Source organism: Psychrobacter glacincola (genome assembly GCF_904846075.1).
GTDB lineage: Bacteria > Pseudomonadota > Gammaproteobacteria > Pseudomonadales > Moraxellaceae > Psychrobacter > Psychrobacter glacincola_C.
Window position 1 is genome coordinate 115,343 of record NZ_CAJGZH010000003.1, and the last position, 115,343, is coordinate 230,685.

Consider the following 115,343-nt stretch of genomic DNA (forward strand, 5'->3'; position numbering starts at 1 on the left):
GTTGATAGTAGTAAATTTATTACTCTAGTAAAAATTTAAATGTGCTAACAGAGCTTCAAAAATGAACATTATTTATATTTTCAATTATATAGTTTTATAAACACAAACCACAATATTTTAATGAACAAGAATTCTATAATTTTATAACTATTGCTTTTCAAATACCATCTGTCAAATTATCATAAAAAAGACCTTGCCACACGACAAGGTCTTTTTCTATTCTAAGAAACTATTAGTTAGCTTACTTAGGATTTACCATATCAGCAGGAATTACCCACTCATCGAACTGCGCTTCAGTTAGTAGCTCTAGCTCAACCGCCACTTGCTTCAAAGTTTTGTTTTCTTTATAAGCTGTCTTAGCGATTTTCGCAGCATTTTCATAACCAACATGACGGTTCAATGCAGTCACTAGCATCAATGAATTGTGCAAAAAGTCATCAATTTTGTCTTTTACTGGCTCGATACCAACGGCACAGTTTTCGTTGAAGCTGTTGCAAGCATCGCTAAGCAACTTGATAGATTGCAACAAGTTAAAGGCAATTACTGGCTTATAAACGTTTAGTTCAAAGTTACCTGATGCGCCAGCCATGCTGATAGTGACATCGTTACCCATCACTTGAGCGACAACCATGGTCATTGCTTCTGATTGGGTCGGGTTTACTTTACCCGGCATGATAGATGAGCCTGGCTCATTTTCAGGGATCGTCAACTCGCCTAGACCACAACGAGGACCTGATGCCAACCAACGTACGTCGTTAGCGATTTTGTTTAAGCTGGCTGCTAGGGTTTTTAGTGCGCCTGACGCGAATACTTCAGCATCACGAGCGGCTAATGCTTCAAATTTGTTTGGTGATGTGACAAATGGCAGTCCAGTCAAGGTTGACAGCTGCTCAGCTGATTTTACTGCATAGTCAGGATGCGCGTTTAGACCAGTACCAACCGCAGTACCGCCTAGTGGCAATTCATATAGACCTTGTAGCGCGTTGTCGATACGAGTCAATGAATGGTCAAGTTGACTTACATAGCCGCTAAATTCTTGACCTAAAGTCAAAGGCGTCGCGTCTTGTAAATGCGTACGACCAATTTTAACAATGCTATCAAATTCTTTCGCTTTAGCAGCCAAGGTATCACGTAGTGCTTTTACGGCTGGAATCAATAAACCGTTGATTTCACGCGCAGCGGCAACACGAATCGCCGTTGGGAAGCTGTCGTTGGTAGACTGTGCATGGTTTACATGATCATTTGGGTGAATTGGCGTGTAGCTGCCGCGCTCAGAACCAGCGATTTCGTTGGCACGGTTGGCTAGTACTTCATTCATGTTCATGTTTGACTGGGTGCCAGAACCTGTCTGCCATACGACTAATGGGAACTGATCCGTTAGACCACCATTGATGATTTCGTCAGCAGCTTGCACGATTAAATCGCGCTTGTCGCCTTCAATGCGCTCTAGGCCAGCATTGGTAATCGCAGCGGCTTTTTTGACCAGTGCCATTGCTTCAATCATTGGACGCGGCAACGTCTCGCCACCGATTTTGAAGTTTTCACGGCTACGCTGAGTTTGCGCACCCCAATAAGCGTCAGCTGGGACTTCCACGTTGCCCATGGTATCTTTTTCGGTACGAGTTGCCTGATTCTGTGTCGACATAACTACCCTCTTTAATGGTTTGTTGTATAGCTGCTATGAAAAAAGTGCAACACACGCTGCACATAAAGGAAAATACGCTGTAAAGTGGCGTTATGATAGCATGACTAGGCCGTGTTGAATATTCACAAATAGCCATTGCTACTCTCTACAAGCAACAGCCATCATCAATTTAATACATTATGGGATAGTCTATCTATGCATCCTGAGTTAAAACATTCTGAGTTTCAGACATCTACCGTTAGCAATCCGCCAAGACGGCAATTTACTCGCCAGCGTCGTCAGTTAACAGATGGGGAGCGCAGCCAATACGCGCGCATGGCAAGTTTGCATTTAGTTAAGTTGCAACAGCGCTTAGCACCGCGTGCGCGTATTGGTTTATATTACGATGGCTTTGGCGAATTACCTACTCAGCCACTATTGGATTGGTATCAACGCTTAGGCTATTTTCCTTACTTACCAGTCGTTGGCTCACTTGGTCGTACTAGCAATAACAGCGATGATAAACATCTACGCTTTGTGCCTGTTTATCAATCAAAGCTGCTCAATATACCGACTCGCATTCATAGCTTAGGCATGAAGCAAAACCATCATCGCCGTCTACTTTGGGCACGAGAATTAGATGTGATTATTTGTCCGCTCGTGGCAGTAGATCTCAACGGCAATCGTATGGGCATGGGTGGCGGCTTTTATGATACGACGCTTGGTTACAGCTATCGATCAGGGGCAAAAAAACCGTTAAAGATAGGCTGGTGTTATGATTTTCAAGTGGTTGAACAATTACAGCGGCAACCGTGGGATGTGCCACTAGATGGCTTAATTACCCCAAGTGGCTTGAGGTGGTTTTGATGAAAGAGGATAAGCAAGCGATGGATACTAACTCTAGCGCTGATCATGTGGATGAGTATTTGCAAATGTTAGGTAACGAGGACGCTAGAGAGGTGCGTTACTATAGTCAAGAGCAACCTTTTAGTTCTGAGGAGATGACACGGCTAGTCAATGAAGAGCGTCTGAATAAACTGCTGGCGCAAAGCGATGCGTTTTTGCGTAGTTTTAATGATGGGATAAAAGATTTTGAAAATGACAATAAAGACCCATAGAGGATTTGCAAAGACAACAATGAGCTACTTTCGCTCAAAACCACTAAGGGTAGTTTTTGCTATCTTGTGGATCATTTTCGTCGGTCTTATTATCACTTTAGGTTTTAGCACAGATCCCTATTTACTTCACGTTCAGAATATTCCTCTTCCGCATCCCTATCCTATAGAATTAGTCGTTATATTAATAATAGGAATGCTGTTTCATTTAAGCTTACTGGTGACTATGGATGTATATATGGATAGTCGCTGGAAGTTTTTCACTATGCTGGGGACTAGCATTTTATTTTTATTTGGTTTCGGTATGATGGCGATGCATGCACCGCCGTCATTAAGTGGGATGATTTTTTGGACGTTTTTGTCCTCTTTACTATTTTTATTGCTTTGCTTTTGGCAGGTCTATTTATTTGTTTTAAGGCGATTTTTTCGTAGAGAATCAGTTTAATAACAAGGTAATTGACATTTTAAAGCTGGGTTAAAAACCCAGCCTACACCAAACTCTACTTAACTTTGATAGCCTACAACACCATCGCTGCAATCCAACCAAATATCAATAATGGAATGTTGTAATGCAAGAATGTCGGCACCACACTGTCCTTGATATGGTCATGCTGACCGTCGATGTTTAGACCAGAAGTAGGTCCAAGAGTCGAATCTGATGCTGGAGAACCTGCATCACCGAGCGCACCAGCCGTACCAATAATCGCCACGGTTGCCAATGGCGAAAACCCTAACGAGATACATAGCGGTACATAAATCGCCGCCAAAATAGGAATGGTTGAGAATGACGAACCAATACCCATGGTCACAATTAAACCAATTAACAGCATAATAAATGCAGCTATCGCTTTATTACCTGCGAATAATGACGCGGCACCATCAACTAATGGCTGAATCTGCTCAGTTGCTTTCATCACTTCTGCAAAGCCTTGCGCGGTAATCATAATAAAGCCGATCATCGCCATCAGCTTGATACCGTCATTAAAGACCGTATCAGCTTCACTCCATTTAACGACGCCCGTCGCCATAAAGACGCCAAAGCCAAACATCGAGCCAAGCAAAAGTGAGTCGGTATACATCTGCACCACAAATGCCGTCACAATCGCGGCAAGCGCCACCAACGTTTTCATCTTACTTTGTGTTTGCGCACTAGCTGCGGTTTTGCTTAACGCGTCACCCTCTAACACTTCATCATGCGCAGCTTTATCGATTGCTAGCTGCTGATACTGGCGCGGTTTACGGTAGCTGATAAATACGGCGACGAGTAAGCCTACAAACATACCCAAAGCCGGAATTGCCATGGCTTTGGTGACTGAGATGTTACTGATATCAATGCCTGCTTCGCCGACGTTTTTCAGCATGATTTGATTGAGATAAATATCGCCAAAACCATACGGAATAAACATGTAAGTAGTCACAAGACCAAAAGTCAGCAGACAAGCAATTAAACGTCTATCAATGTGCATGCGATTGAAGGCGAGCAATAATGGCGGTACTAGCAATGGAATAAAGGCAATATGAATAGGGATTAAGTTTTGGCTGAAGCAGCTCACGGTGATTAAACCTGCAAACAGCATGTATTTAATCATGCCACCTGCTTTTATACTTGGGCCGCCCGCATCAATGCGTTTGATCACCGCCCCTGCCAGTGACTGTGGCAATCCTGAATGCGCAATCGCCACTGCAAAAGCCCCAAGCAGCGCATAGGACAGCGCAATTTGTGCGCCATTACGGATACCTTCTTGAAAGGCATTCAAAGTATCGGTCATACCCAAACCAGCGATAAGTCCGCCTGCCAGCGCACCGATTAATAAGCTGAGTACCACGTGTACACGCGCCAAAGACAGCCCTAGCATGATGATGACTGCCAGCAGTACCGCATTGATGGTCATATATTGCCTCTTATTCTGTCTGCTATAGCCTGATTAAGACCTATTAATATCTCATGGACGATAGATATCACCCTCGCCTCTAAACCGCTTAACGCTAAAACCACCGTTTAAGACGCGCGTCAGTTTACCTTATTTTGCACACAAATCCTACGCACAGAACCCAATAGGTGTTAGCTATGCACTTATTACCCATGCTCTGTATACATTAAATTTCAGCTAATATTTAAAATTATAAATAACAATATGACTCGCAGTCTTTAGATAGATATAACTATTTTGCGCAGATAAGCGTGTGACTTTGCCCACAAGCCTTGCAATTTTATCGGTGAGCACCATTTATCTAAACATGAACCACGAACTTGACTTTACAAGTCTGGTGAACGAGGAAGAATATATGAGTGAACATAAAATTGCCCAAGACAATATCGACATCGATGTCGACGTTTCATCTACTGTTGCTAATGATCAGGAGCGAGACAGCGCGCCTGACGATACGACAGGTGATGTAGCTGTAACAGCTGATCGCGTTGAAGATGGTGATAGCAAAAATAGTGATGATAAAGATAATGATGACGACAACACTATTGAAGACGATGACGCAAAAGACGATAGTATAAAAGGTGACGGTACAGAAAACTATTTACCACTACTGGCATTGCGCGATGTTGTCGTTTATCCGCACATGCAGATTGCTTTGTTCGTCGGTCGTGAGCCATCGGTAAAGGCAGTTGAATTGGCACAGGCTGAGTACGGCAACAAAGTCTTGGTCGTGGCACAAAAAGACTCGCTGACTGAAGACATTGATCAAGATAACTTGTATCAATACGGTACGGTTTGCCGCATCGTCAGTACCATGCCACATGACAGTGATGAGAACTGCATCAAAGTATTGATCGAAGGTCAATATCGTGCGCGCGTTGATACTATAGAAAATCACGACACATTATTGATGGCAAGCTTTGAGCGTGCTGACCTTGATGTCAGTATGGATGAGAGCCAGCAGAAAAATACGATTCAAGCATTAACCACATTGTTTGAAAGCTACGCAGATGCGCGTCTGCGTAATGCTCGTGAGCTGACTCGTGTGGCAAAACGTATCGATGACTTGCTTGAGTTGGTATATTTCATCTCGACCCGTGTGTCGATGGATTTAGATATTAAGCAATCATTCTTAGAAAATGATGACCTTAAAACCCATATCAATACCTTAACCGAATATTTGGTTAAGCAGAGTGCTGAACAAAATATCGAGCAAGATATCCAAGAAGCTGTCCGTCAGCAAATGGAAGACAATCAGCGCGAATACTTCTTAAACGAGAAGATGAAAGCCATTAAAAATGAGCTGTCAGATATGAATGACGGCGCATTTGATGGCGAAGATGATGTGGCTGAGCTAGAGCAGCGTCTAGAAGATGCTGACTTGCCAGAAGATGTGCGTAAAAAAGCGGATCAAGAGCTGAAAAAGCTCAAGATGATGCCACCAGCATCAAGTGAATCGTCAGTGGTGCGTAACTATATTGAATGGATTTTGGACACACCGTGGAATGCCACAACCAAGGTTTCGATTAATTTAGAAAAAGCAAAAACGGTATTGGACGAAGATCACTACGGTTTACAAGATGTGAAAGACCGCATCTTAGAATACTTAGCCGTACAATCACGAGTGAAAAAACTTCGTGGTCCGATTCTTTGTTTAGTCGGTCCTCCGGGTGTTGGTAAAACCTCATTAGGCGAGTCGATTGCGCGCGCTACCGGTCGTAAGTTTGTGCGTATGGCACTAGGTGGCGTCCGTGATGAAGCGGAAATCCGTGGTCACCGCCGTACCTATATCGGTGCTATGCCGGGTAAAATTGTCCAATCACTAGCCAAAGTTGAAGTTAAAAACCCGCTATTTTTATTAGATGAAATCGATAAGATGGCGCAAGACTTCCGCGGTGACCCAGCATCAGCCTTGCTTGAAGTACTGGACCCATCACAGAACGATACCTTTAACGACCATTATTTAGATATGGACTTAGATTTGTCGCAAGTGATGTTCATCTGTACTGCTAATAGCATGGATATCCCGCCTGCTCTGCTTGACCGTATGGAAGTCATTCGTCTACCGGGTTATACCGAAGAAGAAAAGGTCAATATCGCACAGAAGTACTTAGTGCCAAAAGCGATTAAGAATAACGGTCTCAAAGAAGGTGAAATTGAGATTGTTGAAGCGGCACTACATAGCATCGTGCGTAGCTATACCCGTGAAGCAGGTGTGCGTAACCTTGAGCGTGAAGTGAATAAAATCTGCCGTAAAGTTGTTCGCGGTTCGGTTGAGATACATGGCGCCCGCGCTCCGAAAAAAGCAGAACGTCAGCTAGTGACAGTCGATGACAAAAACATCGATGACTATCTCGGTGTGCATCAGTATGACTACGGTCTGGCAGAAGAAGAGCCTGAGATTGGTCGTATTACTGGTTTGGCATGGACGCAAGTCGGTGGCGAGCTATTAACCATCGAAGCAGTGGCGATGAAGGGCAAAGGTGAGCTTAGCTTTACAGGCTCACTCGGCGATGTAATGAAAGAGTCAATTCGTGCAGCAATGAGCGTGGTCCGTGCTCGCGGTGATAGCTTAGGGATTGATTATGAAACCTTTAAGACTACTGACGTCCACGTGCATATGCCTGAAGGTGCCACGCCGAAGGATGGCCCATCGGCTGGTGGTGCGCTCACGACGGCGCTAGTCTCCGCCTTAACTGGCATTGCCATTCGTCCAGATATTGCGATGACAGGTGAGATTACCTTACGCGGTAAAATCCTACGCATCGGTGGTCTAAAAGAGAAGCTGTTAGCTGCGCATCGTGGTGGTATCAAGCATGTGTTGATTCCAGCGACTAATGAGCGTGACTTGGCCGATATCCCTGATAACGTCAAAGCCGGTCTGACCATTCAGCCAGTGGCAACGATTGATGAGATATTGAAGGTTGCATTGGTCAGTATGCCAGTTCCGCTTAAGCCTGCGAAAGTAACGGTCGATAAAACCTCAAGTAAAGCGCTGCATAACTAATCTGATTAGTTACTAATCCAGTCTTATAAATCAGAAAGCCGCTCATCATAACGATGGGCGGCTTTTTTTTGGCAAAAATAAAAAACAATCTGGTTAAAACTCTGTGCTATATTTTAAACAAATGTTTATTTGGTAATAACCATAATGTTAAACCACCTGATTTTAAACCGCTTAACTATATCCTTATTACTTACTGTTTCGTTTTCTTTAGCGTTAACAGGCTGTCAGTCCAATATTGCAAAAGATAACTCTATACCTACTAACTCAATGATGACGGGCTTTAGCACTTCTACCCCAATATCATATCAGCCCATCATAAAAACTGAAAAGCTGGAAGAAAAAATTGTAGTGGTAGCTGATGAAACAGCTAACGAAGTTACGACGCTGCAATGGGCAAGTAATTATCATTGGCAGTTAACACAAGTTAAAGACAAAAAAAGCAACGCTATTAATATTAACACTGACGCGCCGATTACTTTAGAAGTAGCGCCCAGTTCGTTAAGCTTGTTTCAAGGCTGCCAACATTTTGCTATCAAATTCGTATGGATGTCCGCACCGCCTTTTGAGTATGGTAGCGAGCTTAGAGAAAGATCCTCGACCTGCGAAAGTGCTACTGAAAACAAAGCAAATGAAGCAAATGAAGCAAATGAAGCAAATGAAGCAAATGAAGCAAATGAAGCAAATGAAGCAAATGAAGCAAATGAAGCAAATGAAGCAAATGAAGCAAATGAAGCAAATATCAAAAAGTTATTTCCTAACGATAATAATATTATTAAGTTAGATGTTGAGCTATTACCAGTCGCAAAAAGCAAACTCGTTAATACTCAGATTGTATCAAAAAACTTGGTCGTTAAAATCGAAAATGGCAATACGTTAACATTTGATGGTACACCTAGGACATTTAAAGAACCGACTGGACTGCCTATTGATAAAGCATTGTTAGAGCGCTATGACTGGCGACTGGTTAGCGCCGTTCGTAATACTATTAATGACAAAGGGCAGGTAATATCTTGAGAGTCTATTGGTCATTTTTATCATCCAGAGTTTCCAGTGTCGTTAAAATTTAGAGGGTATGACGATAGTCAATACGCATTTTTTAGTTCTAGCTGCAATGGTATCGGTGGTCCTTATATTTTGATGAAAGATTATACATTGCTAGTTGGCTCGGGACCACAAACGCTCATGGGCTGCGGTGTTACTGGTAATAGAATTGAGGGCGAGCTTGCTAAGCTTATTAGTAATAGCCAGAGCACTCTTAGTTTGAGTTTGCAACCTTCACAATCAATATCGCCAACAGCAGACGATCAGACTGATATGCCTCGCTATAATTTATTGCAAACAATGGAGACTGCCGAAACCTTAGTATGGCAAAACGAAGTAAAGAAAATACCGTAAACAATTTTCAAACCCATACGATACTTACATTTATTAACCGATTGTTGCGCATTTGATGAATAACTATATCTAATCCTTAGCTATACTGATGACGACATTAACGAATGTTTATAGAAATCAAAAGGTATTTATCTATAAACCTTCAAGAGTTAGCTTCTTATCAAAAATAACTAAGTATTAAAAATAATTGGAGATAATAATGAATAAGACGATGCTTGCAAGTGCGCTATTATGTGGTTCAGCGTTAGTAATGACGGGTTGTCAAACCGTCGAAGGTCAAATGCAAACTGGCAATCCACTTAGCCAACCTGCCTTAAAATCTACTATCAATGCAGTCGCTGGTAATAAAAATGAAGTGGGTCAAGTATTCTTACGCCCTGTGGATGGCGGCGTACAAGTTTACGGTAAGCTGATGAATTTGCAGCCGGGCAAGACAGTCTCACTACATATCCATGAAACGGGTAGCTGTGCTGATATGGGTAAAGCGGCAGGTGGTCACTTTAATCCTGACAATAAGCCTCACTCTAATCCTGACGATATGAATGGTCATGCTGGCGACTTGCCTAACCTGACTGCCAATGCAGATGGCGTGGCTACTATTAACTATGTGAATAAGAAAATCTCTGTCGCTGATGCTGGTAAATATAGCGTTAATCGTCTAGCCTTTATCGTGCATAGCGGTGCTGATGACTATACTAGCCAACCAGCTGGTAATGCAGGCGACCGCGTTGCTTGCGGTATCATCGAAAAGAACTAATAGCATATGAACTTAGCTGTTATTGATATCACAAATATGAATAGCACAAAAAAACCTCTTAGATTCTAAGAGGTTTTTTTTGTTCAAAATTTTATAGCTTAAAACAATATTGGTGATACAGAAGCTCATATATTAACAATCAATCATCAAGATAAAAAGTAAAGGAGACTTACTCCTCTACCCACTTGCCATTACGCCAATACACACCCCAACGTGTGGCCTTGCCATTTTTCTCAGAGCCGATATATTGCTCCTTCTTCTTACGTGACCAGCGTAAAATGGTTGGATTACCATCTGGATCTTCATCTGGACCTTCAAACAAATACTGAAATTTATCTTCCATTTTATCTTTGATTTCGCGTAGCTCAGCCAGCTTTGGTGCGCGTGTCTCGCGTACTTTCGGGAATTTAGAAGCCGCCAAGAACATCCCAGCTGCTCCTTCACGCAAGATAAAGTAGTCATCGTGCTTGGTTGATTTCAGCTCTGGTAGATGAATAGGATCCATGCGCGGCGGTGCGGCTTCGCCTGTTTTTAACACTTTACGGGTGTTATCACATTGCTGACAAGCGAAGTAAGGACCAAAACGTCCCGTCTTTAGCTCCATTTGTCCATCGCACTTATTACAGTCAATGGTTGGAGAATCAGAGCCAGGCACTTCGAATTTGCCTTCTTCTAAGACATAACCATCACAATCAGGATTGTTACCACACACATGCAGTTTCAGACCGCCATCGACGATATAACCATTCATTGCCGTGCTACATTTCGGGCAACGCTTTTTCTCCATCAAATCGCGAACTTCTGCCGCTTCATCATCACCTTCTGCCTCATCAAGATTGGCAAAAGCTTCGACGGGCATTAAGTTCTTAGTGCCTTTACAGCGCTCTTTTGGCGGTAAATTATAGCCAGTACACCCTAAGAATACACCCGTTGAGCCAGTACGTAATTGCATTGGACGATCGCAAAGATCGCAATGCACGTCTGGTACGTCAGTTGGATCATTTGGACGCATGCCGTCTTTTTCTTTGGCGCGATCAAGCGTTGTTTTGAAGTCGCCATAGAAATTATCAAGGACATCTTTCCAATCTGTATCACCTTCTGCCACATGGTCAAGCTTGTCCTCTAGCGCGGCGGTAAAGGTATAATCCATCAAATCTGGGAAGCTTGCGGTTAGTCTGTCGGTAACGATATCACCCATTTTTTCAGCAAACAGGCGCTTGTTCTCAAGCTTCACATAGCCGCGATCTTGAATGGTCGAGATGATAGACGCATAAGTTGATGGACGACCGATGCCCTTTTTCTCAAGTTCTTTCACCAAACTTGCCTCGGTATAGCGCGGTGGCGGCTTGGTGAAATGCTGACTCGGATCGAGCTTATCTAGTATTAATTTATCGCCTTTTTTCACATCTGGTAATAAGGTATCGTCAGTTTTTGCCGGTGGCATAACTTTGGTATAACCATCAAATACTAACGTACGACCACGTGCTTTTAACTCGACATCATTGGCAGCGACGAATAGATTCACTGACAAGTATTTTGCTGGCAGCATCTGACAAGCGACAAACTGACGCCAAATCAGCTCGTACAGGCGGATGGCATCACGCTCAACCCCTTTAAGCTGCGTTGACTTCATATTGACGTTAGAGGGACGAATCGCCTCATGCGCCTCTTGTGCGCCTTGTTTGTTGCCGTAGAAATTTGGCTTTTCGGGTACGTATTTTGCGCCATAGCTGTCTTCGATATAGCCACGTACCGCAGCAAGTGCATCACCAGATAAGAAAGTCGAGTCGGTACGCATATAAGTAATATGACCCGCTTCGTATAAGCGCTGCGCCAAAATCATGGTCTTTTTAACTGAAAAGCCCAATCGTGTGCTGGCTGCTTGCTGCAATGTCGAGGTGATAAACGGCGCACTCGGACGCGATTGCGTTGGCTTCTCTTCACGCTCTTTGACGATAAAGTCACTTGAGTTAAGAGTTTCTAAGACTTTATCTGTCTGCTCTTTATTGACGAGCTTAAGCGTTTTGCCGCCTTGCTTGGTCGCCTCTAAGCGAATCGCAATTTGCTCAGCGTCCTTTTTGCTATTGGCAACGTGAGTATCGGCATGAATTTGCCAATACTCTTCTGGTATAAAGGCGCGAATTTCATGTTCTCTTTCTACGACCAAACGCATAGCAACTGACTGAACGCGACCTGCAGAGAGACCGCGAGCAACCTTTTGCCACAGCAGCGGCGATACCATGAAGCCAACGACACGGTCTAAAAAGCGCCGCGCCTGTTGGGCATTGACACGATCGATATCAAGTTTGGAGGGCTGCTTAAAGGCATTTTGAATGGCAGATTTGGTAATCTCGTTAAAAACCACACGCTCATACTTACTGTCAGCGCCGCCGATGACTTCTTTAAGATGCCAAGCAATCGCCTCACCCTCTCTATCCATATCCGTTGCCAGATAGATTTTGTCAGCGTCTTTGGCTAAAGCTTTCAGCTCTTTGATAACCTTAGTCTTGTTAGGTAACACTTCATAAACTGCTGCCCAGTCATGTTCTGGATCGACGCCCATGCGCCGTACCAAGGCTTGCTGGGTTTTTTCTTCTTTGCTTAGACTGTCATCTTTTTTGGTCGTTGTTGGTTTTTTTGCACTTTTGCTTGCGCCAACTGGTAGATCACGGACATGACCAATACTGGAGCGCACGATAAAGTCATCGCCAAGGTACTTATTGATTGTTTTTGCCTTGGCAGGTGATTCTACAATCACCAAAGACTTGCCCTTTGGACTGCCTTTGGGATTACCAGCAGCGGGCGCTGGACTTTTTTTGGTTGCGGTTTTTGCCATATGTGACGACACCATTATTATATGAGTAAATTAAAAGTAAGAATAAATACAGCAGCATGGCAATTTATAATTGTGAGTTATAGTAGCGCGGTGAATCATTATAGTAATAGCTGCTTAAAAAAACGTTTATAAAACAAACAATAACCATAAGATAAAGAGTCAGTTATAAAGACGTTACACTGCTAAGCGTTACACTGTCAACTGTAAATGACTGAGAGTTTGCCAAAAGTGCTTGCATATTGCTTATAAATGGAGATTAAAAAATGATTTTCTACCTTGTAGCCGTTTTATAGGCGCTTTTGCATCTCTGACGCCCATTGTTCAAGCTGTTTTTTGAGCACCAACAAATCTGCTTCGATCAATTTTTGCTGATAAGCAGGATTGGATGAAGGACGCACATAAGCGATATCTTCCCAATAAATCACGATACTATTGGCCTTAGTCAGCAAACCTTTAACAAACGGCTCAATACTGACTGGCAAATCTAGCGGTGCTTTATCCAAGCTAAAATTGGTCTTCTTGATAATCGTATTATTAGTGCTGTTATTAGCACGAATCGCACTTGGAATCGTGAGCTTAACATCATCTTTGCTTGTATCGACAAAACTACTATCTGGTCGCCATTGCCCATCAATCACTTGATAGCGTGTGTGCGGCAGCTGCACATCATCTAACACCAAACAGTATTGACCTAACATTCCACGCCCATATTCGTTGTCTTTACCTTTGATCCAATCAGGACAACTCACCAGCTTTGGATTCAATTGTAAACGACGCGCGGTCATGCGCAGCTTATCCAAACGCTGATCGATACCGTTAGGTTTGAGCGCCATCATACTCCCTAATACAAATAGTACAATGATAACGCCAATGAATGTTCCCATGATGGTCCGGCCTTTTGGATAAATGAAAATGTACTAAAAAATAAAACCGCTATTATCTATACAACAGGCTACAACAAAGACAGTGATTGCCCAGCTAACTATAAAAAAGCAATCATTGATTGTTTGAGCAGTAACTTTTAACCAGTCATTTTCTAACCAGTAGCGTTCTAATGAGCGGCTGTTTCACGAATGATTGTCTAAATACTGGCTACTATATAGAAGCTTATAATGAGCACGAACCGTTAAAAATCAAGCATGATGAATTGATAACCACCAATCACTCACGTTTTCGAATCTCGATGGCTTGGCTATATGTGCTAATAGATCAAACACTTAACTCGAATAAAAAACAGCATAATAACGAGATACAAAAATTTGTCATCATCAAAAAGTGCTATGATAAACCATAATTTTAAACGCGCGCAGGTTTATTATGAATTATCTTCTTAAGCGAAACTCATCGACCGCTTCACTAGCGAGCAAATGTGTCCATCAACTCATGAGTAAAACTGGGCTTACCCTCTCGCTAGTAGGCGCTGCCTTATTTACCCTATCAGGCTGTGCAACGACGCAAAATCTTACCCCGCAGCAATGTCAAGAAAGCAACTGGCAAGAAGTCGGCTATGCTGATGGCTTACAAGGGCGTTCAGGTGCTTATTTCGGTCATTACGCTGATAGCTGCGCAAAGGTAGGTGGTCCCATGCCCAACCGCATACAATGGGAGCAAGGGCGACAGCAAGGTCTCAAAAGCTACTGCACCGAGCTTAATGCTTATAAACTTGGTCGCGAAGGCTACGACTGGCAGCCCGTTTGTCCGCTCGAAGGCATCGAAAAGCTAGAAGAAGCTTACGCGCAAGGACGTTACTACTATATCCGTCAACGTGATCTCGATTACCTACGTTCGCCTTATCCGTTTGGCTACGGGCCTGGGCGCTTTGGTTACGGCTATCATCCCTTTGGCTATGGCTGGTAAAAAGAAAACCCCAATGAGTACTTAATTTGAGGTTTAAGTACTCATTGAGGCTGGAGAAAAGTTTATTATTTTTGTTTTATTATTATATTAGCTACCTTTTTGATGGTTGGCTATCTAACAAACATCATATGATAATCATATCGTTTATAGACTCGCCTTATTCATTGACAAAGGCTATCTTGGTAAGTCCTGCTTGACTGGCAGCGGCTAGCACTTGAGCAACCGTGTCATACTTACTGTCTTTGTCAGCACGCAATTGTACAGAAGGGTCTTTACCTCCAGCACTTTGCTGTTGTAACCGTGCCTCTAACTCCTCCATGCTAATCGCATCGCTGTCCCAAAATATCCCTGCGTCTTTATCGATGCTAATTTGAATAGCCTCTGGTGGCGCCTCATTTAACGCAGCACTGGTCTTCGGCAACTCTAGTGGCACTGTCGGATTCAGTACGGTCGCCGTCAATAGAAATATAATCATCAATACCAGCATGATGTCGATAAGCGGAATGAGGTTCATCTCACTCATACTTTGACTGTCATCATCACCCAATTGAAATGCCATAATCACTCTCAATACATTTGGTTATTCGCAATATAGCTCGCTTGACTATCGCCTAACGGACTGTCCCATCAATGGATAATCGTTAAGGCTGCGACGCGGCTGAATTATGATAATGAGTCACTTGCTGAGCATCTGCTGCGTTTGAGTGCATACCCTTTGCTAACGAATCTTGGGTAACAGTCGATTTGCTGTCCGTTAACGGCTGCTGGGTAACGACCATTTCGGCAGAACGTGCCAATAAGTCATGCGCTCTATCGTTGGCGTGATACATCACGCGGCGATTGATACGCACTGCAAGGTTATAAAATACCACGGCTGGAATCGCCACGGCGATCCCCAAACCTGTCATGATAAGTGCCTCACCGACTGGCCCTGCTACTTGTCCCAAGCCTGCTTGCCCACTCATGCCAATGTTATGTAGCGCATGAAAAATTCCCCATACCGTCCCAAATAAACCGATAAATGGCGCAATTGCGGCTGTCGTCCCAAGAATAGGTAAGCCGCGCTCACTGGCAAAACGGTAACGACCAATATGCTTGAGTAAGATCTGCTCAGTAACCAAACGGCGAGTAGTGGCATCTGCTGCTATCATCTCAGCCTGTTTTACTTGAATCTGCTGACTCAAATCATCTGCAACATTGGCGGCCAATTTGCGGCTTTGTAGCACACGAATGATGCCTGTTACCCAAGAAAGAATAGATAAAGCAAGCAACAAAAAGAACAACGTTTTTGTCACCATGTCGCTGATTTGCCAGTATTGCATAAAGTCCATGTCAGACTCCTTTGTATTTTATTACCATTGTTCGATTATTTGCGATTGCGCCGATGCTTGGTACTAATAACCATGTATTTATGGCACATTATAAGTAACAGGTAATGTGACATTACCGACGACTGGCACGCCATTTTTAGTAAAAGGTCTGAATTTTCCAGAGCTTACTTGACGCTGCGCCTCTTTATCTACTATTGAATTGCCTGAAGATTGAGCAACCCGGGCGCTATCAATACCGCCCTGCTTATTCACTCTTAATATCAATACCACTTTGAATGTATCACCCGAAGATGCTCTACGAGCGGCTCGAGTAGGAAAGCTAAAGTTTGGCGCTGATGCCCAGTCTGCAGCACTAGCAGTAAAGCTCACGGGTTCATTACTTGCAGCGGCTGCTGCTTTTTGCTCGGCATCTTTAGCCGCTTTGTCTTCTGCTGCTTTTCTGGCATTCGCTTCGGCTTGAGCCTCTTGGGCAGCCTTGGCATCGGCTATTCTCTTAGCGTCTTGCACTGCTTTATCATGGGCTTCTTGAGCGGCCTTTTGTGATTCTGCTGCTAGAATTTTACGTCGTTCTTCAGCTTCACGTTGACTATCAGCCATTGAGGTATCGACTTTCGATTCTACTATTGGCTTTTTCGACATCTCTTTTTTAATAATGTCAGGCTTCTTTTTTTCTACTTTTACGACAGGTGCTATATCAGCCTTTTTGGCTTTTACCACCGGTTTTTCTGGTGTATTTTGCTTAGCCTTCACTACTGGAGCTACTTTAGGTTTTGACGGTGCCGGTTTTTTAGGTTCAGGTTTTTTAGGTTCAGGTTTTGACTCTGTTTTAGGCGCTGCTTTTTTGGGCGTTACTTCCTGAACTTTTTCTACTTCAGGGACGGCCGTTTTGACAGGTAACGTCACCATCTCTATCTCGATAGGTGGGGTGTCTTTTTTTGGTTCAACTTTTATCTCAGGAGTCTTGATCGCCACCAATGCGACTGCCGTCAGCACGTGCAAGCCCACCACTATAATAATAGCTGCGAGTATCAATTTAAGTGGTGGCGCGTCTAAATCCGTTGAACTCATAACACCCTAATATTCATTAACCGAGGTAGAATGGCGTAGATAATAATGCAAACGATAATTATTATCAATAATAAATTTATAATAATTTTGCTTAGCAGGCAAATGATTAGCTAATAATTTAGCGTTATTAATAAGCAAAACCTACTTAATCATTCGACCATCCTTTCTCAAATATCGCTATACAGAGTTATTTTGCCAAGGCCGCCACAAATCATAAATAAAGTGACGTAATAAAAACCATTATCATTTGTATTGATAATGAGTCTCAATTAATTTATCATAGCCCCTAATCGACTGCGAATCTTTAAGATTACAAAATCTCAAGATATTAAGGCATGTTGAACGTCTCAATAGCTAAGCGTAAAAACAACCCATAAAAAATCATAACGTCAAAAGTAATACCGTCGAGCATTGTATGGTGTGAAGCATTACATCGATGAAGTTCTTTTTACTTTTATATGACCGATTATTTGATACATCCTTTGTCCAACCAGCTGATATACCGAGTTATTTATGTCTATTACTTTATTGCCTAACCGCTCTACTCCTTTTTTCAAACGCCCTTTACTGACTGCCATGGTGACCGCTCTGGTTGCTACGATCAGTGTGACAGGTTGTAGCTCACCTGAATCTAACGACTCCGAGCCCGCTGACGCTAAGACTGAAAATCAAACAGCAGATCATGCCTCGAATGTCGCTAATAACGATGCGGTCTCTGTTGAAAAAATCACGGTCGACACGGTAAAAGGTAATGTCGACTTGGCAATGAATCCATCGCCGTTGGTGGTCTATGATATGACGTTGATGCAGGATTTGGCCGCGCTTGATGTTGCTGTCGATGGTATGCCAAGCGGTCTAAAATTAGACAACTTACAGTCTAAGACACAGCCTGAACCAAAAACTGTCGGCACCGTATTTGAGCCAGATCTTGAGGCGTTGAACGCGATGCAGCCGCAAGCTATCTTGGTCGGCTCACGCATGGCAGAAAAATATGATGCGCTGTCCAGTATTGCGCCAACGCTCGACATGACGATTGATACCGCAAATATCTATGAATCGAGCAAGCAGCGTTTGCATGATTTGGGTGCATTGTTCGGTAAGAGTGCTCAGGCAGCGAAACTGCAAGGCAATATCGACGGGCTCATTGATGAGACCAAAACATTAACCAAAGATAAAGGTAAAGGCTTAGTGGTCATGGTCAACGGCAATAAGCTGTCTGCCTACGGCGACAAATCCCGCTACGGTTTTATCCATACCGTACTTGATATTCCAATGGCAGATGACCAAATCGCCGATGCGCGCCACGGTCAGCCAATCTCGTTTGAATACATACAAAAAACCAATCCAGACTGGTTATTCGTCGTCGATCGCAGTGCCGCCATTGGTGAAGATGGTGCTGGTGCCAAAGCCGTATTGGACAATCCATTGGTCGCGCAAACCAACGCATGGAGTAAAAATCAAGTGGTTTACCTTAGCCCAGACTCATACCTTGCCTTTGGCGGTTATTATCAATGGATGCAGGATTTGACGACCATCAAAGAGGCTTTTGCTAACGCTAAATAAATGATGCGTTAAATAAGCAATATGCTAAACAAGCGTCATTCGTTTTTAGGCAACTGTCATCACTGTCAGTTGCCAACCCTCACTTTAAGCCAGTAGCTGATATGCCGTTATTTTCCTCTCGTGCGCAGACCAGCGTCAAAGCCCGCCCTACTTTACCAGCCGAATCAACGAGTTGGCAAAAAAGCGCAAGCCGTGGTCTAAGCTCTAAAAATCGCCGTGCTTCTATACCGCCGTGGTTAATCAACACGGGCAGCCTCATTATTATGGGGCTTTTGGTGTTATTAAGCTTATCAATTGGTGTGGCTGATTTTTCGTGGTCAGGTATATTTCACAGCCTTATCAACCATAGCGCCAACTCCGACAGCTCACTGCTACTGGTCAGTCGCCTACCGCGTACCATCGCTATTATCTTGACCGGTGTTTCCATGGCAGTTGCTGGGATGATTATTCAAGTGGTGCTCAAAAACCGCTTCGTTGAGCCATCGATGGTCGGTGCAACTCAAAGCGCCGCACTGGGATTATTGGTGGTTAGCCTGCTATTTCCAGCCAGTGCGCTCATTGTCAAAATGGGTGTGGCTACCATCGCCGCGGTATTTGGTATGATGCTGTTTATGCTACTGATCCACCGCATTCCGCCGACGGATTTTTTAATGATCCCGCTAATTGGTATCGTCTTCGGTGGCATTATCGAGGCAGTGACGACCTTTATTGCTTATCAAACAGAATCGTTACAGATGCTCAGCGTTTGGCAGTTTGGTGATTTCTCTGGCGTCTTAGCAGGTCGTTACGAGCTGTTATGGCTGACAGGCGGATTGTGCGTGCTGGCGTATATCATTGCTGACAAGCTGACCATCGTCGGTTTGGGTGACAATATCGCGCTCAATTTAGGCATCAGCAAACGACAAGTGACGTGGGTTGGCGTTGGTATGGTGGCGATGATGAGTGCAGTTGTCGTTGTCACCGTTGGCATGATTCCTTTTATTGGTTTGGTCGTGCCTAATATCGTCAGCCGATTGATGGGGGATAAATTGCGCCGTAGCTTACCAGCAGTGGCATTATTGGGCGCTTCGGCAGTGCTATTGTGCGATATTATTGGACGCTCGATTCGCTATCCATTTGAAGTGCCTGTTGCGACGGTTTTTGGGGTGGTCGGTACAGTACTGTTTTTATGGCTATTATTACGTGCGCCTGCTGAACAATAAAATAGCTCGTCATAAAGTTTTTATTCATAACGACTGATCAAACCTCTTTGCATCTTCTCTTTCTTTTATCGTTGTTTTGTCTGATTAGATAAGCCTAGCACTATAGGATTTACGCATGTTTTCACCGTCTAAGCCTAGCGCCACAGCCAATAACACTATAGATAACAGTGCTTCAGAAAATAACGACAAAACTACTTTTGGACAAAGTTGTCTTGCGCGACTCTGGACATTTATAGTCAATCACCCAAAATCTATTGCCGCTATCATATTGCTGATCTCAACCATCCTATTTCTGACAGTCAATGTCAACGGCCATTGGGACTTTGCGCTACCGCTGCGAGGTAAAAAGTTACTGGCGTTAATGGTGGTCGGGTATGCGATTGGCGTATCGACTTTATTGTTTCAGACTTTGACGCACAACCCTATCTTGACGCCGTCATTGCTGGGCTTTGACTCGCTATATGTTTTATTACAAAGCCTGTTGGTTTTCTTTTTGGGCGCAATAAGTTTTACCAGTATCAATCCTCTTGCCAAATTCACCCTTGAAATTGTTTTAATGTTTGGCGCGTCATTATTGTTATTTAAGCTGCTGTTTTCAAAAAGCAGTCAGGATCTGACGCGACTGATATTGGTCGGCGTTATCTTTGGGGTCTTGTTTCGCAGCTTATCAGCCCTGATTGCCAGATTGATCAATCCTGATGATTTCGTCGTCGTGCAATCTGCCAGTTACGCACAATTCAATACAGTCAATCCTCAGCTGCTTGGTATCAGCATTGTTATCTGTGCCATTAGCGCACTGTTTATCTGGCGCTGGCGTTATCAATGTGACGTATTGATGCTTGGCAAATCACAAGCCATTAACCTCGGTATCAACTATCAACGCTTGGCATTTGGGCTATTAACGGTCATTGCGGTATTGGTCGCCACGGCAACCTCATTGGTCGGTCCAGTGACTTTCTTTGGGCTGTTGGTTTGTGCGCTAACCAATCGTATCGCTCGCCATATGTATCACAGCGAGCGTCTGATATTGGTCAGTTTGGTGGCGATGATTTGCTTGGTACTCGGTCAGATGATATTTGAGCAACTATTGGGCATGGCAGGTGTGCTATCGGTGGTCATTGAATTGGCTGGTGGTTTGGTATTCTTAATATTGATTTTTATGACTCAGCGTCGTTAATATCGTGCTTATTTAATAATCACTGACCTAGTAGCCAATCATCTAAAAACCATTGATATATTAATGAAAAATCAGATCCTTTGTAAAAGTAAGAACCACTATGATTAAACTCAATAACATCTCGCACCATATTGGTAAACAGCAAATTCTTCATGACATTACGTTGTCGTTACCAAGCGCCCAAGTGATCGCCTTGATTGGTCCCAATGGCGCGGGTAAATCTACTTTATTTTCGGTCATGGCACGCTTGCAACCGCTACAGTCGGGACAAGTCAGTTTCGCTGTAGATAATGAGGAACGTGATATTGTTAGCTGTCATGCGCGAACCTTGTCCAAAACTGTGGCGATGCTTGGACAAGACAACCAAGTACAAGGACGACTTCGCGTGCATGAGCTGCTGATGTTTGGTCGTTACCCTTATCACCAAGGGCAACCGACGGCGGACGATCAGCAAAAAGTGCAAGAAATTATCGAACGTTTTGAGCTTGCGCCATTAGCCGAGCGTTTTTTATCGACACTATCAGGTGGGCAGCGTCAGCGAGTATTGATTGCGATGATTGTTTGCCAAGATACGCCGTATTTGTTGCTCGATGAGCCGCTGAACAATTTGGATATGTACCATGCTGGTCGCCTGATGCGTGAGCTACGCGAGTTAAGCCATACTCAGCAAAAAACCGTGGTCATCGTGCTGCACGATATCAATCAAGCTGCGCAGTTCGCCGATACCGTGGTCACCATGAAAGAGGGTCAGGTGATGGCTGTCGGTCAACCTGCAGATGTCATCACCCAAGCAACCATGAAGGATCTGTATAACGTCGATGTGACCGTGCTCAATCATCAAGGTCGCCCAGTGATTGTCGATGCGGTTTAAGTACAGCATATCTTATAGTTGCTCTTTAATGGCTGGTTTCGCGTAATCGCTTCAAAGAGTTGTCTTTAACCGTCAATTTTTGCTTTTGCTTTAATCGACTTTGACGCCCTTTGACCCATAAATACACACCTGTGCCAGACAATACCGCCACGGCTAACCCCGTCAATGCTAAAAATATTTGATACAACAAATGACCTACGCCATGGCTGATATGACCCATGTGTAGCGTTGCCATCCATTGATCAGCTTGATTACCAAATGAGCTTTGATAGCCAAAATTAACACGCTCGACATTGCCTGTTGCGGCGTCAACCATGATAGATGACGCACCGCCTTTTTTACCGATATCTTTATTGGTTTTAAAGCGCATTTGCCATTGATTGTCCTCTTCTACCCAACGCACTCCCAATAGCTGCTGGACGCTGACGCCATTTTTTTGCGCGGCGATCTCTGCCTGCCTGCTTAAATAAGCGATGCTATTAGCCTTGTCTACCTTATTAGTACTGTTCATATTAGTGCCAATAGTAGTCGCCTCATCACTACTAGATTCAGTGTTTATCGCAGGCTTATTTTGTTTATCTCCTTTGCCTTCATCTCTACCTTCAAGTCCTACCAGCGCTTGCATTACAGGCTGATATATCGGTTTCAAATTAAAACCAACACTCGACCATGCAATGACAAACAACATGAGCCAGAGCCATAAGCCAAACGCATGATGCAAATCATAATTAAGCTTAAAAGTATTGGTTTTTCGGCGGATTTTCCAAGCAGGTAGCCAGCGTTTAAAAAATGAAGCGCGGGGTTTGCCAGATGGTTTTCTCAATGCGGCCTGTTGAGATTTATTGGCGCTAACTGCTCTTGGAAAGGTTAAATAAAAGCCAATAAAGCAATTAATCGTCCAGATTAAAGACACGATACCCAATACTAATTTGCCGATATCACCTAGCAATAAATCTCGGTGCAACCAAAATACCTTGTACATCGTATTGCGCCATGCCCACGCCTCTTTATCACGTGTACCGATAATTTCACTCGTAAAGGGATTGATATAGACCTCTTGAAATGGCGCTTTGGGCTGATTTTTGGCGCTTTCACCTCGGACTCTATCGACCGAAAAAACCGCTGATTTGTTCAGCTCTACTGACGTTGGCATACTAGAAAATTGATACTTTGGATAGGCGCTGATAACAGCATCATGCAGTGAGGCGATCGGTAGTGGCGGCTTGTGTTGCGCTTCAATATTTGCCAGCTTGTGATTAAACACATCATCCAGCTCATCATGAAACGCCAATAGCGTGCCCGTGATACCAGCAATGATCAAAAAAGCGGCCATCGCAAGCCCAGTATAACGATGAATCCATAAACAGCTCTGACGCAACGTAGGGGGAAATGAAGTCATTAGTATTGGTTTTTTATTCATCGTTTCTTTATTCATTGGTTATTTTGATTGGTATTTAAAAAAATTATGATTGCTATCACATGCTTCATCATTTACTGACCATAAAAAAGCCAGCTATCCTATACAGACAGCTGGCCCTTTCATCTATCATCAAGTGACAATAAGATTAGAACTGATACGTCAATGACGCTTTAATATTACGACCTTTCTCAAAGTCAGTAGCAACATCATCAATCGGATTTAGACGAGATGAGTGGCTCGCATAAGCTTCATCAAAAAGATTATAAACGCCAAGCGTGGCTTTTAATCCATCAACTTGTTTTGGCGAATAATTCATAAAGATATCATGAACATTATAGCTTGGTTTTTCAATCTCATTTTCAGACGCATTCGGCTTCACTGAAGCAACATAAGTACTGCGCCAGCCGATATCTGTGGTCTCTGTTGGGGCATAAGCCAGATTGACCATATATTTATCGCCTGATTCTGAGCTGCTTCCAGTCACTGAAGGAATACTGTAGCCCGTTTTTTCACCTTCGCTGCGTGCGCGTGAATAGCTCAAACCCATACTAAAGTTATTCATTTTATAGTCGGCAGCGAGCTCAACCCCTTTAATTTTAAAATCTTCATCTTTATTGATGACGCCTTGACATTCACCACCTAATTGTCCAGTGACACAGTCTAAGCCAACGCGAGTTCCGCCGGAACGAACAAATTCGATGTAGTTTTCGATATCGGTTTCAAAGTATTTACCGCTTAGTTGTAGTGCATCACCGGCTACCGTTAGGTCGCGTAACGTTGTAAGGATACCCACTTCAGCATTAGACCCTTCTTCTGCTTTTAAGTCATTATTAACGTAAGTTTTATCACCATTTGAATTAAAAATGGTTTGGCTTAAATCAGGACCATTAAATAACTGCGTGTAGCTGGCAAATACTTGCGTCAATGGTGCAATCTCATAGCTTGCGGCAAGTGCACCAACGACATTATCATAGGTTTTGCCACCAGAGATAAACTCAGGAGATTTGTAGCGGTCATAACGCACACCAGGTGTTAAAGTGAGCTTACCATTTCTCCATTGGTCTTCTAGATATACTGATGTATTGGTTGCCTCGTCTGACCCTGTTTTAACGAAGTCGCGCTCCATCTCCGATTCTTTTTTGTAATGCTCAATACCAGAGATAAGTTTGTGTGTGCCAACATTCGTAGCAATGTCACTGGTGTTTTGGATTTTTGCGCCTGTGGTTTGAACTTCGGCGTTAAAATCAAAACCTGGATCATTGATATAATCAGAATCACGCAAAATGCGGGTTTTGGTTTGATACACGTTGGTATCTACATCAATCAGTGGGTTGCTAGGATTAAAGCTATAATCAATACCATAAGTATCGCGCTTCACCTGTTGCGGAATTGGAGCCTCAGAGCGGCTAGGGAAGTCTGGACGGAATGGGAAAATACCTTTCTTTTCAGTTTGGCTGAAATTTGCGCCAATATGATGGTCATCGGCAATATAAGCACCCGCCTTTAATAAGATGCTTTCAGTTTTACTGTCTTCAAACAGCTCACGACCGTTACCATCTTCGCCAGAATCGCTATCGCGCTTGCCATAGTAAGCCAATAAGTCAACATTGTCCGTTGGTGCGGCATATACAGTCGTTGACGTTAGTAGCTCGTCATTATTACTGGCATAGCCTGCGTGAACTTTCGCTCCTATTCTTTGACCCGGTTTCAGCAAATCCACTGCATCAACGGTTTTAAAGGCCACCGCCCCGCCAATGGCATCATTTCCTAGCGTGACAGAATTGTTGCCAACTGCCACATCTGCTTGCTTAAGCAAGTCAGGGTCAATAGTAATGTCACCCATATGATAAAAAAGTTTGCCTTCTTGACGCGCCCCATCGATAGTGACTTTTAGGTTGCTGTCTTCAAGACCACGGATACGAATACGCTGATTGACCGCTGAGGTACCACCTACCGTAACCCCAGGAACGACATTCAAAAAATCGCTCAAATGGCTGGCTTGCTGCGCTGGCGTATAGTCTTCTATGTAAACAGAATCGGTTTGCACTTTATCACGTACTGAGCTATTGGCTGTCACTGTAATGGTCTGCAACGTGGTGCTTGGCATGTCTTCTGCAGGTGCTGCACTGACTGCTTGTGACCATAATACCGCTGCCACGCCCATGGACAATACCGTCATTTGACTAGATAGTTTTGATAACTTTACTTCACGCATAACACACTCACCTTATTGACTATCACAAATTAAAATTTTTAAGAGCTATTTACTGTTGAGCACAGCTTGTGGCAGTTGCACCGCTTATTGTTGAAAACCATTTTTTAGACGATTGGAGTCTTGACAAAGCCAAAGTCTTTCATACGAATAACAATGTTAATGATAATTGTTAGCATTTAAATAATGAGAGGCATAATAACGAAGTATTAACAATTTGGCAATAATTAATGCGAGAAATTTAATATTAAAAAATAGCGCTAAATCTGGCTGGCTTATTCCATTTTGTTGCTTACTGTTTTTAGACGAGTAGAAATAGCCAGCAAACCAAATCCACTGCGCTATGTTCGTCTAATAGACTGTTATTATTTAAGAAATAAAGCCATCAACATGAAAAAAAACGTTGCAATAGCCAACCCTTTCACTATACCCTTATATAGTTGACCAATTAGTCAGGTTTAAACCTACGACTATTAGTCATATTAATAAATAATAGCTAGCTGCTGATATTTATTAGCACAAGGATAAGTGCGACTCTTTGTGAGACAACTAAGCAATATGAAGATAAACGGTGTGTCGATATCCATCTCTAAACTCATCACACTGCTTAGCTCTCTCCACAGAGCTTGGACTAAAAGTCACTTTAGGAGGAAGCCAAGATGAGCGAACACATTCAAGGGAACCCCGATTTACTATACGGATTGCATGACCGCCCTACCCCTACAAAAGCCTTTTTGGGCGCAGTACAACACGTACTTGCCAGCTTTGTCGGTATCATCACCCCCTCATTAATCATAGGCGGCGTCTTGGGTTTGGGGGAACATATCCCTTATCTCATCAGCATGTCATTGATGGTATCAGGGGTCGCTACCTTTATTCAGACGCATAAAGTTGGACCAGTCGGTTCAGGTCTTATGGCGTTACAAGGAACCAGTTTTGGCTTCTTGGCCGCGGTATTGGCAGCAGGTTTTGTGGTAAAAAACAAAGGCGGGAGCCCGGAGGAGATTCTCTCTGTTATCTTTGGCGTCTCCTTTCTTGGTGCCTTCGTTGAGATTTTCTTAAGCCAATTTATCACCAAACTCAAATCTCTGATGAGCCCTATCGTTACTGGTTGTGTGATTGTGACTATCGGTCTGTCATTAACCAAGGTTGGTCTGACGGATTTGGCAGGCGGCGTGGGCGCTGAAGATTTCGGGAGTATACAGAATCTGCTGCTCGGTGGCGGAGTCTTGATCAGTGTGGTATTGATTAGTATTGTTAATAATAAAGTCATTCGCTCCAGTGCTATTTTTATAGGGTTGATGCTTGGTCTGATCGCAGCCATTCTTATGGGACGTATTGATTTCTCTTTGGTCTCTGATGCCCCTATCTTTACGCTACCTGTGCCATTCAAGTTTGGCTTTGGGTTTGATTGGCAGGCTTTTATTCCTATCGCCTTTATGTATGTCATTACCAGTATTGAAACCTCTGGTGATTTGACGGCGACTTCGATGATATCGGGCGAACCCATCAAAGGACCTTTATACGAGAAACGTATTAAAGGTGGCGTATTGGGAGACGGTGTCAACTCATTAATTGCGGCGGTGTTTAACACGTTCCCAGTGACGACTTTTAGCCAAAACAACGGCGTGATTCAGATGACCGGTATTGCCAGTCGCTATGTGGGCTTTTATGTTGGGGCTATCTTGTTCACTATGGGGCTATTTCCTATTTTGGGTGCTATCTTTACCCAATTGCCAAAACCAGTCGTTGGCGGTGTGACGTTATTGATGTTTGCAACGGTAGCGACCGCTGGTATTCGCATCCTATCAACGGTCAACTTTACCCATCGCAATATCTTAATCATTGCCACTTCGCTAGGTCTGTCTATGGGCGTGGCTTTTGTTCCTGATGTATTCGCACAGGCGCCGCAGCTTTTCCGTAATATCTTTGGTTCGGCGGTTACTATGTCAGGTATTGTGGCCATTACCCTCGATATGATTTTGCCCAAAAACTACGGTGTCGAATTTGATACGGTAGAACAACATCTGGATGACGGTCTAAAGCCTCTTAGACAAAAGGCTTCTTAAACGTACGTTAGAATAGTCAAATTCTTTACCAATCAGCATTGCTGTTCTAGTTCTGAAAATTGACTCTTTTAGCGCGCCTTAATACGAAAACATTCAGAATGCTTTCGTATTAATGGCATCTTATAGACGTAAAATAATAATACATAAGCATTACTCAAGACCACAGCCACGCAAAATAAACGGCACTAAAAAGTCTGCCGCCCGCGCTTCATCCTGCTGATCGTACTCACTCTTTTCCATCAAACCGACAATTTCTGTCTCAAATTCTGCATATCGCTGCGTCGTTGCCCAAATCAAAATCAATAGCTGTAAAGGGTCAGCGATGCCAATTTTGCCTTGCTCATGCCAAGTTTTCATCACTTGCGCCTTGTCTAGCGCCCACTTCTTCATGGTTGCCGACATAAATTCATGCAGATGAGGAGCACCGCCGATGACTTCCAGCGCAAACAATTTATGGCGATTGGGATGAGCAAACGCTTGATGCAATTTGGTACGGACAAACTTTTCGATGACCGTTTTAGGGTCACTATCGACACTCATAGCAACCAAGCCATCGTTCCACTCTTGAATAATAGAATGCAGCACGGCTTGGTACAGATTTTTTTTATTCTTAAAGTAGTAATGCACGTTGGCCTTTGGCAGCTCGGCTCTATCGGCAATACCTTGCATCGTCGCACCGCGAAAACCTTGCAGCACGAACTCCTCTTCTGCCGCCGCCAAAATGACGGTTTGATTGTGGGCGCGGATATCTTGCTGATTGCGCTGTACAGGCGCGTCAGACGCGGCTTGTGGTTCTATATCGTTATGTTGAGCCATGATAAATGTTACCTGTCATTATTGTGATGAATAAAGAGCAATATCCCAGCCAATAACTGGATTCATATGCTAATTTTTATGAAATATCATCAGTCTAAATAAAATATTTGCATAAAGTAGTTGACCAAATGGTCAGGTTTAAGCAGAATAGCTCATAGTAAACCAATTATTATTCGATAAATACTACTTTAGCATGAGATGTTATCGAGAGATGCTACTCCACTGCTTTTGTCAGCAAAGAAAAGGATGTCATAGTGAAATTATCTTTACAGCAGTTTAATGAGCTCTCAACAGCTGAGGCAATTTCACATCTATTGACCTGCTGTACCAGCACCCATTGGGCGCAGGCTTTAGAAAAAAAACGTCCTTTTTCAGATATATCTACACTACTTGCCCATAGTGACCACACTTGGCAACAAGCACAGACAGCAGAAGCCCAGTTACTAGAGGCTTTTGATGGTCATCCACAAATCGGCAACGTCGACTCGTTAAAAGAAAAATACCGCAACACGCAAGACAGTGCTGCCCATGAGCAGTCGGGTGCCAATGATGCCAATGACGAGGTGATTGAAGCTTTGGCTCAAGGCAATCAAGACTACCTTGATAAATTTGGCTTTATCTTTATCGTATTTGCCACTGGTAAGAGCGCGCAGCAAATGCTCGATTTATTGTTAGCACGCTTGCCCAATGATCGCGCTACTGAGTTGGTCAATGCGGCAGCTGAGCAAAATAAAATCACCCGCTTACGTTTACAGAAACTGCTGAGTGACGCTTAACGCATTCAGCCCATCTGACTCATTTATATAAAAGGAATTATTATGTCAGGTACTCTCTCATCGCATATTTTAGATACCCATTTGGGCAAACCAGCCGCTGGTATTGCCGTGACGCTAGATCGCGTAAGCGCAACTGGCGAGGCATCTCTATTAGCCAATGGCGTCACCAACGCGGATGGACGCGTGGCACCAGATAGCTGGTCTTTTGACCCAACGATTGATATTGCTGAATATCACTTAGATGTTGGTCGTTATACCTTAACCTTTGATACGCAGTCTTATTTCGATGCACAAAATCTCACGGCTTTTTATCCACAAGTAGTCATCGATTTTATAATAAGTGATAACGGTCACTATCATGTACCGCTACTGCTTAGCGCACATGGCTACAGCACATACCGCGGCTCGTAGTTATGTAGCATCACCATATAAAAGAACATCATAAAAGCACGTCGCCATAGCAAAACGCGTCGAAAGATTGAAAAAAGCTGAACAAAAGAAAATTGTAAAAAGGACATTTGCAACATGGGCGCTTATTATCTCGATTGGTTTAACTTATTTTTTCGCTGGTTCCACGTCATCGCTGGCGTGGCATGGATTGGTGCGTCTTTTTACTTTGTTTGGCTAGATCTTAGTTTACGTAAACCACCACAGTGGAAGGCTGACAAAGGCATTTCAGGCGACTTATGGGCGGTACATGGTGGCGGCTTTTATGAAATTGCCAAATATAAGCTTGAGCCCGAAGAGATGCCAAAGACCCTGCACTGGTTTAAATGGGAAGCTTATACCACTTGGCTGACGGGTATGGCGATGCTCTCTATCGTCTATTATGCCAATGCGACTGCCTACTTGATTGATCCAAGCAAAGTCGATTTTGGTAGTAGTATCGGTGCCATCTCGACCAGTTTGTTATTTTTATTCGGCAGCTATTTCATTTATGAAGTGATTGTCCGCAGCCACTTGGGCAAAAACTCCTTCATTTTTAGCACCATTATTTTTATCCTATTAATCATCGCCTGCTGGGGTTCTTATCAGCTATTTAGTGACCGTGCTTCGTTCATTCATATCGGTGCTATCTTAGGTACGGTGATGGCAGGTAATGTGTTCTTTGGCATCATGCCTGCTCAACGAGCGCTGGTAGAATGCGTGAGGCGTGGCGAAAAACCAGGCAAAGAAGTAGCGGACTTGGCACTACAAGCAAAAAACCGCTCGCTGATGAACAACTATTTTACCTTACCGCTGATCTTTACCATGATTAGCAATCATTATCCGATGATGTACTCTCATGCTCACGGTTGGTTAGTATTGGTATTTGTGGGTATCATCACGGCTATTGTACGTCACTATTTTAACCAAAAGCATTTAGACAATCATAAGCCGCGTTATTTGGTCATCCCTGCTGTCTTAACCGTATTGTTAATTATTTGGATGCGCCCAGAACCAATTGAGCCATTACCTGCTGTCACTGCTGCAGTCGCTGCTGAAACGGCGACACCAAATAGTGTGCCACCAACAACTGATAGCGCAGCCGACGGTTCTACTATAAGCAATGACTCTGTCTCAAATGAAAATATCACTGCCGACGTCGTGCCAGTAACTGCTTCTGCTGACGATGCCATTATGGATGTCGTGCACACGCGCTGTAGCACGTGCCATGCCGCTCAGCCTACTCAGCAAGGATTTGCCGCGCCGCCAGCTGGTATCATCTTGCAGACACCAACCGACATGAAAACTCATAAAGCAAAAATCGTCACTGCTGTACAAACAGGCTATATGCCACTGGGTAATCTCACAAAATTGACGGATGAAGAACGTCAGCAAATGGTGGCTTACGCATCGGGCTTATAGATAAAGGTCGTAGATAAATATTACATGAATCCAAAGTTACGCCTTATTTTGCTTTAGTTGACTTAAGTTGCTTTAAAATATTTAGGATATATGGACAATGAGTAAAAAAATAATCAGCGATTTCAATCAAGACGCCTACCCTCGCGACTTAAAAGGCTATGCTGACAAGCCGCCAAAAGCCAACTGGCCAGGCGGCGCTAAAATCGCTGTACAGTTCGTCCTCAATATCGAAGAAGGCGCAGAAAATAGCGTGATTCATGGTGACGGTCAATCAGAGCGGTTTTTATCGGATGTCTTGGGTACGCCAGAATTTAACAATCGTCATCAGTCGATTGAGTCGGCATTTGAGTATGGTAGCCGTGTGGGTGTTTGGCGAGTATTAGACACTTTTAAAGAATACGGTTTGCCTATTACGACCTTCACTTGCGCTGCTGCTGCCGAAAAAACGCCGCATATTATCGAGCGCATATTAGAAGATGGGCACGAAATCGCCAGTCACGGTCTACGCTGGATTACTTATCAAAATATGTACCGCGAGACCGAGCGCGAGCATGTGCGCCGTGCCACTGAAATATTCGAGAGCATGATCGGCGGTCAGCCGCTCGGTTGGTACACGGGACGAGATAGCCCCAATACTCGTGAGTTGGTCGCCGAACAAGGTGGCTATATTTATGACTCAGACTCTTACGCGGATGAGCTCCCTTACTGGCTCAATGTCAAAGTAGAAGACGGTAACAAAATCGCTCGTAAGCCGCATTTGGTCATTCCCTATACCTTAGAGACCAATGACATGCGCTTTGCATCAAGCCCAGGCTTTACCAACGCCGAGCCTTTTTATCAATACTTAAAAGACAGCTTCGATACCTTATACGAGGAAGGCGCGCACACACCCAAGATGCTGACCATCGGTTTGCATTGCCGCATCATTGGTCGCGCCGGTCGCATCGTTGCCCTCAAAAAGTTTTTGCAATATATCACCAGCAAGCCCGATGTGTGGGTATGCCGCCGTGATGACATTGCCAAACACTGGTATAAAAACCATCCAGCCTCTGCCGATAACACTGCGAACTGGATGTAACCATACGTTTAGACACAAATTTATTGCGGCACAACACCACTAAGGAACATCAACAATGTCAACAAAGAGTACATATTACGCACCCACTGGCGGCTTGCCTCCACAAACACAACTGCTATCTGATCGCGCTATCTTCACCGAAGCTTATGCAATTATTCCAAAGCGCGTACTAACCGACATTGTAATTAGCTATTTGCCGTTTTGGACAGGTATGCGCATGTGGGTACTTGCACGTCCACTTTCAGGTTTCTCTGAAACTTTTTCACAGTATATCGTCGAAGTTGAGCCTAATGGCGGCTCAGAAAAGCCTGAACTAGATGCAAACGCTGAAGGGGTTATATTCATCGTAGAAGGTGAAATGGATATTACTATTGAAGGCGTGTCGCATCATCTTGAAGCGGGCGGTTATGCATTCTTACCACCTGGCTGCAAATGGACGCTAAAAAACAATAGCGACAAGCACGTTAAATTCCATTGGATTCGTAAAGCTTATCAACACTGTGAAGGTATTGAAGTGCCTGAAGCCTTTGTAACCAGCGATCACGATGTTGAAGCGATTGAGATGCCGGGTACTGATGGCGTATGGGCAACCACCAGATTTACCGAGCAGTCTGATATGCGTCACGACATGCATGTGAATATCGTGACTTTCCAACCAGGTGGCGTGATTCCATTTGATGAAACTCATGTGATGGAACATGGTTTGTATGTCCTAGAAGGTAAAGCCGTCTATCACTTAAACGGTGAATGGGTAGAAGTTGAAGCAGGTGACTTTATGTGGCTACGCGCATTCTGCCCACAATCTTGTTACGCTGGCGGACCCGGTCCATTTAGATACTTACTATACAAAGACGTGAATCGTCATATGCCGTTTATTCGCCCAGCACGATAAGCAATATAGCGGCATAATCGTTCATTCGAATATGTCATTTATTCCCAGATGTTGATTTAATTCGCGTACGGGCTTATGGCAAAGTGGCTCATAGCAATTATAAACAGTGATCACCAAAAGTAAGGCAAAGTCATGAGTACTCTTATGAAGACTACGATCGTTGCAAGACCTTTAACCAAAGCTGAGTTTGCGCCCTACGGCACCGTAATCGAACCCTATGACAAGGAAACACAGACGCCTGAAAATAGCTACCATATCAATAAAGGCTATGCCTGCCGCCATCACGCCATCGCTGAAGCCAAACTTGACGGCGGCGATGTCGGCATGAGTATCTTCCGCGCCAAAAAGCGTGAATTTCCTATTGCCTTATCGGTCATGGAATATCATCCGTTTGGCACGCAAGCGTTTTTTTCGATGAATGGTCAGGATTATATCGTCATCGTTGCGCCTGCTGGTGCGCCGCCACAGTCTGCAGATGATTTGACCGTGTTTTATGTCCAATCTCATCAAGGTGTGCAATACGATGCCAATGTCTGGCATCATCCGCTACTTGCCCTCGGTTGTGACTCTGATTTTTTGGTGATAGATCGTATCAATGGTGAAGGCAAAAACTGTTATGAGCTGGATATAGAGGATTGGCAGGTGCAAATTGAACTTGCCAGTGAGCACTCTTCCGTTTAATTAGGGTCTGTAAACGAGCTGTTAACCATTCATAAACATAAAGCCAGTTAATAAAAATTAGTTGGCTTTATGTTTATAAATGTAGGATCCATCCTATATAAATAATCATCTTCCAAAACACAGTGCCCATCTAACAGCAGTAGCAAAACATCTACATAGGCTACTTGCCTTTTATGTACTATCATACTAGAATGCTGAAACGAAGTAAGCTTCCCTTTCCTTTTCCATTAAGATGAATGTTATGAGCACAGACCCTTATCAAAGCTTATTAAGCCATTTAGCCAGTTGTCATGACAGCACCGCTATCGACCTGCTATTCAGTGCGCTATTGACGGAAAAAGAGCAGCAGGAAATCGCCAATCGTATCCGCATTTTTGACTTGCTTGAGCGCGGTGTCACCCAGCGCGAGATATCCGAGCAGCTAGGTGTCGGTATCGCTACCGTCTCGCGCGGCGCCAAAGCCATGCAAGTTCACGATGTGAGTGCCTTACTAATTACTCATAGAAAACATTCATGAAAGACACATCTGAAAAGGCCGCTTAATTAGTTAGAAACTAGAACTTTAATTTGTCTTACTTTTTATTTGATCAACTATTGAACCAATTTGGATATTGTTATGACCTCTCCTAACTTAAAACCTAACCAACCTGCTGCTATTGATATTCCTAGTAAACCACAGCGCATTAAACTCACGCAGGACATTGATTTCTTTGCGTTGTTTAAACGTATTGAGCGCGCTTTTGAGACTTGTTATTTGCTCGAATCATTGGGCGAAGATGGACATATGGCGCGTCATCATGCGATTGGTTTTGATCCAGTGATGACCATTGCTGCCATCGATCGTGCAACCCTCGCGATTACTGATAATAAAACTGCTGAAACTAGCCGTTATCAAACGGATAATCCTTACGAGCTACTGCGCAAAATTACGCCGCAGCACGTCATTGCTCGCGACCAAAGCGGTGGTCTTGTCGGTTATTTGGGTTACGACAGTGTCAATTTCTTTGAACCCAGTCTCAATGCTAAAGCGAGCGATGACTTTGAACCGTTTAAATTTGGCGTATATTTGGATGGTCTAACGCTCGATAAGATGACCGGTGAGATTTTCTACTTTTATTATCCAACTGCGCAGCAAGAAAACCGCATCGAGCAAATCAAAGCGCTACTTGATGAGCAAATTCCAAACTATGAGCCGCCTACAGTTGAGTTTTTGGGTGATGGCATGAGTCAAGAAGAGCACGCTAAAGCCGTCATGCAAGTCAAAGAAGACATCATCTCAGGGCGTATCTTTCAGTGTGAGGTTGGCTTTAAATCCAAATACCGTATTGCCGGCGATAAAATGCCCATTTATGAGAAATTGCGGTCGGTCAATCCGTCGCCGCACATGTATTTTATGAAATTTGCTCAGCAGTGCATCATTGGTGCCTCACCAGAACTGCTGTTTCGCTTGCGTCAAGGTGAGATGGAAACCTATCCATTGGCAGGCACCGCCAAGCGCGGCGTCGATGTCATCGAAGACCGACAGCTTGCTCGCGCATTACTAAATGATGCCAAAGAAATTGCCGAGCACAATATGCTAGTCGATTTGCATCGCAACGATATCGGCCGTGTGGCACAATTTGGCACCGTCAAAGTACGTAGTCTCATGGATATCAAACGCTTCTCACACGTGCAACATATCTCGTCTGAAATCGTCGGAATCTTGCATCCTAATGAAGATATGTTTAGCGCCCTTGCCAGTAACTTTCCCGCAGGTACTTTGTCAGGCGCACCAAAAGTTGAAGCGATTAAAGTGATTAATGAGCTAGAGCCAGATGGACGCGGTGCTTATGGTGGTGCGCTTGGATCGTTTAATTTCAATGGTGATTGTATTTTTGCCATTCCTATTCGTAGCCTATTCATCAACGGTGAGTCTGCCTATGCGCAAACCTGCGGCGGTAATGTTTATGACTCCAATCCTGCTGATGAATATCTAGAAATTCAGCGTAAATTGTCTGCCATTAAAGTGGTATTAGACAGTTTTATGAACCCGTAAATTGCTTATATTTTGCCAAAGAGTTGATAACCAATGAATGTTTTAATTATAGATAACTACGACTCGTTTACCTTTAATCTTTACCAATATATCGGTGAGATCTTACAGACGGTGGACAATGATAAAGCCGCAAACGTCATGGTTAAACGTAATAATGAGATAACGTTAGCAGATGTGCAGGCAATGAATCTTGATAGAATCATTATCTCACCTGGCCCTGGCGCACCTGATGATCCTGCCTACTTCGGTATTTGTGCTGAAGTAATTGAAGTCATGGGCAAGACGACACCGCTACTGGGTGTTTGCTTAGGTATGCAAGGAATTGCACATGTATTTGGCGGTGACGTGGTACGTGCTGGTGTACCGATGCATGGTAAGGTCTCATCGATTCGCCATGATGGCGCGGGTGTCTATCAAGGCTTGCCACAAGAGATAGAAATCATGCGCTACCACTCATTAATGGTAAAAGCAGACAGCTTACCAGATTGCTTGGCTGTCACAGCCGTCGTCGCCAATGACGCTCATGCTCAGTTAAGCCTGACCGAATCAGCGCTAGCAGGTGATGAAATTATGGGGCTACAGCATAAAGACTACCCCATCCAAGGCGTACAGTTTCATCCAGAGTCATTTGCAACTGAAGGTGCCAAACGCTTGCTGACGAATTTTTTGCTACAGTTGTAAGTCATGATGCTTAAGTTTGGGAATATGACCCCAAAGGATAATAAGCTAAAGAGCAGCGTACTTCTAACTCAAATAAATTGATTTTTATGCCGAACTGACTTGTGTTAGTACTTAATTAACGCTTTAATGGTAGACTAAAAAAACAAACAAAAGACAGCCCTTACTCGGGGTTGTCTTTTTCTTATGTCAGTATTGTATGATGCCATTAGCTAAAAGGCTTGGACAGTTTGAGGTTTTGAGTTTGGGCATGGGTTTTGATATCACATAAAAATAGAGAGCGATATGGCAAATACCGATGGCATAATGTCAGCGCGGCAGTCATGGATAGGCACCATTCAAATCATCACGGCGGCGGTCTGCTGGGGTACGTTAGGGATATTTTCAACCTACCTCAATCAAATTGGCTTTAGTGGTTGGCAGATTACGATCTTACGTATCGTGACCGCGGCTTTTCTTATTCTTGTCATGCTACCGAAATTATGGCCGCATCTTATCAAGCTTCGTCGAAAGCAGTGGCTTGGACTGGCATTGCAGTCTTTGATTGGCGTACTTGGTATGTCGGTATGCTACTTTTTTGCTGTGATCTATGTTGGTGCTGGCCCTGCGGTTGCCTTGCTTTATACTGCGCCTGTGTTTAGCCTATTGTTTTCGGCATTCTTGCTTGATGAATCTATCACTCGCCGGTCGGCATTACTGGCGCTCATGGCAGTATTTGGTGTTGGATTGACGATGTTGGGTGAGCAAGCACAAGTCAACTGGGGCATCCTATTAGGACTGCTAGCAGGCGTCTGTTATTCCTTATACGGGGTACTGGGCAAGCGCGCGATGCACGATGCTCACCCTGCGCCTTTGGTGTTTTTTACCTCTATTATCATCAGTGCTGGTGTACTGCTATTATTACCTGAAACCTATCAAACCTATGGGCGGTTATTGAGCTTACCTTTACATACTTGGGGCTATGCCTTGGGGTTGTCTTTGATTGGAACCGTCGTGCCCTTTGCCCTTTATATGAAAGCATTAGAGAAACTACCTGCCACTCGTGCATCAGTATTTACGATTTTTGAGCCATTGACTGCCATTGCCCTTGCCATACTATTACTGCATCAATCCTTATCTTGGATTCAATATGTGGGCGTGGTATTAATCTTACTGGCAGCTTTATTTAATGCCATATTAAACGGCACTGCCACTCGCGTACCACGCTGGCTAAAAAGACGACAAAGAATTTAGTGGTGACTTTTGATTATTTTAAATAGTTTTATATCTGTATTATCAAACGAAAAAAATCCCCAACTATAATTAATAGCTGGAGATTTTTTTATTGGAACGTTACTTTAGAGCAAAGCATTGACACCATAGACAGTTGCTAAACAACTTGGACTGTCTTGATGATATTATTGTTCAATACGCTGCAAAAAGGCCTGCGTACGTGGATGAGTAGACACTTCAAACATCTGCTTAGCGCTACCTTCTTCGACCACATGACCATCCTCAATTAACACCACATGATCCGCCACATCACGAGCAAATTTAATCTCATGAGTCACAACGACCATCGTCCAGCCTTCAGATGCCAGTTGCTTCATCGTGCCCAGTACATCTTGTACCAATTCAGGATCGAGCGCAGACGTTGGCTCATCAAATAATAATAATGACGGCTCGATAGCCAGTGCACGAGCAATGCCGATACGCTGCTGCTGACCACCAGATAGCTGGAACGGATACAGATCTGCCTTATCCGATAAGCCTACTTTATCAAGTAATGCCAGTGCCTGTTCGCGGGCTTGCGCCTTAGTTTGCCCTTGCACTACCGTCGGCCCAAGCATTAAATTCTCAATCGCAGTCTTGTGTGGAAACAAGTTATAAGATTGAAATACCATGCCTGATTTACGCTGCAGCGCCAGCAATGTTTTTTTCTTAGGCTTGGTAGCGAAGTCGACCGTTAAGCTACCATCATCAAAAGCAATGATGCCTTGATCAGGAATTTCCAGCGCATTCAAGCAGCGTAAAAAAGTGGTTTTACCAGACCCTGACGGTCCTAATATCACCACTACCTTGCCTTTTTCGATGGTCAAGTCGATGCCTTTAAGCACTTGATTGCCACCAAAAGCTTTGTGAATATTAGTGACTTGAATCATAAAACTTCCTGTTGTACTGATATCTGTTTGCTAATAACACACGCTTATCGACGCGGTATTACCATCCTATATTGCCCCCATTATCAAGGGTTTATTTCGCCACGTAGCGATCAAGTCTGGTTTCAAGCTTACCTTGAATAAAGGTTAAGAACAGACAAATACCCCAATAAATAATCGCCGCTTCGGTATAGACCAACATAAATTCATAGTTACGTGCGGTGATGATTTGCGCCTGCTTAAATAGCTCAGTCACCAATACCAATGACGCCAAAGAGGTGTCTTTTACTAGGCTGATAAAGGTATTGGATAATGGGGGTACTGACACCCGAAGTGCTTGCGGCAAAATGACATGACGAAAGGTTTGTAGATACGTCAAGCCTACCGTTGAGCCAGCTTCCCACTGTCCTTTTGGAATCGACAAAATAGAGGCACGCACCGTCTCCGATGCATAAGCGCCAATATTGAGCGAAAAGGCAATAATCGCTGAGGGAAAAGGATCAAGCTTTACTCCGATACTTGGCAAACCGTAGAAAATAATAAATAGCTGAACCAGCATTGGTGTCCCGCGAATGGCGGACACATAAATACGGGCAAGTCTGTATATGATTTCATGGAACCAGCCAGCACGCGGTACGATACGAATCAGCGCTACTGTCAGCGCAATAGCCATACCAATCGCAAATGAGATCAATGCCAGCGGTATCGAATAATAAATACCGCCTTTAAGCATTGGCCAAAATGAACTGATGACAATTTGCGCCCGCGCAGGATCCATAAATGGTAGTAGTGCCAGTAACTCAGCTAGCATTGACGTGATAGACGCTAGCATTATTTTTGTTGACTTATATCAGCACCAAAGAACTCTTCGCTAAGCTTGGTCAGCGTCCCATCGGCTGCTAATGCGGCCATTGCTTCATTCAATTTTGCCACCACAGCGTCATCCCCTTTGATGAGTACTAAACCTGAACCAGTCTGCTCACTCGCAGGCGCTGTCAGTTTGATCTCAAGTGCTGCATCTGGGAATTTTTTGAGATAATCCAATACTGCTAGATTGTCATTCATCGTGAAGTCAGCACGGTCTTGCTTAACCAGTTGAATCGCTTGCGCCATACCATCGACAGGGACGATTTCTGCGCCGTAGCGTTCTGCAAGCTCACCATAGTTGCTGCTTAGTGATTGCGCAGTACGCAGACCTTTTAAACCTTCCCACGAGCTATAGCGATTGTCATCAGTCGGTGCTAGTACAACCGCGCCCGACCAGCTATACGGCATGGCTTTGTCATACTTAGCCAAACGCTCAGGCGTGGTCAAGCTTACTTGATTGGCCACCATATCGAAGCGTTTTGAGTCAAGACCTGCCAGCATAGCATCCCACTGGGTCTCTTTAAATTCGACGTCTACGCCCAGTTTATCCGCAACTGCACGTGTCACTTCGACATCATAGCCAGTTAGCTTGCCACTCTCATCATGATAGGTAAATGGCGGATAAGTACCCTCTGTACCGACGTTGATGGTGCCACCATTATTGATACGTTGCAGCAAATCAGAGCCACCCGTCGCGGCACTGTCTGTCGCATTGGTTTCTGCTTCATTGGTAGTAGACTGACCACAAGCGGCAAGTAGCATAGTACTGGCGGCAAGTGCTAAAAGAGTACGACGTTTCATAAGACGTCCTTATAAGAGTGAATGAATAATGCAAAAAGGTATCGTGCCAATAAAACCATAGCAACAAATAAGGATAAAACCAGCACAGGCAAAGACTATAATAAAGTATTTGCGCCGCATTATTTAGCTTTGGCTGCTCGATTTGAGGATGCTCAGCATATTTTTCAATACCGTTTCTATATTATCTTTGAATTTTTGGACATTTTTTAAGCAGATCTTAACGTTATTATTGCCGATTAAATAGCCATTTATTCATATACTAGCGCACTTCAGAAAGAATAAACGTACAAAAACAGTGAGCATGCGTAAGACTATTATAATTCACCGGAGAATTGATAGCGATCGCCTGCATGCCACATCTTCACAAAGGTCAATACTCGACCTGCTGAATACGTCTGACGGCGCAATACCAATGTCGGCGACTGCGGTGCGATTTGCAGTAGCGCGGCTATCTCATCTGGTGCCGCCAGTGCACGAATGGTATAGCTACCGCGCTCTAGTGGACTTTTGGCAATGAGATAATCACTGGTGTTGACCACACTAAAATCCTGCTCAATAAATTCTGGCACCTTTTGCGCATCCACCCAGCGCTCTTCGAACTGTATGGGCTGACCATCCGCAAAGTGAATGATTTTTACCTCGTATAAAACAGCAACGTCGCTACTACTATCTGCGCCAGTACTGTCATCCATTATGGTTGTGTTAGCGCTTGTATTAGAAGACTCAGCTACTTCATCAATATCAAATTTACGCCGTAATTCATCGTCTAACATCGCAGCCATAAGTATGCGTTTACTCACCACTTGCGCCTGATAATCGCGGTTGGCAGATTTTAAATCCTGCGCGATATTGCGCACTTCTACAAAAGTGTGATTGAACTGCTGCTGGGCGACAAACGTCCCCGACCCTTGCCGGCGCTCTAGCACTCGCTCTTCGCTCAGCTCTTTTAGAGCGCGATTGACCGTCATACGCGATACGCCAAACTCTTTTGCCAACGCCATTTCTGTAGAAATTGCATTGCCCGCTTGCCATTTACCAGAGTGAATATTGTCTAATATGGCGTTTTTAATCCGCTGATATGCCGGGATTGTCTTTGTCATGTCCGTGTTTAACCGTTAATTTCACCAATAATAGTAGCGCCATAATATCACGAGATAACGTCATGAACCTTGGCAAAACACTGTGACATTTATCTATCTACCAAAACCCTCACAAAAATAATTGAGTCATTCATAAAAAATTGCTTGCATGAAAAAAGTATCTTTGATAATTTGTATATACAACTTTACGATAGTGCTAAAAAATCTGTGTCATCTAATCGATGTTTCGCTGAATTTATAGACTGACTGTAAAACACTTACTTTGATTACTTATCGTCTTAACAGATATCACAAGGATATGATAATGACTACTGACCATGGAACCAATAAAGAGACTAAGCTGACTCGCCGTGATGAGAGCCGCGAAATCGCTGCGCCCACTGGCAGCGCCCTACATTGCAAAAGCTGGCTGACCGAAGCACCGTATCGCATGCTGCAAAACAATTTGCATCCTGATGTGGCTGAAAACCCAAAAAGCCTAGTCGTCTACGGTGGTATCGGACGCGCAGCCCGCAATTGGGAAAGCTATGATCAAATCCTAGCGTCATTAAAAGAATTGGAAGACGATGAGACGTTGCTCGTGCAATCAGGCAAGCCTGTTGGCGTGTTTCAAACGCACGAAAATGCGCCGCGCGTATTGATTGCCAATTCTAACCTTGTACCACGCTGGGCGACGTGGGAGCATTTTAACGAGCTCGATCGCAAAGACTTAATGATGTATGGCCAAATGACCGCGGGTAGCTGGATTTATATCGGTACGCAAGGCATCGTGCAAGGGACATATGAGACCTTTGTGGAAGCAGGTCGTCAGCATTATGATGGTAGCTGGGCAGGTCGTTGGATTTTAACCGCGGGTCTTGGCGGTATGGGCGGCGCGCAGCCACTTGCGGCTACTTTTGCAGGGGCAACTTCATTAAACATTGAGTGTCAACAATCTAGTATCGATTTTCGCTTACGTACAGGTTATGTCGACAAGCAAGCCAATGACTTAGACCATGCTTATGAGCTCATCAAACAGCATACCGACGCGGGTGAAGCGGTCTCTATTGCCCTACTTGGTAATGCAGCAGACATCTTACCTGAGATGGTCAAGCGCGCCAATGCTGGCGGCATGAAGCCTGATTTGGTCACCGATCAAACCTCAGCACATGACTTGATTAATGGCTATCTACCAAGTGGCTGGACAGTAGAAGCATGGAAAGCTGCCCAAGAAGATTCAGAGCAACATGCAGCACTCACCAAAGCTGCCGCTCAGTCTTGTGCCGTACACGTACAGGCGATGCTAGACTTGCAGTCAATGAACATCCCAACGACCGATTATGGCAATAACATTCGTCAGGTCGCTTTTGATGAAGGCGTTAAAGATGCCTTTAGTTTCCCAGGTTTTGTCCCCGCTTATATTCGCCCGCTGTTCTGCCAAGGTAAAGGCCCATTCCGCTGGGTAGCATTATCAGGCGATCCAGAAGACATCTACAAAACAGATAAAAAAATTAAAGAGCTGTTCCCTGAAAACCAACATATCCATCGCTGGTTAGATATGGCAAAAGAGCGCATTCAATTCCAAGGCTTGCCTGCCCGTATCTGCTGGTTAGGATTGGGTGAGCGTGATAAAGCAGGGCTCGCATTCAATGAAATGGTCAAAAACGGTGAGCTAAAAGGCCCTATCGTCATCGGCCGCGACCACTTGGACACAGGCTCTGTTGCCAGTCCAAACCGCGAAACTGAAAGCATGAAAGATGGCTCAGATGCGGTATCTGATTGGGCATTATTGAATGGTATGCTCAACGTCGCAGGCGGTGCCACTTGGGTATCACTACATCATGGCGGCGGCGTTGGCATGGGCTACTCGCAGCACTCAGGCATGGTCATCGTCGCAGATGGCACTGATGCCGCTGCCAAACGCTTGGCACGAGTGCTAGTCAATGATTGCGGCTCAGGGGTTATGCGTCATGCCGATGCAGGCTATGAGCTAGCGATCAAAACAGCGAAAGATTATGGTCTAAATTTGCCGATGATTAAGTAGCATACCCTTTATCCTTATAAGTAATTATTTGACATAAGGGTATCATCGACATTTTATCAAGGAGGATAATATGATTGAGCAAAATACGACACTAAATCTCAAGGATGCAGCAGCGACACCAATTGAAGCACTACTGTCTAAACCTATAGCGTTACTGCAACTGATAGTCTTTAGTGTTATCGGTTTGGTCATGTTTTTTGTGCCATTTACCATTGGTGAGAAAAGCACGATTTTGTTCGATCATGGGGCAACTTATCTGGTTAATCAGCAGCATACATTGTCTGTGACGTTATTGTTTTTACTGATGATCTTTGGGGTAAGCAAGCCATTTATAGACGGCTCATGGCATAAAAACATTACCCATATAATCATGACTGTTTTTAAAATTATCGGTCTGCTTTTGGCAGTGATGTATATCACGGACACTGCGCCTACTTTTATGATGGAAAAGGACATGCTGCCGTTTTTGTTTGAAAAACTGGCATTACCAGTCGGTATGATTGTACCGCTTGGGGCATTAATTTTAGCATTTTTGGTGGGCTTTGGTTTGCTCGAGATGGTCGGTGTGCTCATGCAACCGATCATGAAACCTATCTGGAAAACCCCAGGTTCATCGGCGATTGATGCGGTCGCATCCTTTGTTGGTAGCTACTCTATCGGGCTGCTCATTACTAATCGCGTGTATTTGCAAAAGCAATATTCAGCGCGCGAAGCCATTATCATTGCGACTGGATTTTCGACCGTATCAGCGGCATTTATGGTCATTGTTGCCAAAACGCTTGGTCTGATGGAGTTTTGGAACCTGTTTTTTTGGTCTACGCTAGTGATTACCTTTATCGTCACTGCGATTACTGCTCGTATTCCACCCATTAGCCTTGTTGATGATAGCGTTGAACGTCCCGCTTTAGACCATAAACGTGGTACACGTCTGGCGGCAGCATTTGATTTGGGTTTGTCCACTTCACGCCGTGCCACTGACCTAAAACAAATCTTATGGTCTAACTTTCGCGATGGGCTGACAATGGCAGCGGCGATTGTGCCTTCTATCATCGCGGTTGGCTTGACAGGATTGATATTAGCAAAGTATACGCCTGTATTCGATGCTTTAGGCTTGCTTCTTTATCCATTTACATGGCTTAGCGGCTTACCAGAGCCTCTGGTTGCCGCCAAAGGTATGTCAGCGGGATTGGCTGAAATGTTCTTGCCAGCACTGCTCCTCAGTGAGGCTGATATACTGACTCGCTATGTTGCAGGGGTCATCTCTATTAGCAGCGTGTTGTTTTTCTCTGCCATGATTCCTTGTGTGCTTGCCACTGAAATACCATTATCTGTCGGCAAAATGGTCATTATCTGGTTTGAGCGTGTGGTACTCAGTATTTTATTGGCTGCGGCATTCGGACATCTAGCCATGTACTTCAACTGGATTGGCTAAAAAAACAAATTTAATAACAAGTATTATGTTAACTAAAAACATTTAAAAAACGTCATTTCAACAAAGACATGAATCAAAAATAATATAACCCATATGTCTTACAATACTAGGATCACCCTATGAACGATATCAAAAAATTAACGCTACACCCTCGCCAGCTTAGCTTTAAGATGCTACGTGATATCTATGAGCAACCTGTCATATTGACATTACCTGAGAGTGCTTATAAAGCTATCGATGCCTCACACGAAGATGTGCGTACGATTATTGCTCGAGACAAAAGCGCTTATGGAATCAATACTGGTTTTGGCTTGTTAGCAAAGACGCGTATCAGTGATGATCAGCTTGAGCTACTTCAGCGCAATTTGATCGTTTCTCACTCAGTGGGTACTGGTGGAGCGTTACCAGACAGCGTCGTGCGACTGATTATGGTGATGAAAGTTGCCAGTTTGGCTCAAGGTGTCTCTGGTGTGCGTCGCGAGGTAGTAGATAGTCTACTGGCCTTAATCAATAATCAAATCACGCCAAATATTCCGGCAAAAGGGTCTGTTGGTGCTTCTGGTGATTTAGCGCCTTTATCACACATGACACTTGCAATGATGGGTGAAGGTGACGTGTTTGTCGCTGGCGAAAAAGTGCCTGCAGCAGAAGCTCTAGCTCAACATGGACTTGAGCCAATTACCCTAGCAGCCAAAGAAGGCCTCGCGCTTATCAATGGTACGCAAGTTTCAACCGCGCTAGCATTACGGGGTTATTTCTTAGCGCGTGATTTGCTTGAGACCGCCACCATCGTCGGCTCACTGTCGATTGATGCTGCCAAAGGATCGGACTCACCATTTGATGCGCGTATTCACGAAGTACGTGGCCATCATGGTCAAATTGAAATCGCCAAAGCACATCGTCAACTGATCAAAGGCAGTGCCATTCGTGCCTCACATGATGGCGAGCAAGACGATAGAGTTCAAGACCCTTACTGCTTGCGTTGTCAGCCGCAAGTCATGGGTGCCTGTCTTGATATCATCAATCAAGCAGGTAAAACGCTACTAATCGAATCCAATGCCGTCACTGACAATCCGCTAATTTTTAATAACGAAGATGGCCCAGTGGCTATATCAGGTGGTAACTTCCATGCTGAGCCAGTCGCTTTTGCCGCTGATATTTTAGCCTTGGCAATTGCCGAGATTGGTTCTATGTCTGAGCGCCGTGTGGCCTTACTTATCGATGCGACGCTGTCAGGTGGTCTGCCGCCATTCTTGGTTGATAACGCTGGGGTCAACTCAGGCTTTATGATCGCCCATGTGACAGCAGCGGCACTGGCTTCAGAAAACAAATCTATCGCCCATCCGGGTAGCGTCGATAGCATCCCAACCTCTGCCAACCAAGAAGATCATGTCTCCATGGCGACCTATTGCGCACGCCGCTTATACGAGATGGCGCAAAATACTGCCACCATTATCGGTATTGAGCTATTGGCTGCCGGTCAAGGGATTGATTTTCATCGCGGATTAGAGACATCAGAGCCGTTGACTGTGGCGCATCAGAAACTGCGCGAGAAAGTGACTTTCTATGATAAAGACCGCTACCTAGCGCCTGATATCGAAGAGGCCAAGCAATTGGTATTAGACGGTACGCTTGCTGAGCACTGGCAGTCATTACGTAGCAACTGGTACGAGTCTAAATAAGCGTTAGATAATAGAAGGGAATGAGCAATGGCCATTACGAAAATTAGCACAACCGTGAGTCACACAGCGGCTGACATGATGCTGTGGACTGGCCGTGCAGAGCCATTTGAGACGGCACGTGCCCGCTACTGGTATCAGCTCGCCCAGCCTTACGAGGATCAAAATATTGGGCTAATCGGCTTTGCTTGCGATCAAGGGGTTAGGCGCAATCAAGGCCGCGTGGGTGCACGAGCTGCCCCACCTCTGATTCGCCGAGCGTTTGCGACACTGCCAGTCATTGCGCCATTGCAAATACGATATGACAATCAACTGGCAACATTGCTAGGTGATGCTGGCGACATTCATTGTCACGACGATGATGACTTTGCCGCGCACACTCTTGAGCAAGCTCAGCTCAAATATGCAGATAAGGTAAGCGCTATTGTCAAGCAAGGCGGCTTACCCATCGGGCTTGGCGGTGGTCATGCCATTGCTTATGGTAGCTTTTTGGGATTGTGGCAAGCGCTACAGCAGACAGATATTACCAATGATATAGATGCACTGCCGCGTATTGGTATTATCAATTTTGACGCCCATCTTGATATTCGTCAGTCGGATGTGGCGACTTCTGGTACACCGTTTCGCCAAATTGCCGAGCATCTTGACGCACATGGTCAGCCATTCAACTATTGCTGTATTGGCGTCAGTCGGTTCTCTAACACGGCGGCGCTGTTTGATCGTGCCGAGCAATTGGGCGTGCATATCATCAGTGATGAAGACTGCCATTATCAGCCTTGGCAGATACTTGCCGATCAGGTTATAAGCTTTATCAATCAAGTTGAGGTGGTTTATCTGACCATTGATATGGACTGCTTGCCTGCCAGTGTTGTGCCCGGTGTGAGTGCCCCAGCGGCTTATGGCATTGAGCTTGGGTTTGTTGAGTGCATGGTAACAACCATTATGGCTACTGGTAAAGTAAAAATGGCCGACATTGCCGAGATTAATCCCACCTTTGATATTGATGCGCGTAGCTGCAAAGTTGCGGCAAGACTATTAGCGACTATTATAGAGCAGCATTTACTGACTCTACAAATAAAGACTTATGAATAAAACTTTAAAGATGAATTTTATATATTCACCTGACTATCAGTATTAAGCAGGAGCTTATTATGAACAACTCTAGCGCACAGATACTCGACAAATCTATCAATACTACAGAGGATAAAGACATCCTGACATCGTTTGACCACATCATTACCAATGTCAATCTTGCAACGTTTTCCGCCCATTACGGTTTTAATGGCAGTGACCATGTGCCTTATGGGCAACTGGAAGATGCTGCCATCGGTATTATTGATGACAAAATTGCGTGGATTGGCTCTAATAAAAAAATAACTGCGCACCTGTCGCATTACTCAGCAGGGCAAATAAAAAATGCTCATGGCGGCTGGATAACTCCCGGACTTATCGACTGTCACACTCATATCGTCTATGGTGGAAATCGCAGCAATGAGTTCGAGGCACGTTTGCAAGGCGCTAGTTATCAAGACATTGCGGCACAAGGTGGCGGTATCGTCTCAACTGTCACTGCCACCCGCGCTGCCAATATTGAATCGCTATTTGCACAAAGTGAAAAACGGTTGCTTGCACTGATGAAAGAAGGCGTGACCAGTATCGAAATCAAATCGGGCTACGGCTTAGATTTAGATACTGAACGCAAAATGCTCACGGTTGCTCGCCAACTTGGTGACAAACACAATATCCATGTGAGCACCACTTATCTAGCGGCTCATGCCTTGCCACCTGAATACAAATCTCACATGCAGGACCGCTCGGATGATTATATCGAGCAAGTGTGTACATGGCTACCAATTCTACATACAGAAGGCTTAGTCGATGCAGTCGATGGCTTTTGTGAAAACATCGCCTTTAGCACTGAGCAAATCAGACGCGTTTTTGAGGTGGCACGCTCATTGAACCTACCAGTCAAACTGCACTCTGAGCAGTTGTCTGATATAGGTGGCAGCGCCTTGGTTGCTGAATATAAAGGGTTATCAAGCGACCATTTAGAGCATTTATCAGCAGACGACATCAAAAAAATGGCGGCCAGTGATACCGTTGCAGTTCTATTGCCCGGTGCATTTTATACCCTGCGGGATACCAAGTTGCCACCTATTGAGGCATTACGCAGGCACCAAGTACCTATGGCTATTTCTACTGATTGTAATCCTGGCACTTCACCGCTTACCTCATTATTGCTTGCGATGAACATGGGCTGTACGCTATTTTACTTAACGACTGAAGAAGTACTGGCAGGCTCAACCGTTTATGCAGCACAAGCGCTGGGACTGTCTAATAAAGGTAAAATAGAGGTTGGCTGTGATGCAGATTTGGTCTTATGGGATATCGCCCGACCTGCGGATTTGGCTTATCAGATGGGACTAAACCCTATTAACGGCATTATGGTTCAAGGCAAGTGGCGTGAGACGGTATAGCGAACTCATCTAACTACTCACATTAAAAAAGCCCCAGTCATTGAATGATTAGGGCTTTTTTAAAAATAAATGCACAGCCTTGCTACCCCATTTTCAAAAAACTGAGTAGCAAGAAAAACGACTATTGGCGATACCTATCATGTCTATCTGTCTAACTTACTTAGCTATTTCTTAAACTTATTGTTGAATACGCTGCCAGTATTGGCATCAACATTTAGCCAAACGATACTATTACCTTTGAGGATATCAGCTTCATAATAGGACGCATGATCACTATAATCTCGGTCGTTTTTAAACTCAATCTCGATAACACGGCCGCCCGATTGTTTTTCAGCAATTTTCATTGCCTGTTTAACATCAATCTTCGCTTGTTTAAGCGCCTTATAATCTACCAGATCATCACTGTCTAATCGTTCCACATCCGTACTGATCACTCTACCATTCATGGCGTCGACTTTGATTTCATAGTTTCGGCTACTGGTTACAAATTCCATCTCATACACACCGCCTTGCGCTTTATCATCATCGTGATCAAAGCTGGCACTCATCAATAGACCAGATGACTTTTTCGCCGCAATATTTATTGCTTGTTGTAAGCTTATTCTACTGGCTTTGGCGGCTTGCACCTCACTTGCTAGCGGTTGCTGTGTAGATGCATAGATTGTCGTAGTCAACATAGCCGCACCCACTACTACTGCAGCACGAGTACCCAAAGTCGTTAGCGAAAATGGCTTGAAAATCTTGCTCATAACGGTCTCCACAAAATTAATCTTATTGAGTGTTCTAAAATTATTATCTTTTAAAAAACACATATTATCAATAGGTCAATCGTATCACTTCATAAAAACCACTTTGACTATTCACGGTAGGGTTCATCCATAAAAAACGCGCCTATCGTTAAAACAGACGCGTTTTTCGTTAGTAGGTGGCTATGATAAAAGTGCTTAGTTTAAAATACCGTAAGCAACCAATGCATCGGCAACTCGTTTAAAGCCAACGATATTTGCACCAGCCATATAGTTGATATAGCCATTATCCGTTTGACCATACTGTTCTGAGGCGTCAGCTGCGCAGTCATGGATATTTCGCATGATATTTTTGAGGCGCAAGTCGATTTGCTCAAAGCTCTTATACTGACGGACTGAGTTTTGTGACATCTCAAGCGCAGAGACTGCTACACCGCCCGCGTTGGCGGCTTTGCCTGGGGCATAATGCACCCGGTGCAAACGAATATAGTCGATGGCTTCAGCAGTCAATGGCATGTTAGCACCTTCGACAACGTATGTGATGCCATTTTCAACCATGAGCTTGGCATCTTCTTCATTGACTTCATTTTGCGTCGCTGATGGAATCGCGATGTCACCTTTGAATTGCCACGGCTTTTGCTTCGCAAACCACTCTCCACCATAAACATCGACGTACTCAGCCAACGGTTTGCTTTTTGCTTTTTGTGCCTTGAGCCAATCAATTTTTTCTTGATTCAGACCCGCTTCATCATACAAAGTCCCTTGTGAGTCTGACACAGTGACGACGATGCCGCCCAGCATATGGGCTTTTTCAGCAGCATGTAATGAGACGTTACCAGCACCTGAAACCAATACTCTCTTACCTTTGATATCGTCATTTTGCGCCGTAAGCATGTTTTCTAAGAAATACACCGCGCCATAACCTGTCGCCTCAGTACGCATCAAACTGCCACCGAAGCCAACGCCTTTACCGGTCAAAACCCCGCCGTATTCGTGCGTTAAATTCTTATACATCGCAAACATATAGCTGACTTCACGCCCACCCACGCCAATGTCACCAGCGGGCACATCGATGTCTTTATTCACATAGTGATGTAGCTCACGCATAAAGGCATAGCAAAAACGGCGGATTTCACTGTCTGTTTTGCCTTTGGGATCAAAATCAGAGCCACCTTTACCACCGCCCATTGGCAATCCAGTCAAAGCGTTTTTGAATATTTGCTCAAAGCCTAAAAACTTCAAAACAGATTGGTTGACAGTCGGATGAAATCTCACGCCACCTTTATAAGGACCTAGGGCATTGCTGAACTGGACACGCCAGCCGCGGTTAACCTGAACTTCACCTTGGTCATTTTCCCAGTTAATACGAAAAGCAATAACGCGGTCAGGCTCAACGAGGCGCTCAAATATTTTAAAAGTATCATATTCTGGGTGGGCGTCGTATAACGGCGCAATCGTAATTGCAACTTCTTTTACCGCTTGAACGAATTCAGGTTGATGGGCGTAACGCGCTTCGACTTTTTCGATGGCCTGACTGATACTCATATCTTTTCCTTAGGGTAAAAATGGTGAACGTGCTTACTTACACCGATGTCACGTCGTATGACAACAAACGAGAGGATTGTAGACACTGGTGTAAAACTGAAATTGCCTCGACACGCTGGCTTGTGTAGAGACAAGTGGGATTAAAAAAGCTGACTGAATTTATGCCTAGATGCCATATTCAGAGACAAGAACATTTTTTATCTCATAATATATATCATTTTTGAGGCGTATAAGTCTAGTAAATATCACCATCATGAAAAGTTATAAGCGATTTTTATTGGCACAGTCTAGCGTGCGCCTTTGCATAGCACCTTGAGATGCCGACTGACGAGCTTACAGATCTCATTGATTGTGCTAAAAATAGTCCTGTATTACTAAAAAATCTTTGTTTTTCTAATCTGTAAATAAATCAAATATTAATGGAAATTTGTGTATTGATAACCGTTAAGTAAAGACGAAAGGTCGATAATCAGCACCAAACGGTATAAAAAAACCAAAAACTTGGCTTTTTGCTTGAGCTGATGTATATCAATATTAACAGCAAGGGTTTATAATAGCTGACTTAGTCAACATTTATTCTCCACCATTACTAACTGTTATTTGATTAATTGAATAACCCGTCATAGAGAAAGCGTTATGCGTACAGATTCATTCCAGCAAATCTTGGAAGACCTAAACAGCTCATCAGCCGATGTTGAAGCATCTGCCCTTATTTCTAACGATGGTCTGATGATTGCCTCAGCACTACCAACGGGCGTTGATGAAGACCGTGTTGGCGCTATGTCAGCGGCTTTATTGTCATTAGGTGACCGCGCAGGTCGTGAGTTGGCACGTGGTAGTATCGATCGTATTATGATTCAAGGTGAAAAAGGCTACGTGATTATGACCTCATCTGGAGATGAAGCGGTACTTACTATTATGGCAAAACCGAATGCAAAACTTGGTTTGATATTTTTAGATATCAAGCGTGCCTCAGAAGCCCTTGCAAAACTTATCTAATTGGTAAATTTGGATTTTTGTCGATAATACATTTTTTATTATTTAACGTCATATAGCACATAGCGCGACTGATAAATATGACTTTAAATCAAAATGAGGTGACTGTCTCATAAAAAATATTTAAGATGGCACACATTATTTGTGTGGAATAATGGCCTGATAAATATTGGGACAACGACTGAGCTGAAAGGCAACATGATGTTATCGACAACTACCACACCAGATTGGCTTTTTAATCATTATAAATATAACGATAAATAAAGGAGATTACGATGGGTTCTCCAATCCCTGATGCACATAAGCCTGATATGCCCGCTGAGCAGATTACTCTGACTTATTATGATGGTACATCGCGGACTGTCTATGATACTGGTATTGAACGCCCTTATCCTGATGGCAAGCTGATTGTATCGCGCACCGATTTGGATGGTGTGCTGACTCACGTCAACGATGCTTTTGTCGAAATCAGTGGCTACAGCGTCGATGAACTTATTGGTCAGCCACAATCTATTTTGCGCCACCCTGATATGCCAAAAGCCGCTTATAAAGATTTATGGGATACCGCAGCGGCTGGGCAAAAATGGCATGGCTACGTTAAGAATTTATGCAAAGATGGTAGTCACTATTGGGTCTATGCTACCGTTGTGCCAAACATTCGTCGCGGCGAAACAGTAGGTTATACCTCGGTACGCCGTAAGCCATCACGTAGCAAAATCGAAGCTGCTATGGCTCAGTATGCCCAAATGAATCAAAATGAGGAAGGCTAAATCATGACGACACACAATATGTTAATCGCCCCTGATTTTTCTCCTGAGCGTTTTGCAGGCTGGCACATGTTTAATATTTTGATTCAAAAACGTGCCAACCTAAATATGCATCTGAACATACCTACCTCACATGCTGAACAAGAACAAATCATTGAGGCAGGTGACATTCAAGTTATCTATGCCAACCCATTTGATGCAGCTACTTTGATCCGTGAACAAGGCTATCGCGCTGTTGCACGCCCTATCGGCAAATCGGATGAGATGGTCATTGCTGCTGCGGCAAACAGTGATATCAAGCGCTTAGAAGACATTAAAGCGGGTGCGACCGTAGCAATGGCAGACAACCGTGATGTTAAGCTGATTGGCTTACGCTTGCTAGAAGCTGTGGATATAGAAGAGTCTGATCTTAACTGGGATATCACTGAGACTTATCAGGCAGCCGCCCGTAAAGTCATCAAAGGTGATGCTCAAGCGGCTTTCTTCTTGGCAGAGATTTTTCATAGCTTTTCACGCTTGACCAAAACTCAGCTGTCAGTGCTAATCGAAAGTGATTTGGCAGATATTAGCCATGTATTACTGATTAAAGATGGCTTTCCTGATACAGAAATATTCATGAATGCGATCCTGAACTTGCATAATGATGACGATGGTAGAGAAGCATTGGCTGAACTTGGCATGCCTCAAGGGTTTGAAGCCATGGACGAAGAAGATGCTGAATTTATGATAGATTTGATGCAAACTTTACTTGATTAATTATTACTTATTAATTGGCACGTTGCACCGTTTCGCTTAGTGAAGTCATAGGCTATTGTCGCTCAATAGTGGCTATATCATTTTGACCATACGATATTAGCCATAAGTTGTTAGTCATACAATAGACACTATGACTTAAAGGACACTATTATGTCTGATTTAGACCTTATCAAAGAAAATGAGATGGAAGCGCGCCGAGTATTTCGTTTATATTCGCGTAAAGTGTTTTTGGCACCCAATAACCGTCATTTTCATGAACAACGTATCAATGCCGCATTACTTTTGACCGAAAAAGAGCCGCTACAAGGTGCCGTCGCAGACTTTTTTTATGGCTGTTGGTATGACATCCCTTACGATGTAAATAACCTGTTTACGCGTATTAAAGATCGCTTGTACCCTCATGTCCAGCAAGGGTTTCGCGATTGTATTAGTAAGAAGCGATATATTCAACGCAATAGTATGCTGGCGACTCGCTGGAGTGTCCTGATATCGCCGTCTCTCAATGAGCAAAAACAGCGATTGCTTATCAGTAGCGATGATGCCAAAGAAATATCCAAAGACATCACCGCTGAGCTCATGCAGGCGCGTGAAGATAAGGATTGGGGCACGATTGAGCAGATCGAAAACGAATTCTTTGCTCACTGTATCACTCGCAATGATCTACTTGCCTTCTCGCTAGTATGGTTTCGCTTGGGTAAAAGCGACTGGCAATTCGATGAGCGCTGGAACAACTGTCAACAGCATCTTGATCAAACCATCAAGACCTAATTTATCGCCGATTTAACCCTTTCATCACAATGGTAGCCGCTATGTCCTCTTACTTAAATGCTGATAAAACGTATCTAACCCTCACTCCAGCCGGTATTTTTGAGGCATTTTCACAAAGTGAGCCCACTGATGAACAGCTGTCATTACAAGACTTAATGTCCTATGGGGAGACGTTGCTCGCCGCTGATTGGCTTGAGCGTTATCCTGACGAATGGCTACAGAGCTTTATAGAACACGGCTGGATTGAAAAGCTGTCTTTGTTGTTACCCGCACCCAATCTGCCGTTGGACCAGTTTTTACCGTATGTGGTTGCCAGCTTATCCGGTAAACGCCGTGCCGCTATTGGCTCTGATGAAGGGTTTTGCCTAGCACGAATCGGTTACAGCCAAGAAGAAGCGGACATGCTAAGTGTTGCAGCTGCTGACTTTTCAGGTTTTATGATCCGCCAAAAACAACGCGGCTGGGCGGTCGAAAGCCAAGCCATCTCGTTTTTTCAACAAGTTGACTTACTGATTCCTGAGACCAGCTTTGTGTTCTTATGGATTGATGGTTCAGGTTACGCCCTCATCATCGATGGCGAGCCTCTGACTAATAGCCGCGCCTTTGTTGAGATGGTATGGGCATTGAAAACGTCTGGCTTAAGATTTCTTAGCTAAATGTTAGAACAAATCTTATCCTGATACAGTATTGAAAGGATATTTTCTATGTATGCTTAGTTGGCTTATTTATCCTTATCATTTCCAAACTTTGAAATAAGTGCCATGATGACTTCTTGAGAATTAATTGGATAAGACTCATTACTTATAGATTGAAAATCTTTAGGGGCAAATATTCTTTGAGCAATTTCTGATTTTATTTTATGTTGCTCTTCTTCAGGTAACGAGGCTATATAGGGATTGATAGCTTTCAAATCTAGTGATGTTTGAAGGTGTGTATACTGTTGCTGACGATGCTTAGTAGACTCACGCGCTAAGTAAGCAGCTGGCACAGATAATAAGAATACTAATGCTAATCGTAAAAGAGCATTAGAAAGGTCGAAGCTTTGGTGTATAGACTCCCAAAAAGAATATCCAGGGGAGTTTCCCAAACTTTGTGTAACTGCTTATAATCCACTAACCGGAGAATAAGCAATGACTACTCAATCTGACATTAAAAAACTGGCCGAGCAAATGGCCAGCAGCATGAACAGCTTTGATGATATCAAAGACTTCCAGAAGCAGCTCATGCAGTCGTTTATCGACACTGCCCTTGAAGCTGAGATGGAAGACCATCTTGGCTACCCCAAGCATGAAAAGGCGGATAAGCCAAACAAGCGCAACGGACATACTAGAAAGACCGTCCGCAGTGATAGCGGCGCGCTTGAGATCTCCACCCCAAGAGACCGTGATGGTGACTTTGAACCTGCGTTAGTGCGTAAGCATCAAACCCGTATCAGTGGCCTTGATGATAAAATAATCATGTTTTATGCCAAGGGTCAAACCACCACTGAAATTGTCGAAACCATCAAAGACATCTACGACGTTGATATATCAAGCTCTCTTGTCTCAAGAGTCACGGATAACCTCTTAGATGACATCACCGCATGGCAGAACAGGCCACTGAGCAGCATCTATCCTATCGTCTATTTGGACTGCATCGTCGTGAAGATACGTCAAGACAAGCAGATCATCAACAAGGCTATCTATCTAGCGCTAGGTGTTGCTCTTAACGGTAAAAAAGAGCTGCTTGGTATGTGGTTATCAGAGAATGAGGGCGCTAAGTTCTGGCTGGGCGTTCTCACTGAGCTACAAGACCGCGGAGTACAAGACATCTTAATCGCTTGTGTCGACGGCTTAAAGGGCTTCCCCGATGCTATCAACACCGTTTATCCCAACGCTCAGGTTCAGCTGTGTATCGTGCATATGGTGCGTTACTCCATGAAGTTTGTACCATGGACGGATAAGAAGGCCGTAGCGGCTGATTTAAAGGCCATCTATGGCGCTGATACGCTTGAGATGGCAGAGGCCAATCTTGAGCACTTTGATGAGGTGTGGGGCGAGAAATACCCGCACGTGGTTAAGTCTTGGCGCAATAACTGGGAGGGCTTAACGGTGTTCTTTGGCTACCCTAAAGACATCAGAAAAGCGGTTTATACCACCAATGCGATAGAGTCGCTAAACAGTGTGATTCGGACGGCGGTGAATAAGCGTAAGGTGTTCCCCTCTGATCAGGCTGCATTTAAAGTGGTCTATTTAGCAACTCAGCAGGCATCCAAAAAGTGGTCTATGCCCATTCGTAACTGGACGTCTGCTTTAAATCGCTTTATGATTATGTTTGATGATCGTATTAGTAAGCATTTAATCTAAATGGCAGTTACACAGAATTTGGGATGGTCTCATATCCAGCTATCACAATGATGACTGCCATGCAAAAAATTGATCCCCCTCTCAACCATTCGGCAGCTATTTTTTCTTGTTTTGCGCTATCTGCATACTCTGAGACAATCACTCTGCTTGCTGCATTACCTAGAAGCTGATCTAACTGAGCATTCTTATCATTAATAGCTTCTAGCTCTTCTTCGTATGCTACTGATATGCTCTTAATTTTACTATCGTATATACTTTCTAATGACTCTATTTCTTTTTTTAACCACTTAGCTTGACTCTCGCTTTCAGCTAATAAGTTTGTAATTTTATGCTGATGCTTTTCAAACTCTTTATTTGTTTCTCTTAATTGCTTCTTGAAGGATTTGTAGTCTTGCATATCACTCGATATCTGCACACGAGCTTCATTTGATAAAGATACAGTTAAAATTGGTGAGTTTTCTATTGTTTTTCTCAGTTCATAAGAAATACTTTCTAGCTTATGAGCTAAAGCCTTAGTTTCTTCATCTACATCAATTTTCTTTAAGTTTTGACCAAATGCCGCACCATAAACACAAACGATTTTAGCCGACTCAGCTATTTTTTCTGGACTATTTCCATCTAAGGAAATCTTATAAACTTCGTAATTTGCCACAAATCTATCAATGTAATCTCTAATATCTTTCGATACAGGTCTATTACCAATTCCATCTCGAACTTTGTTAAATAACTCTAATATATTAGCTATACCATTTTCGAACTGTAACAGCATATCTTCCATAGCACTTCCAATCTATATACATAAATCGATAATTATATATCAGTTTGAGTATACGAAATCCAATTAGTTTAACTAGGTAAATAATTACTTAAGCAAACTGCCACCTTGAATTGCCGTTTAAAGGTCACTTTTTAACATTTTCGCGGGATAGCTAAGAGGTTATTGATATTAATAAACAAACAAAAAAGACGCTGTAAATAGCGTCTTTTTTGTTTGTTGCTATAATTAAAATTATATATTGCGCACCACAATTGATGGTATACGTGAATACATAATTAATGATATGCCGTTAGATATCAACTCGACGGCCAACAGTATGCCAAGAATATACGTCGCTGACTGCGGATAACTGGTAAATATCATGATAGCCAATATAATCGAGAGCAGACCTGAGAGTAATATTGGGATAAAAGCCACTGTCCGACGTAGACCGAAAGCAACAACAACTCTGACTAGACCTGTTGCCATAAATAAAATAGCAATTACCATGGTCAAGGTTAATATGCCTTGCAACGGATCTTGTAATAATTCAATACCAATCAATACACCAAGTACACCGCCGATAGCAGCCAGCACTTTTCCAGTGGTACTATGTGCTCGAAACAAGGCGATAAACTGTAACACACCCACTAAAAGAAAGATAAAACCTGCTAACTGCTCAGCGGCCAAAGTGGCGCTAAGAGGATTAAAAAATGCAAAGATACCGCCAAGAATACTAATGATGCCAATGACTAACCATAATGTACGATTCATAAGACGACCTTATTTTACATTTAATAGAAAATAAATTATATCGCAAACCTTACCTTGTGTTGTATAACGGTAGTAATATCTTCGAGTAGTCCTGTTAATATCAGGGTGTGGGCATTGATTTGTGGTCACAAGCCTGCTAACTGATTGTTCCACTGTTGCCGCGTCATGTTATACAGTACATGCTCAGCCAGCTGATGGTTAGGGTCAAGGGCTGGATGGTAGAAGTTGGCGCGGGTATTCATCATACCAAGGCGCTCCATAACCAATTGCGAGCGCTTATTGATAACCGCTGTGAATGACACAACCTCATCGAGCGACAGCTCAGTAAAAGCGAAATTCAGCGCCGCACGTGCTGCCTCTGTAGCATAGCCCTGTCCCCAATAATCTTTATGTAGTCGCCATGCAATCTCGACAGCAGGGGCAAAAGACATATCTGCGTGGGTATCATTCAAGCCAACAAAACCGATAAAATCATCATATGTTTTGGTGCTATCTTTTAAACTGACGGCCCAAAGCCCCCAGCCTTGATTAGCAATAAGCTGCTGGCATTTACTAGCGATGATGTCACTTACTTTAGGCGTTAATAACTTGGGAAAATACTTCATTACCTCAGGATCAGCATTTATTTCAGCAAAAACAGCAAAGTCACTTGCTTGCCATTGCCTGAGGTAAAGACGTTCTGTTTCTATCACATTTATCATTTTTATCACTTATGGATTGACACTATTAATACTATTTATCCAGCCAGCCTTTTTGCTTGGCATGAGCAAGTTGCTCAGGATTATCGATATCATAGCTCAGTTGATTATTAACAACGGTACTTATCTGACTGGGCTTCAATTCTCTAATTAAATAACGCAGCCCTTTATCGCCTACCAGCAATGATTGCCACTCTCTGAGTAAATCACAATCAATCGTTAAAGGTAAACCGATAATATTTTGCTTTAATGCAGTGGCAGCAGACGTTTCATTTAAATTCATATTATTTGAATACTGCCAGCTACCATAAGCACTTGCCACTACAGACCGCTTACCTGCCAGCAGTCCCATTAAATGCTGCTCATCGAGTAAAACTTGATCAACACCCATAATGACGACGCGCTCGATTAATGAACTTGTCAACTGCGTGACTGCCTCAATAGCCAAGGTCAAACTATACGCCATACCTATTTCAGGCGTAGAATTTACGACTATTTGAATCATAGAGTACTGAAAAGCCAATTCATTCATCGCACTGGCTATTAATGGCTGATTATCAGGAATGACTATAATAATTGCTTGCGGTTTTGTAGAAAGTGCAAGTTTAGTCATGAAGCAAATTAAGGGTTCGCCATCTTTACACAGTAACTGTTTTGCTTGACCTAAACGCAGGCTCAGTCCACTGGCCAAAATAATGATCGCATGGTTTGGTGACTTTGATAGATTTATTGGCTTTAGTTGCGTAGATGCTAAAATAGATGCGTCGCTGCTCATGATAAATTTATCGTGGCACGAGCACTTGTAGCAGTCGTCTCTATAGAATCAATATGCGTAGAAAATAGCGTTGTAAAGTTAGTATTTGAAAGATGAGTGTCTGAGTTTTCTGCTGATAGGTTTTGATTATGCACGACCGCATTGACTTGTGCCATGATACCCAGTGCTAATGCTTCAGGACCATCGCCGCCCAGCTTATAGCCAATCGGATAATGCAGTTTTTTGATACCTAGGTTTAAAATGGCAGGGTTTGCAAACCTTGTACTAATTTCTTCGATTAAGCGCTCGGTACGGTAGCGTGGCCCTAGTTGTCCAAGATATTTATAGTGATTAGCATGCTCTAATAATACGCCAAGGCGAGCACGGTCTTGGCTGAGACTATGCGACATCAAAGCAACGGCAGCATTTTTACTGAGTTTTAGTAAAGTGTCACTATCATCTAACGCCAGTACCATCACTCTATCTGCCTGAGGAAAACGCCGCTGCGTGGCATATTGCGCTCGACTGTCTACCACTGTCACATGCCAATCTTGCAGCTTTGCCATCGTAACTAGCGGCATCACATCATTGCCAGCACCACAAATCAGCAAACGTATCTGTGGTTGTAGGCGCTGAATCAGCCATTCTGTGGTACCGTCTTCGCCATCCACTTTAATATATTTAGCACTATTATCAAATATTTGATATTTCGCTAATACGTCAACAGTATGGATAGCTGTGCTTGAAGCATTAGATATCACTTTATCTGAATTATTAGCGGCGATAGCGGTGAGTTTTCCTGACTTGATATAATTATCTAGGTTAAGACGCACACCAATTTGAAGTTCAGAGTTTGAATTATTTTGGGTATTAAAATGGATTGTAGAGCGAATTAAAGTTGCTACCGTTACCGGCTGCTGAGACTGACGAACCTGACTGATGACATTTAACAAAGGTATTGCCGTTGCCAGCCTTTCAAACAATACGTGTACGCGCCCATTACAGCCTAATCCAAAATTTAACTCGTCCAAATCAATATCTTGTTCATCGTATTTATTGTCTGTGCCCTTATTATCATTGCCTCTATCAAAGTCAAAACCCTCTTCTGATACGCTCGCTCGCACATTACCATTTTCAGCATACTCAATATCATCGCCTGTTTGATAGACTTGCACGTTTGCACCTTGACGCGTGAGCCAAAAAGCACGTTTAATAATATGTGGCTCCAAGCAGCCGCCGCTAATCATTCCAACCGAACGACCATCTTCACAGATGAGCATCATCGCGCCTGCGCGGCGATAGGCTGACCCTTCGGTACGCACGACGGTTGCTAGTACAGCGTCAACCTGTTGTTGCTGAGCCTCGCATGCCAGCTTAAGAATATCAGCAATTTGATTCATAATGTCTCTTATATACTAGCTATCATTGATGTCCATATACGAACTATATCCATCATGACCAACTTATAAAACCAGTTTATAAAACCCGCTAATGACTACAATTAGCGGGTTTATATTGTCCATCTATTTGACTAAAAACCTACTCTGGTAGCTCATAAAGTAATTTGTCGAGGGTAATAGGAAAGTCATAAACTCGTACACCCACGGCGTTGTAAACGGCATTAGCAATAGCAGCGGCAGCACCGGCAATGGCTGTTTCGCCAATACCTTTTATATGCATTGGATTGGTGTAAGGATCGTCCTCTTCTACCAAGATAACATCAAGCTGAGGAACATCCGCATTGACTGGGACATGGTATTCTGCAAGATTATGATTACATAGCCGACCGTCACGCTTATCATGAATAACCTGCTCCATCAATGCAGAACCAACACCAAATATCATACCGCCATAACACTGTGAGGTCGCGGTTTTGTGATTGAGGATACGCCCTGCTGCAAAGGCGCCTGTCATACGTTTAACGCGTATTTCACCAGTCACTCGGTGTACAGCGACCTCGGCAAAATTAGCACCAAATGACGCTTGGCGATGACTTTTTGCATTTTTACCCGGTGCAATTTGACCTTTGGCACTGAGTTTTTGGTCATCATATTGAGCGACGATATCGGCTAATGAATGAGTCTGGAAACTACTAAAGTCATATTCTTTCGATTCAGTTAGTGGGATTCCAGTTATTTCAGCTAACTTATCTTTTAAATCAGCCACTTTATCTACGATGTTATCGCTCAAACCTGCTACTTTTTCTTTTCCTGCTTCTATAACGGTTTCTACCACTGTTTCTACAAAATTAGCATCATGCTCACCTATCTGCTTAATTTGACCGTTATCCAGCTGAATGGTGTCAGGGTATAGACCGACTTTTTCTGCGATCATTTCACGTAGCTGCTGACAAGCAAGGTAAATACTACTGCCTGAACTGGCAGCGCCCATACTGCCCCCTGAGCCTACCGCAGGTGGCAAACTGGTATCACCAAGCTTCATTTCAATATGATCTATTGGTAGCCCTAATAAATCTGCAGCAACCTGAGTAAATACGGTATAAGAACCTGTACCGATATCGGTCATGTCTGTCTCAATCACAGCTTTGACGCCTAGTGCTTTTGAGTTATCTATTTGCAGGGTCGCCCGTGCTTCTGATGGCGCTAAGCTGTTGCCGCGAGCTGCCGCTGCCATACCCATACCCATCCACCAATCACCTTCTAAGCGACTGGCAGGCTTAGCATTGCGTTGATTCCAGCCAAACTGTTCAGCCGCTTGATCCATGCAGGCAATAAGCTTACGCGTGGAAAACGGGATGTCTTTACTAGGATCTTGCTCAGGCTCATTACGACAGCGTAGCTCGACAGGGTCTAGGTTGAGTTGCTCTGCTAATTCATCCATCGCACACTCAAGGGCAATCTGTCCGACTGCTTCGCCGGGGGCACGCATCGAGCCTGACAATACTTGATTCATATCTACTTGTTGGTAATTGACTCGGCGATTGTCACCGCGATACAGATAATGCGTAGAGAGCGCTGCTGGCTCAAAAAAGGCCTCTCCTGACAAATTACTAGAGACCGTCTCATGAATCATAGTGTCGATAATACCGTCTTCACTACAGCCAATTGCGATGCGTTGACGCGTGTTTGAGCGTCTAATCGTTGCCTCCATTACTTGCGGACGTGTCATAGTGATTAACACGGGACGACCCAATTCTTTTGCGGCGAGTGCGGCGGCTATCGATTCTGGAGAAATTCCCAGCTTGCTACCAAAACCCCCACCGACATAACGAGCGATTAATTGTACATTTTCTGGATCCAAATCTAACGCATCAACGATTTGCTTTTTGCACGAAGAAAGCATTTGATTAGACGAATACATAATCAGCTTCTCACCTTCCCAGTGAGCAAGCGTTGCATGTGGCTCCATCGCTGCGCTGTTTTGACTTGGGGTATGATAAAAGCGATCAAGGGTTACTGCAGCATTTGCGAGGCTTTGTTCTGGATTACCCTTTTCTGAATTTTTATCCGAACCTTTTTTTTCATTAACCTCATGAGCATTTGGCAGCTCTGTCGTAAAGTTCAATGCCGCCTGCTCAGTCTCATCTTCATAAGTCACTTTGAGTGCTTTTGCACCTTCGGTCGCCGCCTCAAACGTCTCAGCGATAACAACCGCTATCGGCTGACCATGATAAAAAATCTCACTGACGCCTTGTTTAGGTGATTTAGTTGCACCGCCCTGTTGTGCATTGCGTAAAAAGTGCTCAGGATCAGTAACTACTTTAATAATGTTGGGAATACCCTCTAAAGAGCTGCTATCAATTTGCTTAACGCGTCCTTTGGCAATCGTTGCGCTCACCAAAACACCATAGGCTTGATTGTCTAAATGAATCTCTGCCGTATAAGGCGCTTGACCACTGACCTTGAGTGACCCCTCAACTCGGTTGATGGGCTTACCCACCAATTTACTCGCTGTTTTATCAAAAAGCGACTCAACTGGTGCATTCATCATCATCTTTTTGGTCGGTTCTGACGGCAATACTGAGTCCAATAATGACATGATTATGCTCCCTTGCCCGCTAATGCGCGCTGAATAACTTGTTTGAGTAGACGACGGGTCAGTGGTATTTTAAAATCATTTTGACCGCTGCCTTTGGCATCTTTTAGTAATAAGTCCGCCGCTTGTTTGATCACATCATCATTACCATTAGTGCCCGTTAGCAATGCCTCAACGGCTTCGTTGCGCCATGGCTCAGTACCAATACCGCCGAATGCTAGGCGCACTGTGTCCAAACGCCCATTATCAGTCACGTCGATTATCGCGGCACAAGACACTAAGGCAAAAGCATAGGACGCGCGATCACGCACTTTGTCATAAGTGTGTATACCGCTGACAGGCGCTGGCAACACCACATGGGTGATAAGCTCACCAGACTCTAAAACATTTTCGATATGTGGCGTGTCTTTTGGCAAACAATAAAAGTCTTTAATCGCGATTGTACGCGTTGAACCATCCGTTTTTAACGTCTCAATAGTGACATCTAATAAGCGCATCGCGACAGCCATATCAGATGGATGTTGAGCAATACAGGACTCGCTAGTACCCAAAATTGCCAACGTACGATTTTCACCATTGATAGCTGGGCAACCAGAACCTGGGTTGCGTTTATTGCAGGCGCTGTCTGTCTGATAAAAATAGTAGCAACGCGTACGTTGCAATAGATTACCGCCCGTCGTCGCTCTATTGCGCAACTGTCCCGTCGCACCTGCCAAAATCGCCCGTGATAACACTGGGTAATTGGCAATGACCTCAGAATGCGCGGCCAAGTCGCTATTGGTCACTAGCGTACCGATGCGTAGGCCACCATCTGTAGTCTTCTCAATTTGTGCTAATGCTAAGCGAGTGATATCCACCAGCTTAACTGGCGTCTCAATCTCTAACTTCATTAAGTCTAAAAGGTTGGTACCCCCTGCGATAAATGAGGCGTCTTTTACGCTAGCAGATTGGGCTGCCTGCTCTGGCGCGGTAGCACGGCTATATTCAAAGCGTTTCATGAGCGACCTCCTGACGTATTACTTATAGTGTTATGGTTCGTCGTTTGGCTTCCTAATTGCGCTTCACTAGGTGGTGGCGACCAAATACCCGTCACCTCTGATTTTTGTACTGCGTCAGTTTTAGATGAGTCATTCATTTCATTTTCTAGTACTTGTGAAATGGCCTTAATAATATTGGGATAAGCAGAACAGCGGCAAATATTGCCACTCATACGCTCAGCGATTTCCTGCACCAGTAATCCATCAGGATTTTGCAAATCTGTAGTGACATGACTGGGCCAGTTTTGTTTAAGTTCATCGATGAGCGCTGTTGCTGAACAAATTTGCCCAGGGGTACAGTAACCACATTGAAACGCATCATTATCTTTAAAGGCTTGTTGTAACTCCGATAATGATTCGGGCATGCCAATACCTTCAATCGTGGTAATATCATCACCATCATGCATGACAGCTAATGTCAGACAAGCGTTAACCCGACGCCCATTGATAAGTATGGTACAAGCGCCGCATTGACCATGGTCACAGCCTTTTTTAGGCCCCGTAATTTTGAGGTGCTGGCGACAGACATCGAGTAAGGTCGTGCGTGAATCAAGATTGTCGAGCTGATAATCTTGCTTATTAATGGTTAAGTTCAAGGTAGACATGCTGGCTTCTCGCTGGCAGATAATCAGAAAAAATAGGGTTAAACGCTTCTTAAAAGTCGCGCCAATCGATTTATTATGACTTATTAGAAATGTCGATTTGTTTTCACTTTGTAGTTATTACAGTGTAGTTTTTAATCTATGAAAACTTTACTTCTCACTATTTTATCTCGCTTATTCATTATCAATTCTGTAAATGAAACTCAAACACTTACTTTATTAGCAAAAAAAATAGCGCTATAAACAGGCCGTTTATAACGCTATTTGAGTTCAATATAGTCAGTTAAAAATACCAGTCGGGCATTATGCTTTAGTAATTATGCTCGCTTCACTCAATCGAGATTTTGGCAAATCGGCATTAAAATCGTCTTCACTACGATAACCAAGTGAGATAACGGCAACAGCTGTGTAGCCTTTGCTACGTAGCTCAAACTCTTCATCGAGTGCCTTTAGATCAGCGCCTTCCATCGGTACGGCATCAATGCCTAAAGTAGCAGCACCCAGTAATAATGCACCCATATTTAGATACACTTGCTCGACCAGCCAATGTGGCTCGTCTTTTTGCTCATAACGACGAATGTCCAAAAACATCTTGCGCACTTGATGTATTTGCTCTTTGAATTTTGGTTCTGCGAAGCGACCATCCGTATCTTCTTTATCCAATACTTCATGCAAAAACTCATCATCAGCATAGATACGACTACAGAAAATGATGACGTGTGAGGCATCTTTCACCTTTGCCGTGTTGAAATCAAACATCCCTTGCGTACCTTTTGCGATACGTGCCTTGCCAGCCTCATCATCAGCGATCACAAAATGCCAAGGCTGAATATTAGTGCTTGATGGGCTAAGTCGTAGGATATCCTTTAAACTTTGAAAGTCTGCTGCTGATATTTTTTTATTGGCGTCAAACTCTTTGGTGCTGTAACGCCAGTTCATGGCTTCAGTGATATTTTTCATTTATGACTCCAAGATTTTTAGTACCGCCACTTTAAGCAAAAACCCGTTTGATGACCGTTACAGATTGGTTAAGTAGTCACCTATTTTGTTATTACGTTACTGATGATTCAGTGCATCGCTGAGTTATTTGAGCAGGTATTTGAACAGTTATTTAAGCAGATACTTATTAGACGGACACTCATTAAACAGTAACTTAGACGATATTGTAATCGTTCCCTCATTCTCTTAGCATTAGTTAATTAGTATTGATAATGAGCATTGATTTATAAGGCGGTCGACCACAGACAGCTTATATAAAAAATAAATACTGAATTAGGCAGATAGATATGGAACATTCAAAGCAGTTATTCTCAGAGCAGCCACTACGCATCGATATCGTCTCAGACGTTGTTTGTCCTTGGTGCGTCATTGGTTACCGCCAGCTGGCAGAAGCCCTCAAGCAAACCAACACCGAACACGAGATTCACTGGCATCCGTTTGAGCTTAATCCAAATATGCCACGCGAAGGACAAAATATGCGTGAACATATTATGGAGAAATATGGGTCGAGCAAGCAAGAATCTGATGCTAGCCGTGCTCGATTAATGGAAGCGGGTAATGAGGTTGGCTTTACGTTTAACTTTAACGATGACACGCGCATGCACAACACGTTCAACTTGCATCAATTGCTGCACTGGGCAGATCAGCAAGGTCGCATGCATGACTTAAAGCAGGCGTTATTCGTCGCTCATTTTACCAATGGTCGCAATATTTCTGACAATGCCGTGCTTGCTGATATCGCAGCAGAGATTGGACTAGATCGTGATGAGGCACTAGCCGTGTTAGCAGACCAAAGGTTTGCTAAAGAGGTGCGCGCAGAAGAGCAACATTGGCAACAACAAGGCATTCAAAGCGTCCCAGCGGTAATTTTTAATAAGCGTCATCTGGTTAGCGGTGCACAAGGCGTGGAAAATTTCAAGAATATCTTGCAGCAGTTGGCTGACTTGCCAGACTAGCTTCTCTGAAAAATTTTTTTTGGCAAGATTTCGTTTGCTATTCCTAAAAGGATCCCTTATGTCCTCTGATAAATCCCTTCCTATTATCGTGTTTGATGTCAATGAGACGCTACTCGACATTACCACTCTTGAACCATTATTCGCTCGCCTATTTGGCAATAAAATGCTACTAAGAGAATGGTTTGCGCAATTGGTGCTATATTCGCAAACCATGACGTTATCAGGACTTTATACGCCTTTTGGCGAGCTTGGCGTCAGTGCCTTACAGATGACCGCTGATATTCATAACGTTAGGCTGATAGATAGTGATGTCGACGAATTAAAAGAGCGTATGAGCAAAATGCCTGCTCACCCTGATGTAGTTCCAGCATTAACCAAGCTGCGTGAGGCAGGGTTTCGACTGGTGACGTTGACCAACTCAGCAAATAGCGCTTCCCCGACCCCACTTGAAAAAGCCGGCATCAGCCATTTTTTTGAACAGCACTTTAGTGTTGAGCAGGTAGCAAGATTCAAGCCTGCACCTGAAACCTACCAAATGGTCGCTCACGCATTGTCTATTGACGTATCGGGTTTGTGCCTTGTCGCTTGTCATCTTTGGGATACGATTGGCGCGCAAGCAGTTGGCTGCCGAGGGGCATTTCTCACGCGACCGCACAATGCTTTATTATCAGCGCCAAACGTTCCAGCGCCAGACTTTGTCGCAGCAAATCTAACCACGCTTGCCGAACAGATAATTTTTTCCGCTCAAAAATAATTGCCAATACCAAAAAAATGCCGCCCTATATAAGGACGGCGTTTTTGGTTTAGCATACTGCTATTTTATAAGGCTAAATCTATAATCACTATTATTAATAATGATTTTTAAAAATGAATAACCGTACGAATACTTTCACCTTTATGCATCAAATCAAACGCTTCGTTAATATCTTCTAATGGCATGGTATGGGTAATGAAATCTTGTAGTGGAATCTCACCAGCCAAATAACGCTCAACATAACCTGGTAATTCACTGCGACCTTTTACGCCGCCAAATGCTGAACCGCGCCAGACACGACCAGTCACTAACTGGAATGGGCGAGTAGAGATTTCTTGTCCAGCACCAGCGACACCGATGATGACCGACTCGCCCCAGCCTTTATGGCAGCACTCAAGCGCTGAACGCATGACATCGACGTTACCGATACACTCAAATGAATAATCAACGCCGCCATCAGTCAATTCAACGATGACTTCTTGGATTGGCTTGTCGTAGTCTTTTGGGTTAATACAGTCAGTCGCGCCAAGCTTTTTAGCCAGCTCAAATTTGCTCTCATTGATATCAATGGCAATGATACGACTTGCTTTTGCCATTGCAGCACCGATGACCGCTGATAGACCAATGCCGCCTAGACCAAAGATAGCAACAGTCGCGCCCTCTTCGACTTTTGCCGTATTCATGACCGCACCCATACCAGTCGTGACACCGCAACCCAATAAGCAGACTTCTTCTAATGGTGCTTCTTTGTTCACTTTTGCCAAAGAAATCTCAGGCAACACGGTATATTCAGAGAAGGTTGAGCAGCCCATATAATGATAAATAGGCTCACCATCTTTATAAAAACGCGTAGTGCCGTCTGGCATTAAGCCTTTACCTTGGGTCTCGCGTACCGCTGAGCACAAGTTGGTTTTGCCTGAGGTACACATTTTACAGACGCCACATTCTGCTGTGTATAAAGGAATGACATGGTCGCCAACTTGCACACTGGTGACGCCTTCGCCGATTTGCTCAACGATACCGCCACCTTCATGACCTAAAATCGCTGGGAATACGCCTTCTGGGTCTTCACCAGATAAAGTAAAAGCGTCAGTATGACAGACGCCGCTTGCCACGATTTTTACCAATACTTCGCCTTTACGGGGCAGCATGACATCCACTTCTTCGATAGATAGTGGCTCATTCGGGCCCCAAGCAATGGCGGCTTTTGATTTAATAAATTTATCTGACATCGTTATCTCTCTTTTTAATTCATTTTATGGGTTATTAAGCGCAGCCCTCTATTCAGCTTATCTTGCTTGTTGAATGGAGGCAAGCGGCAGTTGTAGCAGTCTGTAAAGCTTTATACTGACTATTATAGTTTTTTCTATAGCGATAACAATGTGCTATATTTGCAAATATCTTTTACACAGTGGTAATAATCATGCGCTGGGATGGTATTAGCGAATTTGTTTATGTAGCAGATTACGAAAGCTTTACGCGCGCGGCAAAAGAATTGGGCATTTCTACCGCGCAAGTCAGTCGGCAGATAAGCGCGTTAGAGAAGCGACTGAATATTAAACTGCTGTATCGCACGACGCGTAAGGTATCACTGACTGAAGAAGGTCGCGTGTTTTATCAGCATTGCCGCGGGGTGCTCGATGGCTTGGATGCGGCTGAGCAAGCAGTGAGCAATTTACAATCAAAGCCTCAAGGTAGGATTAAACTGACCGCTCCTGTCACTTATGGCGAGCAGCAATTATTGCCATTGATCAATGATTTCATGGTGCAATATCGCGATATCGAAGTGACGGCATTTTTGAGCAATCAAAAAATCGACCTCATTGATGGCGGTTATGATTTGGCGATTCGTATCGGCAAATTAAGTGATTCGACGATGATGGCAAAAAAGCTCAGCCGTCGTACCAACTTCGTTTGTGCTGCGCCCGCTTATCTCGAAAAATACGGCATGCCACATTCTTTGAGCGATCTGAGTCAGCATAACTGCTTACTTGGCACGCGTGACTATTGGCACTTTATAGAAGATGGCAAAATAGATTCTGGAAAAAATGCTGATAAAGAAAAAAACCTGCGCGTGTCTGGCAGTGTCCAATATAACAGCGGTCACAGTCTAGTTGATGCTGCGTTAAAAGGTCTGGGTATCGTGCAGCTGCCTGATTATTATGTGCAAAAATACTTAGCATCAGGTGAGCTGGTCAGCTTATTGAATAACTATCGAGAGCCTGAAGAAAGTATCTGGGCCATCTATCCACACAACCGTCATTTATCGCCAAAGATTAGACTGCTCGTCGATTATCTAGCAGAGCATTTGGTTTAGCTATGCGTTTTGGCTTAGGCATTTTTTAAGGTGTGTTGCAATGCGAGGCTTTACTATGCGCGGTTTATTACGCACAATGCTACTAAGCACAAGGAATATTATGGTTCACACTAAATATTCGATGTTGTCAGCCATCATTTGCTGAATAAACAATGACAATAAAAGGACTTTTCATGCTTAAGATTCTCTCTATCGCTACCCTAGCTTTGGCCGTATCGTCTTGCGCCAGTGTGGGAAATATTTTAAACGCGCCTGATAAGATGCCATCAACGCCAGCAACGATGACTGCTATCAATGCCGAAAAAGGCTTGGTTACGCTGCAAAGCAATCATTCCGTGCAAGATACTGCTGATAAACTGGCGGCAATTATTGAAAGCAAAGGTATGAAAGTATTTGCACGCGTCGATCACCAAAAGAATGCCCAAGGTGTCAATTTAACATTAAGACCGACGCAAGTGATTATGTTTGGTAATCCAAAAGCGGGTACGCCATTGATGAATTGTGAGCAAAGCGTCGCTATCGACTTACCACAAAAAATCCTCATCAGTGAAGATGCTGATAAAAAAGTTTGGTTGTCGTACAATAATCCTGAATATCTCAAAGACCGCCATAATATCGAAGGCTGTGATACCGTCATTGATAATATCTCAAAAGCATTAAATGCGGTCAGCACAGCAGCGGTTGCTAAGTAATACTACACTCAAAAAACACGACCTAAAAAAACAGAAAAGGTGGGTTAGCCAAAACATAACCCACCTTTTTATTTGTTTATGCATTTATTACAAACAATCGGACTGTGCTATTTGTGTATGTAATTCTACTCTTAGCTTCTTTGCACACTCGATAATTTTTCTTCGATCGGCAGGAATTGCACCATACTCAATCGCTGTTTCTCGCATCTGCACAGTGACATCATAATGCGGATAGCTGGCGTTACGGTGAAACAGGCGCGCATCTAATTCAATCAATGCTGCAAAATCATGCAATTCTTGTAATGTATCAGCTAATAGATGACACCACTTATAGCCTTTAAATTCTATTTGCATAAAATCCACATATATCGCCATACATCCTACCTTGCCTATTCATTTTTTGTCCTGAAGCATCAATCAGCTTCAACAATAGGAAACACTCTGTCGTAAACCCAATTAAAGACAAAAGCATATACCAAATAAAATGTCGCCATAGCGATATCCATTTTAAAAGCATCCCACAAACTGATATCCAAGTACCAAGCAATGGCAGGTAAAAACAGCACCAGCAAACCACCTTCAAACAGTGCAGCGTGTAATATTCGTATAGGAACTGTCTTTTTTACATCACCACGTAGTTTAAGCAGGGCATTATCAATAAGATATTATAAAAATAATTCCACACCGTCGCGACGATAGAGCCTGCCAATGCTATTACACCCATTGAATGCAGTTCAAAGCCAAATACCCAACTTGCTAGCGGTGCAAAAATCAATAGACCGATGATTTCAAACCCTAAGGCATGGCGAATACGGTCTTTAGTGCTACGCATGGTTTGTTCCAAATTTATCTATCATTTGTCCGCTCACTATCGCTAATAACTGTCGCTAACAAGTACTGCTAGTTAATAAGTACTGCTGGCTAAATGGACTTATAATAAATCGTGTACATTTTTTTTCAGCTGCTTAAGTACTTTCTGGTATCCATTGTCATTGATTTCAACGGTACTTAAACGTCCATAGCGTAGCTGACGATAATCTTGTCTGATTTGCGTGATTTTTTCTTGAATAACGTCAGGATGATCACTGTCCGTTAATGTACTAGCATTACTTGTCTTAGCTTCATCATTGACATTTGTATCATTGCGACTATCAATAGCACTGGCTAAGCGCTCAAGCCATGCTAGCTGTCCCTCGCTATCGGTACGAGCTAATGATTTATCTTGCTTAGCTATACGCTGTGACAGCTGCATAAGTGGCAAATCTGCTGGATGCCAGTGCTTGCGGCGTCGATACCAGATGATAAATACCAAAATAACCATGACCGTAATAGCACTCGCCGCCAACCAGATAACTTGCTGCATGATAGATTTGATATTGAACCATTTAAGCAATGAGCCAGCTTGCTTATCCTTATCATAGCCAACGACGTCTTTTTGCCAATAATAACTGGCTTGATCTGAGAAACGACGTAAGGTTTGTAGCATTTGATACTGTTGATAGTTAAACTGCGCACCTGCACCATCACCAAACATTGCTGCGCCTTGAGACTGTGTTAGCGCATCCATCCCTTGCTCCACACGCTCAGGAGCAACAAAGGCAGTGGGATCAACACGTACCCAGCCTTGACCTTCTAGCCAAACCTCAGTCCACGCATGCGCATCCTTCTGCCGCACTTCCCAAACATCACCGCCACGACTTAGCTCGCCACCTTGATAGCCTGCCACGACTCGTGCTGGTACGCCAGCTGCGCGCATCATAAAGGTAAAGCTTGAAGCGTAATGCTCACAAAACCCTGCCTTGGTATTAAACAAAAACTCATCAATACGGTTATCATTTAACCGTGGCGGCGATAGTGTATAACGAAAGTCCGTTCGATTGATCCAGCGCTCAATAGCCACCATATAACGCACAGGATCAGAGCCTGACTGCGCAAAAAGCTGCTTAGCCAATGCTCGTGTTTGTGGATTACCCTCACTTGGCAATGCTAGATTTCGACGCCTTGAGTTATCACTGAGTATAGGGTCGATACGCATCGACGAGAACTGTAATACGTTATAGCGCAATTGCTGCGTAATAGGTTGGTTATTTAATAACGTGAAATTTGAGGTAGTACTAATATTTGGTTGATTGGTAAACGGGTAATCAAGTCCAAATAACCAGTTTTGTTGGGTAGGTTCTAAGATAATTTGATAGCTGTTTGGTGCTACTTGCTCGGCTTCAGGAACGGTAGCAAACACGTTTTCAATCCAAGTGGGTCTTTGCGATACCGATTGCCACTGTCGCTGCTGAGGGCTAGGACGCCAAGTCACCCCATCAAAGTCACTAAATACCAAACCGCGCCAATAGAGCTGCTGCTGTGGTGGGCGGTCATTTTTAAACTCTACCCGAAATGCCAGCTCAGTTGATTGTCCCAAATTAGCAAAATCACCAGGTGACATACTGTCGGAGACACCCGTGGTTGCTTGCTGACCTGAGAGCTGAACGGACCATAGCGGTGGTAAACGTGGAAAAAACAAAAACAACACCACCAATAACGGTAGCGCACCAACACCCAGCACACACAAAGTACGCAGACGACCATCACCACGAGCATTGCCATCATCGTTTAATGCAATGAACGCGAGCAACACGATAATCGCACCAATCGCAACTTCTAAAGTCGTAAACAGTCCTTGATCCATCAAAAACAATGCCGCCAGTACAAACAATGATAGGTTTAATACCACATAAGCATCACGCCGTTTATACACCTCCCACAGCTTGCTAATGAGACATAGCACTAAAAACGCCACGCCCATATCCAGTCCAAACGCTGTATTGTAAGTCAGCCATAGACCTGCCAGCCCCAATAAAAAGCCGAGCATTTGCATGCCTTGATAGACACGTTTTAAATGCGCTATTTTTTTGAACTTAGCTTTTATAGACGGTAGCTGGGCGGCGATGCTGACCACCGCAAAACCTATCAACCAAAACGGCAGATGCGCCGCATGAGGTAAAATAACGGTAATTTGAGCAATTAGTACCCAATAATAAGCAGGTAAGGCGAATAGCTTACGAGTCCATTTTGCAGCGCTATCCTGTAGAACACGATCAGTGACGTTTTGACCCAGTGCCAACTGCTCAAAGCTTGTGGGACTTGTTTCAGGAAAACCTATAAATGTGTTTTCAGCTTCCTTTGTAGGGATTTTTTTTGAGTTGGTCCTATTAGTCATTGTGCTTTCGCCAACCTTAGCAAGCACGCTTGTGCAAAACTGTCGCCTTCACCCATTGGTGCAGTAGAATGGGTGTCATTGGGTAAGCGCATATGAAATATCACGCCCAGCTCACCTAATTTCATCGCCCCATACGCCAGTTGTGCCAGTTTTTGCTCATGATGTGCTGCTGGCATATCCGCATAATCCAACGTTTGCTCATGACCGACTGGATCAGCAAAGTGCTTGGTCAACATGCCTTGACCACGTGCTACATGTCCCCACGACACCCGTGCCAGAGACTCGCCTTCAACGTAGTTATCTAGCCGCTCAAAATCATCTTGACCTTGCCGATATTGCCCACCTGTTGGCAAATCCTCCTGACTGGCAACGGCATATTGCGTCTGCCAATCAAACACTTCAGGTTTTGGATAGACCCAAGCAGTACGGGCAAAATAAACATAGGACCACGCCTGCATAATACCCAAAGGATAAACCGTTTTAATTTTTAAGCGTGGTAATTCAAACTGCCCACGATTCTGCGTCGGTACTGGCAAGCGAATAATTTGCTCGCCTTGCAGTCGTGTCACAAGTATCGACTGTTTATTATCAGCACCATGTTTGATTTTTTTATAGGCTTTTTTATCTGTTTTATTATTAGGCTTGCTACTAACCTTGTCATCAGCCTGCTCAAAGCTAAATAACAACTGTCGTCTTGGTTGACGGCTCTCACTGCGCAACTGTAAAGTCACCCAAACAGGCGCGCCCGCTTCTGCCATAGTCACTTCAAGCAAACGTACTTGCAGACCTGAAATGTGCGCAAAGGTTACATGAAAGCTGATAAGCCAGACGCTGACCAAATAAAAACATAAACCTAACACCAAGTTATTGCCATAGTTAATGCCAGCGATAAAGGTGATGATTAATAACACTGCATATAGCGTCCCTTCACGGCTAAAAAAGATATAGACGTTACGCAAATTGAGGGGGGCGCTATCGCTTTTGGGCGCACGCGAGGCAAACCAACGGCTTAATGTGGAAGTGGCTGGTACGGTTAAGGCTTTTGGCAAAAAGCTCATGACTACACTATCCTTACCATAAAATTGATACTCTCATTCACAATTGGTGATAGTTTTAAAACAAATACGCCATGAGACAACAAGCAGCTAAAAAATAAATACTCAGATAATAGTGATTGAAGTAACAACTATTTAAATAACCATCATTTAACTGATAACAGCCACTTCTGCCAATATACGTTGTGCGATGGTCTGCGTCGCCTGCCCACCAGTCACATGCGCTGGGACAAAGCGCTGACCGAGACGATGATCTGTGACCGCGGCAAACACCGCTTGGATATCCTCAGGTGTCACTTCCACATGCCCCGATACGTACGCATAAGCCTGCGCAGCACGCTGTAGCGACAATACTCCACGCGGTGATAAGCCATGATACTCGGAGCTTGCTCGTGTCTTTGCGACCAATCGCTGCAGATAATCCAAGACCACATCCGCAACATAAACGTGTTTAACACCTTGCTGTGCTAATAAGACCGCCTCGGTATCAAGCAGCGCATCTAAATTTTTTAGTAGCTCGCGGCGATCCTGACCTTTTAATAGCTCACGCTCTGCGGTAGGCGACGGATAACCAAGCGACAAGCATAGTAAGAATCTATCTAGCTGTGATTCAGGAAGCGGATAGACACCTGCTTGCTGCAAAGGATTTTGGGTTGCAATGACAAAAAACGGCTGCGGCAAAGGATAGGTTTGCCCATCTTGAGTGACTTGCCGTTCTTCCATCGCTTCTAGTAACGCGCTTTGCGTCTTAGGGCTAGAGCGATTAATCTCATCAGCGAGTAGCAGCTGAGTAAAAATAGGACCTGCTCGAAACTCAAATTGCTGTTTCTTTTGATCATAAATGCTCATGCCTAAGATATCTGCTGGCAGCATATCATTGGTGAACTGTACACGGCTAAAGCTCAAGCCTAATAATTGCGCCAAGCCTTGCGCCAACGTCGTCTTGCCCATACCCGGCAGATCTTGCAGTAACAGATGTCCACCTGCCAAAATACCACTCAGCGCAAGCTTAACCACTTGCGGCTTATCTAACACAATATGATTTAGCTGCGCCATAAGTTGGGCAATTTTTTGCTGATTGTGACGATAATCGGCAGCGCTAAAGGGCGACTTATGAATCACCTCTGCTGCTGACTGATGTGGTGTTGTAATGGCTCTATCGATAGCTGCGTGGGTCATAGTCAATTATTGGCTCATTTCTTATGGGATTAGTGTTTCTAGGGCGTGTTCTTATTTTGAAAGTGGTGACAAAAATGAGATAAATGGCAGCCAAACAAGGAAAATAGCGCTGATAATATTAAGATATTAACCAATTGTTTGGCGTGGTTTAGCAAAATTCAACCATCTTTAGCCCATTTAGTCGCTTTCGTTTAGCTTGAGGACACACCATAAACTGGCTATTGCTTTGAGTCATCTTCAGTTATCGGCACGGCGGCACGAAGCGTTGACAGATAAGCGATGACATCTGCGCGTTCTTGCGCATCGGGCATCGGGTTTGATAGCATTTTTGAGTCTAGCATGCCTTTTTCTGCATCCGCAATATAAGGGTCGAGCGTTTGCGCATCCCATACCCAACCTGATGTTTTTAGCCCGTCACTATAGGTGTAATCTTCTAGCTCAGCGGCGGGTGCACCGTATATATTCATCAGCTGCGGACCTTTTTTGTTGAGCCCCGCATTCAGCTGATGACATTGACCACAAGCGTCTTGATAAATGATCGCGCCGTTATCAGCATCACCTTCCGTATAGATCGGCAATGTTACAGCAGCACGATGATCCGGTGGCGTACTTTCTCCGCAAGCGCTGAGCAATAAAACAGCAGCAAATATACTGCTTATTTGATATTTATTAATGATGGACATTTTCGGCAATCTTTGGTTAAGGAATGTCAGCTATAGGTGAACAATAAAAATGATAAGGTAGGGTCAAACACATACAAAGTGGAACCCTCTTCACGTCTAAATAGCTGCTTTTAAAAACATAACGTTATTTATTGGGGCATATCGAGCCAATAAACAACGCTTATAGGACAGTTTGAGTAAAACTTTTGTAATATATGACGATAAAGAATTTATGAACTATTAAGCCGTGTAGAGTATTCTATAAATAGGCACTGTTGATAGTTGCGTATCAAACGCACCCTAAATGACGTTAGGTCGCAACCTTTATCGTACTGCTGGGTTCTTCTAGATAATAGCCTTGTAAATAGCGCGCGCCCACGCTCCAAGCAACGGACATGGTCGCCGCATCTTCAATATAAGGCATCAATACGTCCACATTGACTTCATTAGTACGCATAATAAGTGATTTGACAGTTTCTAAATTGTCTGCTGAGTCAATGCCATCCACATAGCTGCGTGCTAAACGCACCATATCTGGCTGCACAAAACTGACAATCTCTATGGATTTGGCAGAAGAACCGAAGTTATTGATGCCCATCTGACAGCTGACTTGATTAAGGGCGGCAAACTGTGTTTTTGCCACTGTAAGATGGTCTGAGACGTCTTTTTCGTTGAATTGCAAGGTGAGCACACCAGCTGCACCGCCCACCGCTTTTATAAGCTGACTGGCAACACTAGGCAGTTTTTTGTCTATCAATGAGGCACTAGTCAATTGCACTAGCAATCTGGCTTCAGGATGTGTTTTACGTACCTCATTGACCTTTTTACAGGCATTGATGAGCACCCAACGATCTATTTTTTCGAGCAATTTATGCGTCTTGGCGACTGCCATAAATTGATCAGGCGTCAATATCGTATTGTCCGCATCCGCCAATGGCAACCGCAGATATACTTCAAAAAAGTCGCTTCGGTCATTGTTAATATCATATATTGGCTGGAAAGATAACTCAAAACGGCTATTGGCAATGGCATCAACTAAAGATTCGGCAAGCGCATGATCATCACTATTGGCATGCTCGCTTGGATCGTACAAATGATAAGTGCCGCCATGATTAGAGGTCTCTATCATAATCTGATTGATGGCATCCATCGCTCGTTCAAGCACGATACTTGGCTCTGCTGTATTGGTTTCGATTTTGACAATACCAATACTGACAGTCGTACTGGTCGTACGCTTATCTACTTCAATGAGCATATCACTGATATGTGAACCAATATGCTTAGCCAGTGTTTCAAGCTCTGTGGTGCTCTTGTCCTCGACCAGTATGGTAAAGGCAGTATCACTAAAACGACTCACATGCCCGTCTGATATCAGCTCATCTAACGCATAGGCGACTTGCTTGACGGTCGCATCTACCCCTTGCAAACCTAGACTGCTTCTTATTTTACCGACATTATCGAGCTGAATATACAAAAGCCCAGCCGTCAGTACACCTTGACGTGCTTGCTGGTACACGATTGCCATTTGTTCTTCAAAGCCGCGGCGGTTGTTGATTCCTGTCAGGCTGTCTTTGCATTCAGCAGCTGCCAAACGCTTAGCGACTTCCGCACTATTATTATGGTTTTGTTGGATAATAACCTGCGTCACCGGTTCGCCATCTAAGGTCGCGGCTGCCAATTGTAGCTTTGCTTCAAAAGTACTGCCATCCATCCGCTTACTTTCAAAATTGAACTCGACTTCTTGGCGGCTACCTTTATCAAATTGACGTAAGAACTGTTTGAAACCCTTAACGTTATCACCGCCTGCAATCAGGTCAACAACAGGCACGCCTATGGCATCATTCATTGACTCAAAACCAAAAAGCTGAAGATAAGGATCATTGGCAAAAATATGGATACCCTGATCAATATAGGCGACCGCACTTTTAGAGTTTTTAATCAATACATTGGCGCGTTGCTCTGCTTCAGAGAGAACATGGCGCAACGTTCTAAGCTCACGGCGACTGCGTAAATTATCATGCTGTAGACAGATAGACATCACTACTGCCATCTCTTGGTCTACTTTGAGCGATTTGACCATCGTGCCGCTAATAATATCAGGTAGCCCCTCATCGTTATTGGCGGACGCTGCCATCTCTTCATTGAATAGGCAGATCATAGGCAAATCAATACTTTGCTCTTGAACGACGCCCACCACATCGGTGAAACTCATATCATAAGCATTGCCAAACACCAAGACATCCCACGGTTGTCGAAGTGACTTTAACAGCTCCTCTTTATCGTCCAAAAACCCTAAATTGATGGTGTCATAATAGCAACCTAGTAAGTGCACAAGGCGCTCAGCATAGAGCTGATCGTCATCAATGACTAAGAGATTTAAGACGGACTGAGTACGCATAAGAAGCCTTTTGGATCTTGTGATCTTATTTTTATGTTTGGTTTGATACCCTACACCTTTTCCAAGCATTAACCCAGCAAGGAGAATACTATCAGGGATAGGCTTAGCGGTTTTTAGTAGATTGGCATCGTCTTTCGAATCAAGGCGACATCTTGGTGAAGCAAAAACATCGTATAAACGAACATAACTGTATCAATCATTATAGACAATAACTTGACTGATTGCAGACTAACTTATCATCATTATTCAGTACATTTATTCACTGCTATTATCGAATAAAAAATTCAATGAAGTAGCCTTTAAGCCAGTATTTATTGACATTACTATTTGACAACTTTTCAATAGACGCTCAAACAAACTAAAGCTGCACCACCTCATACTGGCTGAACTCATCCGTAATCAGCAACCTCTGTCCCAAACGTAAAGGGGTTTGTTTGCTATTAATACGCATAATGACTCTATCATCGGTCTGAAAGTAAGAAGTCGGTACAATCAGAGTACCAGTGGTTTGTAGCCGCTCATCTCTACCAAGAATAAATGCTGGCACAAAATGGCGACTACGCGTTTCTTTACCTTCTAAACGCAAGCCACAAGCCACTAGCTGATGTCCAAGTACTTGCCACTCGATCTCCGGGTTTTTACTATCAAAATCAAGCCAGCGCGCCACGCCCATCGACCAATCAGGCGGCGTGATTGTATCAGATCGACAGACTAAAAAAAGGCTCATCATATGTAATGCTGGTGGTGCAGTCGTCGCAGATGCATTCTCATCAGCCACTATGTTAAGACTGTCTTTATGAACACTGTCTTTATGAAAGACATCTTTATGAAAGCGGTCTTTATTTAAAGTATCTACTGTTGATGATAATCGTAGGGTACGAAATAATGACAAATCATCATTACGATCAAAGGTTTCACTGGCTAATACGTGGCTGCTGTCTTGTTTTTTATTCACGGTATCATAACGAGGACGCTGCTCATCTGGTAACTCTTTTATAGCGATTAAACTGGTAAAGCTATGCGAATGGCTCACCCGGTAATGAATATTATTAAAACCTGTAATCAAAACAGCGTCTTCTTTCGCACTATGTTTAGTCGCTAGAGTGAGCGGCGGCTGTAAATAGCGGTAATTGAGCGTCATCGCTATTTTATTAAGCAAGTGACTCTCAACGCCGTCACCCCCTTCCTTAACTAAAGCCTGTTTGCGTCGTTTAAGATACTCAACCAGCGGGGCAATTTCTATAAATAAACAGTGATAGCGATCATCGTATGGGTTGATTGTAGAACTGGCCGTCAGGTAAGTTGGCGGATTGTCACTTTGTAAATCAACGAACACGCGGGTCTCGGTGGTTGGCTCAATCGTCGCAACGATATGCTTAGCCCATTCAGGTAACAAACGTTGGACGAGCAGAATATTGGGACGACGCATGGCACGTACATTTAATAGACTGTATAAACAAATTTGGCAATACAGCTGATGAACCGTCTTGGCACGCTGGGTGCCTGCCGTAACACTCATATTAATCTCAGCCGCATGGTACTGATAAGCAAGGTAATACAGTTGATTGATTTTGTGCCATAAGTAAGATGAGGGTTTTTGATAGCACAGTGCTTCTTCGCCCAATAGCTTCTGATACATCTGCAGCGTCTGATAAATAGCAATGGCGAGTGTCGTTGATGAAGACTTATCACCATTAAAATAGCGCTGCCAGCCATTGCTTGCAGCGTATTTTCGTTGATTATTTAGTAATGAAATTTTATGGCGTATTACTCTGTCATAAACCATAATCATTGAATAGTATAGTGACTTTATCTGAGCCACATAACCCATTTGAATGTCGCTAAGCGCCCCTGTCTCATAAATATAATACTGTCGCAAAGTGGCAATTAACTGATCTGAGGCATCTATCACCGTCGCCATGAGTGTAAGGCGTTGTGACTCATCTATATTAGCCACACGTAATACTTTGAGTATTTTTGCTAGTTGTTCAACTTGCTGTGCTTGCGTTTTCGCGGGTAACGTTGCTAACAATTGTAGCAAATAATCTTCTTGTCCATTGGCCGATCGTTTAGAGGCTAGTGGCAATGACTCTGTGGAGGATAAGTGCTCTTGAAAAGTCGATAAAGTTATCATCAGTATTCCTAGTAAGCTTGAGTAACTTGGCCGAGGGCAAATATTCAATTATGCCATCTATAGCTATACAAGATGAAAGAAGCAGCAATCATCAAAATCGGCAGCACCCATTCTTGGTAACGATGCAGCTATATAACCGCATACTTGTTTTCTAAAAACGACTCTTTGTTCACTAATTTTTTAATATAACATAGTGCCTATATTAATGATCATTGTAAATATCAATCGGTACTTTGAAAGGTTTATTTGGTAGCTCTCTTACCAGCTTGGGCACCAAGTAACCAGGGAGCGCCGCCAACATTGACCAATAAAGCTCAACCGATAACCGCTCATCGTTATCAAAATGTGCAGCACCAGCAACTTTGTCCAATACGTGCAGATAGTAAGGTAGGACGCCACAAGAGAACAAACGCTGACTTAATTGTATTTGAACAGCAATGCTATCATTAATCCCTTTTAATAAAACTGCTTGATTCAATAAAGTGACGCCAGCCGCTCGAGCACGTTGCAGATGCTCTGCTGTTAAGGCATCGATTTCATTGGCATGATTACAATGGATCACCATCACAATATGACAGCGGCTTTGAGACAGTCGCGTCAATAACGCATTGTCCAAACGTGCTGGTATGACCAGCGGTAAGCGCGTATGCAATCGAATAGTAGTCAATTGTGGAATAGACTCCAAAGTATCTAGCCAAGCAAATAAGCGCCTATTTGTCACATTCAGTGGATCACCACCACTCAAAATCACCTCATTAATTTCAGGGTGTGAGGTAATGTAATCAACGATATTTTCTTTTGCATCGGCCGTCGGCATGTTGGCACTATAATCAAAATGCTGACGGAAACAGTAGCGGCAATGAATGGCACAAGCTCCCGTAACAGTTAATAGTACTCTGGATTGGTACTTATGCAGCATACCCTTCACTGGATTTTGTGTATTTTCGCTCAAGGGATCTGCCACATAGCCTGTTACTTTGATCTGTTCGCGTTGATCAGGCAGTACCTGCTTTAGCAAAGGATCATTACCATCACCGATACTCATTTTTGCCACAAAACCACGCGGCACGCGCAGCTCAAAATGCTTAGGCACATAAACCTCTGCACGCAATGATTCGAGCTTTAAGATGCTTAACAGCTCATCAATAGAGGTAATGGCCTCGGATAATTGCGTTTGCCAGTTTTTTTGTGTGATTAAATGGTTTATCATGACAACCTAATACCTGTGCCCAAAAGTCGATATTATACGCTCTTAGTGCGTAGCCTATCAAAGCATACGACCTATCCTTTAAACACTTAGCGTAATAAGCGATTTTAACGCAGCAAGCTATTCATTCCCTTATCTACCACCATATTTACAACCCCTAGGAGTCTCTTGTGGCAAGTTTTTCTACTAATGAATTTAAAGCTGGTCTAAAAGTCATGCTCGATGGCAACCCTTGTGCCATTCTTGAAAACGAGTTTGTCAAACCAGGTAAAGGCCAGGCCTTTAACCGTGTCAAATTGCGCAATCTTCGTAGTGGTAAAGTATTGGAACAAACCTTTAAATCAGGCGATAGCTTAGAAGCTGCTGATGTAATGGACACTGAAATGAACTATCTATATAACGATGGTGAGTTTTGGCATTTCATGCACCCTGAAAGTTTTGATCAGATTCAAGCAGACAAAACAGCGATGGGTGATTCAATAAAGTGGCTGAAAGAAAACAGCAATGCCCTATGTACCATCACTTTATTTAACGGTACTCCTCTTTCAGTAACCCCGCCTAACTTTGTTGAGTTGCAAATCACCGAAACAGATCCTGGTGTGCGTGGTGATACTTCAGGTGGTGGCGGCAAACCTGCCAAGCTAGAGACAGGTGCTGTGGTCCGTGTGCCATTGTTTGTACAACAAGAAGAAGTCGTACGTGTTGATACTCGCACAGGTGACTATCAAACTCGCGTTAGCCAATAGTATATAAAAGTCGTAGCGCTCGACATAATAGGACTTATATAATAGAACTTACATAATAGAACTTAACAGTTAGCCTCTAGCTGTTATTCCACAAAAAAGCTGAACCACTGATAAAGCGGTTCAGCTTTTTTTATTTATGAATATTGCCTTTGATATTGTCTCTGTAGTTAATTTGATTAAAAAGTACTCCAAAGCAACCGAGTAAAAATTCATATGGAGTATGTCAAGCAAGGTTAACGCTGTGGTTTTTTATAGTGGATGAACTATCACTATTGATGACAGCGATGATGGATAACCTTCTATAGATATCTACCAAACCGCTACTCTTCTGCTGATGAGTGTTTCTGTATCAGCCAATATTGTACCAATGCATTCAACTGCTCTTGTTTAAAAGGCTTGGTACAGTAATCTTGCATTCCAACTTTTAAATACTTTTCACGCTCACCATCCATTGCATTGGCGGTCAACGCAATAATAGGTGGTAATGATTGAGGATCATAGAGTTCATGCAATTTAATAGTGGCCTGTACGCCATCTAAAATAGGCATATGATGGTCCATTAAAATGACATCATAACGCTCAGGTGAGAGCGCAAAAATCTCAATAGCCTGCTGCCCATCAGTGACATGCGTGACCGTATGACCACTATTATTCAGGGCTTTTTTAGCGATGATGGCATTGACGGTATCGTCTTCAACTAACAATATATGACCAGCACGCTCATGGGTCGGCTCAATCATCGTAAAGTCATTTGACTCTTGCCACATCTCATACTGGTTTTCATCGATAGTCGGTAGCGGTAATAAAACACTGAACGTAGTGCCCACACCCACTTCGCTATCCACATCGATATAACCGCCCATCAAATCAACCAAAGACTTACAAACCGAGAGCCCTAGACCTGTGCCACCATAAAGACGGTGGGTGAATTTATTTGCTTGGTCATAAGCATCAAATATCGCATCCAATGACTCAGCTTTGATGCCGACACCCGTATCTGTGACTTCAATGCATAGGGTCATGACTTCATGATAGATGGTATTACTGATAGCTTCTTGAGCCGTTATTTTGCTGAGATCACTTGCCGAAATACCTTGAGCGCGATATTGGTCAGCGCTGTCGTCGTCAAAACCATCACAATGACAATTGGGTACATGTTTGACATCAATAGTGACTCGCCCACCCTCACGAGTGAATTTAATCGCATTATTAACAAGGTTTGCTAAAATTTGTTTGAGGCGTACCGGATCGCCTTGCACATAGGGCGATAACGACTCGGTATAATGGTAGTCTAAAATGAGCCCTCGCTGACGTGCTTTGACAGCAAAGAGGCTGACCACCTCATTACATAATGCAGATAAGTTAACAGGAATAGAATCAATGGTCATTTTCCCAGATTCTACTTTCGATAAATCTAAAATCCCGTTAATGATCGCCATCAAATGCTCATTGGAAACTTTGATATTGTCCACGTATTCTTGTTGCTCACTGCTAAGTTTGGTCTCACCGAGCATCTCCACCATACCAATAATGCCATTCATCGGTGTGCGGATTTCATGACTCATATTGGCCAAAAAGTCTGATTTCATCTCATTGGCATGTTTGGCATCACGCTGCTTATCCTGTAGCTGCAAGGCATCAGCCGCCATCATCGCAAATTGAGCCAACACCTTTGCTTTTTGCTCATCAAAGTCATGATTGGGCTTCATATCCATCACACACAGCGAGCCCAAACGATAGCTTTTATTGTCCTCATGCAAGATAATTGGCGCACCAGCATAAAACTGTAGGTACGGCGATTCTGTCACTAGGGGATTGTGGCTAAAACGACTGTCTTTAGTTAAGTCTGGTACTACAAAGACGTCGTTAGAGAGCACGGTATAATTGCAAATAGCCACTTCACGAGTCGTGCGGCAAACACCGCCCAGTCCTTGGACAGATTTTAGATACTGTGTTTCCTCGTCCATGAAAGTAATGGTCACAACTGGTACATCAAAAAATAGCTTTGCCAGATCAATTAGACGCTTAAATGCAGGCTCATCATTGTCGTTGAGCACCTGATACTTCCTAAGCTTATTGATGCGTTCTACTTCATCTGCCGCCACTGGGTAGCTGTGTTTAGGTGCGTTAAATATAGACAAGATAGACTCCATTAAATAAGATCAGACGCTCGGCTTGATGCCCGCCTGTTTTATTAATAACTGTAATGCTTCACTCACCATAATCATCGCAACCACCGATGTGACCACTACTGCTGAGCCGTAACCACCACACTGCAAACCGCCTGTCTGACAACTCTTATCTACACGTGGTGGCTCTGTAGAGTAGACACATTTGATCCCGAACTTTTCTTTTAGTGTACTATTAATGCCTTTTTCGTGGCGCAGCTTATTGCGTAATTTGGCAAGTAAAGGATCTTGGTAACTGTCACGCAAGTCACTCACCCTAATCTGACTAGGGTCTATCTTGCCACCTGCGCCGCCTGCACAAACCAGTTTTAATTTATTAAAACGACAATGTAGCGCGATGGCAAGCTTGGCATTCATATCATCTACGCAGTCCAAAATAACCATAGGTCTGCCTTGAGCAACAGCGGCTTTTGCTTCATCGCGACTTGGCAATAAAGTGGCGACGTTTTCTACAGTTAAAAAATCATCGATCAAGTTTAGCGTTACTTTGGGATTAATTTCACGAATACGGGTGGCCATCGCTGCAATTTTACTCTCACCAAAGGTGCTGTCTAGTGCAGGCAACTGCCGATTGACATTGGACGCAACCAAAACGTCCAAATCGATCAACGTAATAGTGCCCACTGCCGTTCTTGCCAAAGCCTCAGCTGCCCAAGAACCAACGCCTCCGACGCCAATAACGTATACATGCGCATCGGCAAAAGTAGTGACAGCTGTCGTACCATAAAGAGTGCGCGTACCTTGAAACCGGCGCTCATATTGCACATTTTCTTCGCTAAGCTCTTCTGTCTTTGTAACGTCTTCGGTGCCAATGGACTCTGTCATTGTTTGCTCAAATGGTTGTATTTCACTCATAACAGATTAAATGCTCTTTTAAATTATTTTGGTGGCGCTTATATTACGTCAATTTCTTTATTCACGGCTATATCATTCACTATCATATCAATGGCTAGCCATACAATAAACCGTCAGTGATTAAAATATGTGGCACTACTACGACGGATAATCCCATTTTGTTTGCAAAGCACTGCAACTGTTGTGCCACAATTGCTTAGCAAGACTGGCGGGTGGTACATTAAGCAACTCACTCAAGCTTAGCAATACCCATGGCAGATTGGCAGGTACATTTCTATTATGTACGGCTGTACTCCTCCGTGCACTGTCTGAGTTTTGAGTTGGCACTGATGAATCATGGTCAGATATTTGACACATGATAGGCGTCATATCAGGGCAATCCGTTTCTATCACCAAACATTCAACACCATAGCTATCAACCGCTGCTTGAATGGCACGGCGCAGTTTCTTAGCATTGGGATTAGTGATTTGACCGGTAACCCCAAGCTTAAATCCCAACTTAACAAATGCTTTGGCTTCTTGCGTCCCACCACTAAAACTATGCGCGATACCGCCAAGTTTGTGTGCATCGTAGTCATGCGCTTTTAGTATGGCCAACGCTTCTGCATGTGCTTTACGAATATGCAGCATCACTGGCAGCTGGTGAGTCACCGCCATGTCCAATTGTGCCTTAAAAAATCGTACTTGTTTGGCAAATATGTCAGGCGCTTTCATCGCCTCAGTAAAGGTGTCCAAACCAATCTCGCCGATTGCTAATGGGCGTTTATCAGCAATCCTTTTTGCCATGGCGGTTAAATGATCGTCAGTATGTTGTTTAATATAAAAAGGATGCAAACCGACCGCAATATGGCTACTAAAATTTGACACTTTTTGTCTATCGACATTGGCTGTCGTAGGTAATGACAGCGTATTTAACAGGCGCTCAGTCTCATACATCCGCTCAAAATGCTGATATAGATAAGCCACTAATACCAGATGGCGTACTCCCTGATTGTGAGCCTGCTGCGTCAGTATTTCTCTATCATCATCAAATATTGGGGCATCAAAATGAGTATGCGTGTCAATGAGAGGATAAATAGTAGGTAAAGGCTGTTTGATCATCTTAGGTGAAGCGATAGGGGTCATTGATAGACTCCAAAATTAATAGTTTTCAGCGAGGCGTTCCGTGATTTGTCATTCAATAGACATTATTTGTCATTTTGTAGCAATCATCACGTCAATGAACACTTTAGGACGGCAACTTTATTTAAAATGATTTCGACAGTTAAAAAATGCCAATCAACAAAAGAGATTTTGATAAGTAAAGAGACCTTCAACACGCCCTATTAGTATTATCATAATTGGCTTTTGCATTTTGCTCATCTGAGTGCTCATCTGATACATTGTGCTCATCTAACGCTCTGGTATCAGCTTGTCGACTGCTACGCCGAGGAATCACTAATAAGGCGGTGGCAGCGACTGCTAATAAAAACCACTTTTTAGCATTTGTATGACTTGTCATTGCTTTCACCCCTACCTTTATATCATTATCTGCAATATTTATCAGCAAGTGTTCATACTTACTACTCAATTACTCATTAGTATACTGCGATATAAAAACTGCTATGTTTATCTGTGTTATGAATACGCAAGCTAATGTACGGCGTAGTTTATTTATTACACCGTGTCTCTACATGCTATAAGAATAGGAGGCGAGCGCTTTATTAACCTATCATTAATAAAGCGCTTTTTTGAATTCTTAACGATTCAAAGGATAAGTTCTCATACCATTATTAGGACTGTCTACTTTGGTAAAACCTTGAGACTGAGACTTTGGTGTCTGATCACGCTTAGGCACAAGGGGATTAAGCGGCATCAATTCATAATCTGCGCTAACATCGCCATTCCAACCTTCCGTACCGCTCAATGGCAGCTGTTTGATGGTACCGTTTTTATCAATGACCAATTGCAGGACGCGCATTTGGTTGAATTTGCGCTCGGTGACACTGGCGACTGCCCTGCCATCACGTAGGATGGTTGGCTGTAAAAATATGATTAAATTACTTTTTTGCGTCGTGTCATTGTCAGAGCGGAACAGTCGACCAATGACTGGTACATTACCCAAGCCAGGGACTTTTTGTTGGCGCGTGGTGCTATTTTCACGCATCAAGCCACCGAGAGCAATGGTCTGCTGATCATCAGCCAGAATCGTCGTATTGATGAGACTTTTATTGGTGATCAAACCACTGGCGTTACCCGTACTGCCCGGTACCACCGATGAGACTTCTTGCGAAACCTCCAAGCGTACGGTGCCATTGTCGCCAATATGAGGAATGACATTTAGATTGATACCAATATCCTGACGATCAATGGTTTGAAAGGGGTTGCTAGAATCGTTGCCACTGGTGGTAAAGGAGCCTGTCACAAAAGGCACGTTTTGACCCACTAAAATACTGGCTTTTTCGTTGTCCAATGTCAAAATTGATGGCATGGACAGCAGATTGGCACTGGTAGAAGAATCAAGTGCTTGCAAGATAGCCCCATAAAACTGGGTGTTTCCCTGACTGTCTTTGCTGCTATCACCAATACCAATCAAAGCACCAGCTATCGAGCCTGCTGCTGCACTGATACTGGCGGCACCGCCACCCAACGCCGCGGCAGCAAGTGCTGTAGCACTCGCGCCTACGTTATTGAAGTTTACGACTCCGTAGCCGCTATTGGCATTGCCAAGCGCCCATTGCACACCAAGCTGGGTCGCATCATCACCTGACACTTCTACAATAGCCGCTTGAATCAATACTTGCGCGCGGCGACTGTCCAACTGATTGACCGCATCTTCAATCTCAAACATCAGCTCAGGTGCTGCATTAACGATAACGGCATTTTGGGTTTCATCAGCGATAATACTAAAAGGTCGCCCACCAACACCTGTACCAGCACTACTCGAATTGGCACCAGAGGTCGCTGAGGTCGTCGCATTGTTCGTTGTGTTAGTGCTAGACTCATTAGTCAAAGTAGCGCCCGTGCTACTGGAATCGTTCAATGATGCCGACTCTAACGAGGACGTTGCTCCAGCGCTATTAATAGATTGATTGGCGAGCAATCCGCGTAGCATATCTGCAATATGACCTGCACTGGCGTACTTTAATCGAAAGACGCGCAGACCACTCAAACGCCTTGTAGGCGTGGTGTCCAATTGATTGACCATCTCTTTGACTTTAGCAATCATCTCCGGACTGCCTTTCACCAACAATCTATCGCTAGAGGTATCAGCGATGACTTTAAGCTGGTTGTTACCACCTTGTGCTTGCCCGCTACCAGCGCTTGCAACCAAGGCGCTAATCAATTCCATCATACGTTCAGCATCGACGTGACGTAGTGGTATCACTTGCAAACTGTCATTGACGTTGCTATCTAAATCGCGGATAAGCGAAGTCAGCTGGTTAAGACTATCTGCACGATCGGACAATACCAAAGCATTGACGCCAGGCACGGCAGCGGCATGAGCTGATTGGGGCATAAGCGGACGGATGACACCCAGCACTTCTGCGGCTTGGGTATTGGTTAAATAAATAACACGAGTAGCTAACGCCTCACCAACACTGTCACCGCGTAAATCAACAGCCACGCCAGATTGTTTGGCGACATTATCTGGCACCAATTTAATGGTCGTTCCCGAGTCAATCGCTGCAATACCGTTGACTTGCATCACACTCAAGAACAGCTGATAGATTTCGTCACGCGACAAAGCTTTATTGGAAATCACCGTCACATTGCCATTAATACGTGGATCAAGGACAAAGTTTTGGTCAGTGATGGTTGCCACCTCATTAATAAAGGCTTTGATATCGGCATCTTGTAAGTTGACTTTCCAGCTCTCAGCACTCGCAAGACCCGTACTGGCAGCCCATAATGGTAAGGCTAGGCAAAGAGGACGACACAGGCGCATCAGGCGCTGCAAAACATGGTACAGAGGCGTGACTGAAAAATTATGAAAACTTACCATATTGATGATTACCTACAGTGATGTCGCTTAGTATGTACTGGATTTATTGTGTGCTAAGGTGCTCAATGATTGCTTTGCTCACTTAACATTCTGCCCACAATGGCATTATTTAAGTGGCACTATCTAAATACTTGTTTACTTAAAACTTATTTGCTTAAAATAAGAGTTCTCACCCATTTATTGTGCTTAAAACTGCTGACGAATGGTAATGACTTGATCGCCGCGTTGTACCTCTATTTGCGCCTCACCTGATTGCTGTACCTGTTGCAGCACACTAGCATCTTGTGCAGGATTACTACCCACGCTTTGACCATTAACCGTTAGCACTTTATCACCTGGCTCAAGCCCTAGTCGATTACGCAGCTTTACTGGCATTGCAGGCGTCACTTGATAGCTTTCCCCTGCTGCCATAACCCCCATCCTACTCAAATAACTGGCAGGGTTTTCTTGCAATTCTGTCACCGCTTCATCGATAGCAGATTGCGGGCTACTGTCACTGCCTGTCGCAGCGGACGCCTCCTCAGTATTTTGTGTAGGCTGAGGGGCGTTAGGCAACATGCTGTTCTCTGGCAAGCGCTGATTACTGACGGCACCTGCGATCATGTCACTTTGGTCTAACGGCATCGCGGCTGGCATGCTAATGACGGTTTGCTTGTCGCTAGCATCAGCGATGACAACCGAGTTCCAGTCGACAGCGACAAGGGTATAGCCACTGTCTTTTAGCGCGTCACCGATTCGATAGTTTTTCACTTCACCATTGACATCCAGTAGTGCCGAGGACATGTTCTCTGGCATTGCTAACAGAACGCCTTTTAGATTGACATTGGGCGGTGGCTGCACTGCTGCTGCAATAGGATCAGGGTCTGCAAAAATAGCAAATAACCCACTATAGTCCTTGCCAGATGCCGATGTATTTTGCAAAGGTGCTGGTGGCAACATCGGTGCCAATGGTGCTGCGAGCAACAACCATAGTAATCGAGCCGCTGTCCAACATAACCAAGCAACAGCCAATAATAATACCCAACCTGAGAATCGATTAAGGGTGTTAAGCACAGGTTTTAAAGTTGTAGAAACATTCATCATCTAGCGTGTCCCCAGCCTATTTAATAGCGGCTGACGCACACTGACAACTGGGGTATCTTGAGGTGCTTGCCCTTTATACTCAGGCATACTTTCTAATAAACGCTGCGTCAAACTGACATCCAACATATTATCGCCGTCGATATATAAGTCGCCCAAGCGCTTATCTTGATTGTTTAATAAATTGATATGGAGCAGGTTTTTATTGTTTTTTTGCTCGGCACTTAACTCAGCACGCATTGCAGGCATGGTCAGATAAAAAACCTTGCCACCGCTAGGATAACCTATCTCACCGCCGACCCATGTCAACTGACCATCCGCTTGACTAAAACCAGATGAATTTTTTGTTGAAGCGTTTTCTGCGGCGGCACTTGAGCCAGACTGACGGCTGAGCGAGACATTATTGACCTGAATCGGTGTATTGGGTAATTGCCAATCAACCAAACTTGCTAACGTCTCAGGTGCTATCTTGCCGCTCATATTGTCCACTTGCCATGAGTTGCTGCCTATTTTCACTTGTCCATTGAGGCGGGTTTGTGCTGAATTGATATCGACCTCTGCACTTATCTTACCCAATAACAAATGCAATGGCTGCCACGACCATTCTGCCGTACCTGTGAGCGGTGTCGCTGCTAAAGGCATCTGCCAGATAACGGAGCCTTGCCATAAATTACCCGACACATGCTGTACATAAGGCGTTTCGGGAGCATACTTTTCAAGCAGCCACGCCGCTGGCATTTGCAATACAGCAAATAATGCAAATAATACAAACCCAACCAGCCACCACAGCTTACGAGGGCGCTTATGAGACGACGCAGATACTTGGGGCACGGTTGCATAACTCTTATATAAGACAAAAACGTCATTATCATAACAAACAATGGCATACAGATGACAGAAAAAAAGCCAGTATCTTTTTACCAACATAATGGCAATAAAGATACTGGCTTTTATCAGCTTCTAAGACGAAAGGACTATCACGATCAAACGCTATGATCGCACACAAATCATGAGAAACAAGCCCGATGATCAGAGTAGATGTAACATGGCGCTTTTTTAAAACAGGACTTATTTAAACAAGCTCTTATTTAGACGAGCGCTTATTTTAAATAGCCTTTAATAAAAATTGTACCTTGCTAAATCTAAACCGACATCATCTTGTTAGCCACCACACTATCTAGATAGCAAAATCTTCGATACTACGACCTGCTGCTAGCGCTTCAACCAACCACGTTGGCTTGCGACCACGGCCAGTCCACGTTTCTTCGTTGTTGTCAGTATTGCGATACTTGATGCTGCGTTTTTTCTCTAGCGTTTCACCAGCTTTTAGAATCTCTTCGATAGAGGCATTGCTATCTTCTGCAATTTTCTCAAACTGCATATAAGCGTCATACAAACGCTGATGTTGTTTTTTGGCAATAAGCTGCTGGGCATTTTCAGTGATGGCACGTAGCTCATCAACGTTCAGGTTTTCTAAATCAATGGCGGTATTTTTGCTCATAATAAATCCAACTGTAAGATAAAAAATATAACCTTAATAGATATTATTCACTATTAAGAACTAAGAATGACTTATTCATCATTAAATACAACGATGAATGTCACAAATCGATATTTTTCAACCAAATAAAATATTGTTAGCCACAATACCTAAGGGCGTAGATAATATAAACAAAAAACCTTGCTATCACAACAGTAGATTATTATTTGTTCTATAACAAAGGTCAGTGAATAGTAAAATCGGGTAAATAAAAAACCACTATTTATATTAATAGTTATTCATAAACAGTTATTAATTTTAAGATAAAACCAGTCTCTATAAACAATGTCCTAAAAACGGTTAAACGAATAACTCAGCAAACATAAATCCATAAAAAATAGCAACCGATTGTTTCCATATATACCTACCGATTAGTCAAAATCGCCATTGATTAATCATGATGATCGCTAAGCTCATTCATCAAATTATAGGCTGCTTCGGCGCTCAATAAATAGGGATTAAAATCAATCGTTGTCGAATATTTTAAATAAATCGCCGCATTTTTTTCAGTCGGGGAAGCATAATTCATGGACCATTTAGACCATGCTCGATGCTTTAACTCACGTGTTTCAATAACCTGTAAGTCATGATGACGCGGATCAGCAATTAAACTATATAACAGACGATTGATCTGTGCTCTTGGCCCTTCAACGGTTTGCAAAAAATAATCTTTATTAAACGTCAGCATACCAGTGATGCCATTGGCGGCATTATTTACTTGTGCTTGCTGCAAGATTTCGTTGAAATCGTTGGCCGATACATCTGGGTTGGCACGGCTAGCGTATGTCATGCTCATCAAAATGTGTGCATCTTCCATTGCTGATGTCATATCTTATCTCTTGTAAAATGTCATGGGTGTGATGGTTCTTAGCTTTTATAAACGTCAGTCAATTAGCCAATAGAAAACCATGGTTTCTTCTTTTTGGCGGCGCTCACTGCTTCTTGCTCTTGAAGGTCTGATAACGTCTCAATCAACATCATGATTTGATTGGTGTTCATCAAATAAGGATTAAACTGAGTACCTGTCGAAAATTTAAGCGCAAGTCCTTTGTTTTCATCGCTCGGAATCAAATACTTCATTGACCATTTACTCCAATGGCGCAGCTCTACTTCACGGCATTCGATGATTTGTAAGCCATGATGCCGATTATCTTTAACCAGTTTTCTGAGCAATTCATTGATGATGGGTCTCGCCCCTTCAATACTTTGCAAAAAATAATTGTGATTGAACACCAAAGCACCCGTAATACCATTGCGCTCATTGTTTTGCTGAGCTTGTGTCAGGATGCGCGTTACTTCACCTTTAGGATTGTCGGTGTTATAACGGCTAATATAAGTTAAACGTAAAATAATATGCTCGCCGTGATGCAGTTTTAGACGATTTAATTCTGAAAGCTCAGCTGATTCCACAAAACACTCCAATTAGTTTGCTAAATTTTTCACCTATCACCACCCAGCTACTGTCTTTTATAACCGAGTATTTGTGGTATAAGTCATTTTTTTTATAACATAAGTCGCGTATATATTAACGTTGAATTTTTTTGATAAAATCATTCATGCCGCGCGATAAATTACTGTTACTAGTGCTCTGTATTTCTTTGACCAAGCTCAATAATTGCGAGCTATCCCCGCATTGTTCTAAACTCAACAAGTAACCCCAAGCTTCTACTGGTGGGGCGTTTTTTTCAATATAGTTGGCCAACTCTGACTTTATCGTCTCGTAGCTCGCACCAGACAACCTAGCCTTGAAAATACTACTGATTGATTTCTTGCCTAATGCTGCCATTTTATTGAGACCTTTATCATTAAAGGTGCGATCAAACTCTGTCTCAATATTTCTTTCAGACGACGATGATTGAGACTGATAAGCCGTCGATGCTTGCGGCGCAGTGGATATTTGAGAGGCAGCATTATCAGCGCCCACTATCTCTATGCACTCAAGCCCTAACAGCAACTCAAATAGTGGTGCAACACCGCCAAAATCGGCAAACATTTTGCTACGATCAAGCGTATCAAGATAGCTTTGATACGTGCGTTTGCCATCAATCATAATGAGCAATGTTCTCGCTTCACGCGGCAATATGCCGAGACTCTGAGATTTAATCTCTTCTCTGCCCAAATCAGTTTTTTGAAACACATCACCATCTTTCATTCTTTGTACTCAGCACTAGCAGTAAGGTGGGCACTCTTATAGTCAATTGATTATAAAAGCGTGACAGCTTTCACATTGAACCAACCCTGTCGTAAGCAGTCGACCAGATGAATTTTTATTATTTCAGCCATTGAACAGTCAAATTTTGACTTTTTGTTGGTTAATAAAAATCACTTTAAATGAAAGCCCCACATTTAATATTGTTTGAATTATTGATTCGAGTGGATTATATCAACCCATTTAATGAACCGTTAGCACTAATTAAATCCAATAGAACAGACGGTCTATATAGGATATGAAAGGTAGTTTTCATAAATTTCAATATAAAATTCGATAAAATAATAAGAATAAAAAAATCGATAAACTCAATAAGGTAGGCTACTGTTTATCCGCTTTATCTTCTTACTAAATCGTTTACAAACCAATAATTAATTTTCTTTTTTTCGACTAACTATCAGGGCGCAACTATAAAAACCAACAAACGTTTTACTTTTTTAGCGAGATAATATCGCAATTGAAAAAGTCTATCTTTCTAAACGCGCTCACTCTCATACGACCTTTATGCGCACTATAGAAAATTTATTTTTTTAAGTCATTTATCACTAGCCATAAAAAAACCCTGCAATTGCAGGGTCTTCTATAGATTATTCTTAACAGATAACTCTAAGGTATAAGTTAAAACGGAATATCATCATCGACAGGGCCGTCTGGCATTGCTGTTGGCTTTGACTGTGCAGGCTTTTGCGCAGGTTGATTGAACTGATTCTGCTGAGCAGGTGCGCTTTGATTGTTAAAGCTGTTTTGACCACCTTGAGCAGCTGACTGGTTGTAACCGCCTTGCTGTGCTGGCTGATTGTTTGCTTGCTGACCAAAGTTGTTTTGACTGTTTTGGCCACCTTGATTGCCATAGCCACCACCTTGACCCTGATTTTGACCGCCAAAGCTATTATCACTTTGACCACCAGTCGCCCCATCTAGCATTTGCATTTGCTCAGCACGAATCTCAGTAATATAACGATCTTGACCATTGGGATCTTGATATTTACGGGTACGCAAACTGCCTTCGATATAAACTTTACTGCCTTTACGCAAATACTGCGCGGCAATTTCACCCAAACGATTAAATAGAGAAATACGATGCCATTCCGTCGCTTCTCTTTTTTCGCCACTTTGCTTGTCGGTCCACTGCTCTGACGTTGCAACCGAGATATTGGTCACGCTACCGCCGTTATTAAATTGACGTGCCTCAGGGTCTGCTCCAAGGTTACCGATGATGATAACTTTATTAACTCCGCGCATGATACCGTCCTTTTACTTATGAATAATTTTATGAATCGCTTTAATGACTGTGCAGCTAAGCGCATTCATTAATGATTTTACTGTAATCAATTTTTATTGGAATATCTACAAGCTATCTATTAAAGACGACAATCTATGTCGTTTAGATATATATTATAATTTTTGGGTTTAAAAAACCATGATATTGCTATTTTGCCATTTTATTAAGCGAATTAATACTATTACCAGTTACTGACTTATCAACTCACTCTGTCCTTTATAAACTTATTTAGAATCATTGCTCTCGTTATTGCGATGCATACTCAAGGTGACGCTACCCAGCTCTACGCCAAATTTTTTCATCACTGAGCGATTGAGCATGACGTCTTTATCGACCAGATACATCCAGTCATCAAAATTCACTTTGTAGGTTTTATCCTCAACGGGTAGCTCTAACAAGTAACTCCAATGCAAGGTATTACCAAACACTGCCCCTGTTGCCTCGCCAATGACATCGCCTGCTGTGCCTTTCCAGCTACCATCAGCTTGTTTAGTCAATCGCCATATACGCTGTGATTTTGACCCATCTGCCCATGAGAATTTTTCATCTAAAACAATGACATTATCGCCTTCGTGAGTGGCATCAATATCGACGTAAAAGCGTTTTTTGACCTCGCCATTGCGACCTTGAAACATGCCCCAACCATCGATTTGACCTGAGAAGAACTCATGCATATCAAGCGTGGGCGTGCTGTTCTGATAGGCCTGAATGTTTTGTGTGGCGCAACCTGAGAGTAGTAACGTGGCTGATAGACCAGCACCTATTGCGAGCTTTGCCATTACTCGAGGCGCAATATTTTTACCAATAGCAACACCGTGCGACATCACTTTAAACTTACTCATATTAATTCCTTTTAAATAGAGATAAAGATTTAGCGTTCACTTATTAATAATGGCTGTCTATCTAGTCGTTGTCTACTCAGTTTTTGCCTATTCAACCTTATCTCTACTCGCCTAAGTACGTTGTCTATACCCTTTGTTAAATATCTAGTGGACTCTGTGCCAAACTCGATAGCTGCATCCGCGAGTCATCTGTCAATTGTGTTTTGTCCAACTTTAAATAAGCCACTTGTTCTTTTGCCATCACGACCAACTCATCCACGCCATCTACCGCAAGCATTTGCCGTGACCAGTCCTGAATATTGATGTCTTTAGGAATGGTCACGGTGGTACTTGATAAATAAGGTGGCTGAGCAATCGGAATGATAATGAGTAGCGCCACGCCCATAATGACGGCTAAAATACCCCACGCCAGCAAATTCGGCTGACTTAATAACAAACCACCCATCGCACCACCAACGAACGCACCAAAGAACTGGCTAGATGAGTTAAGCCCCATCGCTGTTGCTTTATTGGCGACTGGGGCGCGCTTAGATATCCATGAAGGAATCGTTGCCTCAAGCAAGTTAAAGCCCATAAAGTACAATAACAGACCTAGTATAATACCAACGCCAACCTGACTGCCAATGGCCAATATCGCTAAAGCAGCGGTCATCAGCGCAATCGCGCCTAAGAATACTTGGCGCATTTTGCGTTTCTTTTCAGCGATGATAATAAAAGGAATGGCAACGGCAAAACCAATAAATAACAGCGGCAAATAAACCAAGCCTTGCTGACGTACCGATAAACCCATCACCTCATTAAGCTGATGCGGCAATATCACAAATATCGCCGTCATGGTTAGATGCAGAGCAAAAATACCGATATGTAAACGGTTTAAATCGCCAATTTTGAGGACGGTCGCTAATTGTTGACCAATCGATTTATTGTCTAAATTGTGTTTAAGCACTCGTAGCGGTGTCGGCACAAACAACAGTAATAGCATCGCCAAAACAGCAAAGCCTGAGGTCAACCAAAATAAACCAGAGATACCGAGCGAGCCAACCAATAACGGACCAAAGGCAAAAGCGAGCATGATAGAAGTCGCAATGGTCAAGCCCATCGTTGCCATCGCTTTGGTACGCATTTCTTCGCGCGTCACATCAGCCAATAATGCCATCAATACTGCAGATACCGCGCCACTACCTGCCAGCGCCCGACCAATGATAACCTCGTAAATGTCAGTCGCATTGGCGGCAATTATGCCACCGAGAGCAAATAAGATCAGTCCTAAAAAGATAATCGGCTTACGCGGGAATTTATCCGCAGCCAAACTCATGGGAATCTGAAATATCGCCTGCCCTAGACCATAAATACCGACCGCCAAACCAATCAAAAATGGCGTCGCGTGCGTATAATTGTCACCATATACAGAAAACACAGGCACAATCATAAACAGACCAATCATCCGCAAAGCAAATATACCACCGACCCCGAGGATTGCCCGTTTCTCTACGCTATTCATACTTGCCTCACTGGTTCGTCATTGCTGATTTATCACTACTGCGCTGCTTATACTATTGTGATGCTATCAAGACTTTAGCTACAAATTAAGCCCACTAGTATAAGACATTCGCCGTTTGCTTGCCGAGACTTTTGTCTTATGAGTGCAGCCTCCCATACCTCCTCAACCCAAGCCATTCATATTACGCGATTATTTTGTTACCAACTGCATCGGATGCGCAATCACACCTTGAATAATGCGGTCGCCATGACAATAAAGTAAGGCGTCATAAACATTATTACTCGTCAGCTAGAGCGATCGCTTAGATGACAAACTCCTCTATAAAACGACATTTTGGTCAAAACCATGACAAAAGGTGACTACTACTTAACATTGATTTGATTTAGATTTGCTTAGTCATACGAAAACCAATCACCTCAAAGGCTGTAGAATAAGAAAACAGTAAAATGAACGCCAAGCAGCATACTGCTCAGCAATTATAAAAATTAAAACAGTAAATTAGGCATCTATAGCTCTCACTTCATCAACGTATGAACACTTTATAAAAATATTATTTATAACAAAATCTTTGATAATAAAACTATTTATAACAACATTATAAATTTACAGAATATCTACGTTTTTAACCGACCATTTAATTGATTCATATTTACCTTTTAATTTGAGATATTTTCAATCCCCTTTTAGCAAATAGGAAACCTAACACCGATGGCACACGAGTATATTAAGGTTCGCGGCGCACGCACTCATAATCTAAAAAATATCGATTTAGACATTCCACGAGATAAGTTTGTGGTCATTACAGGTTTATCAGGCTCTGGTAAATCGTCATTGGCATTCGATACGCTGTATGCCGAAGGGCAACGTCGCTATGTCGAGAGCTTGTCGGCCTATGCGCGTCAGTTCCTCTCACAAATGGAGAAACCTGACGTCGATAGTATTGAAGGCTTGTCGCCAGCGATTGCTATCGAGCAAAAATCAACCAACCATAACCCGCGCTCAACTGTGGGGACGATTACCGAAATTTATGACTATCTGCGCCTACTTTATGCGCGTATCGGTACGCCCTTTTGCCCTGAGCATGGCGAGCCAATGGTCGCGCAGTCAGTCACTGAAATGGTCGATCAAGTCATGGCGTTACCAGATGACACCAAAATCATGATCTTAGCTCCAGTGATTCGTGAGCGTAAAGGTGAACATACGGTCTTGCTTGAGCAATTAATTGGGCAAGGTTTTGTTCGTGTGCGCGTCGATGGCGATGTCTACGATACCGATGAATTACCAACACTGGATAAAAAGAAAAAGCATACCATCGAAGTGGTCGTTGATCGCTTTAAAGTCCGTGATGATTTAGGTAACCGCGTCGCTGAGAGCTTAGAGACGGCGCTACGCTTGGGTCAAGGTTTGGTGACATTACACTTTATGGATGGCAATCCAAAAGAGGGCGGCGATGACAATCAAGTCATGTCAGCTAAGCACTCTTGCCCTGTCTGTGACCGTGCCGTGCCTGAGCTTGAACCGCGTATGTTTAGTTTTAACAATCCATACGGTGCTTGCCCAAGTTGTGATGGTCTCGGTAAACGTCAGTACTTCTCTGCCGAAAAACTGATTACCCATCATGAAAAATCGCTCAATCAAGGGGCGATTAATGGTTGGGATAAACGTCATGCCTACTACTTTGGTTTGCTCTCTACCGTCTGCAATCACTTCAAAATTGATATGGATGCGCCGTGGCAAGATCTGACCAAAGTGCAGCAAGACCTCATCATGCAAGGCTCTGGTAAAGAGAAGCTGACCTTTAACTTTACCGATGAGCGCGGTCGTAAAACCAATAAAACCGTACCATTTGAAGGGGTGCTGCCTTATTTAGAGCGCCGTTATGCCAAAACTCAAAGTAACCTTGTCCGTGATGAGCTGGCTAAATACTTGGCGGATACCACGTGTAACGTCTGTGATGGCGCACGTCTTAATGAGATATCACGCAATGTCCGTGTCGATGACCAAACCATCGCTCAAATCGTTAAGCTGTCTATCGGTGATGCGGCTGACTATTATAAAACGCTAAAAATCGGCGGTCATAAAGGCGAGGTTGCGGAAAAAATCTTTAAAGAGATTAATGAGCGTCTAAACTTCCTCGTCAGTGTTGGGCTTGATTATCTATCCCTTGCCCGCTCTGCTGAAACACTATCAGGCGGTGAAGCGCAACGTATTCGTTTGGCGAGCCAAATCGGCGCAGGTCTAATGGGCGTGATGTATGTTCTTGATGAGCCATCTATTGGTCTACATCAACGCGATAATGATCGTCTGCTAAAAACTCTAACGCGCTTACGTGATTTGGGTAATACCGTACTGGTCGTTGAGCATGATGAAGATGCCATTCGCCAAGCAGATCATGTGATTGATATTGGTATCGGTGCAGGTGTACATGGCGGTCATATTATCGCTCAGGGCACGGTCGATGACATCATGGCAAACAAAGAATCGCTGACTGGACAATATATGTCTGGTAAGAAGAGAATCGAGATTCCAGCCATTCGTCATAAAGCCAAAACGACCGATATGGAAGTCAAAGGTAAGGCAAAAGCGCAAAAAGTTCCGATGACGATTGAGCTAAAAGGTGCCTCAGGTAATAACTTGCATGATGTAGATTTGACCATTCCCGTTGGTATTATGACTTGTGTGACGGGTGTCTCAGGTTCGGGCAAATCAACTTTGATCAACCGTACCCTTATGCCATTGGCAGCGACTCAGTTAAATAATGCTTCAACGCTCATCGCTGATAAGCATGACAGCATTAGTGGTCTTGAGCACTTGGACAAAATGGTCGATATCGATCAAAGCCCAATTGGTCGTACGCCGCGCTCAAACCCAGCGACCTATACCGGCGTGTTTACGCCAGTACGTGAGATGTTTGCACAAACGCAAGAAGCGCGTGCTCGTGGTTATAAGCCGGGTCGCTTTAGCTTCAACGTAAAAGGCGGACGCTGTGAGATGTGCCAAGGTGATTGCCTTATCAAAGTTGAAATGCATTTCTTACCCGACATGTATGTGCCTTGTGATACCTGTGAGGGCAAGCGCTATAACCGCGAGACCTTAGAGATTCACTACAAAGGCAAAAATATCGCTGATGTGCTCGATATGACCGTAGAAGATGCCACTGAATTCTTCTCAGCAATACCAGCGATTTATCGTCGCCTGCAAGCCTTGATGGATGTTGGTCTTAGCTATATTCGTTTAGGTCAGTCTGCACCGACGCTATCAGGCGGTGAAGCGCAACGTGTTAAATTAGCGCGTGAGCTTGCCAAGCGTGATACGGGACAGACGCTCTATATCTTGGATGAGCCGACCACTGGTTTGCATTTCCATGATATCGATAAGCTGCTGCATATCTTACATGCCCTACGTGATAAAGGTAATACCATCGTGGTCATCGAGCACAATCTTGACGTCATCAAAACCGCAGATTGGGTAATTGATTTGGGCCCTGAAGGCGGTAAAGGTGGCGGTATGATCATCGCTGAAGGTACGCCTGAGCAAGTGGCGGAAGTCAAAGAATCATACACGGGTATATTCTTAAAGCCGATGCTAGAGCAAGGCATGAAAGAAGTCAGCTAATACAAGTTAGTGAATAATTGATAAAAGGCCACTCTTTAAGGGGTGGCCTTTTTGTTGGTGGTGATATATAAAATAGACTTTAAAAACTCTATTTTAAAAAGTATAAAATCTTGACATTTGTTGCTCAAAAATTACTGATAAGTTATAATCTTTATCTTATTTACCAACAATTTAAACAACTTTGTAGTACTTACCCTTGCAGAAATGTGCTGATGATATTACACATGAAGATAAAGTAGAAAAAAATGGCTTTAATTAACTGTCCTGAATGTTCTAAAAGAATTAGTGATCAAAGTACTGCTTGTCCTAGTTGTGGTTTCCCTACTCCTTCAGAACAGATAGATAACAATAATTTGCTAGCAAGCAGTCGTCAAAGACAAAAGAATAGTGGCTGTTCTGGCGCAACTATCTTCCTAATCATTATTATAGTTCTTATCGGCTTTTGGCTTGTAAGTGCTTATGATGGCTATACAGAAAAAGCAAGACAATATGATGAAGAGCAGTCAGAACCTGATAAAGAATCACCACAAGTCCAAGAATCAGTATTTAATTCTCCATTAACACAGATACCAATGTTACTTTCTGGTTCAGGTGAAAATGGGCGCTATTTCCTCATCTCTCACTTTGCATCTTATGGCATTGAAAATGTTAAGTATGCACGTAGAGGGAACGAGAGTGATGCTTATGGAGAAATGCAAATTGACTGCGCAAACGATAAGATAAGAAAAACCTCATCAGATAATCTTGAGGCCTTAATATCAGCAGACCTAGGGGATTGGTATACGCCAACACCGGATTGGACAGATCAAGATATTGTTAACTTCATATGTCAAACCAAAAGAGTAGTGTCAAAAAAAATAGAACATCATGAAGTAGTTGAGAAAGTAGTAACGCTAGAAGCTCCAAAGAACGAAGTAGTTGAAAAGGTAACATTGGAGCAATTCAAGCCAGAGCCGGTCATGTCAGTAGAAGCAAGATCGAGGGAAGTTTTATTATCAAATCCCCCTTCGGGTAGTGAGAAAGAATATGAAGTACGCGAAACACCAATAAAAACAAAAGAATCTTACAACGAAAAAGTAGTTAATAAAGCAGCGGACTATAAAAAGAGAGTGATATAGAACGCAGAAAAAGTGATGATCGAGCAATATGTGAACAAGCTATAAAAGTAAACAGCGCTTACCTAGGGAAGGACGAACCGGAATATAGTCAGTGGAAGGCAATTGAGCGTGCCAATTGTATGCAAGATAAACTATATGAGTAAAATTAGTGGATACAAATCGGTGTTATTTGTAAGTGATGTATCAAAATAAGTCCAGAAGCGAATTAGACAGAACGAATATAGTCAATTTTGGCTGTGGGAATAAGCCATCTATTAGCTAAATACAGGAATAAATATGGCAATTATTAATTGTCCTGAATGCACACATAAAATTAGCGACCAAAGCGTATCTTGTACTAATTGTGGACTCCCAACTTCTAAAATGAATTTTTTAATTAAATGTCCTGAATGCTCTGAGTCGATTATTAATCAAAGCGCCTCTTGTAATCATTGCGGCTTTCCTATTGCTAAACCTGCACCGTTCAAAAATATTCAACATTCATCTGAGGAACTTAAAGAGCTTAAACTTCTTAAAGAGCTCGAAGAAGTTGGGGAACCTGACGATTACGGATTTTTCAATCATACAAATATTTTTATCATTAGCTGCATCATCATTTACTTTCTAGCTAAAGAAGAGATTCACTATATTTTACAAAGTTTTTAGGTCTATTCTCAAATTGAAGAAACACAGCATAAGTAACAATTGATATTAAAACTATAACTAAAAAATTGTAAGAAACGGAAAATATATGGCCATTATTGATTGTCCTGAATGCACACACAAAATTAGCGACCAAAGCGTCTCTTGTACTAACTGTGGGCTCCCAACTTCTAAAATGAAGTTTTTAATTAAATGCCCTGAATGCTCTGAGTCTATTAGTAATCAAAGCGCTTCTTGTACTAATTGTGGCTTTCCTATTGCTAAACCTGCACCGTTTAAAACTGTCCCACCTCCTTTGCCGGCTCAAAATTCTACTACTATCGTACGACTAAACAGTAGTAGAAAAAGTAAAGGTGTTGCAATATTGTTAGCTTTATTCTTAGGAGGTTTTGGGATACATAAATTTTATTTAAATCAGGTCTTTTGGGGTATCTTATATCTATTGTTCTGTTGGACATTTATACCAGCAGTAATTTCTCTTTTCGAAGTAATCATACTATTATTTATGAATGAGTCTGAGTTCAATAGACGTTTTGGTTAGCCAGCGTAGGCTAGCTGGATGTACAATACCCAATATCCAGACGTCAGATAAAGTCCAAACCAACCACTTTTCGATATTTCTTCGCAAAAAAAAGGCAAGTCGTTTGACTTACCTTTTTTGTTAGTATTTACTGATTTGATAGCATTTACTGGTTTGATAGCATTTACTGAATTATTTACGTTTAATGGTTCTAGTCGTTACTCCAGTCGTTGCCCCACTAGTTGCGTTAGCAGGTGCTTTAGCCGCCGCTTGATAAACTGGCGTAACCTCAGGTAAGAGTGCCTGAATTTTAGCGATACGCTGCCCAGAGTTTGGATGGGTAGACATTAAAGTAGCTATGGTATTGCTACGACCATTGGCAGCCTCCATTTTTTGCCATACTGCAACGGCAGCTTCTGGATTGTAGCCTGCCTGCGCCATCAAGCGTAGACCACCCGCATCGGCTTGTGACTCTTGACTACGAGAAAATGGCTTATCAAGTCCGTAATCACTAATCAAACCCAACGCATCATCACTTAACCCTGTTCTTGACTGTAGTTCGGCACCACCTAACTGCAGCGCTAAGCCGGTCAGAATTTTTTGCCCAGCATCTTTTTTACTGTGCTCAGATAGCGCATGGGTCATTTCGTGTCCCATGATCGCAGCGATCTCTGCATCTGTTAACTGTAGCTTTTCTACAATACCGGTATAAAAAGCCATCTTACCACCCGGCATTGCCCAAGCGTTTAATTCAGGTGAACGTATCACTGTAACCTGCCAATCAAAAGGAACGCCTGTTGTATTAGCGCGAACGGCGTAGGGCTTCATACGATTAAAGACGCTTTTAACTCGAATGGCGGTAGCAGAAGTATTATCTACCGCGCCTTGACTACTGGCTTTAGAGACCACTTGAGAGTAACTTTTAGCCGCATCGGTATTTAATGTAGCCGTATCGTACCCTGCCATATCGGCGACCGTAGTACACCCTGCTAAAGTAGTAATAGTAGTCAGTAATAGAGCATTTTTTATTTTATGAAAACTGGTCATTAGACGTCCTGGTTGAGAGATGCAATTGAGTTAAATAGCTAAGCTAAGGGCAATGAATTGATAGACTTAAAACTCCACTATCGAAGTCTATGTCTTGTAACACATTAATTGAGAGCGATACGTAATTGAGAACGTAACTAAAATTCAATCAATATGTAATTATCATGTAAGTAATGTGTCTGAATTATCGAGAAAGAGATTATCACTATAGAAAACAAAAGTCTATTAATTTTATAATCTATTATTTGTTTGATATCACAAGCCCCAGCCAGCCTCCATTTGACGCCTACAACTTTATTCCTTTAATTAAAATCGCTGCTCAGAGAGCATCCTGCAATAGATCCCACCTAAATAAATGCTCGTATCACATTTATCACTCACGCAGCTACCGTACGTTCTATTTTTTCTTTGCCAAAAAAGTTTATAATTTATCGTAGCATCAAATATAATGTCCGATAATATGTCTGCGCGTCAGCTCCCAGACCCTTTATAATAGCGTATCCATACCAACCTGCGTATCTCACCCATGACCACCTCTATCAGCTACGTAAAGCAGCAACGCATTACTCGACTATGCGTGCGCTGCGGCTTACTTCTTATGCAGTATGGCGCTGAGTCTGCCGTAGTCGTGGACTTATCCAAACGTTTAGGGCTTGCCTTGGGGATGAACAGCGTCGAATGTTCACTGAATTTTAACGCCATCACCCTGACGACCATCTGTGACGAGCGCTGTATCACCACCACCAGAGACACGATCAATCAAAGCATTAATGTCAATTTATTGGTACAAATTCAGCAAATTATCAATAAAACCGAAGCCACCGTCGATAGTACCGACTTGATTGACCGCACTACCCTTGCCTTTGATGAGTTGGATAAGACCGTATACCCAACGTGGCTAGTGAGCATGTTTGTTGGCGCATCTTGTGCAGCGTTTGCGTATCTGAATGGCGGCAGCTGGTCTATTACCGCGGTGACATTTATTGCGGGTATGGTAGCGATGTTTACTCGTATTTATCTGTCCAAGCATCACTTTAATCCTTTTATCACCGTCATTGTGACCGCTTTTATTGCTTCTTTAATTGGAGCGACGACCTACTATTTTGATATTGGTAATAATGCCGATATTGCGGTTGCCTCTAGCGTGTTGCTACTAGTGCCTAGCTTTCCTCTGATCAATTCTTTCTCAGATATCTTAAAAGGCTATGTCAATATTGGCGTTGGGCGTGCGGTGTTTACTTATATGCTCACCCTATCCGCGTGCGTTGGTATCGTGATGGCGCTGGTTTTACTACGCATACAGCATTGGGGGTTTTGAGATGTGGTTCATTGAAACTGTGGTGCTTTCATGTATTATTACCCTTGGTTGGACGCTCATGTTCAGCGTACCCAAACGCTATATTTTGCCTTGTTTGCTGATGACTGCTTTTGGCTTCGGATTAAAGACTGCTCTCGTTTATCAGCATGTGCATCTCGTGGTTGCCAGCTTTTTTGGGGCAATGCTTGCCAGCTTTTTGGGCGTGTATTTTTCTAAGAAATATACCTTACCACCCAAAGCACTTATCTCGCCTAGTGTCATTTGTATGATGCCCGGTATCGCCGCTTATAAGGCGATGGTTAGTATGGTACAGATTGGTTATTTTGGCTTTTCAGACGAGTTATTTAGCCAAATGATGGTGTACTTATTTGAAGCGTTGTTTGTGACCTCAGGATTGGTGCTTGGCTTATCCATTCCCGGACTGTTATTTTATAGACGACGTGCCATTGTTTAAGTAAGTTTAGATGGGTTTAGATAGGTTTAAATGGTGGGCTATTTCTGCCTAAATGCTTTTATATTCTGATGCTAGCTGGTACATCCTCATAAGCAAAACCTTGTAAGATTAATAATGATACCCATTACAATAGAGTTCAAAACAACAGAATTAAAAAATAACAGACGGCAAAATTGTACCAATACGCATCAGTACGTCCTGAATAAAGAGACTTAACCATGACAAAACATTATGATTATATTGCCATTGGCGGCGGCAGCGGTGGCATTGCTTCCATCAACCGTGCGGCGAGCTATGGCAAAAAATGCGCCATTATCGAAGCCAACCAACTGGGCGGCACTTGTGTGAATTTGGGCTGCGTTCCCAAAAAGGTAATGTGGTATGGCGCGCAAGTTGCCGAGGCTATTCATAAATATGCGCCAGACTATGGCTTTGATGTGGATATTAAAGGTTTTGACTTTCAAAAACTGGTACAGAGCCGTCAACAATATATCGAAAACATCCATCGCTCTTATGACAATAACTTAGCCAAAAATGGCGTAGAAGTGATCAAAGGCTTTGCCAAATTTGTCGATACCAATACCGTAGAAGTGAATGGCGAGCTGATTACCGCTGACCATATTTTGATTGCCACAGGCGGTCACCCGATTCAGCCAGATATCAAGGGCGCTGAATACGGTATCGATTCTGACGGCTTTTTTGCGTTGAATCATTTGCCAAAACGCGTGGCAATTGTGGGAGCTGGATATATCGCTGTTGAAATCGCAGGCGTGTTAAACAGTTTGGGCGCTGAGGTACATTTGTATGTACGCCAGCACTCGCCGCTGCGCTCATTTGACCACAGTGTAGTAGAGGCGTTGCTCATAGAGATGGAGCAAGACGGTATTCAATTGCATACCAATACCACGCTCACGGAAGTCAATAAAAATGAAGATGGCAGTCTGACTTTGTGTACCGAAAATGGCAGCTTAGACACGACAGATTGTTTGATTTGGGCGATTGGTCGTGCGCCATCGACAGACAATATCAACCTGCAAGTGACGGGTGTGGAAACGAACGAAATTGGCAAAATCAAAGTCGATAAGTTCCAAAATACCAATGTTAAGAACATCTATGCGGTCGGCGATATTATCGAAAACAGTGTGGATTTAACACCCGTGGCGATTGCAGCAGGTCGCCGCTTATCCGAGCGCTTGTTTAACAACAAGCCTAATGAGCATTTGGACTATACGTTGATACCGACGGTTATCTTTACCCATCCTGCTATTGGTACGATTGGTTTGTCTGAAATCGACGCGGTTGAACGCTATGGCAAGGATAATATCAAATGCTATACCTCAACATTTACCTCGATGTATAGCGCGGTGACCCAGCATCGTCAGAAGTGTATGATGAAACTAGTGTGCTTGGGCGATGAGGAAAAGGTCATTGGTCTACACGGTCTTGGCTTTGGTGTCGATGAGATGATTCAGGGCTTTGCCGTCGCCATCAAAATGGGCGCGACTAAAGCGGACTTTGACAATACGGTTGCCATTCATCCAACTGGCTCAGAAGAGTTTGTGACAATGCGTTAGTTTGATAGAAAGACTGGGCTAAATTAGTAGAAAGGCTACCCTTAATGAGGTAGCCTTTCTTTATAGATAATGACTTGCACTACTTGCTACAAGTCCCTTTTATGCCGAGTTTGAGGTCAGCGATTGCTTCCCTGCCTTCACTTTCAGGTACCAGTTTAACACCCGCACCACCAACAATTAAACCTGGCTTAATATATTGCTTTACAAAGTAGTTATTACCCGCTGTAGTATCAATCATTAAATCGTTAGGAGAAAATTCAGATTCGGTAGAAACTTTGTGCGGCATATTGCCCAGTACTTCATGATAGAAAAAAGTGCCTCGTGCAGTTTCACCAATACATTCATCATCTACCCACACATCTTTCTTTAGAGCTCCACCCACTACACTATTGCTACGATAAATATATAGACCAGCATTGTTGGCACTAGGTGCTTTCACTTGCTTGAGTACGCTAGATACTTCGATATTTTCAGTGGGTACAGAAGCACAACCGGCAAATAGTATTGATGTAATCGTTAGAAAAGCGATTTTTTTTAGCATTTTATTTCTCTAAGAATAAATAAATGTGACTTGAAATTTCTGATGATTTTGTTATGAGTAACTTTAAAAAAACATAGCTCTGCTTTAATTACCTAATACCCATTCATCGTTCACTTGATAAACCTTAAAATTGGTCTTGTTAGTGCGGCTCTCCCCCGCGATTGTCTGAGTGATATCAGCGGTACACATATAAGTATTGTCGCCCTCAACAGTATCACAGTTGATATTCTCGACGCGTTCAAGCTTTGGCATCATACCCTCCATCATGCCGCTCATCGCCTTTGCCATCTCATCATTGCCTGCATTCGCCATCGCATCGTCCATCATACTATTGGCTTGCTCGTATTGTGCCTCGATTAACGCTTCAACTGTGCTTTCAGAAGGTGCATTAGAGCATGCGACAAATAGCGGTGTTAGTAATGCTATGACTGCCAGTTTTTTCAGATTAGTCATCTCAATCTCAATGTATCTATAATGTTACTTCACTATACAGAATTACTTCTAAATACCCAACTTAATTTTAGAATACAAGTTTAGATTTATGATGAATAGCTTTAATAATTTAATGAGATGAAGGAATTAACGTGCGGTGTATACTGACAGTGCATTCACGATACTGCTATGATGTGGTATTCAAAACCGTTGTGAGATAACTGTGTGGCAGGTGTACTTTTTTATATTACTGATTGGTCTGGGAATTATGACCTTGGCAGCAAGTTTGTTGTTTTTGTTTGCTTATCTGATGTCTGATGACAATGCCACGCGCTTGCCCGCTTTTAACTGGTTCAAGCGCTTAATTATCGTGGCATTTATACTGCTAAGTGTTGGGCTGTTTATGACCTTTGGTCATTTTTGGGGTTAATAAAATCAGCCTTTAAACATTCAAGATTTTTCAATGAACCATTTTTTCTAATTCTAACAATTCCAAATCTTCACGTTTTGGCTCACCATTATTGCCGTCATTTGGAAATGGCATTTTATTACTATTTAGCTCATAACCTCGGCGCTGATAGTAAGCCAACAGCTCAGGACGATGACTCAAAATAGACATGGTCAAACGTGCAGTTTTTCTATCTGCTGCTTGCTCATCTGATTGTAGATGATGAGTAGCAAAGGTTTCTGCTGCTTGCAAAATAACATTACCAACGCCCTGCCCTTGCAGCTCTGGATCTACTGCAAACATGCCGATGTAGGCTTTGTTATTTGAGTCAGCATCGGTTTTGATATCGACAGCGATACAACCGAGTATCTCACCCGTTTCCTTTCCATCACGGTCGCCCGTTGTCGTTTTTGGATAGACAAAGTAATAGTGATTAGGGTCATTAATCACGGCAGCGAGCTCAGCTGACGTGGTTCGAATACCACCAATTAAATCCGCCTCATTGGTCCAACCTACGGTCTCGCGATAACAGCGATTTAATAATTGCTCAAGTGCACTAATATCATCGGCTTGCGCTTGTCGCAAAAACACGGACTCTCTCTCCAAGTTATTTTTACCTATAGTGTTTTTATTCATATTATAATTTTTCCTTTCCTTGTTTGTATTAAAAAAACTGACCCAAATCGATAGGTCAGCCTTAATAGTAATATGTATCCATCTTGAGTACTAGGGCGATAACGCCTGTGCTTGGTCGATAATATTAAATCCTGCCTTAAGCTGTGCACGCGTTGGCGCATGACCACGGCGGAGCAGTTCAGAAAAGGCAACCAATTCTTTATCACGCCCTAAAGTGCTAGCCGCACTAGCACGTGTGTCTTCCCCATCATCATCAAAGTAGTATTCGATATAATCTAATGTATCTGGTGAACCAAACAAGATGTTATGATCGGGTGTCGCCGCATGTCCACTATAGCGTAGGCTTTTACCATATTGCATCGTCCAAAAGAACGGGATACGCGCGGCGAGCGAGCTGACACTTTCATCATTTAATATCGCAGCCGCAGTCACTAAGCCATGTTGCAAGGCCACGCGCCAATGTTCGATGCGCATGCGCCCCATTTGTCCAGAAGCTTTCGCAATATCACCCAATGCATAGACCCCATCACGCAGTTGTAAATGCTCATCCACTTGCACGCCATCTGGCGCGTTTACTTCTTCGAACAGCTCTATACGTGGTGCTACGCCAGTCCCTAAAATCACGATGTCTGCATCAAATTGCTCACCGTTCATCAGCGTGACACCGCCCACTTGTGAAAAGGTTTGGTTTTCTTCTTCATTCTCAGACTGATTAACAACCCTTTTGACCTCAGTGATTTCATTGACCGTGGCATCAAAGACAAACTGAATGCCATTTTCTTCATGCAGCTTGATCAGCGCATTACTGACGGTTTCAGAGACGATATTTCCCATCACCCGATGATCTTGTCCGATGACCGTAATAGAAGCCGTTGTGCCTGCTTGTGCCAATGCGGAAGCGACCTCCATACCGATAAAGCCAGTACCGACAATCACTACACGCTGGTCATGACTGACCGCTTTTATCAATTTGGCATCATCCATACTGCGCAGCGTATAAACGCCATCAAGCTCAGCCCCTTTAAAGGGAGGAATCTTTGGCTCAGCGCCTGTTGCAATCACTAAAAAATCAGCGGTTTGTCTGTCACTATGACCATTTTTATCTTTAATGATAATGGTACGTTCATTGGGCGATACTTCGCTGACGGTCTGATTCAAGCGCAAATTAATATCGTGTTTGCTCGCCCAATCTGCACCCCCTAGTAGAAGCTTCTCTTCAGGCATATTGCCCGCTAAAAACGCTTTGGACAATAATGGACGGTTATAAGGGGCTTTATCATCAGCACTAATCAAGGTGATTTTGCCGCCATAGCCAGTGTTACGAAGCTGATGCGCCGTCATAAAACCAGCCGCGCCGCCGCCCACGATGAGAGTATGCGTATCGATCAGCTTATCATTTGCAATCTGTTTGTCTATCTTCGCTGAGGTATTCACCGTCAAGCTGTCGCCGTTATCGGTCACTTCGTATTGAGTCAAACCTTCTGTCGCGACTGGCTCTAATAGCGTCCCATCGCGGCTATCAAAAGTCGCATGATGCCAAGGACAGACCATGCGATTGCCACAACGTAAGCCTGTGCCTAAATCTGCGCCTGCGTGCGGGCATTTGCCATCGAACGCCTGAAACTCATCGTCGTCGCGGGTGATTAAAATGATACTATCATCATCTTGCTTGTAAGATTTCATGCCGCCACTGGCAATATCGGCCTTATTAACAGTCACTGTGTGAATCGTTGCATTGGTCATAAGTCTTCCTTAACAGTTATAATGGTTCCCTGAATCAAACGTGTTGAAAATAACCCTATTGCATCAGCCAATTTCAACAAAAAACACCATTCTCGATACGTTTATTTAAATGCTTTTTTAAAACACTATTCATTGATAGTAGCAAGACACTTTCGCACACGCTGTTTTTTTGTATGTTTCCTGCGTTGCAAAACGTAATCGTTAACTGTTAATGCCTATGCTTACCTATTCTTTTTAAATCTTATCCTCAACATAAAAGACGACTTTATGACTTCTCGTGATGACATGACCGATATTAATGCTAGCCCTCAATCCGCTCTTAAAAACAATCAATTTGATAATGAGCAGTTTGATACGGCAAGTATCGATATTACCGCCGCGACGGATACTGCGCAGTTACCGCAGCCTCTTCAACCACCTGTGCAGCAAGCAACCTACAAAGCCCACGCAACAGACTTTATCGTTAATGAGCTATTGCCGCTCGAATTCACTGGTGAAGGTGAGCATTTATGGCTGCATATCCAAAAATTAGGGATGAATACCGCTTATCTTGCCAAACTGCTGTCAGAGTGGGCAGAGATTCCTCTGCGCGATGTTGGTTATTCAGGTCTTAAAGATCGCCATGCATTGACAACCCAGTGGTTTAGCTTACGGATACCAAAAAAACAGCTGCCAGCTGCTGAGTTTGCACCAGTCGATATCGGAGCCAATGAATCGGTCACTATCCTCGACCAGCAATGGCATAATAAAAAGCTCAATCGCGGCACGCATCGTGCCAATCAATTCATCATTACCTTGCGTGATATCCAATTTGCTGATTTTGATACAGCATTGCCAGTACCTGAGCAATTATTGTCGGCGAAACAAGATGTCGAGCAGCATTTATCAAGCATCGCTATAAATGGCGTGCCCAATTATTTTGGCCCTCAGCGTTTTGGACGAAATGGCAATAATATTAGAGAAGCATTATCGCTGTTTGCGCGCCCACTACAGCAAAGCCGAGCACAACCCAAAAAGAGCAAACGCAAGCACGCGCCACGTGAGCAGAATACAATGGAGCTGTCTGCCGCACGTAGCTTAATTTTCAATGAGATATTGGCGTTACGTGTACGTGATGGCAGCTGGAATACTGGGCTGGCAGGCGAAGTGTTTAACTTAGAGGGTTCAGGGTCAATATTTACTAGCGAAGCCATAGACAACACGTTGCGTGCACGCCTTGAGACGGGTGATATCCATCCCACTGCTGCATTATGGGGCAAGGATAATGATAAAGTCAGTGGCATGGCGGCAAGTACTGAGAAAAATGTGATTCAGCAAAATCCGCTACTGGCTCGCTTAGCCAATGGCTTAGAGCAGCGCGATGTAAAAGCACAGCGACGCGCGCTGCGCCTACCTATTGAAGCGCTGTCTTGGGAATGGCAGGATAAAGATAATGAACAGACATTGGTTCTGAGCTTTACGTTAACGACAGGTAGCTTTGCCACCAGTGTCTTGGCAAGCTTAGTAAAACAATTAATACACTAAAGCGTAGTTGACCCTTCGACTATGGCAGCTAGCTATGTGCCATAGAGCGCTTCAATATTATTATTTTTTGCTGCCAACATCTCGTTGGCACTCACCACTTGATCACGGCCACGGCCTTTGGCTTCATACAAAGCCTTATCTGCCATACAAATTAAGCGCTGGCAAATATCATGAGGTAGCTGCACTGTGGGAATTTTACGATTCACGCGTTTGCTACTATACGAGGGGATTCTCTGCGGTTTAGCAAGCGACTGCGAGGCATCCTTTTTATTCAGAGTTTCGCAGGCTTGTTTTATACAATTACGCTCACCATGGGTCAGTGTATATAGCCCCAAGCTGGCAGTCACACTAAAGGCTGTATCGTCATCGAGAATGATGACGTGTTTGGCGATAACGCGCCGTAATTGTTCAGCAATTATCATAGCTGTGTCGTGCTTCGTATCTGGCAATACAATCAAAAACTCCTCACCGCCATAGCGACTCACGATTGTTTCATCAGTTAAAGACTGCAAGAGCGTCTGCGCGACCTCTACCAATACTCGATCCCCAATCTCATGGCCGTAACTGTCATTGACCTCTTTAAACCAATCCAAATCCAATAAAATAACGCTGATATCTTGATGGTCTTCTACTGACTT

At 43.4% G+C, this 115,343-nt stretch carries 106 protein-coding genes (1 of these 106 cut by a window edge); 49 read left to right on the plus strand and 57 right to left on the minus strand.

What is annotated here, in order from left to right; translation table 11 throughout:
* Positions 1-241: 241 nt before the first annotated feature.
* Positions 242-1,645 (minus strand): class II fumarate hydratase, encoded by a 1,404-nt coding sequence (gene fumC, locus JMW85_RS11585; RefSeq protein WP_201581884.1) that lies wholly within the window; start codon positions 1,643-1,645, stop codon positions 242-244.
* A gap of 195 nt (positions 1,646-1,840) precedes the next feature.
* Between fumC and JMW85_RS11590 the strand changes: the two genes are divergently transcribed.
* Genes JMW85_RS11590 through JMW85_RS11600 form a run of 3 tightly spaced genes read left to right on the plus strand, consistent with a single transcriptional unit; the run spans position 1,841 to position 3,184 of the window.
* Positions 1,841-2,491 (plus strand): 5-formyltetrahydrofolate cyclo-ligase, encoded by a 651-nt coding sequence (locus JMW85_RS11590; RefSeq protein WP_201581885.1) that lies wholly within the window; start codon positions 1,841-1,843, stop codon positions 2,489-2,491.
* On the plus strand, positions 2,491-2,742 hold the full coding sequence (locus JMW85_RS11595; RefSeq protein ID WP_201581886.1) for a hypothetical protein: 252 nt from the start codon (positions 2,491-2,493) through the stop codon (positions 2,740-2,742). Before JMW85_RS11590 ends, JMW85_RS11595 begins: the two co-directional genes overlap by 1 nt.
* On the plus strand, positions 2,723-3,184 hold the full coding sequence (locus tag JMW85_RS11600; protein WP_060491666.1) for a hypothetical protein: 462 nt from the start codon (positions 2,723-2,725) through the stop codon (positions 3,182-3,184). The genes JMW85_RS11595 and JMW85_RS11600 overlap by 20 nt, the downstream gene beginning before the upstream one ends.
* A gap of 73 nt (positions 3,185-3,257) precedes the next feature.
* Here the strand turns inward: JMW85_RS11600 and JMW85_RS11605 are convergent, their stop codons facing one another.
* Positions 3,258-4,631 (minus strand): Na+/H+ antiporter family protein, encoded by a 1,374-nt coding sequence (locus tag JMW85_RS11605; protein ID WP_201581887.1) that lies wholly within the window; start codon positions 4,629-4,631, stop codon positions 3,258-3,260.
* A 613-nt stretch (positions 4,632-5,244) separates the two neighbouring features.
* Between JMW85_RS11605 and lon the strand changes: the two genes are divergently transcribed.
* From lon to JMW85_RS11625, 4 genes are all read left to right on the plus strand, one after another.
* On the plus strand, positions 5,245-7,677 hold the full coding sequence (gene lon, locus JMW85_RS11610) for an endopeptidase La (protein ID WP_201582156.1): 2,433 nt from the start codon (positions 5,245-5,247) through the stop codon (positions 7,675-7,677).
* A 144-nt stretch (positions 7,678-7,821) separates the two neighbouring features.
* Positions 7,822-8,691: a hypothetical protein gene (locus JMW85_RS11615; protein ID WP_201581888.1), complete on the plus strand. Its 870-nt coding sequence runs from the start codon at positions 7,822-7,824 to the stop codon at positions 8,689-8,691.
* A gap of 123 nt (positions 8,692-8,814) precedes the next feature.
* Positions 8,815-9,072 carry a hypothetical protein gene (locus tag JMW85_RS11620; RefSeq protein ID WP_201581889.1) on the plus strand — a complete coding sequence of 86 codons (258 nt, stop codon included), beginning with the start codon at positions 8,815-8,817 and terminating at the stop codon, positions 9,070-9,072.
* Between the two features lie 199 nt (positions 9,073-9,271).
* Complete coding sequence (locus tag JMW85_RS11625; protein WP_045444459.1) at positions 9,272-9,829, plus strand: superoxide dismutase family protein; 558 nt, start codon at positions 9,272-9,274, stop codon at positions 9,827-9,829.
* A 169-nt stretch (positions 9,830-9,998) separates the two neighbouring features.
* Here JMW85_RS11625 and topA read toward each other — a convergent pair whose 3' ends face one another.
* The gene (gene topA / locus JMW85_RS11630) at positions 9,999-12,665 is read right to left on the minus strand and encodes a type I DNA topoisomerase (protein ID WP_201581890.1); all 2,667 of its coding nucleotides are present in this window, start codon (positions 12,663-12,665) and stop codon (positions 9,999-10,001) included.
* A 287-nt stretch (positions 12,666-12,952) separates the two neighbouring features.
* Entirely contained in the window at positions 12,953-13,549 is a 597-nt protein-coding gene (locus tag JMW85_RS11635; RefSeq protein ID WP_201560366.1) for a hypothetical protein, read from the minus strand.
* Between the two features lie 499 nt (positions 13,550-14,048).
* Between JMW85_RS11635 and JMW85_RS11640 the strand changes: the two genes are divergently transcribed.
* Positions 14,049-14,522 carry a DUF2799 domain-containing protein gene (locus JMW85_RS11640; protein ID WP_109589456.1) on the plus strand — a complete coding sequence of 158 codons (474 nt, stop codon included), beginning with the start codon at positions 14,049-14,051 and terminating at the stop codon, positions 14,520-14,522.
* Positions 14,523-14,679: 157 nt separating this feature from the next.
* Here the strand turns inward: JMW85_RS11640 and JMW85_RS11645 are convergent, their stop codons facing one another.
* The 3 genes from JMW85_RS11645 to JMW85_RS11655 all read right to left on the minus strand — a co-directional run bounded on the left by JMW85_RS11645 (position 14,680) and on the right by JMW85_RS11655 (position 16,921).
* Positions 14,680-15,081, minus strand: a complete 402-nt coding sequence (locus JMW85_RS11645) for an ExbD/TolR family protein (protein WP_045444454.1) — start codon at positions 15,079-15,081, stop codon at positions 14,680-14,682.
* 82 nt (positions 15,082-15,163) lie between these two features.
* Entirely contained in the window at positions 15,164-15,853 is a 690-nt protein-coding gene (locus tag JMW85_RS11650) for a MotA/TolQ/ExbB proton channel family protein (protein ID WP_201581891.1), read from the minus strand.
* 78 nt (positions 15,854-15,931) lie between these two features.
* Positions 15,932-16,921, minus strand: a complete 990-nt coding sequence (locus JMW85_RS11655) for an energy transducer TonB (protein WP_201581892.1) — start codon at positions 16,919-16,921, stop codon at positions 15,932-15,934.
* Between the two features lie 513 nt (positions 16,922-17,434).
* Between JMW85_RS11655 and JMW85_RS11660 the strand changes: the two genes are divergently transcribed.
* The 4 genes from JMW85_RS11660 to JMW85_RS11675 all read left to right on the plus strand — a co-directional run bounded on the left by JMW85_RS11660 (position 17,435) and on the right by JMW85_RS11675 (position 21,734).
* Positions 17,435-18,484, plus strand: a complete 1,050-nt coding sequence (locus JMW85_RS11660; RefSeq protein ID WP_109589459.1) for a siderophore ABC transporter substrate-binding protein — start codon at positions 17,435-17,437, stop codon at positions 18,482-18,484.
* Between the two features lie 101 nt (positions 18,485-18,585).
* A complete protein-coding gene (locus tag JMW85_RS11665) occupies positions 18,586-19,686 on the plus strand; it encodes an ABC transporter permease (RefSeq protein ID WP_201581893.1) in 1,101 nt (366 codons plus the stop codon).
* Positions 19,687-19,801: 115 nt separating this feature from the next.
* Positions 19,802-20,863, plus strand: coding sequence for an iron chelate uptake ABC transporter family permease subunit (locus JMW85_RS11670; RefSeq protein ID WP_201581894.1), 1,062 nt, complete (start codon positions 19,802-19,804; stop codon positions 20,861-20,863).
* A gap of 100 nt (positions 20,864-20,963) precedes the next feature.
* On the plus strand, positions 20,964-21,734 hold the full coding sequence (locus JMW85_RS11675) for an iron ABC transporter ATP-binding protein (protein WP_201581895.1): 771 nt from the start codon (positions 20,964-20,966) through the stop codon (positions 21,732-21,734).
* A gap of 25 nt (positions 21,735-21,759) precedes the next feature.
* Here JMW85_RS11675 and JMW85_RS11680 read toward each other — a convergent pair whose 3' ends face one another.
* The gene (locus JMW85_RS11680; protein WP_201581896.1) at positions 21,760-23,133 is read right to left on the minus strand and encodes a PepSY-associated TM helix domain-containing protein; all 1,374 of its coding nucleotides are present in this window, start codon (positions 23,131-23,133) and stop codon (positions 21,760-21,762) included.
* A 166-nt stretch (positions 23,134-23,299) separates the two neighbouring features.
* Positions 23,300-25,369 (minus strand): TonB-dependent receptor domain-containing protein, encoded by a 2,070-nt coding sequence (locus tag JMW85_RS11685; protein ID WP_201581897.1) that lies wholly within the window; start codon positions 25,367-25,369, stop codon positions 23,300-23,302.
* Between the two features lie 656 nt (positions 25,370-26,025).
* On the opposite strand from JMW85_RS11685, the gene JMW85_RS11690 reads away from it, so the two are divergent.
* On the plus strand, positions 26,026-27,435 hold the full coding sequence (locus JMW85_RS11690; protein ID WP_201581898.1) for a uracil-xanthine permease family protein: 1,410 nt from the start codon (positions 26,026-26,028) through the stop codon (positions 27,433-27,435).
* Positions 27,436-27,585: 150 nt separating this feature from the next.
* On the opposite strand, the gene JMW85_RS11695 is transcribed toward JMW85_RS11690, so the two are convergent.
* Positions 27,586-28,251, minus strand: coding sequence for a TetR/AcrR family transcriptional regulator (locus JMW85_RS11695; protein WP_201581899.1), 666 nt, complete (start codon positions 28,249-28,251; stop codon positions 27,586-27,588).
* 254 nt (positions 28,252-28,505) lie between these two features.
* Between JMW85_RS11695 and uraD the strand changes: the two genes are divergently transcribed.
* The 10 genes from uraD (at position 28,506) to JMW85_RS11745 (ending at position 37,472) form a co-directional block, all read left to right on the plus strand.
* A complete protein-coding gene (uraD, locus tag JMW85_RS11700) occupies positions 28,506-29,027 on the plus strand; it encodes a 2-oxo-4-hydroxy-4-carboxy-5-ureidoimidazoline decarboxylase (RefSeq protein WP_198329389.1) in 522 nt (173 codons plus the stop codon).
* A gap of 42 nt (positions 29,028-29,069) precedes the next feature.
* Entirely contained in the window at positions 29,070-29,438 is a 369-nt protein-coding gene (gene uraH, locus JMW85_RS11705; RefSeq protein ID WP_201581900.1) for a hydroxyisourate hydrolase, read from the plus strand.
* Positions 29,439-29,552: 114 nt separating this feature from the next.
* Complete coding sequence (locus JMW85_RS11710) at positions 29,553-30,875, plus strand: urate hydroxylase PuuD (RefSeq protein WP_201581901.1); 1,323 nt, start codon at positions 29,553-29,555, stop codon at positions 30,873-30,875.
* A 97-nt stretch (positions 30,876-30,972) separates the two neighbouring features.
* Positions 30,973-31,953 (plus strand): allantoinase PuuE, encoded by a 981-nt coding sequence (gene puuE / locus JMW85_RS11715; protein ID WP_201581902.1) that lies wholly within the window; start codon positions 30,973-30,975, stop codon positions 31,951-31,953.
* A gap of 55 nt (positions 31,954-32,008) precedes the next feature.
* A complete protein-coding gene (locus JMW85_RS11720; RefSeq protein WP_201581903.1) occupies positions 32,009-32,845 on the plus strand; it encodes a bifunctional allantoicase/(S)-ureidoglycine aminohydrolase in 837 nt (278 codons plus the stop codon).
* Between the two features lie 132 nt (positions 32,846-32,977).
* The gene (locus JMW85_RS11725) at positions 32,978-33,526 is read left to right on the plus strand and encodes an ureidoglycolate lyase (protein ID WP_227681854.1); all 549 of its coding nucleotides are present in this window, start codon (positions 32,978-32,980) and stop codon (positions 33,524-33,526) included.
* 241 nt (positions 33,527-33,767) lie between these two features.
* A complete protein-coding gene (locus JMW85_RS11730; RefSeq protein ID WP_201581904.1) occupies positions 33,768-34,043 on the plus strand; it encodes a Trp family transcriptional regulator in 276 nt (91 codons plus the stop codon).
* Positions 34,044-34,142: 99 nt separating this feature from the next.
* The gene (locus JMW85_RS11735; protein WP_201581905.1) at positions 34,143-35,561 is read left to right on the plus strand and encodes an anthranilate synthase component I family protein; all 1,419 of its coding nucleotides are present in this window, start codon (positions 34,143-34,145) and stop codon (positions 35,559-35,561) included.
* A 33-nt stretch (positions 35,562-35,594) separates the two neighbouring features.
* Positions 35,595-36,242 (plus strand): anthranilate synthase component II, encoded by a 648-nt coding sequence (locus JMW85_RS11740; RefSeq protein ID WP_201581906.1) that lies wholly within the window; start codon positions 35,595-35,597, stop codon positions 36,240-36,242.
* Positions 36,243-36,524: 282 nt separating this feature from the next.
* Complete coding sequence (locus JMW85_RS11745) at positions 36,525-37,472, plus strand: DMT family transporter (protein WP_201581907.1); 948 nt, start codon at positions 36,525-36,527, stop codon at positions 37,470-37,472.
* 164 nt (positions 37,473-37,636) lie between these two features.
* Here JMW85_RS11745 and JMW85_RS11750 read toward each other — a convergent pair whose 3' ends face one another.
* From JMW85_RS11750 to JMW85_RS11760, 3 genes are all read right to left on the minus strand, one after another.
* On the minus strand, positions 37,637-38,380 hold the full coding sequence (locus JMW85_RS11750; protein WP_060491687.1) for an amino acid ABC transporter ATP-binding protein: 744 nt from the start codon (positions 38,378-38,380) through the stop codon (positions 37,637-37,639).
* 91 nt (positions 38,381-38,471) lie between these two features.
* Positions 38,472-39,209 (minus strand): amino acid ABC transporter permease, encoded by a 738-nt coding sequence (locus tag JMW85_RS11755; RefSeq protein WP_276529646.1) that lies wholly within the window; start codon positions 39,207-39,209, stop codon positions 38,472-38,474.
* Positions 39,209-40,045 carry an amino acid ABC transporter substrate-binding protein gene (locus JMW85_RS11760; RefSeq protein ID WP_045444411.1) on the minus strand — a complete coding sequence of 279 codons (837 nt, stop codon included), beginning with the start codon at positions 40,043-40,045 and terminating at the stop codon, positions 39,209-39,211. The genes JMW85_RS11755 and JMW85_RS11760 overlap by 1 nt, the downstream gene beginning before the upstream one ends.
* Positions 40,046-40,066: 21 nt before the next feature.
* On the opposite strand from JMW85_RS11760, the gene JMW85_RS11765 reads away from it, so the two are divergent.
* Complete coding sequence (locus JMW85_RS11765) at positions 40,067-40,255, plus strand: hypothetical protein (RefSeq protein ID WP_201581908.1); 189 nt, start codon at positions 40,067-40,069, stop codon at positions 40,253-40,255.
* Positions 40,256-40,359: 104 nt separating this feature from the next.
* On the opposite strand, the gene JMW85_RS11770 is transcribed toward JMW85_RS11765, so the two are convergent.
* Complete coding sequence (locus JMW85_RS11770; protein WP_201581909.1) at positions 40,360-41,145, minus strand: UTRA domain-containing protein; 786 nt, start codon at positions 41,143-41,145, stop codon at positions 40,360-40,362.
* 304 nt (positions 41,146-41,449) lie between these two features.
* Here JMW85_RS11770 and hutU point away from each other — a divergent pair, with 304 nt between their 5' ends.
* From hutU to hutI, 5 genes are all read left to right on the plus strand, one after another.
* Positions 41,450-43,168 (plus strand): urocanate hydratase, encoded by a 1,719-nt coding sequence (gene hutU, locus JMW85_RS11775; protein ID WP_201581910.1) that lies wholly within the window; start codon positions 41,450-41,452, stop codon positions 43,166-43,168.
* A gap of 70 nt (positions 43,169-43,238) precedes the next feature.
* Positions 43,239-44,600 carry a YjiH family protein gene (locus JMW85_RS11780; protein ID WP_201581911.1) on the plus strand — a complete coding sequence of 454 codons (1,362 nt, stop codon included), beginning with the start codon at positions 43,239-43,241 and terminating at the stop codon, positions 44,598-44,600.
* A gap of 119 nt (positions 44,601-44,719) precedes the next feature.
* Complete coding sequence (hutH, locus tag JMW85_RS11785; RefSeq protein WP_201581912.1) at positions 44,720-46,282, plus strand: histidine ammonia-lyase; 1,563 nt, start codon at positions 44,720-44,722, stop codon at positions 46,280-46,282.
* Positions 46,283-46,309: 27 nt separating this feature from the next.
* Positions 46,310-47,371: a formimidoylglutamase gene (hutG, locus tag JMW85_RS11790; RefSeq protein WP_201581913.1), complete on the plus strand. Its 1,062-nt coding sequence runs from the start codon at positions 46,310-46,312 to the stop codon at positions 47,369-47,371.
* Between the two features lie 59 nt (positions 47,372-47,430).
* Positions 47,431-48,756 (plus strand): imidazolonepropionase, encoded by a 1,326-nt coding sequence (gene hutI / locus JMW85_RS11795; RefSeq protein WP_201581914.1) that lies wholly within the window; start codon positions 47,431-47,433, stop codon positions 48,754-48,756.
* A 164-nt stretch (positions 48,757-48,920) separates the two neighbouring features.
* Here hutI and JMW85_RS11800 read toward each other — a convergent pair whose 3' ends face one another.
* Positions 48,921-49,505, minus strand: a complete 585-nt coding sequence (locus JMW85_RS11800) for a PepSY domain-containing protein (protein ID WP_055124627.1) — start codon at positions 49,503-49,505, stop codon at positions 48,921-48,923.
* A gap of 195 nt (positions 49,506-49,700) precedes the next feature.
* Complete coding sequence (gene gdhA, locus JMW85_RS11805; protein WP_055124628.1) at positions 49,701-51,047, minus strand: NADP-specific glutamate dehydrogenase; 1,347 nt, start codon at positions 51,045-51,047, stop codon at positions 49,701-49,703.
* A gap of 636 nt (positions 51,048-51,683) precedes the next feature.
* Between gdhA and JMW85_RS11810 the strand changes: the two genes are divergently transcribed.
* From JMW85_RS11810 to JMW85_RS11830, 5 genes are all read left to right on the plus strand, one after another.
* Positions 51,684-52,046, plus strand: a complete 363-nt coding sequence (locus JMW85_RS11810; RefSeq protein ID WP_010201036.1) for a roadblock/LC7 domain-containing protein — start codon at positions 51,684-51,686, stop codon at positions 52,044-52,046.
* A gap of 272 nt (positions 52,047-52,318) precedes the next feature.
* Positions 52,319-52,813, plus strand: coding sequence for a PAS domain-containing protein (locus JMW85_RS11815; protein WP_055124629.1), 495 nt, complete (start codon positions 52,319-52,321; stop codon positions 52,811-52,813).
* 3 nt (positions 52,814-52,816) lie between these two features.
* Positions 52,817-53,566, plus strand: coding sequence for a PhnD/SsuA/transferrin family substrate-binding protein (locus JMW85_RS11820; RefSeq protein WP_045444391.1), 750 nt, complete (start codon positions 52,817-52,819; stop codon positions 53,564-53,566).
* Between the two features lie 150 nt (positions 53,567-53,716).
* Positions 53,717-54,334, plus strand: coding sequence for a hypothetical protein (locus JMW85_RS11825; RefSeq protein WP_201581915.1), 618 nt, complete (start codon positions 53,717-53,719; stop codon positions 54,332-54,334).
* 41 nt (positions 54,335-54,375) lie between these two features.
* The gene (locus tag JMW85_RS11830) at positions 54,376-54,990 is read left to right on the plus strand and encodes a hypothetical protein (protein ID WP_201554603.1); all 615 of its coding nucleotides are present in this window, start codon (positions 54,376-54,378) and stop codon (positions 54,988-54,990) included.
* Positions 54,991-55,055: 65 nt separating this feature from the next.
* Here the strand turns inward: JMW85_RS11830 and JMW85_RS11835 are convergent, their stop codons facing one another.
* A complete protein-coding gene (locus tag JMW85_RS11835) occupies positions 55,056-55,421 on the minus strand; it encodes a hypothetical protein (protein WP_201581916.1) in 366 nt (121 codons plus the stop codon).
* A gap of 43 nt (positions 55,422-55,464) precedes the next feature.
* Here JMW85_RS11835 and JMW85_RS11840 point away from each other — a divergent pair, with 43 nt between their 5' ends.
* Positions 55,465-56,679 carry an IS256 family transposase gene (locus JMW85_RS11840; protein WP_087813552.1) on the plus strand — a complete coding sequence of 405 codons (1,215 nt, stop codon included), beginning with the start codon at positions 55,465-55,467 and terminating at the stop codon, positions 56,677-56,679.
* Between the two features lie 7 nt (positions 56,680-56,686).
* On the opposite strand, the gene JMW85_RS11845 is transcribed toward JMW85_RS11840, so the two are convergent.
* The 9 genes from JMW85_RS11845 to nfsB all read right to left on the minus strand — a co-directional run bounded on the left by JMW85_RS11845 (position 56,687) and on the right by nfsB (position 66,257).
* Positions 56,687-57,457: a hypothetical protein gene (locus JMW85_RS11845; protein ID WP_201581917.1), complete on the minus strand. Its 771-nt coding sequence runs from the start codon at positions 57,455-57,457 to the stop codon at positions 56,687-56,689.
* 231 nt (positions 57,458-57,688) lie between these two features.
* Positions 57,689-58,210 (minus strand): HdeD family acid-resistance protein, encoded by a 522-nt coding sequence (locus tag JMW85_RS11850; RefSeq protein WP_201581918.1) that lies wholly within the window; start codon positions 58,208-58,210, stop codon positions 57,689-57,691.
* 125 nt (positions 58,211-58,335) lie between these two features.
* Positions 58,336-58,911, minus strand: coding sequence for a GNAT family N-acetyltransferase (locus JMW85_RS11855; protein WP_201581919.1), 576 nt, complete (start codon positions 58,909-58,911; stop codon positions 58,336-58,338).
* 31 nt (positions 58,912-58,942) lie between these two features.
* Positions 58,943-59,683 (minus strand): NTP transferase domain-containing protein, encoded by a 741-nt coding sequence (locus tag JMW85_RS11860; protein WP_201581920.1) that lies wholly within the window; start codon positions 59,681-59,683, stop codon positions 58,943-58,945.
* Entirely contained in the window at positions 59,680-61,062 is a 1,383-nt protein-coding gene (locus JMW85_RS11865; RefSeq protein ID WP_201581921.1) for an XdhC family protein, read from the minus strand. The genes JMW85_RS11860 and JMW85_RS11865 overlap by 4 nt, the downstream gene beginning before the upstream one ends.
* A gap of 139 nt (positions 61,063-61,201) precedes the next feature.
* A complete protein-coding gene (locus tag JMW85_RS11870; protein WP_201581922.1) occupies positions 61,202-63,661 on the minus strand; it encodes a xanthine dehydrogenase family protein molybdopterin-binding subunit in 2,460 nt (819 codons plus the stop codon).
* A gap of 2 nt (positions 63,662-63,663) precedes the next feature.
* Positions 63,664-64,656, minus strand: a complete 993-nt coding sequence (locus JMW85_RS11875; RefSeq protein ID WP_201581923.1) for an FAD binding domain-containing protein — start codon at positions 64,654-64,656, stop codon at positions 63,664-63,666.
* Positions 64,653-65,300, minus strand: a complete 648-nt coding sequence (locus JMW85_RS11880; protein WP_201581924.1) for a 2Fe-2S iron-sulfur cluster-binding protein — start codon at positions 65,298-65,300, stop codon at positions 64,653-64,655. The genes JMW85_RS11875 and JMW85_RS11880 overlap by 4 nt, the downstream gene beginning before the upstream one ends.
* A 300-nt stretch (positions 65,301-65,600) precedes the next feature.
* The gene (nfsB, locus tag JMW85_RS11885; protein ID WP_201581925.1) at positions 65,601-66,257 is read right to left on the minus strand and encodes an oxygen-insensitive NAD(P)H nitroreductase; all 657 of its coding nucleotides are present in this window, start codon (positions 66,255-66,257) and stop codon (positions 65,601-65,603) included.
* A 326-nt stretch (positions 66,258-66,583) separates the two neighbouring features.
* Here nfsB and JMW85_RS11890 point away from each other — a divergent pair, with 326 nt between their 5' ends.
* The gene (locus tag JMW85_RS11890) at positions 66,584-67,252 is read left to right on the plus strand and encodes a DsbA family oxidoreductase (RefSeq protein ID WP_201561012.1); all 669 of its coding nucleotides are present in this window, start codon (positions 66,584-66,586) and stop codon (positions 67,250-67,252) included.
* A 58-nt stretch (positions 67,253-67,310) separates the two neighbouring features.
* Complete coding sequence (locus JMW85_RS11895; RefSeq protein WP_201581926.1) at positions 67,311-68,006, plus strand: haloacid dehalogenase type II; 696 nt, start codon at positions 67,311-67,313, stop codon at positions 68,004-68,006.
* A gap of 107 nt (positions 68,007-68,113) precedes the next feature.
* On the opposite strand, the gene JMW85_RS11900 is transcribed toward JMW85_RS11895, so the two are convergent.
* Complete coding sequence (locus JMW85_RS11900; RefSeq protein WP_055124643.1) at positions 68,114-69,238, minus strand: S-(hydroxymethyl)glutathione dehydrogenase/class III alcohol dehydrogenase; 1,125 nt, start codon at positions 69,236-69,238, stop codon at positions 68,114-68,116.
* 191 nt (positions 69,239-69,429) lie between these two features.
* Between JMW85_RS11900 and JMW85_RS11905 the strand changes: the two genes are divergently transcribed.
* Both JMW85_RS11905 and JMW85_RS11910 read left to right on the plus strand, forming a co-directional pair.
* Entirely contained in the window at positions 69,430-70,323 is an 894-nt protein-coding gene (locus JMW85_RS11905) for a LysR family transcriptional regulator (RefSeq protein WP_201581927.1), read from the plus strand.
* Between the two features lie 173 nt (positions 70,324-70,496).
* The gene (locus JMW85_RS11910; RefSeq protein ID WP_201581928.1) at positions 70,497-71,015 is read left to right on the plus strand and encodes a DUF302 domain-containing protein; all 519 of its coding nucleotides are present in this window, start codon (positions 70,497-70,499) and stop codon (positions 71,013-71,015) included.
* Positions 71,016-71,102: 87 nt separating this feature from the next.
* Here the strand turns inward: JMW85_RS11910 and JMW85_RS11915 are convergent, their stop codons facing one another.
* The 10 genes from JMW85_RS11915 to epmB all read right to left on the minus strand — a co-directional run bounded on the left by JMW85_RS11915 (position 71,103) and on the right by epmB (position 82,867).
* Complete coding sequence (locus JMW85_RS11915) at positions 71,103-71,390, minus strand: DUF4031 domain-containing protein (protein ID WP_201561016.1); 288 nt, start codon at positions 71,388-71,390, stop codon at positions 71,103-71,105.
* 38 nt (positions 71,391-71,428) lie between these two features.
* A complete protein-coding gene (locus tag JMW85_RS14460; RefSeq protein ID WP_201561023.1) occupies positions 71,429-71,674 on the minus strand; it encodes a PACE efflux transporter in 246 nt (81 codons plus the stop codon).
* On the minus strand, positions 71,638-71,847 hold the full coding sequence (locus JMW85_RS14465; RefSeq protein ID WP_201561017.1) for a chlorhexidine efflux transporter: 210 nt from the start codon (positions 71,845-71,847) through the stop codon (positions 71,638-71,640). The genes JMW85_RS14460 and JMW85_RS14465 overlap by 37 nt, the downstream gene beginning before the upstream one ends.
* A 99-nt stretch (positions 71,848-71,946) precedes the next feature.
* Positions 71,947-74,229, minus strand: a complete 2,283-nt coding sequence (locus tag JMW85_RS11930; RefSeq protein ID WP_201561018.1) for a transglutaminase family protein — start codon at positions 74,227-74,229, stop codon at positions 71,947-71,949.
* Positions 74,226-75,287: a DUF58 domain-containing protein gene (locus JMW85_RS11935; protein ID WP_201581929.1), complete on the minus strand. Its 1,062-nt coding sequence runs from the start codon at positions 75,285-75,287 to the stop codon at positions 74,226-74,228. Before JMW85_RS11935 ends, JMW85_RS11930 begins: the two co-directional genes overlap by 4 nt.
* A gap of 147 nt (positions 75,288-75,434) precedes the next feature.
* Positions 75,435-76,463 (minus strand): AAA family ATPase, encoded by a 1,029-nt coding sequence (locus JMW85_RS11940; RefSeq protein ID WP_201582159.1) that lies wholly within the window; start codon positions 76,461-76,463, stop codon positions 75,435-75,437.
* 218 nt (positions 76,464-76,681) lie between these two features.
* Positions 76,682-77,146 carry a c-type cytochrome gene (locus JMW85_RS11945; RefSeq protein WP_201581930.1) on the minus strand — a complete coding sequence of 155 codons (465 nt, stop codon included), beginning with the start codon at positions 77,144-77,146 and terminating at the stop codon, positions 76,682-76,684.
* A 289-nt stretch (positions 77,147-77,435) separates the two neighbouring features.
* Positions 77,436-79,523, minus strand: coding sequence for an EAL domain-containing protein (locus tag JMW85_RS11950; protein ID WP_201581931.1), 2,088 nt, complete (start codon positions 79,521-79,523; stop codon positions 77,436-77,438).
* A 358-nt stretch (positions 79,524-79,881) separates the two neighbouring features.
* The gene (locus JMW85_RS11955; protein WP_201581932.1) at positions 79,882-81,657 is read right to left on the minus strand and encodes a hypothetical protein; all 1,776 of its coding nucleotides are present in this window, start codon (positions 81,655-81,657) and stop codon (positions 79,882-79,884) included.
* A 202-nt stretch (positions 81,658-81,859) separates the two neighbouring features.
* The gene (epmB, locus tag JMW85_RS11960) at positions 81,860-82,867 is read right to left on the minus strand and encodes an EF-P beta-lysylation protein EpmB (protein ID WP_201581933.1); all 1,008 of its coding nucleotides are present in this window, start codon (positions 82,865-82,867) and stop codon (positions 81,860-81,862) included.
* A gap of 167 nt (positions 82,868-83,034) precedes the next feature.
* On the opposite strand from epmB, the gene efp reads away from it, so the two are divergent.
* Complete coding sequence (gene efp / locus JMW85_RS11965) at positions 83,035-83,610, plus strand: elongation factor P (protein ID WP_201581934.1); 576 nt, start codon at positions 83,035-83,037, stop codon at positions 83,608-83,610.
* A 320-nt stretch (positions 83,611-83,930) separates the two neighbouring features.
* On the opposite strand, the gene JMW85_RS11970 is transcribed toward efp, so the two are convergent.
* The 14 genes from JMW85_RS11970 to JMW85_RS12035 all read right to left on the minus strand — a co-directional run bounded on the left by JMW85_RS11970 (position 83,931) and on the right by JMW85_RS12035 (position 99,093).
* On the minus strand, positions 83,931-85,751 hold the full coding sequence (locus JMW85_RS11970; RefSeq protein WP_227681856.1) for a GAF domain-containing hybrid sensor histidine kinase/response regulator: 1,821 nt from the start codon (positions 85,749-85,751) through the stop codon (positions 83,931-83,933).
* A gap of 21 nt (positions 85,752-85,772) precedes the next feature.
* Entirely contained in the window at positions 85,773-86,624 is an 852-nt protein-coding gene (locus JMW85_RS11975; protein ID WP_227681908.1) for a tRNA threonylcarbamoyladenosine dehydratase, read from the minus strand.
* 168 nt (positions 86,625-86,792) lie between these two features.
* Positions 86,793-87,779, minus strand: a complete 987-nt coding sequence (locus JMW85_RS11980; RefSeq protein ID WP_227681858.1) for a TatD family hydrolase — start codon at positions 87,777-87,779, stop codon at positions 86,793-86,795.
* A gap of 187 nt (positions 87,780-87,966) precedes the next feature.
* The gene (locus JMW85_RS11985; RefSeq protein ID WP_201581937.1) at positions 87,967-88,155 is read right to left on the minus strand and encodes a hypothetical protein; all 189 of its coding nucleotides are present in this window, start codon (positions 88,153-88,155) and stop codon (positions 87,967-87,969) included.
* Between the two features lie 237 nt (positions 88,156-88,392).
* Entirely contained in the window at positions 88,393-90,639 is a 2,247-nt protein-coding gene (gspD, locus tag JMW85_RS11990) for a type II secretion system secretin GspD (RefSeq protein ID WP_201581938.1), read from the minus strand.
* A gap of 186 nt (positions 90,640-90,825) precedes the next feature.
* Complete coding sequence (locus JMW85_RS11995) at positions 90,826-91,722, minus strand: type II secretion system protein N (RefSeq protein WP_201581939.1); 897 nt, start codon at positions 91,720-91,722, stop codon at positions 90,826-90,828.
* Positions 91,723-92,550, minus strand: a complete 828-nt coding sequence (gene gspN / locus JMW85_RS12000) for a type II secretion system protein N (RefSeq protein ID WP_201581940.1) — start codon at positions 92,548-92,550, stop codon at positions 91,723-91,725.
* Between the two features lie 346 nt (positions 92,551-92,896).
* Positions 92,897-93,220 carry an H-NS histone family protein gene (locus JMW85_RS12005; RefSeq protein ID WP_045453321.1) on the minus strand — a complete coding sequence of 108 codons (324 nt, stop codon included), beginning with the start codon at positions 93,218-93,220 and terminating at the stop codon, positions 92,897-92,899.
* 430 nt (positions 93,221-93,650) lie between these two features.
* Positions 93,651-94,088: a BLUF domain-containing protein gene (locus JMW85_RS12010; protein ID WP_201581941.1), complete on the minus strand. Its 438-nt coding sequence runs from the start codon at positions 94,086-94,088 to the stop codon at positions 93,651-93,653.
* Between the two features lie 62 nt (positions 94,089-94,150).
* Positions 94,151-94,669 (minus strand): BLUF domain-containing protein, encoded by a 519-nt coding sequence (locus JMW85_RS12015; protein WP_198329430.1) that lies wholly within the window; start codon positions 94,667-94,669, stop codon positions 94,151-94,153.
* 115 nt (positions 94,670-94,784) lie between these two features.
* Positions 94,785-95,396, minus strand: coding sequence for a hypothetical protein (locus tag JMW85_RS12020; protein ID WP_201581942.1), 612 nt, complete (start codon positions 95,394-95,396; stop codon positions 94,785-94,787).
* 690 nt (positions 95,397-96,086) lie between these two features.
* The gene (gene ssb, locus JMW85_RS12025) at positions 96,087-96,710 is read right to left on the minus strand and encodes a single-stranded DNA-binding protein (RefSeq protein ID WP_201581943.1); all 624 of its coding nucleotides are present in this window, start codon (positions 96,708-96,710) and stop codon (positions 96,087-96,089) included.
* Positions 96,711-96,974: 264 nt separating this feature from the next.
* A complete protein-coding gene (locus JMW85_RS12030) occupies positions 96,975-97,592 on the minus strand; it encodes a DUF3833 domain-containing protein (RefSeq protein WP_201581944.1) in 618 nt (205 codons plus the stop codon).
* 136 nt (positions 97,593-97,728) lie between these two features.
* A complete protein-coding gene (locus JMW85_RS12035; protein ID WP_201581945.1) occupies positions 97,729-99,093 on the minus strand; it encodes an MFS transporter in 1,365 nt (454 codons plus the stop codon).
* A 708-nt stretch (positions 99,094-99,801) separates the two neighbouring features.
* Between JMW85_RS12035 and uvrA the strand changes: the two genes are divergently transcribed.
* From uvrA to JMW85_RS12055, 4 genes are all read left to right on the plus strand, one after another.
* Positions 99,802-102,708, plus strand: coding sequence for an excinuclease ABC subunit UvrA (uvrA, locus tag JMW85_RS12040; RefSeq protein WP_201581946.1), 2,907 nt, complete (start codon positions 99,802-99,804; stop codon positions 102,706-102,708).
* Positions 102,709-102,953: 245 nt separating this feature from the next.
* Positions 102,954-103,826 (plus strand): hypothetical protein, encoded by an 873-nt coding sequence (locus JMW85_RS12045; RefSeq protein WP_201581947.1) that lies wholly within the window; start codon positions 102,954-102,956, stop codon positions 103,824-103,826.
* 276 nt (positions 103,827-104,102) lie between these two features.
* Entirely contained in the window at positions 104,103-104,471 is a 369-nt protein-coding gene (locus JMW85_RS12050; protein ID WP_201581948.1) for a double zinc ribbon domain-containing protein, read from the plus strand.
* An 85-nt stretch (positions 104,472-104,556) separates the two neighbouring features.
* On the plus strand, positions 104,557-105,009 hold the full coding sequence (locus JMW85_RS12055) for a TM2 domain-containing protein (protein ID WP_227676076.1): 453 nt from the start codon (positions 104,557-104,559) through the stop codon (positions 105,007-105,009).
* A gap of 171 nt (positions 105,010-105,180) precedes the next feature.
* Here JMW85_RS12055 and JMW85_RS12060 read toward each other — a convergent pair whose 3' ends face one another.
* A complete protein-coding gene (locus JMW85_RS12060; protein ID WP_201561044.1) occupies positions 105,181-106,035 on the minus strand; it encodes a M48 family metallopeptidase in 855 nt (284 codons plus the stop codon).
* A gap of 526 nt (positions 106,036-106,561) precedes the next feature.
* Here JMW85_RS12060 and JMW85_RS12065 point away from each other — a divergent pair.
* The 3 genes from JMW85_RS12065 to gorA all read left to right on the plus strand — a co-directional run bounded on the left by JMW85_RS12065 (position 106,562) and on the right by gorA (position 109,381).
* On the plus strand, positions 106,562-107,353 hold the full coding sequence (locus tag JMW85_RS12065; protein WP_201561045.1) for a threonine/serine exporter family protein: 792 nt from the start codon (positions 106,562-106,564) through the stop codon (positions 107,351-107,353).
* A gap of 1 nt (position 107,354) precedes the next feature.
* Positions 107,355-107,807, plus strand: a complete 453-nt coding sequence (locus JMW85_RS12070) for a threonine/serine exporter family protein (RefSeq protein ID WP_010201359.1) — start codon at positions 107,355-107,357, stop codon at positions 107,805-107,807.
* A gap of 218 nt (positions 107,808-108,025) precedes the next feature.
* Positions 108,026-109,381, plus strand: a complete 1,356-nt coding sequence (gene gorA, locus JMW85_RS12075; RefSeq protein ID WP_201581949.1) for a glutathione-disulfide reductase — start codon at positions 108,026-108,028, stop codon at positions 109,379-109,381.
* Between the two features lie 79 nt (positions 109,382-109,460).
* Here the strand turns inward: gorA and JMW85_RS12080 are convergent, their stop codons facing one another.
* Both JMW85_RS12080 and JMW85_RS12085 read right to left on the minus strand, forming a co-directional pair.
* Positions 109,461-109,922, minus strand: a complete 462-nt coding sequence (locus JMW85_RS12080) for a DUF2846 domain-containing protein (RefSeq protein WP_045444289.1) — start codon at positions 109,920-109,922, stop codon at positions 109,461-109,463.
* A gap of 84 nt (positions 109,923-110,006) precedes the next feature.
* Positions 110,007-110,375, minus strand: a complete 369-nt coding sequence (locus JMW85_RS12085; protein ID WP_045454206.1) for a hypothetical protein — start codon at positions 110,373-110,375, stop codon at positions 110,007-110,009.
* 247 nt (positions 110,376-110,622) lie between these two features.
* Here JMW85_RS12085 and JMW85_RS12090 point away from each other — a divergent pair, with 247 nt between their 5' ends.
* A complete protein-coding gene (locus tag JMW85_RS12090) occupies positions 110,623-110,784 on the plus strand; it encodes a hypothetical protein (RefSeq protein ID WP_227676031.1) in 162 nt (53 codons plus the stop codon).
* Positions 110,785-110,814: 30 nt separating this feature from the next.
* Here JMW85_RS12090 and JMW85_RS12095 read toward each other — a convergent pair whose 3' ends face one another.
* Positions 110,815-111,438, minus strand: coding sequence for a GNAT family N-acetyltransferase (locus JMW85_RS12095; RefSeq protein ID WP_201581950.1), 624 nt, complete (start codon positions 111,436-111,438; stop codon positions 110,815-110,817).
* Positions 111,439-111,528: 90 nt separating this feature from the next.
* Positions 111,529-113,181, minus strand: a complete 1,653-nt coding sequence (locus tag JMW85_RS12100; RefSeq protein ID WP_201581951.1) for an FAD-dependent oxidoreductase — start codon at positions 113,179-113,181, stop codon at positions 111,529-111,531.
* A gap of 267 nt (positions 113,182-113,448) precedes the next feature.
* On the opposite strand from JMW85_RS12100, the gene truD reads away from it, so the two are divergent.
* Positions 113,449-114,705, plus strand: coding sequence for a tRNA pseudouridine(13) synthase TruD (truD, locus tag JMW85_RS12105; RefSeq protein ID WP_227681860.1), 1,257 nt, complete (start codon positions 113,449-113,451; stop codon positions 114,703-114,705).
* A 32-nt stretch (positions 114,706-114,737) separates the two neighbouring features.
* Here the strand turns inward: truD and JMW85_RS12110 are convergent, their stop codons facing one another.
* A protein-coding gene (locus JMW85_RS12110) for a GGDEF domain-containing protein (protein WP_201581952.1) crosses the window boundary here: on the minus strand, positions 114,738-115,343 show its end. It continues 852 nt past the right edge of the window; only the last 606 of its 1,458 coding nucleotides appear in the window; its start codon lies beyond the right edge, outside the window; it ends in the stop codon at positions 114,738-114,740.

Coding starts and splice junctions, on each gene's coding strand:
- fumC (WP_201581884.1), bottom strand. CDS start 1,645: ATGTCGACACAGAATCAGGCAACTCGTACCGAAAAAGATACCATGGGC.
- JMW85_RS11590 (WP_201581885.1), top strand. CDS start 1,841: ATGCATCCTGAGTTAAAACATTCTGAGTTTCAGACATCTACCGTTAGC.
- JMW85_RS11595 (WP_201581886.1), top strand. CDS start 2,491: ATGAAAGAGGATAAGCAAGCGATGGATACTAACTCTAGCGCTGATCAT.
- JMW85_RS11600 (WP_060491666.1), top strand. CDS start 2,723: ATGACAATAAAGACCCATAGAGGATTTGCAAAGACAACAATGAGCTAC.
- JMW85_RS11605 (WP_201581887.1), bottom strand. CDS start 4,631: ATGACCATCAATGCGGTACTGCTGGCAGTCATCATCATGCTAGGGCTG.
- JMW85_RS11615 (WP_201581888.1), top strand. CDS start 7,822: ATGTTAAACCACCTGATTTTAAACCGCTTAACTATATCCTTATTACTT.
- JMW85_RS11620 (WP_201581889.1), top strand. CDS start 8,815: ATGAAAGATTATACATTGCTAGTTGGCTCGGGACCACAAACGCTCATG.
- JMW85_RS11625 (WP_045444459.1), top strand. CDS start 9,272: ATGAATAAGACGATGCTTGCAAGTGCGCTATTATGTGGTTCAGCGTTA.
- topA (WP_201581890.1), bottom strand. CDS start 12,665: ATGGCAAAAACCGCAACCAAAAAAAGTCCAGCGCCCGCTGCTGGTAAT.
- JMW85_RS11635 (WP_201560366.1), bottom strand. CDS start 13,549: ATGGGAACATTCATTGGCGTTATCATTGTACTATTTGTATTAGGGAGT.
- JMW85_RS11640 (WP_109589456.1), top strand. CDS start 14,049: ATGAGTAAAACTGGGCTTACCCTCTCGCTAGTAGGCGCTGCCTTATTT.
- JMW85_RS11645 (WP_045444454.1), bottom strand. CDS start 15,081: ATGGCATTTCAATTGGGTGATGATGACAGTCAAAGTATGAGTGAGATG.
- JMW85_RS11650 (WP_201581891.1), bottom strand. CDS start 15,853: ATGGACTTTATGCAATACTGGCAAATCAGCGACATGGTGACAAAAACG.
- JMW85_RS11655 (WP_201581892.1), bottom strand. CDS start 16,921: ATGAGTTCAACGGATTTAGACGCGCCACCACTTAAATTGATACTCGCA.
- JMW85_RS11660 (WP_109589459.1), top strand. CDS start 17,435: ATGTCTATTACTTTATTGCCTAACCGCTCTACTCCTTTTTTCAAACGC.
- JMW85_RS11665 (WP_201581893.1), top strand. CDS start 18,586: ATGCCGTTATTTTCCTCTCGTGCGCAGACCAGCGTCAAAGCCCGCCCT.
- JMW85_RS11670 (WP_201581894.1), top strand. CDS start 19,802: ATGTTTTCACCGTCTAAGCCTAGCGCCACAGCCAATAACACTATAGAT.
- JMW85_RS11675 (WP_201581895.1), top strand. CDS start 20,964: ATGATTAAACTCAATAACATCTCGCACCATATTGGTAAACAGCAAATT.
- JMW85_RS11680 (WP_201581896.1), bottom strand. CDS start 23,133: ATGACTTCATTTCCCCCTACGTTGCGTCAGAGCTGTTTATGGATTCAT.
- JMW85_RS11685 (WP_201581897.1), bottom strand. CDS start 25,369: ATGCGTGAAGTAAAGTTATCAAAACTATCTAGTCAAATGACGGTATTG.
- JMW85_RS11690 (WP_201581898.1), top strand. CDS start 26,026: ATGAGCGAACACATTCAAGGGAACCCCGATTTACTATACGGATTGCAT.
- JMW85_RS11695 (WP_201581899.1), bottom strand. CDS start 28,251: ATGGCTCAACATAACGATATAGAACCACAAGCCGCGTCTGACGCGCCT.
- uraH (WP_201581900.1), top strand. CDS start 29,070: ATGTCAGGTACTCTCTCATCGCATATTTTAGATACCCATTTGGGCAAA.
- JMW85_RS11710 (WP_201581901.1), top strand. CDS start 29,553: ATGGGCGCTTATTATCTCGATTGGTTTAACTTATTTTTTCGCTGGTTC.
- puuE (WP_201581902.1), top strand. CDS start 30,973: ATGAGTAAAAAAATAATCAGCGATTTCAATCAAGACGCCTACCCTCGC.
- JMW85_RS11720 (WP_201581903.1), top strand. CDS start 32,009: ATGTCAACAAAGAGTACATATTACGCACCCACTGGCGGCTTGCCTCCA.
- JMW85_RS11725 (WP_227681854.1), top strand. CDS start 32,978: ATGAGTACTCTTATGAAGACTACGATCGTTGCAAGACCTTTAACCAAA.
- JMW85_RS11730 (WP_201581904.1), top strand. CDS start 33,768: ATGAGCACAGACCCTTATCAAAGCTTATTAAGCCATTTAGCCAGTTGT.
- JMW85_RS11735 (WP_201581905.1), top strand. CDS start 34,143: ATGACCTCTCCTAACTTAAAACCTAACCAACCTGCTGCTATTGATATT.
- JMW85_RS11740 (WP_201581906.1), top strand. CDS start 35,595: ATGAATGTTTTAATTATAGATAACTACGACTCGTTTACCTTTAATCTT.
- JMW85_RS11745 (WP_201581907.1), top strand. CDS start 36,525: ATGGCAAATACCGATGGCATAATGTCAGCGCGGCAGTCATGGATAGGC.
- JMW85_RS11750 (WP_060491687.1), bottom strand. CDS start 38,380: ATGATTCAAGTCACTAATATTCACAAAGCTTTTGGTGGCAATCAAGTG.
- JMW85_RS11755 (WP_276529646.1), bottom strand. CDS start 39,209: ATGCTAGCGTCTATCACGTCAATGCTAGCTGAGTTACTGGCACTACTA.
- JMW85_RS11760 (WP_045444411.1), bottom strand. CDS start 40,045: ATGAAACGTCGTACTCTTTTAGCACTTGCCGCCAGTACTATGCTACTT.
- JMW85_RS11765 (WP_201581908.1), top strand. CDS start 40,067: ATGAATAATGCAAAAAGGTATCGTGCCAATAAAACCATAGCAACAAAT.
- JMW85_RS11770 (WP_201581909.1), bottom strand. CDS start 41,145: ATGACAAAGACAATCCCGGCATATCAGCGGATTAAAAACGCCATATTA.
- hutU (WP_201581910.1), top strand. CDS start 41,450: ATGACTACTGACCATGGAACCAATAAAGAGACTAAGCTGACTCGCCGT.
- JMW85_RS11780 (WP_201581911.1), top strand. CDS start 43,239: ATGATTGAGCAAAATACGACACTAAATCTCAAGGATGCAGCAGCGACA.
- hutH (WP_201581912.1), top strand. CDS start 44,720: ATGAACGATATCAAAAAATTAACGCTACACCCTCGCCAGCTTAGCTTT.
- hutG (WP_201581913.1), top strand. CDS start 46,310: ATGGCCATTACGAAAATTAGCACAACCGTGAGTCACACAGCGGCTGAC.
- hutI (WP_201581914.1), top strand. CDS start 47,431: ATGAACAACTCTAGCGCACAGATACTCGACAAATCTATCAATACTACA.
- JMW85_RS11800 (WP_055124627.1), bottom strand. CDS start 49,505: ATGAGCAAGATTTTCAAGCCATTTTCGCTAACGACTTTGGGTACTCGT.
- gdhA (WP_055124628.1), bottom strand. CDS start 51,047: ATGAGTATCAGTCAGGCCATCGAAAAAGTCGAAGCGCGTTACGCCCAT.
- JMW85_RS11810 (WP_010201036.1), top strand. CDS start 51,684: ATGCGTACAGATTCATTCCAGCAAATCTTGGAAGACCTAAACAGCTCA.
- JMW85_RS11815 (WP_055124629.1), top strand. CDS start 52,319: ATGGGTTCTCCAATCCCTGATGCACATAAGCCTGATATGCCCGCTGAG.
- JMW85_RS11820 (WP_045444391.1), top strand. CDS start 52,817: ATGACGACACACAATATGTTAATCGCCCCTGATTTTTCTCCTGAGCGT.
- JMW85_RS11825 (WP_201581915.1), top strand. CDS start 53,717: ATGTCTGATTTAGACCTTATCAAAGAAAATGAGATGGAAGCGCGCCGA.
- JMW85_RS11830 (WP_201554603.1), top strand. CDS start 54,376: ATGTCCTCTTACTTAAATGCTGATAAAACGTATCTAACCCTCACTCCA.
- JMW85_RS11840 (WP_087813552.1), top strand. CDS start 55,465: ATGACTACTCAATCTGACATTAAAAAACTGGCCGAGCAAATGGCCAGC.
- JMW85_RS11845 (WP_201581917.1), bottom strand. CDS start 57,457: ATGGAAGATATGCTGTTACAGTTCGAAAATGGTATAGCTAATATATTA.
- JMW85_RS11850 (WP_201581918.1), bottom strand. CDS start 58,210: ATGAATCGTACATTATGGTTAGTCATTGGCATCATTAGTATTCTTGGC.
- JMW85_RS11855 (WP_201581919.1), bottom strand. CDS start 58,911: ATGATAAATGTGATAGAAACAGAACGTCTTTACCTCAGGCAATGGCAA.
- JMW85_RS11860 (WP_201581920.1), bottom strand. CDS start 59,683: ATGAGCAGCGACGCATCTATTTTAGCATCTACGCAACTAAAGCCAATA.
- JMW85_RS11865 (WP_201581921.1), bottom strand. CDS start 61,062: ATGAATCAAATTGCTGATATTCTTAAGCTGGCATGCGAGGCTCAGCAA.
- JMW85_RS11870 (WP_201581922.1), bottom strand. CDS start 63,661: ATGTCATTATTGGACTCAGTATTGCCGTCAGAACCGACCAAAAAGATG.
- JMW85_RS11875 (WP_201581923.1), bottom strand. CDS start 64,656: ATGAAACGCTTTGAATATAGCCGTGCTACCGCGCCAGAGCAGGCAGCC.
- JMW85_RS11880 (WP_201581924.1), bottom strand. CDS start 65,300: ATGTCTACCTTGAACTTAACCATTAATAAGCAAGATTATCAGCTCGAC.
- nfsB (WP_201581925.1), bottom strand. CDS start 66,257: ATGAAAAATATCACTGAAGCCATGAACTGGCGTTACAGCACCAAAGAG.
- JMW85_RS11890 (WP_201561012.1), top strand. CDS start 66,584: ATGGAACATTCAAAGCAGTTATTCTCAGAGCAGCCACTACGCATCGAT.
- JMW85_RS11895 (WP_201581926.1), top strand. CDS start 67,311: ATGTCCTCTGATAAATCCCTTCCTATTATCGTGTTTGATGTCAATGAG.
- JMW85_RS11900 (WP_055124643.1), bottom strand. CDS start 69,238: ATGTCAGATAAATTTATTAAATCAAAAGCCGCCATTGCTTGGGGCCCG.
- JMW85_RS11905 (WP_201581927.1), top strand. CDS start 69,430: ATGCGCTGGGATGGTATTAGCGAATTTGTTTATGTAGCAGATTACGAA.
- JMW85_RS11910 (WP_201581928.1), top strand. CDS start 70,497: ATGCTTAAGATTCTCTCTATCGCTACCCTAGCTTTGGCCGTATCGTCT.
- JMW85_RS11915 (WP_201561016.1), bottom strand. CDS start 71,390: ATGGCGATATATGTGGATTTTATGCAAATAGAATTTAAAGGCTATAAG.
- JMW85_RS14465 (WP_201561017.1), bottom strand. CDS start 71,847: ATGCGTAGCACTAAAGACCGTATTCGCCATGCCTTAGGGTTTGAAATC.
- JMW85_RS11930 (WP_201561018.1), bottom strand. CDS start 74,229: ATGACTAATAGGACCAACTCAAAAAAAATCCCTACAAAGGAAGCTGAA.
- JMW85_RS11935 (WP_201581929.1), bottom strand. CDS start 75,287: ATGAGCTTTTTGCCAAAAGCCTTAACCGTACCAGCCACTTCCACATTA.
- JMW85_RS11940 (WP_201582159.1), bottom strand. CDS start 76,463: ATGACCCACGCAGCTATCGATAGAGCCATTACAACACCACATCAGTCA.
- JMW85_RS11945 (WP_201581930.1), bottom strand. CDS start 77,146: ATGTCCATCATTAATAAATATCAAATAAGCAGTATATTTGCTGCTGTT.
- JMW85_RS11950 (WP_201581931.1), bottom strand. CDS start 79,523: ATGCGTACTCAGTCCGTCTTAAATCTCTTAGTCATTGATGACGATCAG.
- JMW85_RS11955 (WP_201581932.1), bottom strand. CDS start 81,657: ATGATAACTTTATCGACTTTTCAAGAGCACTTATCCTCCACAGAGTCA.
- epmB (WP_201581933.1), bottom strand. CDS start 82,867: ATGATAAACCATTTAATCACACAAAAAAACTGGCAAACGCAATTATCC.
- JMW85_RS11975 (WP_227681908.1), bottom strand. CDS start 86,624: ATGACAGAGTCCATTGGCACCGAAGACGTTACAAAGACAGAAGAGCTT.
- JMW85_RS11980 (WP_227681858.1), bottom strand. CDS start 87,779: ATGACCCCTATCGCTTCACCTAAGATGATCAAACAGCCTTTACCTACT.
- JMW85_RS11985 (WP_201581937.1), bottom strand. CDS start 88,155: ATGACAAGTCATACAAATGCTAAAAAGTGGTTTTTATTAGCAGTCGCT.
- gspD (WP_201581938.1), bottom strand. CDS start 90,639: ATGGTAAGTTTTCATAATTTTTCAGTCACGCCTCTGTACCATGTTTTG.
- JMW85_RS11995 (WP_201581939.1), bottom strand. CDS start 91,722: ATGATGAATGTTTCTACAACTTTAAAACCTGTGCTTAACACCCTTAAT.
- JMW85_RS12005 (WP_045453321.1), bottom strand. CDS start 93,220: ATGAGCAAAAATACCGCCATTGATTTAGAAAACCTGAACGTTGATGAG.
- JMW85_RS12010 (WP_201581941.1), bottom strand. CDS start 94,088: ATGACATCAGCAATGGAAGATGCACACATTTTGATGAGCATGACATAC.
- ssb (WP_201581943.1), bottom strand. CDS start 96,710: ATGCGCGGAGTTAATAAAGTTATCATCATCGGTAACCTTGGAGCAGAC.
- JMW85_RS12030 (WP_201581944.1), bottom strand. CDS start 97,592: ATGAGTAAGTTTAAAGTGATGTCGCACGGTGTTGCTATTGGTAAAAAT.
- JMW85_RS12035 (WP_201581945.1), bottom strand. CDS start 99,093: ATGAATAGCGTAGAGAAACGGGCAATCCTCGGGGTCGGTGGTATATTT.
- uvrA (WP_201581946.1), top strand. CDS start 99,802: ATGGCACACGAGTATATTAAGGTTCGCGGCGCACGCACTCATAATCTA.
- JMW85_RS12045 (WP_201581947.1), top strand. CDS start 102,954: ATGGCTTTAATTAACTGTCCTGAATGTTCTAAAAGAATTAGTGATCAA.
- JMW85_RS12050 (WP_201581948.1), top strand. CDS start 104,103: ATGGCAATTATTAATTGTCCTGAATGCACACATAAAATTAGCGACCAA.
- JMW85_RS12055 (WP_227676076.1), top strand. CDS start 104,557: ATGGCCATTATTGATTGTCCTGAATGCACACACAAAATTAGCGACCAA.
- JMW85_RS12060 (WP_201561044.1), bottom strand. CDS start 106,035: ATGACCAGTTTTCATAAAATAAAAAATGCTCTATTACTGACTACTATT.
- JMW85_RS12065 (WP_201561045.1), top strand. CDS start 106,562: ATGACCACCTCTATCAGCTACGTAAAGCAGCAACGCATTACTCGACTA.
- JMW85_RS12070 (WP_010201359.1), top strand. CDS start 107,355: ATGTGGTTCATTGAAACTGTGGTGCTTTCATGTATTATTACCCTTGGT.
- gorA (WP_201581949.1), top strand. CDS start 108,026: ATGACAAAACATTATGATTATATTGCCATTGGCGGCGGCAGCGGTGGC.
- JMW85_RS12080 (WP_045444289.1), bottom strand. CDS start 109,922: ATGCTAAAAAAAATCGCTTTTCTAACGATTACATCAATACTATTTGCC.
- JMW85_RS12085 (WP_045454206.1), bottom strand. CDS start 110,375: ATGACTAATCTGAAAAAACTGGCAGTCATAGCATTACTAACACCGCTA.
- JMW85_RS12090 (WP_227676031.1), top strand. CDS start 110,623: ATGACCTTGGCAGCAAGTTTGTTGTTTTTGTTTGCTTATCTGATGTCT.
- JMW85_RS12095 (WP_201581950.1), bottom strand. CDS start 111,438: ATGAATAAAAACACTATAGGTAAAAATAACTTGGAGAGAGAGTCCGTG.
- JMW85_RS12100 (WP_201581951.1), bottom strand. CDS start 113,181: ATGACCAATGCAACGATTCACACAGTGACTGTTAATAAGGCCGATATT.
- truD (WP_227681860.1), top strand. CDS start 113,449: ATGACTTCTCGTGATGACATGACCGATATTAATGCTAGCCCTCAATCC.